The organism is Nonomuraea solani (assembly GCF_900108335.1).
Classification (GTDB): domain Bacteria; phylum Actinomycetota; class Actinomycetes; order Streptosporangiales; family Streptosporangiaceae; genus Nonomuraea; species Nonomuraea solani.
In genome coordinates, this window is the sequence record NZ_FNVT01000003.1 from 465,065 (window position 1) to 580,407 (window position 115,343).

A 115,343-nucleotide genomic window follows, 5' to 3' on the forward strand; every position below is an offset into this window, starting at 1 on the left:
GCTGCTGCCCGAGTACGCCGAGTTGTTCCGCGGGCTCGGCGACGAGGAGCTGCTCGCCCTGGCCGACTCGTTCCTCCTGGACCGATGCGTACACCGCCACCCCCTCCTCGACCTGCTGGCCGACAACCTCACCCGGTGAGGGCTTGCGTGCGGAACCTCCGGCTGTCCTAATTTAGGCAAGCCTTTCCTCATCGAGGAGGAGTGCCGGTGTCCGCCAGTTTCCTCATCGGCTTACGCGAGGGGCTTGAGGCGACGCTCGTCGTCTCGGTCCTCATCGCCTTCCTGGTCAAGAGCGACCGCAGGGACAAACTCCCCCATGTCTGGGCCGGGGTCGGCGCGGCCATCACGCTGTCGGTGGCGTTCGGGGCGCTGCTGACCTTCACCGCGGCGCGCCTCGACTTCACCTCGCAGGAGCTGTTCGAGGCGATCACGTCGCTGCTCGCCGTCGCGTTCGTCACCTGGATGATCTTCTGGATGCGCCGGACGGCCCGGGCCCTCTCCGGCGAGCTGCGGGACAGGCTCTCCGAGGCGCTCACGATGGGCTCGTTCGCCGTCGTCGTGATGGCGTTCCTGGCCGTGGCGCGCGAGGGGCTGGAGACGGTGCTGCTGTTCTTCGCCGCCGCGCGGGGCGCCGCCACGACCGCGGAGCCGCTGATCGGCATCTGCCTGGGGCTGCTCACGTCCGTGGTGATCGGCTGGGCCCTCTACCGCGGGGCTGTGCGGATCAACCTGTCCAGATTTTTCACCTGGACGGGGCTGCTGCTGATCCTGGTCGCCGCCGGGATCTTCAAGTACGCCGTGCACGACCTCCAGGAGGCCGGCGTGCTGCCGGGCCTGAACACGCACGCCTTCGACCTCAGCGCCGTGCTGCCGGCCGACTCCTGGTACGGCGCGCTGCTCACCGGGATGCTCAACATCACCCCGCAGCCCTCGGTCCTGGAGGTCGTGGCCTGGGCCGCCTACCTCGTACCGACGCTCGTCCTCTTCCTGCGCCCGCAACGGGTGACGACGCCCGCCTGAACAGGAGCATCATGCGTACCGCAATCCGCCTGTCCTCCGGTGTGCTCGCCCTGGCGGCGCTGACCGCCTGCGGCTCCGGGACCGCTCCCGCGCCCTCCGGGTCCGCCGCGCCCGGCAAGGTCGCCGTGGCCGCGTCCGACACCGAGTGCAAGGTCGCCGCGGCCGAGGTCGCCGCGGGCACCACCACGTTCGCGATCACGAACGGCGGCACCAAGGTCACCGAGTTCTACGTGTACGCCCCGGGCGACCGGGTCATGGCCGAGGTGGAGAACATCGTCCCCGGGCTGACCAGGGAGCTCATCGCCGAGTTGCCGGCGGGCGCGTACGAGACCGCGTGCAAACCCGGCATGGTGGGCAAGGGCCTCCGCAACGCGCTCAAGGTGACGGGCGAGCACAAGCCGCTCAACGCCGACGCCAAGCTGGCCGAGGCCACGAAGAGCTACCAGCGTTACGTGAAGTCCCAGAGCGACACGCTGCTGGTCAAGACGCAGGAGTTCGTGGACGCGGTCAAGGCGGGCGACATCGAGAAGGGCAAGGCGCTCTTCCCGGTGTCGCGGACGTACTGGGAGCGCATCGAGCCGGTCGCGGAGATCTTCGGCGACCTCGACCCGGCGATCGACGGCCGCGAGGCGGACCTGGCCGAGGGCGACGAGTGGACCGGTTTCCACAAGATCGAGAAGGATCTGTGGATCCACAAGGACATCAGCAAGAGCGGCCCCATGGCCGACAAGCTGATCACGGACGTCAAGACCATCGTGGCCAAGGCCAACGCCACCGAGCTGACCCCGCTCAACCTGGCCAACGGCGCCAAGGAGCTGCTCGACGAGGTCGCCACCGGGAAGATCACCGGCGAGGAGGACGTCTGGTCGCACACCGACCTGTGGGACTTCGACGCCAACCTCGACGGTTCCAAGGCGGCCGTGCAGGCGCTGCGGCCGGTGCTCGAAGAGCGGGCTCCCGATCTGGTCAAGACGCTGGACGAGAAGTTCGCCGCGGCCGAGGCGGCCCTCGCGGTGCACCAGAAGGGCGACGGCTGGCGGCTGCACAACGAGCTCTCCAAGGCCGAGCTGAAGACGCTGTCGGACGCCATCAACGCGCTGGGCGAGCCGATCAGCCGGATCGCTCCGATTGTCGCGAAATAGGGGGACGTCATGACGCCAAAGCCACCCGTCAGCAGGCGGAAGCTGCTCGGGTTCGGCGCGGCGGGAGCAGCCGCGCTGGGCGCGGGGGCGGTGGCCGCGCGGTCGCTGCTGGACGAGCCGCCCGTGGCGCACGCCTCGTCGGCCTCCGACCCGTTCCCCTTCTACGGGCAGTATCAGGCGGGCATCGTCACGCCCGCGCAGGACCGGCTGCACTTCGTCTCCTTCGACGTCACCACGGACGAGCGAGCCGAGCTGGTGGAGCTGCTGCAGGACTGGACGGCCGCGGCGGCGCGGCTGACGCAGGGCAGGGAGGCGGGCTCGTACGGCGCGGTGGGCGGCGCTCCCGAGGCGGCGCCCGACGACACGGGCGAGGCGCTGGGGCTGCCCGCCTCCGGGCTGACGCTGACGGTCGGGTTCGGGGGCTCGCTGTTCGACGGGCGGTTCGGGCTGGCGGGGCGGCGCCCGGCCGCTCTCGCCGATCTGCCGAAATTTCCGGGAGAGCTGCTGAATCCCGAAATTTCGGGAGGTGACGTCTGTGTCCAGGCGTGCGCCCACGACCCGCAGGTCGCCGTGCACGCCATCCGCAACCTCGCCAGGATCGGTTTCGGCAAGGTCTCCGTACGCTGGTCGCAACTCGGCTTCGGCCGCACCTCCTCGACCTCGCGGGCCCAGGCCACCCCGCGCAACCTCATGGGCTTCAAGGACGGCACCAACAACCTCAAACTGGAGGACTCCGCGCTGCTGCGCGACCACCTCTGGGCGGCGGCGCAGGACGGCAGCCCTTGGATGGCGGGCGGCAGCTACCTGGTCACCAGGAAGATCCGCATGACGGTCGAGACCTGGGACCGTACGTCGCTGGCCGAGCAGGAGCAGATCTTCGGCAGGAACAAGGGCGAGGGCGCGCCGCTGGGCAAGAAGGCGGAGTTCGACACGCCGGACTTCACCGCGAAGGGCCCGGACGGGGAGTTGCACATCAAGAGCGACGCCCACGTACGGCTGGCGCACCCGAGCGCCCACGGCGAGGCGCGGCTGCTGCGGCGCGGCTACAACTTCGTGGACGGCTCCGACGGGCTCGGCCGGCTGGACGCGGGGCTGTTCTTCATCGCCTACCAGCGCGACCCGCGCAAGCAGTTCGTGCCGGTACAGATGAGCCTGGCCAAGAGCGATCCGCTGAACGAGTACATCAAGCACGTCTCCAGCGGGCTGTTCGCGTGCCCGCCGGGGGTGCGGGACGCGAGTGACTATTGGGGGCGCACACTGTTCGAAGGGTGATTTGTCGGGTGGATCTGGTAGGACAGGAGCCGCCGAATCCCCCCGACTCTAGGACCATCCGTGACCGAGCGACCGAGCCACTGGGACGAGTACACCGAGAGCTACGCCGGGCTGCCCGTGGCCTTCTCGCCCCTCCCCGAAGAGAGTTCACCGCCGGACGTCGCCGCCTGGCGCATCCATGGCAGCGACTGGGAGCACAACGACTCCCCCAAACGGATCTCCGAAAGTTTCGACTGGTTCTTCGAGCACGTCGACACCGGGAAGGTCACGGCCATCGTGATCGGCGGGTGGGAGGACTCCGGCGACAAGGACAGCGGGGAGATCGTCGCCCGGCTGGCCGACAACGCCGACCGGCTGCCCGGGCTGCGGTCCCTGTTCTTGGGCGCGATGACCCCGGAGGAGAACGAGATCTCCTGGATCCAGCAGTCCGACGTCACGCCGCTGCTGAAGGCGTACCCGAGGCTGGAGCGCCTGGAGGTGCGCGGCGGCAACGGGCTGGGGTTCGAGCCGGTGCGGCACGAGTCGCTGCGGACGCTCAGGTTCGAGAGCGGCGGCCTGCCCGCGCGGGTCGTGCGCGGCGTCGGCGACAGCGATCTGCCCGCGCTGGAGCACCTGGAGATCTGGTTCGGCGACGAGAACTACGGCGGCGACTCCAGGGTGACCGACTGCGCGGCCGTCCTGACCGGCGAGCGGCTGCCCGCTCTGCGCTACCTGGGCCTGCAGAACTGCCCGTTCGCGGACGACCTCGCCGCCGCGCTGGCCGCCGCGCCGGTCGTGGCCCGGCTTGAGGAGCTCAACCTGTCGATGAGCGCGTTCGGCGACGCGGGCGCGGAGGCGCTGCTGTCCGGCCAGCCCCTCACCCACCTGCGCCGGCTCGACCTCGACCATCACTTCGTGGGCGAGGAGATGATGGCCCGCCTGGTGGCGGCGCTGCCCGGCGTCGAGGTCCTGCTCACCGACCGGCAGTCGTCGCACGGCGACTGGCTGTACGTCGCCGTGGGCGAGTGACATGGCGCTGGAGCACCTGGAGTTGTGGCTGGGCGTGGAGAGCTACGGCGGCGACCACACGGTCGCCGACCTCGACGGCATCCTGTCGGGTGCGCGGCTGCCCGCGCTGAGACGGCTCGGCCTGCGCAACAGCGAGCAGCAGGACGAGGTCGCCGCCGCCGTGGCCGCCGCGCCGGTCGTCGCCCGCCTGGAGGCGCTCAGCCTGGGCATGGGCACGCTCTCCGACCGGGGCGCGGAGGCCCTGCTCAGCGGCCAGCCGCTGACCCACCTGAGCGCGCTCGACCTCGGCCATCACTTCCTCAGTGACGCGATGGCGGCCCGTCTCCGGAGTGCGCTGCCCGGGGTGGCCGTCGATGTGAGCGACCAGCAGGCGGACGACGACTGGCTTTACACGGCGGTGAGCGAGTGACGGTGCGCTTCACCGCCGTCGGGACGCCGGAGGAGATGCGTTTCGCCGTTGTCGGGACGCCTGAGGATCGGCGGGTCACGCTGTTCCGCGACGCGGTGGTCGCGCGGGGGCTCGCGGAACCGCACGTCATCCCGTGGCGGGACGTGCTGGCCGGGCGGGAGTTCGGCGCGCCGGAGGGGTCGCTGCTGCGGATCGACTCCCCCGGCGAGGACGCCAGGGCCGACGCGCTGCTGCGCGGGCCTGGCGATCCGGCGCGGGCGGGCGGCGGCGCGGCCTGGTATCGGGCCTTCATGGCCGGGCTGGAGCGGGTCACCGCGCTTCCGGGCGTGCGGCCGCTGAGCGATATGGGCGAGATCGGGGTGATGTTCGACAAGCGGCGCTGTCACGCGGTGCTGGCGGCGGCCGGGGTGCCGGTGCCGGCCGCGTTCGAGGCCCGGTCGTACGACGAGTTGCGGGACGGCATGACGGCGCGCGGCTGGGCCAGGGTGTTCGTGAAGCCGGCCCACGGGTCGTCGGCGTCCGGGGTGATCGCCTTCCAGGCCCACGCCGGCCGCCTCAAGGCCGTCACGTCGGCCACGTGGGTCGACGGGGTGCTGTGCAACTCGCTGCGGGTCCGTACGGTGACGGACGAGGCGGAGGCGCGGCGGCTGGTCGACTTCCTGGCGGCCGACGGGCTGCACGTCGAGCAGTGGTTTCCCAAGGCGTCCACCGGCGGGCGGGCGTTCGACCTGCGGGTGGTGACCGTGGCCGGGCGGCCGACGCACGCGGTGGTGCGCACGAGCCGCGTCCCCATGACGAACCTGCACCTCGGCGGCACGCGGGGCGACCTGGAGACGGTACGCGGGCGGCCCGGGCTGTGGGAGCGGGTGCTGGAGGTGTGCGCGCGGGCGGCCGGCTGTTTTCCGCGCAGTCTGAGCACCGGGGTCGATGTGATGGTCGGGGCGGACTGGCGGTCGGTGGCCGTGGCGGAGGTCAACGCGTTCGGGGATCTGCTACCGGGATTAGGGGATTTTTCGGGACATGGGCGGGACACGTACGCCGAACAGGTCGAGGCGGTCGTCGGTGGGCGCTGACCGGCTGGACATGAACACGATCATCGGCACCCACGATCTTCTCCTCGTCACGCTCGACACGCTGCGCTACGACGTGGCGGCCGAGCTGGCGGCGGCCGGGCTGCTGCCGAACCTGCTCCCGGCGGGCGCGCGCTGGGAGCGCCGGCACAGTCCGGGCAGCTTCACCTACGCCTCGCACGCCGCCATGTTCGCCGGTTTCCTGCCCACGCCGGTGACCCCCGGGCCGCATCCCCGGCTGTTCGCGGCCACGTTCCCGGGTAGCGAGAGCACGGCGGACGGCACCTGGGTGTTCGACGCGCCCGACCTGCCGGCGGGGCTCGCGCGGGCCGGGTATCACACGGTTTGCGTCGGCGGGGTCGGGTTCTTCAACAAGCTGACCCCGCTCGGGTCCGCGCTGCCGGGCCTGTTCGCCGAGAGCCACTGGGAGCCGGAGTTCGGCGTGACGAACCCCGCCTCGCTGGAGCACCAGATCGACCGCGCCGCCGAGGTGCTGCGGGACGTACGCGAACCGGTCTTCCTGTTCGTCAACGTGTCGGCTCTGCACCAGCCGAACCACCACTATCTGCCGGGGGCGGCGGGCGACTCCGTGGAGAGCCACGCGGCCGCCCTGCGGTACGTCGACCGCCACATCGGCCGCCTGTACGCCCTCATGACCCGCCGCCGTCCCTGCCTGGCGATCGTCTGTTCCGACCACGGCACGGCGTACGGCGAGGACGGGCACATCGGCCACCGGATCGGCCACGAGGTCGTCTGGACGGTTCCCTACACCCATTTCGTCCTGGAGCACCATGCGGCCGTATGAGGGTTATGTCTACGCCTATCCGCACAAGACCGCGTACCGGCCGCTGGACCCGCGCCCGCACCTGAAGGAGGTCTGGGCCGGGGAGCGCCCGGGCGCACTGTACGCGCACATCCCGTTCTGCGAGATGCGCTGCGGCTTCTGCAACCTGTTCACCCGCACCGGCGCCCCGGAGGACCTGGTCACGGCCTACCTGGACGCCCTGGAACGCCAGGCCGAGCAGGTACGCGACGCGCTGGAGAAGCCGGCCTTCACCACGGCGGCGTTCGGCGGGGGCACGCCGACCTACCTCAGCGCCCGCGAGCTGACCCGGCTGTTCGACCTGACCGAGCGGACCATGGGCGTCGACCTGGCCCGGATCCCGCTCTCGGTGGAGACCTCCCCCGCCACCGCCACGCCCGACCGTCTGGCCGTACTCGCCGAGCGCGGAACGTTCCGGATCTCGATCGGCGTGCAGAGCTTCGTGGCCGCCGAGGCCCGCGCGGCCGTGCGCCCGCAGAAGCGCGCCGAGGTGGACGCCGCCCTGAACGCCATCAGGGCCTCCGGCGTGCCGGTGCTCAACATCGACCTGATCTACGGGATCGACGGGCAGACGCCGGAGTCGTGGCTGTACTCGCTGGACACGGCGCTCGGGTGGCGGCCCGAGGAGCTGTTCCTCTACCCGCTCTACGTCCGGCCGCTGACCGGGCTCGGCAAGCAGGGCCGGGCGTGGGACGACCAGCGGCTGGAGCTGTACCGGTCGGGGCGCGACCACCTGCTGGCGGCCGGGTACGAACAGGTGTCGATGCGGATGTTCCGGTTACCGGGGACGGGCGCGGCCACGGACTACTGCTGCCAGACCGACGGCATGGTGGGGCTGGGATGCGGAGCGCGGTCGTACACGAGCGAGCTGCACTACTCCTTCGAGTACGCCGTCGGCGCGCGGCACGTGCGCTCGATCATCGACGACTACGTGGCCGGCACCGACTTCGGCACGGCCAACGTGGGCTTCGCGCTCTCACCGGACGAGCGCAGGCGGCGGCACCTCGTCCAGTCGTTGCTCCAGGCGGAGGGCATGTCGCGGCGACTCTACACCGACCGGTTCGGCACCGACGTGCTGGCCGACTTCCCGCTGGACGACCTCGCTTCATGGCTGGTCATTTCGGATGAGACGGTGCGGCTGACCCCCGAGGGGCTGGCGTACTCCGACGCGATCGGTCCCGCCCTGTTCTCGCCCGGGGTGCGGGGGCTCATGGACGGGTACGCGGCGTGCTGACCATCCTCTATCGCGGGCCTTTGTCCAGTTGCGACTACGACTGCGCCTACTGCCCGTTCGCCAAGCGCCGCGACAGCCCGGAGCGGTTGCGCGCCGACCGGGCCGCGCTCGAACGGTTCACCGGGTGGGTGCGCGAGCGGGACTTCGAGGTGTCGGTGCTGTTCACGCCGTGGGGTGAGGGGCTGGTCAGGTCGTGGTACCGCCGCGCGCTCGTGGAGCTCTCGTGGCTGCCGAACGTGGCCAAGGTCGCGATCCAGACCAATCTGAGCTGCCGTACGGACTGGCTCGCCGAGGCGTCGGACCGGGCGGCGCTGTGGGTGACGTACCACCCGACACAGGTGCCGTACGAGCGGTTCCTGGCCAAGGTCGGGTCTCTCCCGGTACGGCACAGTGTGGGCATCGTGGGCGACCCCGCGCACCTGCCGCACGCCAGACGGCTCAGGGAGGATCTGCCGCCTGAGACGTACCTGTGGGTCAACGCCGAGGAGGGCCGCCTCTACACCGACGCCGAGGCGGCCGACTGGGCGGCCATCGATCCGCACTTCCACCACAGCCGCTTCCCGCACCCCAGCCTGGGCCTGCCCTGCCGCACCGGGGACACGGTGATCTCGGTGAACGGCGACGGCATGGTGCGCCGCTGCCACTTCGTGCCGGAGGTGCTGGGCAACCTGTACGACGGCTCCTACCGCCCGGCCCTGCGCCCCCGGGCCTGTCCGGCCACGGCCTGCGACTGCCACATCGGGTATGTCCACCTTGAGCCGCTCGGCCTCTACGACCTCTTCGCCGGTGGCGTGCTCGAACGCATTCCTTTCTAGCAACGAACCTTTTGGCTCCTCGCCGGCGTCGGTAACGGGCGAGAGGAGTCATCTTGGACCGCAATGACAGCTTCCGCGCGTTCGTCGCCGGGCATCAGCAGTCGCTGATGCGCACGGCGTACCTGCTCACGGGAGACGCGCACCAGGCCGAGGACCTGCTGCAGAGTGTGCTGCTGAAGGTCCTCGGACGCTGGTCCAGGCTGTCGCGCGTGGAGCACCCCGAGGCGTACGCACGCAAGGCCCTGCTGAACCAGCACATCTCCTGGCGACGGCGCCGGGTCAAGACCGAGCTCCCCAGCGCGGCGCCGCCCGAGCGGCCCTACTCGACCGAGGACTCCACCGTCGCACGGCTCGTCATGCGCCAGGCGCTCATGCGGCTCCCGCCGAGGCAGCGGGCGGTGATCGTGCTGCGCTACTACGAGGACCGCACCGAACGGGAGACGGCCGAGCTGCTCAACTGCTCGGTCGGAACGGTCAAGAGCCAGGCCCACTACGCGCTGGCCCGTTTACGCGAACTGGCGCCCGAACTGGCCCCGAAGCTCGCCGACTTGAGGGAGGCACACGGATGACCTGGCTGCGGGACGTGCTCGTGGACCTGGCCGACGACTCGCCGGAGGTGGACCTGGCCGAGCGCACGATCATGACGTACGACCGGCGGCGGCGTACCGCGATCTCACTGGTCGCGGCCGCGACGGTGGTGGTCACCGGGCTCGGCGCGACGATCGCCGTGCGGATGCTGCCCGGCCCCCAGGAGGTGCCCCCGGCGAGCGAGCTGCCCGCGAACGGGATGGGGTCGCTGAGTCACGCGTACAAGACCTTCTGCCGGCCGAAGAACAAGGCGCCGAAGGGCTGCCGGGACGGGTATTGGCGGGTGGTGACGCGCGGCGGCAAGTCGTACTACGTCACCGACGCGCTGCCCAGCCTCAGCCCCGGGCGCAACGGCCTGCGGGACAGTCCGCTGGCGATCAGCAGGGACGGCGGCAAGATCGCCTACTACAGCGCCAAGGAGAGCACCTTCCAGGTCCGCGACCTGGCCACGGGCGCGACGACGACGGCCGCGAGCAAGGTGCCGGAGAGCCGGTTGGGCAGCATCTCGCGGCTGATGTTGTCGGACGACGGCCGGTTCGTGGCCTTCAGCAAGGTCCCGGACTTCAAGGATCCCGCGCTGCTCTTCGACATGCGTGACGGGGTCGTGCGCGAGCTGCCGAACCGCTGGGTCCCCGTCGGCCTGTCGCCGGACGGGGCCACCATCACGCTCGCGCAGTATTCGCCCAACTCGCAACTGCGCACGATCTCGAACCTGTGGCCGGCCACCTCGGCGGGCGACTCCACGTCGGTCATCCTGCCGAAGGCCTACCACTTCAGCCCGCTCGCCCCCGACGGGAAGACCGTCGCGGTGATCGAGGACCGCGGCACCGCCGAGAAGCCGTGCCGGATCGGCAACCTCGCGCTCATGGACACGCTCACCGGCAAACCGCGCAAGAGAACCGTCATCAGCGGCCTGTCCCCGGACGTCTCCCAGGTCTCGCTGCGCACCTGGCTCAGTGCGGACGAGGTGATGGCACTGACGACGTCGGTCCGGTGCAGGCCGGCCTCCGAGGTGCCGATCGACGAGCCCGCAGTGGTCGACCCGCCGCCGATCACCATGACCTCGTACGCGCTGAACGTCAGGACCGGCAGGGCCAGGAAACTCACCACGTACAAGGCGCTGGACTTCTTCGGCATCGTCCTGCCAGGCCCCCCGGGAGCCCTCTGACCTCAGGTCTCTCGCTGCGGGTGGTAGTCCTCCTCCCCGACCCCGAACGTCCACGCCACCCCTTGCCTGGCCCGCTCGACCCACGGCGGCACCCGCAGGAAGTAGGTGCGGCTGGTGCCGTCGGGCTCGGGGGTGGAGTTGACCACCTCCACCATGGCCAGCGGCTCGTCACCGGGCAGCTCGATCCGCCACAGGACCCCGGTCTCGTCGGAGTGCACCGGCTGCGCGCCCGACTCGGCCAGGTAGCGTTCGAGCCCGAAGTGTTCGAGCATGACACGACGCAGCTCGGCGTTGCTCTCGGCCCGGATGCGCTCCGGCGTGACCTCACCCAGCTCGGCCCCGAACCCGGCGGGAACGGGCATGCCGTGCCAGGCGTGCAAAGCGAACCCGTCGGCGTAGAGCAGCGCGGGCCCGTCGGCGCGGTGTAGGCGGCCCAGGTCGTCGAGGTGCACCTCGACGGGCCGCTCCGTGACGATGGCCAGCCGCTCGTACGGCCACCACCAGCCCGCGCACTCGGCGACCCGCTTGAGCCCGTCGAGGCCGTCGAACGCCGACAACCAGGGTGCGTCGTGCTGCCCGAGCACCGCATCCAACGTCACCCGCCGCAACGCCTCCCCATCGGAGACCTGCGGCGAAAGCCCACCGAAAACCGCCATCCCCGCCCCTCCGGGGACCCCCTCCCGGGGTCCGTCGCCGGTGGGGTCTGTCGCGCCGAGGGTGGCGATGGCACGGCGGATGTCGCCGACCAGCCGATCGACCCGGGGCCACAACCGCCCACCGGTCTCCCCCCAGTGCACCGCCCAGCCGCTCGCCCCCAGCTCGGCGTACGCCTCCGCCCTGGCCCGCTCCCACGGCCTGGTCCGCACCGCATCGCGCACGGACGCCCCGGCGTCGGCCTCGGTCAGCCGCGCGGCGGCGAGCGCGCCGGCGGCGGGCGAGGCCAGCACGACCAGCCGCTCGGGCTCCGCCAGCCCGGCCTCCCGGTACGCCTGCCGCACCGCCGCCCCAAGATCCCCATCACCCCGGCCGGCGGCGAACGCGACCTGCTCCCACGTCAACGTCGGCATCAGTCGGCCACCACCCGATAGGACCCCGGCACGTATTCACGCTGCCGAACCACCCGATACCACCCCTTCGGCAGGGAGATCGCGTCATGCTCCTCATGCACGAGCCGCCCGCCTTCGGGCAGGTGCAGAAACCCGCCGGCCAGGGTGCCGGGACCGGGAATGGCATGGCAGTGCCCGGTGGCCTCACCATGCGCCAGCACGAGCCGCCCACGGGCGTCACGCGGCTCGGACCGCAGGCCCTTGGGCGCGACCTCCTCCGGCACGGGCAGAATCAGGATGTCGCCCTGTCGGTACATCGACCAACCTCCATCGTCGGGGGGATGATCGCAAGCTACCGACCCCGACCGACAATTCCCGCCGTCACCGGTGGCGGGCGCGGGAGGCGGCCGCGTGGGCGCGGTTGGCGCAGCGGGTCGAGCAGAACTGGCGCTTGCCCGGCCGGCTGCGGTCGATGAAGGCGTCCTGGCAGGGCCGCGCCGCGCACAGGCGCAACCGGGTCCAGTCCCCCGCGCCCGCCACGTCCAGGAGTTCGGCCACCGAGCGCACCGCCAGCCGCTCGGCCAGCCCGGCGTTCTCCGGGGTGACGAGCCGCAACCGGGGCACACCGGAGGAGTCCGCCACCGTGACGCGTACCGGCAGGCCGGCCACCCAGTGGGCCAGCGCACCCGTACGTTCGCCCGCCGGGCACGCCAGCACCGCCCGCAGCCGCTCCCGGACCTCCCGTACCGCCTCCAGATCGCCCACCGGACCCGGTACGCCCAGTTCGTCGCAGAACCGGCTCAGCGCCTCGGTGTCCGGCAACCGTTCGGGATCGTCCAGGTATTCGTCCCACGTGTTGGCCAGATCGATGGCCACCAGGCCCGTCTCCGCGTACTGGCGCATTCGCCCTCCTCCTGTTAACGTCACGACTATGAACACAATAACCCCTGACACAAGATTCACGGTCCTCGACGCCCCCTCCAATCTCGGCCTGCGGCCGCCCGCGCCCGACGTCGTCCCCGGCTGCTACAAGGCCCCCTGGGCGCTCAGGGACACCGGCCTGCTCGAACGTATCGGCGCCACCGACGCCGGCGCCGTCGTCCCGCCCCGCTACGTCGCCACCTGGAAGCCCGGCGACGGCGTGCGCAACGGCCCCGCGATCGCCGCCTACGCCCGTACGCTCTCCGAGCGCGTGGCCGCCATCAGGCGGGACGGCGGGTTCCCGATCCTGCTGGGCGGCGACTGCTCGATCCTGCTCGGCCCCGCGCTGGCGCTGCGCAAGGCGGGGCGATACGGGCTGGCGTACCTGGACGCGCACGCCGACTTCCGGCACCTCGGCAACTCCCCGCACGTCGGCTCGGCGGCCGGGGAGGACCTGGCGCTGGTCACCGGGCGGGGTGACGAGTACCTGGTGGACATCGACGGGCTGCGGCCGTACGTCAGGGACGAGGACGTGATCGTGCTCGGGGTCAGGGACGAGGAGGATCTACGGGACATCGCGGACAGCGGGCTGGCGTACGTCCCCGGCGCCGACCCCTCGCTCGACCTCGCCAGGGAGGTGCTGGTACGGGACGAGCTCGATGGATTCTGGATCCACGTGGACGCCGACGTCCTCGACCCCTCCGTCCTGCCCGCCGTCGACTCCCCCACCCCGGGCGGGCTCGACGCGGCCCGGCTCACCGAACTGCTGCGCGGCCTCCTGCGGCTGCCGGGGGCCGCCGGGCTGGAGGTGACGATCCTCGACCCGGACCTGGACGAGGACGGCAGCCAGGCCGCCCTGCTGGCCGACATCCTGGTCGCCGCCCTGACGACCTGACCCACGTTCACCGCCGTACTTCAGCGGAGTCCTTTCGATGCGAGGGGGCAAAGGATGAGGTCCGCAGGCAGGGGCAGGGCGTCACAGATAGGCCGCCCGGAAAGGGCTCGGCTAGCGGATTGTGTAGGGGCTCGTACTGGAGTGGCCGGTCGCGTTCGTGGCCGTGATGGAGGTCCAGGAGCCCGACGGCACGTACGGAGCCCAGGCCGATTCGAGCCGCCCGCGCGAATACCCTTCCTGCGCCACCACCACCTCCCCCACCCCTTCAGGCGCGAACCGCAGCGTGCCGCCCCGCAGGTTGTGGCCCTCGACGAGGACCCCGGCCCGCCCGTTCAGCTCCTTCCGGTACGCGCCCACGATGATCGGCTGCTCCCACCCGGCCGCGATGTCGTCGGCCAGCGAGGGCGTGTCGTAACGGGCCTGGCAGGTGAAGAACGGATCCCACCCATAGGAGATGACCTTCGCGGCAAAGGGACCGGCGGCCATGACCTGCTGGTCGAGCCGGCTCTTCGTGGTCCGCCCGCGCAGCGGCAGCGGCTCCACCCGCCCGCACTCCCCGGGAGCGGGGGTGGGCTCGAAGCCCTCGACGTTCACCCACAGCTCCACCCCGTCCGGCACCCGCCGGGCCGCCGCCTCGACATAGTCCCGCGTGGACCCGTAGTAGCCCTGCGCGTTGCTCACGTCCCCCACGACCGGCACCAGCCGGGGCGCCACCTTGGCGTCGGCCTCGTGCACCCCGTACACCGGCACCTTCCCCGTCCCCCGGCCGTCCTGGACGGCGACGGCCATGGGCAGACCGGCCCGCGTCCCCGCGATGTCGGCCAGCCCCTCCTCCACCTGCGACGGCGGGAACCCGCGCCCGCGCCGGGCGTCGATGTACGGGCTGACCACGATCTTCTTGCCCGGCAGCACGGAGGCGACCACGGCGTGCTGGGCCGCGTACAGCCGCACGATCGGATCCTGCTCGGACCGCGCCCGCACGGCCAGCTCGAACGACTGGTAGACCCCGCCGAACGAGGCCAGCCCCTTGAACCGCTCCCGATAGTCGGCCAGCACCCGCGCCGTGAAGGCGTTCAGCGCGGCGGTGTGCGCGTGGTCGGGCTCCCACGGCTTGCCCGCGAGCTGCGGCGCCGCGGGCAGCCCGGGAAAGACCGTCATCCCGTACGCCGCCGCCTCGGTCATCAGGTTGCCCAGTCCGTCGCCGTCGGTGGCGACGATCACGAGGTCGTGCACGGGAGCGTCGCAGGTCTCGGCCAGCGACACCCGGTAGAAGATCCGCCCCTCGCCGACGATCCGCCGGTCGAGCCCGGGGCAGCGCAGCATGGACGGCCCGAACTCCTCACTGCTCACGTATGTGTAGACCTGCCGGATCTCCGTACGAGGCACCTCGGCGCAGTTCCGCCCGTCGACGAGGCAGGCGTCGAAGCCGGGATCCAGCCCGGCGGCGAACCGCGGCCCGAAGGTGATCAGCGTGTCGCCGCCGATGGCGTGCACCGCCTCGGCCATGCGCCGCGTGACGCACCGGTCGGCGCGCGGGATGACCCAGTAGCCGGTCACCGCGTAGGGCGCCACGACCCGGGTGTCCCGTGCGGAGCATTCCTCCACCTCGGCGCCGTCCGGAATGACCATGCCCACCACGAAGGCGACCGCCACGACCAGCCACAGGATCCGGTGCACTCACTCCCCTTCCACGCCGATCCCCACCCTACGCACCGAACACGGGCCGCGACCCCGGTGTGAGCGGCCGTGATGAGGTCACGCAGAATGGCGGCAGGGGGTGGGAGATCGTGCGTATCGACCTCATCGGCAAGACGGCGCTGGTGACGGGCTCGACCCAGGGCATCGGGGCGGCCATCGCCACCGGGCTCGCGCGGGCCGGCGCCCGGGTGGGCGTCAACGGCCGATCCGAGGACAAGGTCGCGGCGGCCATCGAGCAGATGGGCGGAGACCTCGACCTGGTCGCGGCCCCCGGCGACGTCTCGACCGAGGACGGCTGCGACCAGGTGAGACGCGAGCTCCCGCACGTCGACATCCTCGTCAACAACCTGGGGATCTTCGGAGCGACCCCGGCACTGGAGATCACCGACGCCGAGTGGCGGCGCTACTTCGAGGTCAACGTGCTGGCCGCGGTCCGGCTGACCCGCGCCTACCTGCCCGCCATGAGGGAGCGCGGCTGGGGCCGGATCCAGTACATCGCCAGCGACTCCGCCATCGTCGTCCCCGCCGAGATGATCCACTACGGCATGACGAAGACCGCGCTGCTGGCCGTCTCCAGGGGCTTCGCCAAGGAGGCCGCGGGCAGCGGCGTCACGGTCAACTCGGTGATCGCGGGGCCGACGCACACCGGCGGCGTGGAGGAGTTCGTCTACCAGCTCGTGGACAAGGACCTGCCGTGGGAGGAGGCGCAGCGCGCGTTCATGCGGCTGCACCGCCCGCAGTCGCTGCTCCAGCGCCTGATCGAGCCTGAGGAGATCGCGAACATGGTGGTCTACCTCAGCTCACCCCTCGCCTCGGCCACGACGGGCGGCGCGGTACGGGTGGACGGCGGCTACGTGGACTCGATCCTCCCCTAAAAGAGACTCACCCCCTCCCACCAATGGGGGATCTCACGAAGGGCGCCCGCCGACAGCCTTGAGGGCATGATCTTAAGGACAGCGCTCATGAGCGCCCTCACCTTCGGCACCCTGGCCGCCCCCGAGCCGCCCGCCATCACCTGGAGCGAGTGCCCGGTCTACTCCGACGCCGTCCTGCGCTCGCTCGGCGTCGACGACCAGGACCTGCCCCAGGCCAGACGCCTGTTCGACCGCCTGGAGTGCGGCACCGTCGCCGTCCCCCAGGACTACGCCGACCCGGACGGCAAGCAGATCACCGTGGCCCTGACCAGGCTGAAGGCCAAGGGACGCCGTCTGGGCAGCGTGGCCGTCAACCCGGGCGGCCCGGGCGGCAGCGGCCGGCTGATGCCGGTCGAGCTGGCCATGAGCGGCCTCGACCTGAACGACCACTACGACCTCATCGGCTTCGACCCGCGCGGAGTCGGCGCCAGCACGAAGGCCGCCTGCCAGGTGGACCGGCAAGAGTCGCCGCCGCCCGGCCCGATCACCAGGGCGCGGGCCAGGAAGATCTACGACCAGACCGTCAAGAACAACCGGACGTGCGACTCGGCCTTCATCGGCCGGCTCACCACCGCGAACGTCGCCCGCGACCTCGACCGCGTCCGCGCCGCACTGGGCGAGCGCAAGATCGGCTTCCTCGGCGTTTCGTGGGGCACCTGGCTGGGCGCGGTCTACCGCAGCATGTTCCCCGGCAGTGTGCACCGCATGTGGCTGGACAGCGTGGCCCTGCCGGTGCCCAGGATGGACGTCTTCGCCGGCGTACGCGCGAAGGCCACCGACCGCGGCTTCCAGCGGATGGCCGCCTGGATCGCCGAACGGCACGGCACGTACGGGTTCGGCACATCGAAGGCCGGCGTGGTGTCGGCGCTGACCCGGCTGCGCGAGAAGTACGACGCCCACCCCATCACCTTCACCGACGTCGACGTCACCATCGACGGCCGGATGATCGCCGAGGCCGCGGCCCAGCCGAGCATGGCCTGGCCGGACGTGGCCCAGGTCCTGAAGGAGCTGGTGGACGCCACGGGCCCGGAGGCGCCGCCCGCGCTCAAGCGCGTCATGGGCGGCGAGCGCCCGCCGATCCCGCCGGACGCCCCGGAGCGCCAGAACATCACGGCGCACGTCGCGCTGTTCTGCAACGAGGACCTCGGGCCGCGCACGTTCGAGTCGGCCTGGAACGCCTACACCAGGCGTCTCAAGAGCTACCCGGTGACCGGCCGCGCCAGCCAGTTCTTCCCGCCGTGCGCCGGCTGGCCGCACCCCGTACAGGCTCCCCGGCTGCGGCACGGCGGCGGCTCGCTGGTGCTGTCGGGGCACCTGCGCGAGAACCTGTCCCCGTACGAATGGACCCTGGAAACCCGCGAGGCGACCGGCGGCCACGTGGTCACGATCGACGACGACGTCCACGGCTCCGCGCCCAGGACCCCGGGCTGCCAGGCCAAGATCGTCACCTACTTCGAATCGGGCCGCCTCCCGGAAACGTGCCCGGCGGCGCCGGCACCTGCGAATGAACAAACGAGGCGATAGGGATAACCGTTCGCCACATTCCCGGTCTCGAAATGTGATGGAATCACGCGTCACATCCGTCACATCCGCAACAAGCGATCTTTGCAGACCCTTGCAGATCATGTTAGAAGAGAGGGAAGCAGAGAGGACCGGGCACAGTGACGCTGAAATTCGATGGCGTCTCCGTACGGCAGCGCGGGGAGACCTGGCTCGACGACATTCGCCTGGAATTATCTAATGGAATGACCACGCTCGTCGGCCCCCTGATGGCGGGGAAGACGACATTGATGCGCGTGGCCGCCGGTTTACTGACGCCCGATTCGGGCCGCGTGGTGATCGACGGAAAAGACGTCACCGGAATTTCGGTGCGTAAACGATCTGTCGCCTTCGTCTACCAGCAATTCATCAATTATCCGTCGCTCACCATCTACGAGAACATCGCCTCCCCGCTCAGGCTCGACCCGAGGTTCCGGGGCGGGGCCATCGACCGGCGGGTACGCGAGGTGGCCGAGCTCATGGGCATCGCCGAGCTGCTGCCCCGCAGGCCCGCCGAGCTGTCGGGCGGCCAGCAGCAGCGTACGGCCATCGCCCGCGCCCTGGCCCGCCCGGTGGACGTGCTGCTGCTCGACGAGCCGCTGGCGAACCTGGACTTCAAGCTGCGCGAGCAGTTGCGCGCCGACCTGAAGACCATGTTCACCGGCTCGGAGGGCGTGGTCCTCTACTCCACCGCCGACCCGAACGAGGCCCTGACCTTCGCCGCGCCGGCGGTGATCCTGGGCGAGGGCAGGGTGCAGCACACCGGGGACGTCGCGGAGATGTACGCCCATCCGCCCACGCTGGCGGTGGCGGCCACGCTCAGCGACCCCCCGCTCAACCTGCTGCCCGGCGTGGTGCGCGAGGGCCGGATCGAGTGCCTCGGCACCTCGTTCCCCGCGCCCCGCGCGCACGCCGAGGGCCGCAACGTCGTGCTCGGCGTCCGCCCTCACCAGGTGACGATCGGCCGGAACGGGGCGGGCGCGCTGGAGCTACCCGCCGAGATCAGGCTCGCGGAGGTGACGGGCAGCGCGACCTTCCTGCACCTCCTCCTCCAGGGCAACCGCCACCTGGTCGCCCACCTGCCGGGCACCCAGCTCTTCACGCCGGGCGAGTCCACGGTCGCGTACGTGGACCCGGCCCATCTGTTCGTCTTCGACGACGACGGGGGCCGGCTGCTCGGCACCAGCGCGGCGGAGGTGGATCTGCATGGCTGACATCCGGCTGGAGGGCGTGGGCCACAGCTACGACGGCGGCAAGACATGGGCGCTCAAGCCGACGACGTGGACGTGGCGCGGCTCCAGGGCGTACGCGCTGCTGGGCCCGAGCGGCTGCGGCAAGACGACCCTGCTGAACATCATCTCCGGCCTGATCACCCCGACCGTCGGCCGGATCTTCTTCGACGACCGCGAGGTCACCGGCGTGCCCACGGCGGGCCGCAACATCGCGCAGGTCTTCCAGTTCCCGGTCCTGTACGAGGAGATGTCGGTCTACGACAACCTGGCCTTCCCGCTCCGCAACAGAAAGGTCCCGAAGCAGGAGATCGACCAGCGGGTCCGCCAGGTGTCGCGGCTGCTCGGTCTCGACCACGTGCTGCGCCGCAGGTCACGCCGCCTGGACGCGGGCCGGCAGCAGATCGTCAGCCTGGGCCGCGGCCTCGTACGCTCCCAGGTGGCCGCCGTCCTGCTGGACGAGCCGCTCACCGTGGTGGACCCGGCGATGAAGTGGACGCTGCGCAGCAAGCTCAAGGAGATCCACCGCGACACCGGCCACACGCTGGTCTACGTCACCCACGACCAGACGGAGGCGCTGACGTTCGCCGACGAGGTGGTGGTGCTCAAGGACGGGGCGATCGTGCAGGCCGGCGAGCCGGCGGAGCTGTTCCTGTCGCCTGCGCACGAGTTCGTCGGGCACTTCATCGGCTCGCCCGGCATGAACATGCTGCCCGCCGAGATCGCCGGCGACGTCGTCCGGGTCGGCCAGGCCGACGTGGGCCGCACGGCAGGGGAGGTGCTGCCGCCGGGACCGGTCCGGATCGGGGTCCGGCCCGAGTTCGTGCGGATCACCGCCCCCGGAAATTCGCCCGGGCTGGCCGCCCAGGTGACCGGGATCGACCGGATGGGCGCGTACGACCTGGTCCACACCCTGGTCGGCGAGCATCCGGTGATCGTCAAGACCGACGCCGGCTCGGCCTACGAGCCGGACGCGGTCGAGTTCCTGCACTTCCCGGCCGACCGCACGTTCCTGTTCAGGGACGAGGTCAGGTGCGGCTCCCTCGCACCCCTGAACGGAAGGGGCCAGGCGTGACCGACCAGACCACCGTGGCGGGCAGCCAGGTGAGCGGCGAGGTCGTCACTCCCCCGCCGGCCGAGGCGCCCGAGGAGACGCGGGCCGAGCCGAAGCGGAAGAACAACCGGGCCTGGTGGCTGGTGCTGCCGGTGGTCGTGTCGGTGGCCTTCACCGCCGTGATCCCGCTCATGACCGTCGTCAACTACTCCGTCCAGGACGTCTTCAGCCCGACGGACCGCGTCTTCGTCGGCCTGGAGTGGTTCCAGTCGATCACCCGCGACCCGGAGGTGCGCTCGGCGCTGCTGCGCACGCTGCTGTTCTCGGCGCAGGTGCTGCTGCTGGAGATCCCGCTGGGCGTGCTGCTGGCGGTGTCGATGCCGCGCAGGGGCCTGTGGGTGTCGGTGTCGCTCGTGCTGGTCGCGCTGCCGCTGCTCATTCCCTGGAACGTGGTGGGCACGATCTGGCAGATCTTCGCCCGCGGCGACATCGGGCTGGGCGGCTGGACGATCAACAACGTGCTGGGCGTCAACTTCAACTACACGCTGGACTCTACCGACGCCTGGCTGACGGTGCTGGCCATGGACGTGTGGCACTGGACGCCGCTGGTGGCGCTGCTGGCGTACGCGGGGCTGCGCTCGATCCCCGAGCCGTACTTCCAGGCGGCGCAGATCGACGGCGCCTCGGGGTGGGCCACGTTCCGGCACATCCAGTTGCCACGATTGCGCGGGGTGCTGACGATCGCGATCCTGCTCCGGTTCATGGACAGCTTCATGATCTACACCGAGCCGTTCGTGGTCACCGGCGGCGGGCCGGGCAACGCCACCTCGTTCCTCAGCATCCTGCTGTCGAAGATCGCGGTCGGCCAGTTCGACCTGGGGCCCGCGGGGGCGTTCTCGCTGCTCTACTTCCTGATCGTGCAGATCCTCTGTTACGTCTTCTTCACCGTGCTGACCAGGTCGGGGAGGTGATCCGATGGCGCGGGTGACCGGGCGGCGGCTGCCGTGGGCGCGTACGGTCTTCTGGCTCTACGTGGTCACGCTGATGCTGCCGCTGCTGTGGATGTTCGGCATGTCGATCCGTCCGAACGAGGACATCCTGGGCAGCTTCTCGCTGTTCCCGCAGCGCGTGACGTTCGACAACTACGCCACCTTCTTCACCGACTCGTCCTGGTATTCGAGCTACCTCAACTCCATCATCTACACCTCGATGAACGCCGTGATGTCGCTCATCGTGGCGCTGCCGGCCGCGTACGCGTTCTCGCGCTTCCGGTTCGCCGGGGACAAGCACCTGTTCTTCTGGCTGCTGACCAATCGCATGGCGCCGCCCGCGGTGTTCCTGCTGCCGTTCTTCCAGATTTACCAGAGCGTCGGCCTCTTCGACACGCATCTCGGCGTGGCCATCGCGCACATGCTCTTCAACGTGCCGCTGGCCGTCTGGATCCTCGAAGGATTCATGTCCGGAATTCCCCGGGAAATAGACGAGACCGCGGCGATCGACGGTTATTCTCTGCCGCGTTTCTTCGTCAAGATCTTCCTGCCGATGATTCGCTCCGCGATCGGCGTGACCCTGTTCTTCTGTTTCATGTTCAGCTGGGTCGAACTGCTAATCGCCAGAAGTATCACCTCGGTGGACGCGAAACCCATTGCCGCGACAATGACGAGAACGGTGAGCGCGGCGGGCGTCGATTGGGGATTGCTGGCGGCGGCGGGGGTTCTCACCATTGTCCCCGGCGCCATCGTCATCTGGTTCGTCCGGAATTACATTGCTAAGGGCTTCACGATGGGAAGGGTCTGACCATGCTCGAGTGGATGGTGTGGACCACCCCCACGGCCCTGGTCTTCGCCGGGCTCGCCCTGCTGCTGGTCGTCATGACGGTCTGGGCTCGCATCTCCCCTCCCGTGGCCAGGCGAGGCTTCCTGCGCATCGAGACCGACCGGGGGGACCGGCTCTACATCGGCCTGATCAGCGCCGCCGTCGTGCTGGCCGGCTGGATCGCCATCACCGACCTGTCCATGTGGCTCGCGCTCGGGTGCGCGCTGCTGGTGACGGTCGTGATCGGGATATGGGGCTAACAGATAAGGAGCGAAGCGATGAGGCATCGGGCAGGCAGGTCCGCGGCCGTGGGTCTGTTCGCGGTCGTCCTGATAGCAGCCGGCTGCACGCAGAGCGCGGAGAAGCCCGCGAGTGACTTCAAGGAGGCCGATGGCAAGGCCGCGGCCCAGAAATGGGTGTCGGAGCAGTTCACGCCGAGCACCCTGTCCAAGGACCAGCAGATCGCGGAGATGGACTGGTTCATCAAGGCCGCGGCGCCGTACCGGGGCATGCAGATCAACGTGGTCTCCGAGACGATCACCACGCACGAGTACGAGTCCCAGCAGCTCGCGAAGGCGTTCACCGAGATCACCGGGATCAGGATCAAGCACGACCTGATCCAGGAGGGTGACGTCGTCGAGAAGCTCCAGACCCAGATCCAGGGCAACCAGAACATCTACGACGCCTACGTCAACGACTCCGACCTGATCGGGACCCACTCGCGCGGCGACTACGTGGTCCCGCTGTCGGACTACATGGCGGGTGAGGGCAAGAACGTCACCTCGCCCACCCTCGACCTGAACGACTTCATCGGCATCAGCTTCACGACCGGGCCCGACAAGAAGATCTACCAGCTCCCCGACCAGCAGTTCGCGAACCTCTACTGGTTCCGCTACGACTGGTTCACCGACCCGAAGATCAAGAAGGAGTTCAAGGACGCCTACGGTTACGACCTCGGCGTCCCGGTCAACTGGGCCGCCTACGAGGACATCGCCGACTTCTTCACCAACAAGGTCAACGGCAACGGCACCATCGACGGCAAGAAGGTCTACGGCCACATGGACTACGGCCGCAAGGACCCGTCGCTCGGCTGGCGCTTCACCGACGCCTGGCTGTCCATGGCCGGCAACGGCGACCCCGGCATCCCCAACGGCCTGCCGGTGGACGACTGGGGCATCCGGGTGGAGAACTGCCGCCCGGTCGGCTCGTCGGTCACCCGCGGCGGCGACACCAACGGCCCGGCCGCGGTCTACGCCCTGACCAAGTACGTGGACTGGCTGAAGAAATATGCCCCCAGGGAGGCGGCGGGCATGAACTTCAGCGAGGCCGGCCCGGTCCCTGCGCAGGGCAACATCGCCCAGCAGATCTTCTGGTACACCTCGTTCACGGCCGACATGACCAAGGAGGGCCTGCCGGTCGTCAACAGCGACGGCACGCCGAAGTGGCGCATCGCGCCGAGCCCGCACGGCGCGTACTGGAAGGACGGCAACAAGCTGGGCTACCAGGACGCCGGTTCGTGGACGCTGCTGAAGAGCACCCCGCAGGACCGCAGGGCGGCCGCCTGGCTGTACGCGCAGTTCGTGACGTCGAAGACGGTGTCGCTGAAGAAGTCGATCGTCGGGCTGACGTTCATCCGCGAATCCGACATCAAGAGCCAGTACTTCGCCGACAACGCCAAGAAGTACGGCGGCCTGATCGAGTTCTACGGCTCACCGGCCCGCGTGCAGTGGACGCCGACCGGCACGAACGTGCCCGACTACCCGAAGCTGGCCCAGCTCTGGTGGCAGAACGTGGCCACGGCCGTGACCGGCGAGACCACGCCGCAGCAGTCGATGGACAACCTGGCCAAGCAGCAGGACGACATCCTGTCCCGGCTGGAGCGGCTCTCGCGTGAGCGCCAGGGCTTCGCCGGGCAGTGCGCGCCCAAGCTGAACCAGGAGCGTGACGCCCAGTACTGGTACGACCAGCCCGGCGCCCCGGCACCGAAGCTGGCCGACGAACGCGGCAAGCCGCAGACCCTCGACTACGACAAGCTGATCGCCACCTGGAAGCAAGGGAACTAACGCAGGCGTTCCCCGAGCCAGTCGAAGGCGCGCTCCTGCATGGGCACGTCGAAGCTGTGCGGTACGTCGGCGAAGACGGCCTCGTAGGCGTCGGGCGCGGCGGCGTACCGCTCGGTGATCATCGTGTGCGCGCGCCGCATGCCGGTCGCGGGGAACAGCCGGTCGCGCAGGGCGTACTGGACCATGAGCGGCCCGGGAGCGCGGGCGGCGACCAGGTCGGGCCAGTCGCCCAGCCGCGGCAGGCCCGGCGGCCACAACATCCAGGTGTGGCCGGGGACATGCTCGGCGATCATGTCCCGATAGGAGGAGACCATCGCGGCGACGACCACCGCCCGCATGGCCGGGTCGAACGCGCCGAGCAGCGCGGCCCGCAGGCCGCCGCCCGACAGCCCGGCGCAGCCGACCGCGCCGACGTCCGGGCGTGAGCGCAGGTAGGCCGCCGCCGCCAGGTCCTCACCCGCCACCACGCCGGCGAACGAGATGCCGAGCACCTGGCAGTGCTTGGCCACGATGTGCTCGTGGTCGCGGGCGGCCCGGTCGTAGCGGTCGGCCTCGCTCAGCGCCGGGTCGTCGGGGAGCTCCAGCGGGAAGCGGCGGCTGCCCCACACGAACGCGTCGTGCGCCAGCACCGCGAAGCCGCGCCTGGCCAGCGCGTTGGCGAAGGCCCGGCCGCCGTAGATGTCGTCCCGCAGCCGCCGCACCTCGGGCGTCGGCCCTTCGGGCGCGTCGGCGATCTTCTCCTTGCCGGCCCACTTCATCCCGGCGTGGCAGTGCAGCGCCACGACCCCGGGCAGCGGCCCGTCGGCGTCCGCGGGCCGCAGCAGGTAGGCCCGCGTGCGCGGCCCGAACCCGACCGACCAGGACAGCTCCTCACCGTGGAGGCCGTCGTGCGTCCAGGTCCGCTCGACCCGCACGTCATCGGCGGTCAGGTCGAGCACGCCGATGGCGTCGCGCGCCGCCGCGCGCAGCTCGGGGCCCCCGAGAACGGGGTAGAGCCCGCGCTGCGCGGCGGCGACTCGCGCCAGCTCAGCGAACACGCGTGCCGTCGTCCTCAAGGAACACCGGAGCGCCGGTCCTGGCCGAGACGTTGGCCGCGTGGCCGGTCAGCACGCTGCGGATGCCGTCGCGGTAGCCGGCCTGCCGGGCCAGCGGGTCGTCGCCGGGGCCGCGGAAGACGTCGTTGAGCAGCAGCCGGTCGCCGCCGCCGTGCCCGCCGGCGCCCGACTCGATGGGCACCTCCTCCGCCTCGTTCCAGTGCCGCTGCAGCGTGAGCCGCTCCCAGGCGCCGGTCGCGTGCTGCTTGGAGGCCGCGCTGGGGTCGATGGCGGCGTGCGGGGGCGTCCACTCCCGCTCGACGACGGCCAGTTCGAGCCGGCCCTCGGTGCCGTTGAAGGCCACCCGGTAGCCCTCCCACGGGGAGTGGGCGTGCAGCGAGTACGTCAGGATGCTCCGGTTGTCATAGCGCACCAGGACGGACATGTTGTCGTCGATGTTGACGCCCTCGCCGAAGACGTCCTGGTCGCGGATGTAGCCGTCCTCGTGCTCGGCGTCCAGGTAGAGCCGCTTGAGCCGGGGGTCGGTGGAGATGTCGAGGATGAACGGGTCGGTGCCCAGCCCGGGGGCGCCCTGCCCGCGCTCGGGACGCTCGCCGAGTCCGCGCTTCCTGGCGTTCTCGGCGCCGTAGAAGCGCAGGTCGGTCTGGGCGTAGACGCTCACGGGAGCGGCCGCGAGCCACCAGTTGACCAGGTCGAAGTGGTGGGTCGACTTGTGCACCAGCAGCCCGCCGGACTTGGCCCGGTCGCGGTGCCAGCGGCGGAAGTAGTCGGCGCCGTGGATGGTGTCGAGCGTCCACTCGAAGTGCACGGACGTCACCTCGCCGATGGAGCCCTCCTGCAACACGCGGCGGACGGCCGAGTTGCGCGGCGAATAGCGGTAGTTGAAGGTCACGATCAGCTTGCCGGTGCTGCGCTCCGCGGCCTCGGCGATGGCCGCGCAGCCGTCGGCGTCGATCGTGAGAGGCTTCTCCACGATGACGTCACGGCCGGCGTCGAGCGCCGCGCACACGTATTTCGCGTGCGTGGCGTCGACGGTGGTGACGATGAGCGCGTCGGCGAGCTCGAGCACCTTGTCGAACTCCGTTGGGGCGAAGCACGGCACCTCGTGACCGATCCGCTCGACGTAGTAGTCCATGCGGGTCCGGTTGGTGTCGCACAGGGCGACGATGGTGCCTGCGTCGCGCCACTCCCCGAGCAGCGCGTCGACGTACATTTGCGCGCGGTGCCCGAGCCCGACGAACGCGTACCTCATGTGTCTCCTTAGCCGGCGATCGAGGCGTTCGCCTCGGTGATGAACTTCTGGGCGGCGTCGTCGGGGGTCATCCTGCCGAACAGGACCTCCTCCGAGTACCGCGTGAGGATGTCCTCCATGGCGCTGGCGCCCTTCGGCGGCGCGGCCGGCGGGTCGGCCAGCTCGCCCTTGACCTTGTCGAGGAAGGCCAGGGTCTTCTGGTCACTGGGCGGCAGCTTGTCCTTGACCGCCGCCAGCACCTTGGAGCTGGCGGGCAGGCCGCGGTCGCTGAGGATGATCTGGCCCGCCTCGGGGTCGTTGATCATGAAGTCGATGAACTTGGCGGCCTCGGCCGAGCGCTCGGACTTCGCCGAGGCGGTGTAGAACATCGCGGGCTGCAGGAACATGCCGCCGGTGGTGGCGCCCTCGATCTTGGGCATCCGCAGCAGGTCGACCTCCTTGCCCGACGCCTTGTTGATCGCGCCGAGCTGGTTGCTCCACCACATGCCCATCGCGCCGTTGCCGGTGGCGAACAGCGACTGGTCCACGCTCTGGGCGCCGACCTCGGCGCTCTTGGCGGCGTCGGGCGAGCCCTTGCTCTTGATCAGCTCCTGCATGATCGCCCACCACGCCTTGAGGGTGTCGGGCGAGACGCCGAGCTTGTTGCCGTTGTAGAAGACCTCGCCCCGCTGCGCGGCGAAGATCTGCAGGAAGGCCGGGTTGAACGCCTGCTGCGTACCGTAGACCTTGCCGCCGCTCTCGGCGGTGACCTTGGCGGCCAGCGCGGCCCACTCTTCCCAGGTCCACTTGGTGTCGTCGGGCATCTTCTGCTTGGCGGCCTCGATCGCCTGGGGGTCCACGACCAGGGACCAGGCGTTGACACCCGAGGGGATGGCGTACTGCTTGCCGTCGATGGCGCCGGTGGCCAGCACCTTGGCATCGATGTCGGCGGTGTTGACCTTGCCGGACAGGTCGGCCAGGGTGCCGCGGTCGGCGTATTCGCGCAGGCCGCGGATCTCGATGGTGATGACGTCGGGCGAGTCGCTGGCCGCGACCTTCGTGGACAGCGACTCGTAGTAGCTGCCGAAGTCGGAGAACTCACCCTCGACGTCGATCGTCGGGTTCTTCGCCTCGAACTTCTTGATCGCCTCTTCGGTCATCTTCTGCCGCGCGTCGCTACCCCAATAGGAGAAGCGCAGCTTGACCTTGCCGTCGGCGCTCTCGCCGCCGCTGCCGCTGCCGCAGGCCGCGGTGACCGCCAGCACAGCCGTGGCCAGCAGGGCCGCCGACCACATCTTCTTGCCAGAGCTCACGGCTCTACCTCCTAGAGGGGTGTTCTTCTTGGGGGGTGGAACGGGCTACTTCAGTCCCGTGGTCGCGACGCCACGGATCAGATATTTCTGGCCGGCCAGGAAGAAGCCGAAGATCGGGCCGAGCGCGATGATCGACATGGCGAACATCGGGCCCCACGACGACTCTCCGCTGGAGTCCAGGAACGTGCGCAGCGCCACCGGGACGGTGAAGTTGTCCGGGTTGTTGAGGTACAGCAACTGGCTGAGGAAGTCGTTCCACGTCCAGATGAACGTGAAAATCGCGGTGGTGGCCAGCGCGGGCACACAGAGCGGCATGACCACCCTGATGAAGATGCGCCAATAGCCCGCTCCGTCGATCTCCGCCGCCTCGTCCAGTTCTCTCGGCAGAGTACGGATGAACTGGACCATGAGGAAGATGAAGAACGCGTCCGTCGCCAGAACCTTCGGCATGACCAGCGGCCAGATCGTGTTGATCAGGTCGAGCTGGGAGAACATGATGTACTGCGGCACGATCACCACGTGGTGCGGCAGCATGATCGTGCCGAGCATGATCGCGAACCACAGCTTCTTCAACGGGAAGTTCAGCCGGGCGAACGCGTACGCGGCCAGCGAGCAGGCCACCAGGTTCGCCACCACCGACAGGGCCGTGACGACCGCCGAGTTCCACAGGTAGTAGCCGAACGGATGCTTCAGCGCCGTCCAGCCCTCGGTGTAGTTCTCCAGGGTGACCTCACTGGGCCACAGTCCCGGCTGCCGGAAGATCAGCTCTTCCGGCTTGAGCGAACTGGAGATCATCCACAGGAGTGGATAGAGCATGACCAGGCCGAAGCCGATCAGCAGGATGTGCTTGACCACCGGCCCGCCCCTGAGGGGACGGAACAACGCCGGGACCGGCCTACTTGGTGTCGCCATAGAAGACCCAATACTTAGACGCGAGGAAGTTCACTCCGGTCAGAGCGGCGATGATGACCAGCAGGACCCACGCCATCGCCGCAGCGTAGCCCATGTCGAAGTTCTTGAAACCCTGCAAATAGAGGTAGAGCGTGTAGAAGAGGGTGGAGTCGGCCGGGCCGCCCTTGCCGTTGCTGACGATGAACGCCTGCGTGAACGACTGGAACGACTTGATGAGCTCCAGCACCAGGTTGAAGAAGATGATCGGCGTCAGCAGCGGCAGCGTGATCGAGCGGAACTGGCGGATGGGGCCGGCGCCGTCCACCGAGGCCGCCTCGTAGTAGCTGCCGGGGATCTGCCGCAGGCCCGCCAGGAAGATGATCATCGGCGCGCCGAAGGTCCACACGTGCAGGATGATCAGCGTGCCGAGCGCGGTGTCCGGGTCGCCGACCCAGCCGGGCCCCTCGATCCCGATCAACGCGAGCATCGCGTTGACCAGGCCGTCGGCGCCGAAGACCTTGCGCCAGAGGATCGCGATGGCGACGCTGCCGCCCAGCAGCGAGGGCAGGTAGAAGATCGAGCGGTAGATCGGCAGGCCGCGCAGGCCCCGGTCGAGCACCAGCGCCAGCGCGAGGGCGAAGGCGAGCTGCAGCGGGACCGACACCACCACGTAGATGGTGGTGACCTTCAGCGAGTTCATGAACCGCTGGTCTTCGGTGAACATCTTGATGTAGTTGTCGAACCCGACCCACTTGGCCTCCTCCAGGAGGCTGTAGTCGGTGAAGGACAGGTAGAGCGAAGCGAAGATCGGGCCGATCGTGATGACGAGCAGGCCGACGAACCAGGGCGCCAGGAAGAGATAGGCGGCCCGCGCCTCACGGCGGGAGCGCTTGGTGGAGCGGTGACCGCCGCCTTCGGGCCTGGTCGCCGTTGCCCGGGGCGTCACCGCCACCGAAACGTCTGTCATCACACGGACCTTCCGGCGAAACGTGAATGGATAGCGCTTTCCTATAGCTGTCAGGAAAGTTCCGTCAACCCTTTGCAGGCGTTACATAGCCGTTACCGATATATCGCAACGATGTTTCCGCAGGTTAGAGCCTCGACTTCCGAAGAAGTCAGATGATTTTCGGCTGCATTTGTTACAACCGTTTGCAGAACCCGCCCTATCGTGGAGCAGCGGTGGAGTCCCTGATCACGAGCCTGGTCTCCAGCGAGGTGGTGGCGGTCACCTCCTGGATGAGCAGATCGACCGCCAGCCGCCCGGCGGCCGCCGTCGGCATGGCCACCGTGGTGAGTTTGGGACGGCTCAGCCGCCCGGGAACGATATCGTCGATCCCGACCACGCTGACGTCCGCGGGCACGCTCAGCCCCAGGTCGCCGAGCCCTTCGATGAGCCCGATGGCCACCAGGTCGTTGTAGGCCAGCACGCCGGTCACCTTGGCGTCCCGCACCCGGCCGGCCGCGGCGTAGCCACCGCGTTCGGTGGGCGCGTTCGGCCCGACGACGACGAGGTCGACGCCCGGCACCTGTTCGGCGGCCGTACGGATCTCCGCGCTCGTCCACGAACCGGCGGGTCCCGACACCAGCGCGACGCGCCGATGCCCCAGCCCCGCGAGGTGCTGGACCGCCAGCTTGGCGCCGTGCCCGACGTCCATCAGCACGGTCGCCGCGCCGCGCAGCCGCCGGTTGATCACCACGAACGGCACCCGCTCGGCCAGCCGCTCCAGCGCCTTGTTGGACGAGCGCGGGCTGCACAGCACCACGCCGTCCACCTGCTTGGAGAACGCCTGCACCAACTCCTCCTCGGCGGCCGGCTCCTCGTCGGTGTCGGCCACGAACAGGTGGTAGTCGCGCTGCCGGGCGGCCGCGTGCGCGGCCTTGATCAGTGGCGGGAAGAACGGATTGGCGATGTCGGCCACGATCAGGCCGAGGTTGTGGGTACGCCCGGTCGTGAGCGCCCTGGCCGCGCGGTTGGGCCGGTATCCGAGCTCCTCGGCCACCGCCATGACCCTGGTGCGCGTGGCCGCGTTCACCATGTGCGGCGCGGAGAACGTCCGCGAAACGGTCGATACATGCACTCCGGAGGCCCGGGCCACATCACGAATCGTCACTGTCACAGCCGCCCACCCTAACGCAACCGCTTGCAGAACCCATGAGTACGATGAAAGCGCTTGCCGCACGCCCCGGCCCCGGAAGGCTTCGGGAACCCGCAGCTAGAGAGGCGGTAACCAAATCGCCTCTTGACGCCTCACCCTTCCGGACAAGAAGGTTTAGTGCAACTGTTTGCAGTCTTGAAGGAGCCCCTCACGGTGAGCAGAGTCCTCGTCACCGGAAGCGCAGGACGCCTCGGCCGCAGCGTGGTCAGCACGCTCGCGGCGGCCGGGCACGAGGTCATAGGCGTCGATCGCGCCCCCGGAACCCCGGAAGAGGCAGCGGTCACCTTACCCGCCGACCTCACCGACACGGGAGAGGCGTTCGAGGTGATCGCCAGATTCCGCCCGGAATCGGTGATCCACCTCGCCGCGATCGCGACGCCGTTCAGCTTCCCGGAATCGGTGATCTACAAGGTCAACACGCAGCTCGCGTTCAACGTGTGCGAGGCGTCGGTGGCCCTGGGCGTGGCGGGTGTGGTGGTGGCGAGCAGCCCCACGGTCATGGGGTACGGCGCGCCCGGCGGCTGGGCGCCGGCGTACCTGCCGATCGACGAAGAGCACCCGGTCCGCCCCTGGAACGCCTACAACCTGTCCAAGGTGGTGGCGGAACAGACCATGAAGGCGTTCGCCGTCGCGGGCGGCACGAAGCTGGCCGCGGTGCGGCCGTGTTTCGTGATCCCACCCGAGGAGTGGGCGGGCGCGCCCACGCAGTCCGGGCACACGGTGCGCGAGCGGCTGGACCGGCCGGAGCTGGGCGGGGTGTCGCTGTTCAACTACATCGACTCCCGCGACGCCGCCGAGATGATCGCCGTGCTCTCCGAGGCGCTGCCCGAGCTGCCGAACGGTGAGGTCTTCTTCGCCGGCGCGGCCGACGCGCTGGCCAGAAAACCGCTGGCCGACCTGCTACCCCAGGTCGTTCCCGGCACCGAGGCGCTCGCGTCCGGGCTCACCGGCACCACCCCCGCCTTCTCGACCGCCAAGGCAGAACGCCTGCTCGGCTGGCAGCCCAAGCGCACCTGGCGCAACGAACTCAAGGAATCCTGATGAATCTCAGCGGTGTGCTGTTCTTCCCCGTGACCCCCTTCGACGCCGACGGCACCCTCGCCGAGCAGGTGCTGGCCGAGCACGTCGGGCAGGGCATGGAGCATGGTCCCGGCGGGGTGTTCGTGGCCTGCGGCACCGGCGAGTTCTCGGCCCTTTCCGAGTCCGAGCACGCGCGGGCCGTGCGGGTGACGACCGAGGTCGTGGCCGGCCGGGTGCCGGTGCTGGCGGGGGCGGGCGGGCCGCTCGGCGCGGCGCTCAACCAGGCGCGGGCCGCGCGGGACGCGGGCGCCGACGGACTGTTGCTGATGCCGCCGTACCTGGCTCAGGGGCCAAGGCAGGGTTTCGAGGCTTATGTACGGGCGGTGGCCGAGGTGCTGCCGGTGATCGTCTATCAGCGTGGCTCGGTGGTGCTGGAGCCTGAGGCCGTGGTCGCGCTGGCGGGCATCCCCGGGGTGATCGGGCTCAAGGACGGCCTGGGCGACATCGACCGTATGCAGCGCACCGTGCTGGAGGTGCGGGAGGCGTACCCGGACTTCCTGTTCTTCAACGGGCTGCCGACGGCCGAGCTGACCATGCCCGCCTACCGGGGCATCGGCGTCGAGCTGTATTCGAGCGCGGTGTTCGCGTTCGCGCCGGAGATCGCACTGGCTTATCTGCGTGGCGACGAGCGGCTGCTCACCGAGTTCTACGCCCCCCTCGTACGGCTCCGCGGCAAGGTCCCCGGCTACCCCGTCGCCCTGGTCAAGGCCGGTGTACGGCTGCGCGGCCTCGACGTGGGCACCGTGCGCCCGCCGCTGGTGGAGGTGTCCGACGAGCACCTGGAAGAGCTGGAGGCGCTGATCAAGACCGGGCTGGAGCTGGCCGCGTCATGACGATCGCGGATCTGCGTACCGAGCTGCGCACCGCACCACTACCCCGCCCCTGGGGCGCGGACGTACCCGCCAACCACGTCATCGTCACCCACGTCACGCTGAAGGACGGGCGGACGGGGACCGGGTTCTCGTGGACGCCGCAGATCGGCGCGCACGCCGTCAAGGCGCTGCTCGACCACGACCTGCGCGAGGCCCTCATCGGGCTGCCCGCGCACCCCGAGGTGGTGTGGGACCGGCTGTGGCGGCACCTGCGCGAGGCCGGCCCCGGCGGGATCACCACGATCGCGCTGGCCGGGATCGACCTGGCGCTGTGGGACCTGCGCTGCGGCGGCGAAGGGCTGGCCGACGTGCTGGGGCGGCGGCGCGACGAGGTCCCGGTCTACGGCAGCGGCGTCAACCTGCACTACTCCCTGGACGAGCTGACCGAGCAGGCCAGGCGCTGGGTGGCCGCGGGCCACCGCGGCGTCAAGATCAAGGTCGGCCGTCCCGACCTGGCCGAGGACGTGGCGCGGGTGGCCGCGGTGCGCGAGGTCATCGGGCCCGACCGGCTGCTGATGATCGACGCCAACCAGCGCTGGGACCTGCACCGGGCCCGGCGGGCGCTGGCCGCGCTGCGGGAGTTCGGGCTGCACTGGATCGAGGAGCCGCTGCCGGCCGACGACGTGGCCGCGCACGTGGAGCTGCGCCGCTCCATCGACGTGCCGATCGCGGTCGGCGAGAACGTCTACACCACCTACGGCTTCCGCGACCTGCTGACGGCGGGCGCGTGCGACGTGGTGCAGCCGAACGTGGTGCGGGTCGGCGGGATCACGCCGTTCCTGCGGATCGTGGAGCTGGCCAGGACCTTTGACGTGCCGGTCTATCCGCACCTGCTGAGCGAGGTGTCCGGGCAGCTCGCGCTGAGCCTGCCGCTGCCGGTCATGGTGGAGGACGTGGAGGACGCGTCGTTCGGGCGGCTGGGGCTGCTGGCGGAGCCGTACCCGGTGGAGATCGCCGGTGGCGTGCTGCGCTCGGGCGGGCACGCCGGGCTCGGGCTGAGGTGGTCGTGATGGCGGCACCGGTGAAGGTCGTCCTGGCCGGGGCGCAGGGGCACGGCCGGCATCACCTGGCCCATTTGCGCATGCTGAGCGATCTCGGCGAGATCGAACTGGCCGGGATCTGCGACCTGCGGCCGGTCGAGGTGGACTTCGGCACACCGCTGCAGTCGTCCGACCTGGCCGAGCTGATCGAGAAGACCGGCGCGGAGATCACGATCATCTGCACGCCGATCCAGACGCACGCCGACCTCGCGGTGACCGCGTTGCGCGCCGGCTCGCACGTGCTGCTGGAGAAGCCGCCCGCGGCCAACCCCGAGGCGCACGCCAAGATCGCCGCGGCGGTGGCCGAGACCGGGCTGGCCTGCCAGGTCGGGTTCCAGTCGCTGGGCTCCGAGGCCGTTCCCGCGCTGCGCGAGCTGATCGCGAGCGGGGCGCTCGGGCGGGTGCGCGGCATCGGCGGCGCGGGCGCCTGGGAGCGGCCCACGTCCTACTTCACCCGTTCCCCCTGGTCGGGGCGGCGCCGGCTGAACGGCGTGGACGTGGTGGACGGGGCGCTGACCAACCCGTTCGCGCACGCCGTCGCGACCGCGCTCGCGCTGGCCGACAGCCCGATCGCGGAGATCGAGACCGAGCTGTACCACGCCTTCCCGATCGAGTCGGACGACACGTCCTGCGTGCGCGTGCGGCTGGCCGACGGGCTGGTGATCACGATCGCGGTGACGTTGTGCGCGCCTGAGCGGCACGAGCCGTACCTGGTCGTGCACGGTGACCGGGGCCGGGCCACGCTCACGTACACCCAGGACCGGCTCAAGGTCGAGCTCGCGGACGGCTCGGTCACGACGACCGTGCACTCGCGTACCGGCCTGCTGGAGAATCTCATCGACCACATCCGCACGGGTGCGGAGCTGCTGGTCCCGCTGGCCCGCACCGAGGCGTTCACGCGGGTGCTGGACGCGGTGCGGCTGGCTCCCGAGCCGGTGCCGATCCCCGAGCGGCACCAGGTCGTGACGCGGGACGGCGAGGGCGCGGTCGTCGGCAGGGTGCTGCCCGGCGTGGCCGAGCTGACCGACCGCAGCGCGGAGGAACTGGCGCTCTACTCCGAGCTCGGCGCCCCGTGGGCGCGGGTGGGGCTGCTGGTGTCCGGGACGGAGGTGGCGGCGTACGAGCTGAGCCCCGACCTGCCCGTCACCGACTCGCCCCGCCCCTACCTGCACGAGGTACGCACCCTCGGCGGTGTCACGGTCACCGAGGTCCGCCCCGAGGACCACGTGCACCACCTGGGGGTCGGGGTGGCGATCTCCGACCTGGGCGGCGCGAACTTCTGGGGCGGCCGGACCTTCGTCAAGGACCAGGGGCCGACCTGGCTGGAGGATCACGGCACGCAGCGGCACGTGTCGTTCACCCGGCTGGACGACGACGGGTTCGTCGAGGAGCTGGAGTGGGTCGGGCCCGGGGGTCTCGTGATGGCCCGCGAGGAGCGCACGGTCACGGCGCGGCCGGTCGGGGACGCGTGGGCGCTGGACTTCGCGTTCACGCTCACCAACCTGACCGGGGCGCCGCTGACGATCCAGAGCTCGGCCACCAAGGGCCGGCCTGGGGCCGGGTACGGCGGCTTCTTCTGGCGCGCGCCCGGCACCTCGACGGACCGGGTCACGCTGCCCGGGGACGAGCCGGTCGTGCACGGGAGTGATGGGCCGTGGGTGGCGATGTCCGGCACCACGCCCGAGGGGCGGGACTGGACGCTCGTCTTCGTGCAGGCGGACGGCGATCCGTGGTTCGTGCGGGTGGAGGGCTATCCGGGGGTCGGGCAGGCACTGGCCTGGGACACCCCGCTGGTCGTCGAGACGGCACTGACCAGGCGGGTCGTCACCGTCGTGGCCGACGGCCGCCTGACCGAAGACCAGATCACCACCCTGGCGACCACCGTCAGCCCCTGACCCTCCCGGTCGCGGCGGCCCCCCTCCGGCCGCCGCGACCATCCCTTAAGGCCGCCCTGTTTCCAAAGGGACCTGTGCCGAAGTGCGGCGCGGTCAGTCGCCCGCGGGCTTGGAGGTGGAACGCAACAGCCGCAGAGCACCCCGTGACAAGGCGGTCAGGATGTCGGCCGCCTCCTCCAAGTCGGGGTAACGCCCCTCCAAATGCCCCATCGCCAGCGCGTTGGTGGCCGCGTTGATCCCCTCGGCGATCATCTCCAGCCGCCGCCGATCCCGCTCGTTGTCCGCCGTATAGCCAAGAGCGGCCAGGTCAGCGGCATGATGATCGCGGTAGGCGGCCGCCGTCTCCACCGCGAAGTCCCGCAGCGACGACGACGGATCGTACCGGGCCCTGAGCTGGATCCGCAGCAGCTCGGGATGCCGGCAGATCGCCTCCAGCGGGATGCGGAACGTCTCGCGGTGCCGTTCGAGGTCGTCGGGCGCCTCCCGGGCCTTGCGCCGCGCCTGCCGCATCGACCCGAGCAGCCGCGCGCCACCCTCCTCCGCGAGCACCCGCAGCAGCTCCTGCCGGTCCTTGAAGTGCACGTAGAAGCTGGACTGCGCGATGCCGGCGGCCTTCGCCACCCGGACCGTGGTCAGGCCGGCCTCACCCTCCTCGTCGAGGATCGCCAGCGCGGCGCGGATGAGCTTGCGCCTGGTCAGGTCTTTGGCCTCGCTCCTGGTGAGCGGCGTGCCCGTCATTGATGCCCCCTCCCCCTCCGTAACGATTCTCCCGTGGCTCTTGTGCGGTTTTTCACCGATAGTACTATCGGTGAAATTGACTCTCGGGGGAAATACCGGGAGGAGGCGTGGATGAGACGCTGGAGTACACCGGCCACGCTGTTGCTGGCCACGATGCTGCTGCTGTCGTGCAGCGGCCAGCGGCCGGTCGAACAACCGCAGCGGCCCAGCGCGGCCGGGACAGGCCCGGCTCAGGGCGGGCGCCTGGTCTACGCGCTCAGCGCGGACGCCAACGGGTTCAACCCGGTCACCGACCAGTTCGCGGCCCAGAGCTACAGCATGGCAGGCTCGATCATCGAGGCGCTGGTGAGCGTGGACGCCAACGGCGACTGGAAGCCGTACCTGGCCGAGTCGCTCACCCCCAACAAGACGTACGACGAGTGGACGATCAAGGTCAGGTCCGGCATCTCGTTCTCCGACGGCATGGCGCTGACCGGTGACATCGTCAAGGCCAACCTGGAGGCGCAGAAGGTCTCGCCGCTGACCGCGGCCGTGTTCGTGCCGATCAAGTCGTTCGAGCTGGCCGGCCCGATGACGGTCAAGGTGAGGCTGAACCAGCCGTGGGTGGCCTTCCCGTACTACCTGACCACCCAGACCGGCATGATCATCCCGCCCGCCTCCCTGAACGACCCCAAGGCGGCCAGCCTCAAACCGGTGGGCACCGGGGCGTTCATCTTCAAGGAGTACGTCCCGGACAACCGCATGGTCGTCACCCGAAACCCGCGCTACTGGCGGCAGGGCCTGCCGTACCTGGACGAGATCGAGTTCCGGATCCTGCCCGACAGCCAGACCCGCGCGCAGACGCTCGAAGCCGGCGGGATCGACGCCATGGGCACCGCCCGCGACGAGGACATCACCAAGTTCGGCGGCCAGAAGGACGCCTACACCGTGCACCGGGCGCAGGGCATGGCCGTGCCCGAGTACATGTTCATGCTCAACACCGCCGTGCCCCCGCTCGACGACGTACGGGTCCGCCAGGCCCTCGCCTACGCCACCGACCGCAAGACCGTCATCTCGACCCTGCGCGGCGGGCTGACCAAGCCGGCCGACGGGCCCTGGGCCGGCGACTCCAAGTGGTACGCCGGCGGCGGCTACCCCGACTACGACCCGGCCAAGGCGGCCGCCCTGATCAAGGAGGTGGAGACGGAGAAGGGCCCGATCCGCTTCGAGCTGCTGTCCACCCCCGACCCGAACACCATGCAGGGCGTCGAGCTGGCCCAGGACATGTGGCGCAAGGCCGGCGTCGAGGCGTCGATCAAGCAGGCCGACCAGGCCGACCTGATCAACCGGGCCGTCACGGGCAACTTCGCGGTCACCGTGTGGACCCAGTTCTCCGCGCCCGACCCCGACGGCGAGTACATCTGGATGCACCAGGCGTACGCCAAGCCCATCGGCGCCGTCTCGCTCAACTTCACCCGGCTCAAGGACGCCAAGCTGAGCAGCGCGTTCGACATCGGGCGGACCAACCCGGACGAGGCCGCGCGCAAGCAGGCGTACGGAACCGTGCAGGAGCGGCTGCGGCAGCTCGTGCCGTTCGTGTTCATCGACCACCTCAACATCGGCGCCATCGTGGCCAAGACGAAGGTGCGCGGCATCGGCGAGCACGTGCTGCCCGACGGTGAGAAGGGGCTGCCGCTGACCGGTTCGCCCATTCCGTACCACCCGTTCACGCAGCTCTGGGTCAGCCAGCGGTGATCATCCTGCACCGGCTGGTCCGGCTCGTCGTGGTGCTGCTCGTGGTGACGTTCCTGTCGTACGTGCTGCTCAACCTGCTGCCCGGCGATCCGATCACGCAGATCCTGGGCCTGTCGGCGACGGAGGAGGCCCGCGCGCAGCTCCGCCAGGAGCTCGGGCTGGACCAGCCGCTGCTGGTGCGCTATCTCGACTGGGTCGGCGGCCTGGCCGGCGGCGACTTCGGCGACTCCTACATCACCAGGGTGCCGGTGGCCGACGAGCTGGCCGAGCGGCTGCCGGTCACCCTGGAGCTGCTGGCCGCGGCGCAGATCATCGCGCTCGGGCTGGCCGTCCCGGTGGGCGTAGCCGCTGCCCGCCGGGCCGGCCAGGCCCTGGACCAGGCGCTCACCGCGCTCAGCTTCGCGCTGCTGTCCACGCCCGTCTTCGTGCTCGGCGTGCTGCTGATCCTCGTCTTCGCGGTCACCTGGCAGGTGCTGCCCGCGACCGGGTGGACTCCCATTTCGCTGGATCTGGGGTGGAATCTCACCTCGGTGATCCTGCCCGCGGTCACGCTCGGGTGCGGGCAACTGGCGGTGTACGCGCGGTTGCTGCGTACCGACCTGATCGCCACCCTCCAGGAGGACTACATCACGCTGGCCCGCGCGCGCGGCCTGTCACCGCGCCGCATCCTGTGGCGGCACGCGCTGCGCCCGTCCGCGATCACCCTGATCACCGCCATCGGCCTCAACCTGGGCGCGCTCATCGGCGGCACGGTGATCATCGAGACCCTCTTCGGCCTGCCCGGCGTCGGGCGGCTCATCGTCGACTCCATCTTCTCCCGCGACTACCTGACGGTTCAGGGGGGCGTCGTGCTGATCTCCGTGGGTTACGTGGTGGTCAACTTCGCGGTGGACCTGGTGTACGCCGCCGTCGACCCCAGGATCCGTCGTGCGTAGGCGCCTCGGATGGGGCTTCTGGCTCGCGACCGGCTGGATCGGGCTGGTGCTGCTCGCCGCGCTCCTCGCCGACGTGCTGCCCTTTCCCCGCTACGACGAGACGCTCTCCGGCCCGCCACAGTCCGGGCCCAGCGCCGCGCATCCGTTCGGGACCGACGGGCTCGGCCGCGACATGCTCAGCAGAGTCGTGTACGGCGCCCGCGTCTCCCTCGGCGTGGGCATCGGCGCCGTCCTGCTGGGCCTGGGCATCGGCGCCCCGCTCGGCATCCTGGCCGGGTACCGTCGGCGGGCCACGGACGCGGTCATCATGGCGGTCAACGACGTGGCGCAGGCGTTCCCTGCGCTGGTCTTCGCGCTGGCCGTGGTGGCCTTCGCCGGCGCCAACCTGCGTAACGTGCTCATCGTCCTCGGCGTGCTCGGGGTGCCCTCGTGGGTCCGGCTCATCCGGGGCGCCACCCTCACCTTCGCCGAGCGCGAGTTCGTGCTGGCCGCCCGCGTCCTCGGCACCCGTGACCGGCGGATTCTGTGGCGGGAGATCGTGCCCAATGTGGCGGTTCCCGCGGCGTCGTACGCGTTCGTCGGGATGGCCGTGGTCGTGGTCGCCGAGGGCAGCCTGGCCTTTCTCGGCCTGTCCGTCCAGGCGCCCACGCCGACCTGGGGCGGCCTGATCAACGAGGGCCGCACGCTCATGGAGACCGCGCCGCACGTGGTGCTGGCCCCCTCGGTGGTCATGTTCCTGACCGTGCTCTCGTTCAACCTGGTGGGCGACCGGCTGCGGTCCCTGACGGACGTGCGGGAGAGCGGCCTGGAGCCGGTACGCCAGGCCGCCCCCACCGAGCTGCCCGCCACCACGCACCCGATCCGCGACTGCCTGCTGCAGGTGGAGGACCTGCGCACCCACTTCGACACCCCGCGCGGCGTCGTCAAGGCCGTGGACGGGGTCTCCTTCACCCTCGAACGCGGCAGGACCCTGGCCATCGTCGGGGAGTCGGGGTCGGGCAAGTCCATGCTGATCCGCTCCATCCTGGGACTCCTGCCCGGCAGCTCGGTCAGGGGCGGGAACGTGTACCTGTCGGGCGACGACCTCACCGGCTACAGCCCCGAGGAGATGCGCTCGGTGCTCGGGCCCCGGCTCGGGACCGTGTTCCAGGACCCGATGACCGCGCTCAACCCGGTCAGGACGATCGGGACGCAGGTGACGGAGCCGCTGCGAGTGCACCTGGGCATGGGGCGGCGGGAGGCGCGCGGCGCGGCCGTCCGGCTCCTGGCCTCGGTCGGGATCCCCGATCCCGTACGCATGCTGCGCCGCTACCCGCACCAGCTCTCGGGCGGGATGCGGCAGCGGGTGACGATCGCGATGGCGCTGTCGTGCGGGCCCGACGTGCTGTTCGCGGACGAGCCCACGACCGCGCTCGACGTGACCATCCAGGACCAGGTGCTGCGGCTGCTGCACCAGCTCCGGGAGGAGCGGGACATGGCGGTGGTGCTGGTCAGCCACGACCTGTCCGTGGTGGCCCGGTGGGCGGACGAGGTGATCGTCATGTACGCGGGCAAGGTGGTGGAACGGGGGCCGGCGGCGGAGGTGTTCGAGCGGCCGCGGATGCCGTACACGGAGGCGCTGCTGCAGGCCGCGCCGAAGCTGACCGACCCGGTGCACCACCGGCTGCGCGTCATCCCCGGCCGGCCGCCGGACCTGGTGGATCTGCCGCCGGGGTGCGCGTTCCGGGCGCGGTGCGGGTACGCGCAGGAGCGGTGCGAACGCGAGGCGCCCCCGCTGTTCGAGGACGGCCACCGCTACGCCTGCTGGCACCCCCGCCCGGCCACGCCCCTCGCTTTCCCGGCGGCCACGTCTTTACCGGCGGCGGCCGAAGCCGAGCCCTCCCACCCCCTCACCGACCGCTCCCATCTCTTTACTGCCGACGACGGGACGGAGGCCGCTCACGACCACCGCCCCTTCCCGCAAAGACATCCGAAATCGTGACAGGAAGGGCTGATCACCGTGGCCGGTAGCGGAAGTGCCCACCTGCGTGCCCGTGACGAGGTGCTGCTGCGGGTGGAGGATCTGGTCGTGGAGTTCCCCGCAGGCCGCGGCCGTACCGTGAGGGCGGTGTCCGGGGTGAGCTTCGACCTGGCGCGCGGCGAGACGCTCGGCATCGTCGGCGAGTCCGGCTGCGGCAAGTCGAGCGCCGCCAGGGCGCTCGTGCAGCTCCCGCCGCCCCGCGCGGGCTCGGTCCGGCTCGACGGCGTGGAGCTGACCGCCCTGAGCGGCGAGGCGCTGCGCCAGACCCGCCGCCGCCTCCAGATGATCTTCCAGGACCCGATCTCCTCGCTCAACCCCCGCCGCCGCGTCCGCGAGATCGTCGGCGAGGGCCCCCGCGTGTGGAACCTGCCCGGCGACCGGGTCGACGAGGTCCTGGAGGCGGTCGGGCTCGACCCTGCAACGGCGGCGGTACGGCGTCCGCACGAGTTCTCCGGCGGGCAGTGTCAGCGCATCTCCATCGCCAGGGCCCTGATCCTGGATCCGGAGGTGGTGATCTGCGACGAGCCGGTGTCGGCGCTGGACGTCTCCGTACAGGCTCAGATCCTGGGCCTGCTGGAGGACCTCAAGGATCGGTATCGGCTCACGCTCGTCTTCATCGCCCACGACCTGGCCGTGGTGAAGAACGTCAGTGACCGGATCCTGGTCATGTACCTGGGCAAGGTGTGCGAACTGGCGCCGAGCGCGGAGTTGATCAGCCGTCCGGCGCATCCGTACACGCGGGCGCTGATCGCCTCGATTCCCGGCGGCGGCCTGGACCTGCCCCCGGCCGACACCCTGATCAGCGGCGAGCCGCCGTCCCCGGTGAGCCCGCCGACGGGGTGCCGGTTCCGTACGCGCTGCCCGCGTGCCGCCGCGCGCTGCGCCGAGGAGGAGCCCCAGATCAGGCAGGTCGGCGAGGACCATTGGCTGGCCTGCCACTACCCAGCAGCTTCCACTATTTAAGGAGAAATATGGCCATCGATTTCACCCTCGCGCCCGAGCACGAAGAGATCCGCAAGCGGGTCCGGGCCTTCATCCAGGGCACGGTCATGCCGGCCATGGAGCAGGTGAAGGAGGACGATCGGGACGAATACCTCCGCACGATCTTCCGCCTGCGCACGCAGGCCAAGGCGGAGGGCCTCTGGCTGCCCCACATGCCGAAGGAATGGGGCGGCATGGGCCTGGGCCACGTGGAGCTGGCGATGGTGCAGTCGGAGGCGGCCAAGACCCGGGTCGGCCCGTGGGTGCTCAACTGCAGTGCGCCCGACGAGGGCAACATGCACACCCTGCTGCATTGGGCGACAGATGAGCAGAAGGAGAAGTATCTGCGGCCGCTGCTGGACGGCGTGAGCATGTCCTGCTTCGCCATGACCGAGCCCGAGGTGGCCGGTTCCGACCCCACCCTGATCCGTACCGAGGCCGTACGCGACGGGGACGAGTGGGTGATCAACGGCCACAAATGGTTCATCTCCAACGCCCGCCGCGCCAACTTCGCCATCCTCATCGCCAGGACCGAGCCGGACGTGCCGGCGGGTTCGCGCGGCGCCAACACCGCGTTCCTCGTGGACCTGCCCAACCCGGGCTGGATCGACGTACGCGAGGTCGAGACGATGCACGGCTCCACGGGCCACAGCGAGATCGTCATCAAGGACCTGCGCCTGACCGACGACCAGATCCTCGGAGGCCGCGGCAACGGCCACCGCCTGGGGCAGTATCGCCTCGGCCCGGCCCGCCTGGCCCACTGCATGCGCTGGATCTCCCAGGCGGAGACGGCCCTGGACATGATGGTCGACCGCGCCCTCAACCGCTACAGCCACGGCTCGCTGCTGGCCGAGAAGCAGGGCATCCAGTGGATGATCGCCGACTCGGCAATGGAGCTCTATCAGTGCAAGCTGATGGTGCTGCACGCCGCCTCGAAGATCGACAAGGGCGAGGACTTCCGTACGGAGGTCTCCATGGCCAAGCACTTCGTGGCCGGCAGCCTCAACCGCATCGTGGACCGCGCGATCCAAGTCCACGGGGCACTGGGCTATTCCACGGACACCCCGCTGGCCAACATGTTCCAGCACGCCCGCTGGGCCCGCTTCGCCGACGGCGCCGACGAGATCCACCAGATGCGCATTGCCGAACGCACCATCGCCGCCTACCAGTCCACCGGCTCCACCAGCACCGCCACCGGCGGCCTCCCCCTGTAACCCCACCCACCCAGAAGGAACCCACCCGCAGACCGTTCCCCCGCCGCCCAAGGGAACCCACCACGGAACCTTCATCACCGCGCGCCCAGAGGGAACCTCCTCACCGCGCGCCCAGAAGGACCCTCCGCCACAAGAACCTCACCACCATCCGGGAGAACTCGGCGCGGCGGAAGGACTTCGCACGGGGAGGACATTCCAATCCACGGCCTACACAAAACGGCCACTCCGGCCCTGGGCACGCCTCAGACGCTCCGGCCCTGGGCACGCCTCAAACGGCTCCGACCCTCAGCGCGCGTCAGACGGCCACTCCACCCAGCCCTCTCCCCGCCCCGCGTCAAACGGTCATTCGCGGGGCGGGCAACGGCACGATCTCACGCTCGTAGTAGGTCCGGAAGTCCTCCCCAACAGAGAACAACTTGTCGAGCTCACCCCGGCAGGCCGCGATCACATCCCGATCATCGATCCGCCGCGCGCCACTGTGCGTGCCCGCCGCGTCGTACGTCACCTCGTACATGACCGACGTCCCGAGCACGACCAGCTCAGGCAGCCGCCGCCCGACCTCGAGCTCGGCCACCTCCCCGGCGTCCAGCACCCGCACCTGCTCAGCGTCGGCCACCCGCAGCGCCAGCACATGCATCTCCCACTGCAGGTAGGGCGTGATGGGCTCCTCAACGACCCGAATCCGGCGACGCACGAAACTCCCCCGCTCGTACGCCCCGCCCCGCTCATCGTCGATCAGCTTGAGAGACCGCTCCCAGTCCCCCGCCATCATCGCGACCCAGCTGGCCTGCCCGGCCTCCCGGAAGCTCTGAATCCGCTCAAGCTTCCAGAACACCTCATCGATGTTCCGAAAGTTCGGCCAGAAGTCGTCCAGATACTCATCCGCACTCAGCAAGACACCCGTTATCTCATGGATGCGCTCAAGCACGAGGGTTATCCCTTTTAGCCACAAGCAGCTCGTTTCCCCGCCCCAACGGAAATGACCGCTCAAATTCACAGGTCCCTTACCTGCCTATCACCGCACCCACCCATTGTCGAGTTCCCGCAGGTCAAACGGGTGGTTCGCCCACCACACCCATCAGCCGCCCCAGACCCGACCGCCAACCCCGCCCTGAACCGACAACCCCCCGCCCGACCCAAACTCAGCAGTTCCACCTAACCCAAGCCCACACCCCCACACCCGCTCTGGGCCCGGCAGCCCCACGCCCGAACCAGACCCGCGAGCTACGTCCGCCCCACCACCGCTCGACCGACACCCGATCAACCCCCGGCCGCCCAAACCCGGCCGACCCACGACCGCCCCCGGCTCGGCTGAAATCTCTTACCTGGTCACGTCCATGAGACCTCCTGGAGTTCGCCGAGGTCTCGCAGTGTGATCCGGTCCTCCTCGGCGAGCGCCGCGATCATCGCCAGCGCCTCGTCCACCCGCACATGCCGCCCCAAGGATCGCTGCCTCACCACGTCGGGCGTCTCCGCCCAGAGCCGGATGCCCCGCTCCCAGGCGAACTGCAGCACGCTCCCCGACCGCCCCTCGTAGCAGATGAAGTTGCCGTCCCGGGGAGTCATCCAGAGCATCAGATCCCGGCACTCCTGCCCCGACATCACCACCGGCTCCTCCCGCGAAACGGACGCGTTGTCGCAGTAGGTGACCCGCAGCCCATCCACAGGCTCACCCTCCACGCCGGACCCCGGATACTCCGCCAGCCACCCGAAACGCCGCCGCCGCCAGTCCATCCTCACGCGAATGCGCTGTCCCACGTCTCCGCTCCACTCCACTCCAAGTCCCCGCCCCCGGAGCACCCGCACGATCTCTCCCCCAATGACCTCATCACGGTCCTCGACCCCGCCGGCCCGAACCTCACCCACATCGCCGGACCCGCCAGCCCCAGCGCCATCCGCTTCGCCGGAACCACCGAGCCCCACACCAGCCACGCCGCCGAACCCACCGACCCCAGCACCGTCCGCGCCGCCGGACCCGTCGGTCTGAGGCCGATTCGTGTCGCCGGGCACGCTGGGTGACGGGGCGTCGGCTGTGTGAGCTCCGAACGCCAGGTAGACGTCCCCACCCCCAGCCGCCCGTTCGGCGTCCTGCTGATGGTAGAAGACATAGCCCCGAGCACCGGAAACGTCCCCGGCCTCCCGCCTGATCTCCCCCACCCCGCACCCGGTGCAGCAGGTGTAATGCTCTCGCGCGACGATCCCCGCCATGGCCAGATCCAGCATCGCCATGCTCAGCCGATCGCCGTCCGTGACCGCCGGCCACGTCGCCTGCGCGGCGAGATGGCCGGCGAACTCCCGCGCCACGAGATCCCGGACACCCCGCTCCAGCAGGGCCTGATCGTCGATCTCGTCCAGCCGGCTCTCGACGACGCCGTGGAGCACCTGCTCGAAGCCGGAACGCCCGATGGCCACGTGCAGGCGTACGTCCTCGGCGATCTCAGCGCGGTCGGTGGGATCAACCAGGTCCCAGTCGCCCTCGTTCATGGCCGCCCACTATGCCATCAAAATAGGACATTCCGCCGCCACTCCAGCAACCCCAGACCCCAATCGGCCCAGATCGCCGCGTACGCCCCTGCCGTACCGCATGCCCCCGAAGGTCCGGCCGGTGGGTGAGGTAGCGCTGGAGCACCGGGTGCCACCGGTTGGCGGGCAGGTCGCGCAGTGCGGCCACCGCGAGGCAGTATTTGCTCACGTTGACCGGCCGCACCCCCATGCGGCGCAGCACCTTGTCGGCCTCCGCCCGCCCGTCCGCCGACTTCGACTCCAGCAGCACCAGGTCACCGCGAGCCGGCGAGCTGCGCCGGCCGTCGCGGCACAGCAGGCCGGTGTCGCAGGTCAGCCGGGCCGCGCCGGACCGGTCGATGAGCGTCACCCGCTTGTAGTCCGTGGACAGCACCGGCCCCAGCGTCTCTGGCGCGATCAGGCGCAGCTCGCCGAGCAGGGTGTCGCGGACGAAGTCGAGCGCCTCTCCGGTGAGCGTCTCGCCGGGCGCGTCGTCGTACGGGATGCGGTGCTTGTCGGTGAGCCCGCGCGCGCCGCTGAGCTTGAGTTCGAGCCATCGGCCGCCCCCGTCCAGATAGGTACGCGTCCGCACCTTGAACCTGCGCCGCCGATCCTGGCGATGCTGGTAAAAGGTGAGCAGCTCAGGCGTGTCGAAGTAGGTCGAGGAGTAACGGAACTGCCGCAGCCCCCCGATCTCCAGGGCGCTGAACCGATCACCCAGCTCCCCCGCGAGCCGGGCCATGGTCGCGGCCGGCACCAGGTATTTGCAGTCGACCCGGCTCATCAGCTCCGGCACCTCCGCCAGCCCGATCGGCGGCACAGCCGCCGCCACCCCGGCGAGCAGCACATCCGCGTCGAGCCTCGCCATCACCGCACCCCCACGCGCGGGTTCGGGACCACGTAGCGCACGTCGACCACCGTCACGTCGCGTACGTAGTCGACCTGGGTGACCACGCAGTGCAGCACCCGCGCCCGCAACCGGCTCTCCAGGTCCACCCGCAGCAGGTCGGGGTCGGCGTGCACGACGTCGAGCGTCACGAGCTGGTGCCGGGTGCGGCCGAGGAGGCCGGGGTGGTCGGCGAGGTACATCACCCCCAGCAGCACCCCATTGAGCAGCAGCGCCGTCAGCGGCCACGCCCCCGCGATGCCGTTGACGAGCCCCAGCACGATCGCCACGAAGTAGTAGGCGATCTCCTGCTGGGTGATCTCGCTGGACCGGAGCCGGATGATCGACAGCACGCCGAACAATCCGAACCCGACGGCGATGTCGACCCGCTGCACCAGCAGCAGCGACACCACCGCGAAGATCCCCACGTTGAGCGCGACATAGGCGAACAGCAGGTCGCGCCGATGGTGACGCCGATAGTAGAGACCGTAGGCGAGCACGATGATCGCCACGAGATCCATCACCAGTCCGGTTATCAAGACCGTTCCTTCCGTAGTGTCCTTGGTGAACAGCCTCTAGGAGCGGTGTGAAGCGACCGTGAGCTGATGATTAGGCGACTCTCATGCGGTATCCGGTGCCCCTGACGGTCTCGATCCGGTCGGCGCCGATCTTGCGCCGCAGGTAGCGCACATAGACGTCCACCACGTTGGACCCGGGGTCGAAGTCGAACCCCCACACGTGGCTGAGCAGTTGTTCGCGGGTGAGCACCTGGTCGGGATGGCGGCAGAAGATCTCCGCCAGCGCGAACTCCCTGGTGGACAGGTCGACCGCCCGATCGCCGACGTAGGCCCGCCGGGTGCGCAGGTCGAGCGACAGGTCGGAGACGCGCAGCACGGTAACCTCGGGCGTGCGGTCGGCCCGCAGCCGCAGTCGCACCCGGGCCAGGAGCTCCTCGAAGGCGAAGGGCTTGGCGATGTAGTCGTCGGCCCCGCCCTCCAGCCCCGCCACGGTGTCGCTCACGCTGTCGCGGGCGGTCAGGATGATCACCGGGATGGTCACCATGGACCCCCGCAACCGCCGCAGCACCGTGAAGCCGTCGCTGAGCGGCAGCCCGATGTCCAGGATGAGCAGGTCGAACCCGCCCGCGCTGGCCAGGTCGTAGGCCCCGACCCCGTCTCCCACCACGGCCGTCACGAAGCCGTTGGCCCGCAGCCCCTTCTCCACGAAGGAGGCGATCCTGGCCTCGTCTTCAGCGATCAGAATCCGGTTCAACGTATCCTCCACAGCTCCCAGAGCGGCAGGGACATGACGAAGCAGGCCCCACCCCCCGGAGCCTCCGTCACCTGCACAGTGCCTCCATGGGCTTGGGCGATGGACCGGACGATGGCCAGTCCGAGCCCGGCTCCGTCGTAAGCGCCGGTGCGGCCGGCGCCCCTGACGAACCGCCCGAAGATCCGTTCGCGCTCCGCGGGCGCGACCCCGGGCCCGCTGTCGCGCACCCACAGCTCGACCCGCCCGTCGCGGACCGCGGAACCGACGGCGATCAGGTCGTCGTCGGTGGTGTGCCGCACGGCGTTGGCCACGAGCTGCATGAGCGCCTGCGTGAGCCGGTGCCGGTCGGCCGGCAACCGGGCCTCGGCCACCTCGTCGACCCGCCATCGGCGCTCGCCGAGCGGGCGGGCCTTGGCGACCACGCTGACCGTGAGGTCGGCCAGCTCGACGTTGTCGAGCGCCAGGAAGCCCGGCTGCTCGGACTTGGCCAGGGTGAGCAGGTCGTCGACGATGCGGTTCATCCGGTCGAGCTCGTCGGTGACCAGGGCCAGGGTGTCGGCGCGCTCGGCCGGGTCGTCGCCCATGAGCTCCAGGTGGCCGCGGATGACGGTGATCGGCGTGCGCAGCTCGTGCCCGGCGTCGTCCATGAAGTGCCGTTGCACGACGAACGCCTGCTCAAGCCGGTCGAGCATGTGGTTGAACGTGGCCGCGAGCGCCGCCACGTCGTCGTCGCCCGGCGCGTCGAGGCGGCGGGTGAGGTCGCTGGAGTCGCTGATCTGCTCGGCGGTCTGGCGGACCAGCCGGACCGGCGCCAGCACCTGCCCGGCCACGAACCAGCCGGCCGTGCCCGCCAGCCCCATCGCCGCCAGCGCGGACAGCCCGAGCACCCGCACCGCGTCGACGATCTCGTCGCGGTGCAGGTCGTAGAAGTGCGCCACGACGAAGTGCCCGGCGCGCGCGTCGCCGGACACGGTCACCGGGATCACCGTGTAGTGGACCGTTCCTCTGGCGGTCTCGAACTCGTCGCTCACCACGCGGGTGGCCGAGGCCATCTTCGCGATGAGCGCGGGGTCGGTGTCGATGGGCACGGGCGGCGGAACGCCGGGCATCTTGTCCACCTCGCCGCCGACGATGGTGAGGAAGGTCTCCCACCGGTCGGGCAGGTTGAGCTCCAGATAGCCGGTCATCAGCTCCTGGACGTCGGTGACCGCGCGCCCGGTCTGGGGATCGAGCGCGGTCGAGGCGTAGCGCCGCAGCTTCTGCACCTCGTTGGTGCGCTCGGACGTCATGCGGTCGTCGAGCCTGGTGAGCAGGATGGTCCAGGTCGCGAAGATCGAGACGGACAGGGCGAGACCGACGACGGCGAGCATCCAGCCCACGATCCGGGCGCGGGCGCTCATCCGCATGCGACCTCCCCATCAGTCATCGTCATCCCCGCCGCCACCATCATCGTCGTCATCGTCATCGTCGCCGCCGCCACCAGGTCGCGGGGAGGGCGGCTTGACCGGCTCGGCCTTGGTCTTGCGCGGCGTGGGCCGCACGGTCTTGGAGGGCTCGGCCCTGGTCGTTTCGGTCGCGCCGGGCTCATTGCCCGTGGGCGAGCTCGAACCGGCCTCCGGCCGCCCGGTGCGCGCGGGCTCGGACATCGGCCGCCCGCTCGGGCCGGGGGACGAGGTCACCACGATCGGCCCGCCCAGGTCGGGTTCGTGCTCGGCCGCCCGCACCAGGCCCACCGACAAGAACCCCGCCACCGCCGCCCCTAGGACGAGGAGGATCACCGTTCCCCGATGTTTCATGAGGTAGACCCTGGCGCCTTTCGAGGAGACCACGCTGAAGCACAGATGAGAAACCTCTCATCTGAGCGGGTCCCACCGCAGTAGAATCATGTTCGGATACCGACTGGTCGGTTCAGGAGGATCGCTTATGCGGGTACAGGACAAGGTCGTCGTGGTCACGGGCGCGGCCAGTGGCATCGGGCGCGGGCTGGCGCTCAGGTTCGCCGCGGAGGGCGCGGCCGGGGTGGTGGTGGCCGACCTCGACGAGGTGGGCGCCACCGCGGTGGCCAAGGAGATCGGCGCCCGCGCGGTCGCCGTACAGGTGGACGTTTCGTCGGAGGCGCAGGTGGCGGCGCTCGCCGACACGCCGTTCGGGCCCGTGGACCTGTTCTGCTCCAACGCCGGCATCATCGGCGGTCACGGCCTCGACGCTCCCGACCAGGAGTGGAGCAGCCTGTACGCGGTCAACGTGCTCTCCCACGTGTACGCCGCCCGCGCCGTCATCCCCTCCATGATCGCCAGAGGCGGCGGCCACCTCCTCAACACCTGCTCCGCCGCCGGCCTCATCAGTTGCCCGGGCGACGCCCCGTACGCGGTCACGAAGGCCGCGGCGATCGCGTTCGCCGAGTGGCTGGCCATCCACTACGCCTCCAAGGGCATCAAGGTCAGCGTCCTGTGCCCGCAGGGAGTGCGTACGGCCATGCTCGAACGCGGCATCGAGGAGGACCACCTGACCGCCAAGGCCGTCAACGCCTCGGGCGCCATCCTCGACCCGGCCGACGTGGCCACGACCGTCATCGAGGGCCTGGCCGCGGAGCGGTTCCACATCTTCCCGCACCCCGAGGTGGCGGAGTACGCCCGCCGCAAGGCCGAGGACACCGACCGCTGGCTGGCCGGAATGTCGCAGTTCGTCGACTCCCTGGAGGCGTGAGACCCATGAAAGACGCAGCCCGCCGCGCCTGGCGCCGCCTGGAGCCCCTGCACGGCATGATCTATTTCGTCCCGGAAGGCAGCAGGCGCTACACCGAGCTGGGCCTGAACGGCAGGTCCGGATATTTCGCCTCCCGAAGCGCTCCCATGGGCCGCGCCTCCGCCGACCTGGTCATCGCCACGTTCTACAACTTCTGCCCCGACCTCGTACGCCGCTCCATGAAAGACGTCTGGGACACGGTCACCCCGGAACAGGTCCTCCAGGCCCGCCACGAGGCGGCCGCCGAAGCCCTGCGCCGGGCGGGCGTCCACGAGCTGCCCGACCTCGAACCCACCCTCGACCTGGCCCGCCGCGCCGCCGAGGCCGCCTGCGAGCACCCTCAGGGCCGCCCGCTGTTCGCCGCCCATGCCGCGCTCCCCTGGCCCGACGACCCGGTCATGGCGCTGTGGCACGCGCAGACCCTGCTGCGCGAGTTCAGGGGCGACGGCCACGTGGCCACCCTGCTCACGGAGGGCATAGGCGCGCTGGAGGCGCTGGTCCTGCACGCGGCCACCGGTGACGTGCCCACGCCCTTTCTCAAGATCAGCCGGGCCTGGCCCGAGGAGCAGTGGGCCGCCGCCGAGGAGGGCCTGCGCGCCCGCGGCCTCCTGGACGGCGACACCCTCAGCCCGGACGGCAAGGCCCTGCGCCGGCACGTGGAGGACCGGACGGACGAGCTGGCGCTGCCGGCGTACCGGGCGCTGGGCCAGGACGGCTGCGAACGCCTGGCCGAACTGGCCCGCCCGTTCGGCCGCCGGGTGGTCGACGCGGGCCTGCTGAGCCTCGGCTGAGCACTCCCAAAACGTGAAAGCCACTTAGAGTCGCGGGTGTGAGCGGAGACTTGGTTCCGCGGCCGCCCGAATCGAGGATGTCCGACGCCGACCGCGAGCGGATCACCGCCCGCCTGCGGTCGGCGCACGGCGACGGGCGGCTGACCTTCGAGGAGTTCGAGCAGCGCCTGAGCGGCGTACTCGGCGCGCGGACGTTCGGCGAGGCCGACCCCTACGTCGCCGACCTGCCGGGCGGCCCGGTGGCGGCGCCCGTGCACGACCGGCTCGACCTGCGCGCCTCGGCGTCGACCCTGAAGCGCCGCGGCCCCTGGGTCGTGCCGCGCCTGCTGCGGGTGACGAACCGGCCGGGCCCGGTGAAACTGGACTTCACCGACGCCGTCATCCCCCACCGGGTAGTCGAGATCGAGCTGGACGTCACGGCGGGCTCCACCACGCTGATCCTGCCGCCGACCGCCTCGGTCACCATCGACGACGTGGAGCTGATCGCCAGCCCCGCGCGGGTGAAGGACCTGCCCGCCACGCCGGGCCCAGGCGTGCATTTCGTGGTCCGCGGCAGGCAGCGGTTCGGCCGCCTGCTCGTACGCACCCAACGCCGTCTATGGCGTTTACGCAGGTGACAGAGGGTTTTGGTGTTGACGATCACGGTTATGCCCATAGGCGATGAACCTGTGGGAGTACGTCGAGGATCGATGGGACCTCATCCTCTTCGAGACGGTCCAGCACGCCAGCATGGTCGCCCAGTGCGTCCTGGTGGCGGCCGTGCTCGGCGTGCTCATCGGCGTGGCGACCTACCGTCACCCGAGGCCCGCCGCGCTCGCGACGGCCGGCGCCGGGGTGCTGTTCACGATTCCGTCGCTGGCCATGCTCGGCCTGCTGATCCCCCCGCTCGGGCTGGGAGTGGCGCCGAGCGTGACCGCCATCGTCCTGTACTCGCTGCTCCCGATCATCCGCAACACCGTCGTCGGGCTGCGCGGCGTGGACGCGACGCTGGTGGACGCGGCGCGCGGCATCGGGATGAGCCGCCACAGGTCGCTGACCAGGGTGGAGCTGCCGCTGGCGTGGCCGGTCATCCTCACGGGCATCAGGGTCGCCACCCAGCTCGCCATGGGGGTCGGAGCGGTGGCCGCGTACGTCTCGGGTCCTGGCCTGGGTGAGCAGATCTTCTCGGGGCTGGCCAGGCTCGGCGGCGCGAACGCGGTCAACGCCACCCTGACCGGGACGATCGGGGTGGCGCTCCTCGCGCTCCTCTTCGACGGCGTCTTCGTCCTGATCGGCCGGTTCACCACCCCGGGGGCACGACCGGCGGCTGCCGGTGGCTGAAACGAACACCGGCGGCGTCCCGATCGAGCTGCGGAAGGTGACCAAGCGCTTCGCGGGCAGCGACGAGCCGGCCGTACAAGAGCTGGACCTGAACATCCCCGCGGGCGAGATCGTGGTCCTGCTCGGCCCCTCGGGCTGCGGCAAGACCACCACGATGCGCATGATCAACCGCCTCGACGAGCCCACCTCGGGCGACATCCTCATCGGCGGCCGCAGCTCGCGCGACATCGACCCCGACCGGCTCAGACGCCACATCGGGTACGTCATCCAGCAGGCCGGGCTCTTCCCCCACCTGACGGTGGCCGCGAACATCGCCCAGGTCCCCAAGATGCTCGGCTGGGAGCGCGACCGGATCGCCGAGCGCGTGGACGAGCTGCTCACGCTGGTGGGGCTGGAGCCGGAGACGTACCGCGAGACCTATCCGCGCCGGCTCTCCGGCGGGCAGCAGCAGCGCGTCGGCGTGGCCAGGGCGCTGGCCGCCGACCCGCCCGTGCTGCTCATGGACGAGCCGTTCGGCGCCCTCGACCCCATCACCCGCGAACGCCTCCAGGACGAGCTGCTCCGCCTCCAGGACGACCTGGCCAAGACCATCGTCTTCGTCACCCACGACGTGGACGAAGCGCTCAAGATCGGCGACCACATCGCGATCATGCAGCGCCCGGGGCACATCGTTCAGTACGCCAGACCGGCCGAGATCCTCACGAACCCGGCCAGCGAGTACGTCGAGCAGTTCCTCGGCGGCGGCTCCTCGATGCGCCTGCTGCGCCTGACCAAGGTGGGCGACATCGAGCTGGACCAGGCCCCGTACGCGTCCGAGGACACCGACGCCCAGGAGCTGCTCACGCGGCTGGAGCCGGACGAGCACGGGTACGCCGTGATCACCGACGGCATGCGGCGGCCGCTGCGCTGGATCACCCCGGCCGCCCTCGAAGAGCTGCGCGGCCCGATCGGCACGACCGGCGAACCGATCACCGGCTCCATCGGGCACCGGATGACGCTGCAGGACGCCCTGGAGACGCTGCTCAACGCCGACACCGACTACCTGCCCGTGATAGGCAGGCGGCAGGCGTACGTGGGAGCGCTGTCGCTGAGCACGGTGCAGAACGCGATCCAGGCCATCAAGTCCCGCGAACGCGAGCGCCGCCTGCGGCGGGGCGAGAGCCCATGACGGTCGAGAGCGCCGCCGCCAAGGAGGCCACCACCCCGGAGCCGGACATCGGCCGGTCGTGGCACGTCGTCCTACCGCCTTTGTGCTATCTCGCGGTGGCCGTCGCGATGGTCGTCTACACGCAGGTCGTCCCGCTCGACGGCATCGAGAGCGGCTCGCTCAACCTGACGTTCATCCTCAGGCGCACCTGGGAGCACATCCAGCTCGTCTTCTACTCCACGGTGCTGGTGCTGGCGGTGGCGCTGCCGCTCGGTGTCCTGCTCACCCGGCGCGCGCTGCTCAAGGCGACGCCGTTCGTGATGGTCCTGGCGAACCTGGGCCAGGCCACGCCGTCGGTCGGGATGGTGGTGCTGCTCGCGGTGCTGTTCCAGATCGGGTTCTGGACGGCGGTGGCGGCGTTGTTCGCCTACAGCCTGCTGCCCACGCTGCGCAACACGATGGTCGGGCTCGAACAGGTGGACCCGCGGCTGATCGACGCCGGGCGCGGCATCGGCATGTCGGCGGCCGGGGTGCTGTTCAAGGTCGAGCTGCCGATGGCCGCGCCGGTCATCCTGTCGGGCGTCAGGACGACGCTCGTGCTGAACGTGGGCACGGCGGGCATCGCGGCGTTCATCGGGGCGGGCGGGCTCGGCGACCTGATCACCACCGGGGTGAGCACGCAGCGCAACCTGGTCCTGATCACCGGGTGCGTGCTGATCGCGGTGCTGGCGCTGCTCATCGACTGGCTGGGCGGGCTCGCGCAGCGCTATCTGGCGCCCAAGGGGCTGTCGTGAGGGCCAGGCTGCTTCTCGCGCTGCTGCTGGTGGTGGCCGGTTGCGGGTTGCGGCCCGCGTCGTCGTTCGTGCCGCCCGTGAAGCCGGGCAGCATCCGGCACCTGCCCTCGCTCGAAGGCACGACGATCCGGGTGACCTCCAAGGAGTTCACCGAACAGCTCGTGCTCGGCAAGATCGCGGTCCTGGCCCTCGCCGCGGCGGGCGCCGACGTGAAGGACCAGACGAACGTCCAGGGCAGCGTGAACGCCCGCGCCTCCCTGCTCCGCGACGAGGCCGACCTGATGTGGGAGTACACCGGCACCGGCTGGATCACCTACCTCGGCCGGCCCGACCCGATCCCGGACGCCGAACGGCAGTACGAGGCCGTACGCGACCTCGACCTGCGGCGCAACGGCATCGTCTGGCTGCCGCCCGCGCCGCTGAACAACACGTACGCGATCGGCGTCACCCGCGCCACGGCCGAGAAATGGGGCCTGTCGAAGATCTCGGACATGACCAGGATCCCCCTCGCACAACGTACGTTCTGCGTCGACCACGAGGCCTTCGGCCGCGACGACGGCTTCCTCGGCATGCTCAGGGGCTACGGCCTGGAATACGGCAAGGACATCCCCCGCGGCAACGTACGGCGGCTGTCGGTCGGCGTCCTGTACAGCGCGATCGCCGGCGGCGAGTGCAACCTGGCCCTGCTGAGCACCACGGACGGCCGGATCGAGGCGCTCGACCTGGTGCTGCTCCAGGACGACAGGCACTTCTTCCCGCTGTACAACGCGGCGGTGACCATGCGGCGGCAACTGGCCGACGCCCATCCGGAGATCGCCGGGATCTTCGCCCCCATCAGCGCCAAGCTGACCAACGACGTGATCCGCGGGCTCAACGCCCAGGTGGACGTGGACGGCCGTGAGCCGGCGCTGGTCGTCCGCGACTGGCTCAGATCACAGGGCTTCGTCAAGTGAGCGTGACGTTAGCCGTACCCGGGACAGGGCAGACCGCTGGGCATGTCGACCACATACCCGGGACACACCGGTGAGATGAGCCCCGAGCCGCGCGACGAGATGCGCGACTACGAGGGCAGGGACCTGCTGAAGGGCAAGAGGACCCTGGTCACCGGCGGTGACTCGGGCATCGGCCGGGCGGTCGCCGTGGCCTTCGCCAAGGAGGGGGCGGACGTCGCGATCGCGTACCTGAGCGAGCACGAGGACGCCGCCCACACCAGCAAGCTCGTCGAGGCGGCCGGGCGGCGCTGCGTGCTGCTGCCCGGCGACCTCGCCGACCGCGCCCACTGCGCCTCGGTCGTCGAGCAGGCCGTCTCCGAGCTGGGCGGCCTGGACGTGCTGGTGAACAACGTGGCCTACCAGCAGCCGGTGAACGGCCTGGAGGAGCTGGCCGACGAGCAGTGGGAGCACACGTTCGCGGTCAACATCCACAGCTACTTCCACGTCACCAAGGCCGCGCTCGCGCACCTGCGCGAGGGCAGCGCGATCATCAACACCTCCTCCATCAACGGGCTGCGCGGCAACAAGACGCTCATCGACTACGCCGCCACGAAGGGCGCCATCAACGCCTTCACCTACTCCATGGCCCAGAACCTGGTCGAGCGCGGAATCAGGGTGAACGCCGTGGCACCGGGGCCGGTGTGGACGCCGCTGATCCCGGCCACGATGCCGCCGGAGAAGGTGGAGAAGTTCGGCGAGCACGTGCCCATGGGGCGGCCCGCCGATCCGGACGAGATCGCCCCTTCGTACGTGTTCTTCGCCGCGAACCGGCTGTCGTCGTACTACACGGGCGAGGTGCTGGCCCCGATCGGCGGGGAGACGCTCCCGGGTTAGTCCACGTAGAGGTTGCCGCCGAGCCGCCTGAACTCGGCGGCCTTCTCCGCGAAACCGGCCTCCCGGATGTCGTGGCTGATCCGCATCGAGCAGAACTTGGGCCCGCACATCGAGCAGAAGTGCGCGGTCTTGGCGGGCTCGGCGGGCAGGGTCTCGTCGTGGAACGAGCGGGCCGTGTCAGGGTCGAGCGACAGGTCGAACTGGTCCTCCCAGCGGAACTCGAACCGCGCGTCCGACAGCGCGTCGTCGCGCGCCTGCGCCCCCGGGTGACCCTTGGCCAGGTCGGCGGCGTGGGCGGCGATCTTGTACGTGATCACGCCGGTCTTGACGTCGTCCCTGTTCGGCAGGCCGAGGTGCTCCTTGGGGGTGACGTAGCAGAGCATGGCGGTGCCGAACCAGCCGATCATGGCGGCGCCGATGCCCGAGGTGATGTGGTCGTAGCCGGGCGCGATGTCCGTCACCAGCGGGCCGAGCGTGTAGAACGGCGCGTCGTCGCAGACCTCGCGCTGCAGGTCCACGTTCTCCTTGATCTTGTGCATGGGCACGTGCCCGGGGCCCTCGATCATGACCTGGACGTCGTGCCGGCGGGCGATCCCGGTCAGCTCCCCGAGTGTGCGCAACTCGGCGAACTGGGCCTCGTCGTTGGCGTCCGCGATCGACCCGGGACGCAGCCCGTCGCCGAGCGAGAACGACACGTCGTAGCGGGCCAGGATCTGGCACATCTCGTCGAAGTTCTCGTACAGGAAGCTCTCGCGGTGGTGCGCCAGGCACCAGGCGGCCATGATCGAGCCCCCGCGCGAGACGATCCCGGTCTTGCGGCGGGCGGTGAGCGGCACCCACGCCAGCCGCACGCCCGCGTGCACGGTCACGTAGTCGACACCCTGCTCGCACTGCTCGATCAGGGTGTCACGGAAGACCTCCCAGGACAGGTTTTCCGGGCGGCCCTTCACCTTCTCCAGGGCCTGGTAGATGGGCACGGTACCGACCGGTACGGGCGAGTTGCGGAGGATCCACTCGCGGGTCTCGTTGATGTCGGAGCCGGTGGACAGGTCCATGATCGTGTCGGCGCCCCACCGGGTGGCCCAGGTCATCTTCTCGACCTCCTCCTCGATGGAGGACGTGACGGCCGAGTTGCCGATGTTGGCGTTGATCTTCACCAGGAAGTTGCGGCCGATGATCATCGGCTCGGACTCGGGATGGTTGACGTTGGCCGGGATGATGGCCCGGCCGGCGGCCACCTCGTCCCGTACGAACTCGGGCGTGACCCCCTCACGCACCGCCACGAACTCCATCTCCCTGGTGATCAGCCCGCGCCGGGCGCAGCCGGCCTGGGTGACCGGCTCGCCGGCGGCCGCGCGCTCGCGCACCCACGGCTCGCGCGGGCGCGGCAGGCCACGCCCGAGGTCGGGCTCGAAGGAGGGGTCGGTGTACGGGCCCGAGGTGTCGTACAGCGTCACCGCCGAGCCGTCGGACAGGCGCACCTCGCGCATCGGGACGCGCAGGTCACCGGTGTAGATCTTGGAAAAGCGCGCGGCAGTCATCGCGCAAGCTCCCTTCGCCGGCATTACCCGGAGCAGGTTCTGGCGGTCGGCGGCTGTCAGCCGTCCTCTCAGCCCGGTCCACACCGGGCTCCCGCGTTGGTCGGCGGTGATCGTACCCACGCCCGCGCGCGCCCGAAACATCACGGTGAGGTTTGACGATCGCCCTCAGCGGTACGGACTCCTTCAGGGGGACTATGAAAGAGATCGCCGCTGTCGTCGGACTCGTGGTGATGGCCATGTCCGGCGCGACCGCCGCCGCTGGGGACGGTATCGACCAGCACGAAGTGAGCCAGGAGCAGTACCAGATCCTGATCGCCCAGTGCCGCTACGCGGACACCGGAAAGGCCAAATGCCGCGCCGCGGTCGAGGAGATGTATCGCGTCGGCAAGACCGACAGCAAGCTCGACTGCCGGTCATACTCCGGCGTGACCGTGTGCGGCACGCTGAAGCTCAGCAAGGCCGAACGCTCGTGCACGCGTGACTCCACGAAGCAGGGCCTGCCGTTCCGGCGTGCCGAGGTGGAGTGCTACGCGCTGTGATCATCGTCGGAGTGGACGGCTCCAGGATCGGCCTGGAGGCCGCCGCCTGGGCCGCCGCCGAGGCGGCGCTGTGCGACGCGCCGCTGACCGTGGCGCACGCCGTGCCGAAATGGATCTGCGAACCGGGTCTCGACCGGTACGCGGAGGTCGCCCAATGGATGCGCGACGGCGCGAACACCGTACTCGGTGAGGCCGAGGAGGCGGCCCGCCGCGCGTGGCCCGGGGTCCGCGCCGAGCGGGTGCTGCTGCCCGGCGAGCCCCGCCAGGCGCTGATCAAGGCGTCGGAGGGGGCCGAGCTGCTGGTCGTCGGCAGCCGGGGGATCGGTGGGGTGCGCGGGCTGCTGATCGGGTCGGTGGCGCACGGGGTGGCGGCGCACGCGCGGACGAATGTCGTGCTCGTCCACGAACGGCCCACGTCCGCGCGCGGCGAGGTGGTGGCCGGGACCGACGGCTCCTCCGGGAGCGCTCAGGCACTGGAGTTCGCCTTCGCCGAGGCGGAGTTGCGCGGTGCGCGGCTGCGTGTCGTACAGGCGTGGGCCTGGCCGCGGCCTGGCGGCTTCGAACCGGCCGACCCGCAGGGCCAGCAGGACGCGCTGCGGGCGCTGGAGGAGTCGCTGACCGGATACCGGTCGCGGCATCCCGGGGTCGAGGCCGTGGCCGAGGTCGTGCACGGGCATCCGGTCGAGGTGCTGAAGGAGGCCGCCGGCCGGGCGGACCTGCTGGTGACCGGGTCGCGCGGGCACGGGCAGCTAGCCGGGATGCTCATCGGCTCTGTCAGCCAGGCCCTGCTCCACCACGCCCCCTGCCCGCTGGCCGTGGTCCGCCGCTGAAAGTTACATCAGCCTGACCCCTATCACCGCAGGTCAGCCGACATGCCGTGATCGCCTCCCTTCCCGCCCGCGCCCGCACCTCCTTACGATCTGCGCAGGCTACGACGGGAGAGCAGACGAATGCGCAAGTCCGGCTCCAAGCCGGCGGCGGTGGTGCTGGCACTGGTCGTGGCGGTGTTATTCGCCTCCACGCTGTTCGCCACCACCACCTCGGCCACTGCCGCCGCCACCAGGATCATGCCCCTGGGCGACTCGATCACCGGATCCCCCGGCTGCTGGCGGGCCCTGCTGTGGAACCGCCTCCAGAGCACCGGCCACACGAACATCGACTTCGTCGGCACCCTGCCGACGCAGGGCTGCGGGGTCGCGCACGACGGCGACAACGAGGGCCACGGCGGCTACCTGGCCACCAACATCGCCAGCCAGAACCTGCTGACCGGCTGGCTCTCCGCCACCAAGCCCGACATCGTGCTGATGCACCTCGGCACCAACGACGTGTGGAGCAACATCGCACCGGCGACGATCCTCAGCGCGTTCACCACGCTGGTGAACCAGATGCGGGCCAGCAACCCCGGCATGAAGATCCTCGTCGCCAAGATCATCCCGATGGCCCCGTCCAACTGCGGTGACTGTGGCCAGCGCGCCGTCAACTTCAACAACGCCATACCCGCCTGGGCCGCCGCCACCACGACCGCGCAGTCGCCGATCACCGTGGTGGACCAGTGGGCGGGCTTCAACACTGGCAGCGACACCTACGACGGGGTGCACCCGAACGCCGCCGGTGACCAGAAGATGTCCGACAAGTGGTATCCGCCGCTGGTCAGCGCCCTGGGCGGCACCTCCACGCCCACCGCCACCACCACCATCACCCCGCCGCCTCCCGGGGGCTGCACGGCCACGTACAAGAACGGCGGTCAGTGGCAGGGCGGGTTCCAGGGTGAGGTCACCGTCAAGAACACCGGCTCGTCGCCGATGACCGCGTGGACGGTCGGGTGGACGTTCGCCAACGGGCAGCAGATCACTCAGATCTGGGGCGGCACGCTGAGCGCGAGCGGCTCGTCGGTGACGGTGCGGAACGCCGGCTGGAACGGCTCGCTGGCGCCCGGGGCGTCGACCACGTTCGGCTTCCTGGCCTCCTGGAACGGCACCAACACCGCTCCCACCCCTAGTTGCTCGCGGTGATGGCGGCCATTCTGGGGGCCGCCAGCCGTACGTAGTCGTCGGTGGCCAGTGCCACGGAGCGGTCGAGCCTGGCCGCGTTGAAGTACAGCTCGGGCTGGTCCAGCAGCGATGGATCGGCGACCAGCTCGAGCCTGGGGTCGTAGCTGAACGGCAGCACGGTCCCGCTCACGCTGCCGGCCAGCTCCTCGGCCTTGTCCTTGGCGGCGAAGGCGACGTATGTGCCTTCCAGCAGCTCCTTGACCGCCTGCAGGTCGAGCCGCGCGTCGCCGGGCACGACGGCCAGGACGTGGCGGGTCTGCTTCTTGCCTATCTTGACCATCACCACCAGACACTTGGCCGCCTGCCCGGGAGCGTGCCCGCGCAACGCACTGACCTCGTCGGTACGCCCTTCCGGCGCGTGCTCGATCAGCCGATAACGCGCTCCCGCGGCATCCATGTCGGCGATCAGACGCTCGTAGGCGGCGTGGTGCTCACCAGTCACTGCTCAACAACTCCTTCGCCGCCGCGATTCGTTCCTCGTCGCGCTGGTAGAACACCCACTGCTTGATCTTCCTGCCGCGGATCAGCCCCGCCTTGGCGAGCACTTTGAGGTGCTCGCCGCAGGTGGGCTGGCTCACGCCGAGCTTCTCGGCGATGAACAGCGAACAGACCCCGTCCTGTACGAGGTCACCGTCACGTTGCGGCGGGAAGTGCCGCTCGGGATCGCGCAGCCAGTCCAGGATCAGCAGCCGCTTGTCATTGCCCAATGCCTTGACCAGATCAACGTCCAGCACCAGCCCATTATGGCAATTAGCTAATTCCCTGTCTATTCCTTCGAATCAGGGACCACAGCCGGCCCCCCGATCACGACCGCTGCTGAACTACCGGCACACCCTCACTGGCCTGCACCAGGACGAACCCCTGCCCACTGAACGACAACTGCATGGCCTCCCCGCTCCCCCGCCCGATCAAGGCTCCTGCCTTCATCGTCCGATTGACCCCGACGTTCAGCCCCGTACTCCAGCACACGGCCGACTGCCCATCCGCGAACGTCGGCATGCGAGCCGCATCCAGCAGCACCGGCGTGCCGTGCGTGGTCACCGCCACCCACCCGGTCCCGGTGATCGTCGTGTTGAACAGCCCCCCGGCCGCCATCCCGGCGCCCTGCACCCGCTGAATGTCCCAGCCGAGCTGCGGCTGAAACGCCAGCAGGTTACGCCCGTTGACGGTGATCCCCTCGTTCTCCAGGTAGAACAGGTGGATGTCGTCGGCGTTGTCGGCCAGGTAGAGCAGCCCCTGGCCGCGTACGCGCATCAGGGACGCGCCCTCCCCCGTCATGGCCTTCTTGAACATCTTCCCGAGGCCACCCGAGCCCTCGTAGTTGAAGTCCATCTGCCCCTGGAAGGCGACCATCGACCCCTGCTTGGCCAGCACCTCATCGGGCAACTGGACGCGCAGCATCTTGCCGTTCTCGAGGGCGAAGGCCGGGGGCAGATGCTGGGGGTCAAGGTTGCCGAAAATCGAGCTACGCACGTTTCTCCCTAGGTTCGACCGTGGCACTACAGCCGTGTGCGGGCCTCCTGGATCGAGCGCATGACGCCCCCGGCGCCATCCTCCTCGGCGATCGCGGCCGCCTCATCAAGCACCGCCACCGCCTCATCCCGCCGCCCTTCGGCAAGGGCGATATAGGCCAGCCCTACCAGGTTAGCGGCCACGCCGGCCATGAAGCCGATCTCCCTGCGCAGCCGCACGGACTCCTCCAGCAGTTCCCGCGCTTCAGCCAGCCGCCCAGCGACATGCTCACCAATCCCCAGATGCCGCAGCACGTACGAAAGCGTCAGCCCATCCCCGGCCCGCTCCGCCAGACCCCGCGCCCGCTCGAACACCGGCCGCGCCGAATCCTGATCCCCCGCACTACCTGATGCCAAACCCCAACCCAGAACAGCCCTTCAGCTTCCCCCCATACATCCCCCAACCCCCGATAAAGCCCCACAGCCCGCTCAAACAGCCCAAGCTCCAACTCCAGCTCCAACTCCGGCTCATCAACCCGGTGCTGCCCCTCAAGAAACCGAGCATGAACGAGCCGCCCACGCGCCAGCACCAACTCGGCCTCAACCCGATCGAGCCCCAGCTCAGCCTCCGCCAGCCCACCGGGATCCCCACCGAACACCGCCCGCTCATAGGCATGCCGAGCCCGCTCAACCGCCCCCATCACCAGTCCCGCCGGATCAAACCCCGCTGCGTCAGTCCCGAGCCCCAGCAGCCAAATCCCGCACAACCTGGATCAACTCCGCCGGATCGAACGGCTTGGTCAGGTAGGCATCCACCCCGATCCCCCGCCCCCGCCGCTTGTCATCATCCTGCGCCCTGGCGGTGATCAGCACGACCTTGATATGGCTGGTCGCCTCCTCGGTACGCAACCTCTGCGCCGTAGCCCACCCATCCAGACACGGCATCATCACATCCAACGTGATCACGTCCGGCATGACGTCGAGCACCTGCTCAAGACAGTCCTGTCCATCGGTGGCGGTCGCGACCTCGAACCCCTCCAGGTTCAGGTTGACCGCAATCAGCTGCCGGATGACCTCGTCATCGTCCACGACCAGTACTTTGCCAAGAACCTCGCCCACGGGCGCAAAGCTAACCTGTAGCTAGCCGGTCACGTGCGGTTTTCGCCGGATGCGTTCGCGGAGCGTTATCTGGTGCCGAGTGCTCTCCGGATACTGGTAGCCTTAACACCTGTCGAGCCCCCTTAGCTCAGGGGATAGAGCACCGGCCTCCGGAGCCGGGTGCGTAGGTTCGAATCCTACAGGGGGCACTCGATCTTGAGCAGCGGTTCCGACCGCTGACCAGGGCTAACATCATACGAACGGGCGGGCCTCCAGTCTCACGGAGTCCCGCCCGTTCTCGTCGTAGCTCACTGGTTGTGGACCAGTTGTGGACCATGATCGAGCTTCCATCTGAGCCTCGAACGGCGAGACAGCTCCGTGTCCCCTCGCGTGCAGACCGCCTGCTGGCCGCGCTGCGGCTCTGCGGCCGGTCGCGGCCAGCGCAGCCTGCGCGCCGGAATGCCGAATTCCATCCCTGTTCGCCAAGTTCGTTCAGTACGATCTGACCATACGGGAACGAACTGTCACGATGGGGGAGCGCATGGACGGGCTGCCGATCCGAAGAGTGATCGAGCATGTTATCTCAGGGTCTCTTCGCATCCCCGCATTCCAGCGCGGCTTTGTGTGGGATGCGGAGCGCGTGGCATTCCTCATGGACAGCATCTACAAGGGATACCCATTTGGTGCCGCGATTCTATGGCGCACCAAAGAGCAGCTCAAGACGGAGAGGGCGCTAGGCCCTTTCACGTTGCCCGATCGTCAGCCTGAATACCCCATCGATTATGTTCTAGACGGACAGCAGCGCCTGACCTCAGTTTTCGGTGTCTTTCAGACGGAGATTCCGGCTGATGGTGACACTAGCTGGACAAATATCTATTTCGACATGGAAGCATCTGAGAACTTCCAGGACTCTCGGTTTGTAGCACTAGATCCACAAGAAGCCGACCTTGAGCGTTACTTCCCAATCGGAACCTTCTTCGACGTTCTAGGTTATCGCAATGCAACGAAGGGTCTAGATGCTCAGAAGGCAAGCCTAATAGACTCTGTTCAAGCCACGTTCAAAGAGGCGCAGATCCCAATCCAATATATTGAGACGGATAATCGAGCAAAGGTAGCAATCGTTTTTGAGAGGGTCAACCGGATGGGCGTCGAGCTAGACGTCTTCCAACTCCTTTCCGCATGGACATGGAGCGAGGATTTTGACCTCCAAAATAAGTTCACCGAACTGGCGGACGACCTTAAGCCCTTCGGGTTTGAATCGGTTGGAGACGACACTAACCTCCTACTGCGTTGCTGTGCGGCAGTCGTGAAGCATGATGTCTCTCCAGGTGCGCTGGTTAGCATGGACGGCTCCGAAGTTCGAGATCGGTTCTCGGAGGTTGAGAACGGAATCAAGGGCGCCATAGATTTTCTTCGCAACAACTTCAACGTAGAATCGCTCGATAATCTACCTTATTCGACTCTCATTGTTCCACTGTCGGTGTTTTTCGCTGTCGGTCAGGGTAAGAGCGTAAAGCTATCAACTTCGCAGCGAGAAACCCTAATCCGCTGGGTCTGGCGGGCATGCTTCTCGCGCCGGTTCAGTGCTGGAGTAATCAGGAATCTCAATCGTGACATCGAGGAAGCACAGAAGCTTCGCACTCTCGGCAAATCAGCTCTGGCGCAGATCAATGTGTCCATTGACGCTCCCTTCTTTAGTGAGCAGTTTAGTGTGCGTACGACGAACACTAAAACCTTTGTCATGCTCTTGGCGCACTCTCGGCCTTTGAGTTATGTATCTGGGCAACCTATATCCCTGGCAAGCGTCCTGCAGAATTACAATCGCAATGAGTTTCACCATCTCTATCCGCAGGCATTCCTGAAAAAACTAGAGTATGCTGCGCCAGAGATAAATAGGTTGGCAAACTTTGTGTTCATGTCATCTCAGGACAACAAAACGCTTGGCGGCGTGGCACCTAGTATCTATCGTGGGCGGATGGACTCGGTAGCCGTACCAAAGATCCTGGAGCGTTCACTTTGCCCTGCCAGTCTCTTCGATGATGATTTCGAAGCTTTTATAGAAGATCGGTCACAGATGTTGGTCGATGCCGCAAAGCGTCTTATTGGATCCTGAAGATCTTAGATCTGCCGCACGATCGCTGGGGCCGTGACGATCGCCGACTTCGGTCCTCGCTATAAGGACCATAAGGGCTGGGGCGATCGGCTGCCGCGGTCCTCCTGCGTCGGGCCTCGCCACCGGGCAGTTGGGCTGACCACAACGTGGTGCACCACCAGCACTCAGCGGCTAACGCCTGCCACCGCTGGCCCCGGAACCCTCTGTGTCAGGGAGGTCAGTCCGCCTGAAAAGGGGAACGTCGGCGGTTCGACCCCGCCCCTGGCCACAGCAACTGACCAGCCAAGACGCCCCGAACGGATTGTCGTTCGGGGCTTTTTGATCTTCCCTGACAGCAGCAGTGACAGCAACAGCCGGCGGTGAACCACCAGACCTGCACGGACCGGATCTGCGGGCGCCTGGCCAGGTCGTAGCCGGAATGCCTCATGACGGTGCTGCTCCCTTCGCCCGGTAGTCATGAGCAACCGCCGTCGTCCGCGCGTGAGGGAGATGGCTTCTTCCTTGAATTTCGGTGTGGGCCGACTATGACGCCTCGTCACGTACTTACCTCTTCCAGAATTCTGTCAGCTTATGTAGCCAACTATCCGGAACCTGTGGGGACACCTCAAAGTTCGTGCGTTGACTCGGATGAGGTGGTCTTCGACAGCAGTCTGTCGGCGTGTTCGGTATCTCTTAGAATAGACACAAAGTGCGTGACAACCTGGCCTCGGTCAAAGACCGTCCCGAGCAAGCACAGCAACCGCTCATACATCCAGGCGTCGCGCTTCCATAGTACCAAAGTCACGACGGCCATGACCGCAAGCAAAAGGCCACCCGCGATAAAAATAGCCATCGGCAACGAACCGCTGAGCATGAGCGTGACAACCAGGCCACCGGTGCCGAACTTCGCCGCGATTGCCTTCCCTGATGAGAGCTCCGTCCGAGCCGACTCTCCTTCAGCTGGCAGGCTCTCTCGTTGGGTCGCCATTCCAGTCCCTACCAACCCTGCGCCCAGATGGCGGCGTCTTCCGTAGGTTCGCCAACGCCGACCTGGGGTTCCGCAAGACCCAGCTCGTCTACTCGTGATCGCCCAAGGCCTCCTCTGTTCATAGAAACTGACCTCCAGTTAGATAGTTCTACGATTGTCGTCCAGTCTCGGTGCGCTCACCCGCCGATCGAATGCTTGTGCGAACAATTGGTAGGCGACACACCCGGCATTTACGTACTCTCCTTGGTCATCGCATACGTTGTTGCCGGTCAAGCTGTTACGGTCAGGTTCAGTGCACTGCCGCTCACACGAAGTGGCCAGGCCAGACTGGCGGACACATCACCGGACACATCTGCGAACGAGTCGTTCTCTGTTCCTTTCGCCCTGTGTATTGGTGGATAATGTGGAAGCCGCAAGCCTGGGGTGCTTATGATCCAACATCCTCCAACCAACAGGAAGTTTGTTGCTGCTCGCATCGCACGAGGCTGGCACACTCAGGAAGACTTCGCCGAGGCCTATGAGGCTAAGGCCCACGGCATGTGCGAGCAGGCCCGAATCTCGGTCCGACAGGTCCGCAGGTGGGAATCGGGTGTCACCACATGGCCCAATCGTGACGCTCGTCGAGTCCTCCAGGCTCTATTTAAGTTGTCACTGGAAGATCTTGGATTTGTTCGGCCAATGCGCTCTAGTAACCAGGGAGAGGATCCCCCTACTCTCCTGGAGGACGCCGTTCGTCGGCGCGCCTTCCTAAGCGGCGTTCTGGCGGGTTCAGTCCCGCTATTCGACCTGGAAGCGCTCGAGCATCTGACTGCCGTTGCCCAGAACGCCCGCCACTACTGCGATCACGAACTCGTCAATCATTTACGTGGCGCACTGGACCAAGCTGCTCATGCGGACGGCCGATTAGGCCCTCACCAGGCTCTTCCCGCGACACTCGGAATTTTGGCCGTAATCAACCACGCTGCCCGCGCTGCTCGAACCGAAATCCGCCGCGACCTGCTCATCCTCGGTTCCCGCGGCGCAGAATTTGCGGCTTGGCTTCATAAGGACGGTGGCGCCCCCGCCCGTGACACCGCCTATTGGCATCAACAGTCAAAGGAGTGGGCTACTTTTACCGGTGATGGTGCAATGTACGCCTACGTCCTGCTGCGGCAGGCCCAAGCTACCGATCGCACCGACCCCGTTCGGATGCTCGACCTGGCTCGCGCTGCCACCAGGGGACCGTGGGTTTTACCACCTCGCTCGCGCGCCGAAGCTTTCCAGCAAGAAGCTCGGGCACTTGCGATGACCGGCGCCCCGGTCGGCGAGGTCTACCATATTCTTGACTGTGCACGCGCCGCCCTCGACCACGCCACCCCGGTAACCGGGCCTGTCACTTGTAGCGGACCACTCGGCGACAGCTATACCCCCGAACGCTTGATGGTCCAGACCGCAATCTGTTACCGCGAAGTCGGACAATTTGAACGAGCAGTAAGCTTGTTCCAGGAGCACCTTGCCTCCGGCAATTTTGCCGATAGGGACCGCGCATTCTTCACCGCTCACCTCGCTGGTGCTCTCGCTGCCGCTGGCGAACCGGACGAAGCGGCTACTGCCGCTCTTCAAGTCCTCGATCTTGCGGCTGTTGCCAACTTTGGGCAGGCCCTCGCTGAATTACGCCGTGCCACTGTACATCTGCAACCACACATCAACCGACCCACAGTCCAGGAGCTTTGCCAGCGCCTTGCCATCCTCGGTGATTGATTCCATCTGGGCTGGGAGGCAGACAGGGAACGGGTGTAGATCATCGGTCTACACCCTTACTAATGAGAAACTCGATTACTGGACCGAAGAAACGACATCACCGCAGTTCGGCGCGTTGAAATTGTCCGGTGAAATAGTTTCCCTCCAGTAGCCGTTGAAATCGCTCATCGGGTAGCCACACAAAAGTACGCAATTGTTGACGGCCTAGCTCTAATCGATGACGAACCTACCGACTAGCTCGATGACCTCACGCTGCCATATTTTCGTTTGCGGGTCCCGGTACTCCGGATCCTCGTGGACAGCGAAACCGTGCTGGGCGCCATCGATCTCCACGAGTGCTGTGCTGCCGCCAAACAACGGACGGAATCGGCGGGAGAGCTCAACAGATACAAAGGTGTCTGCGGTCCCATGCACTATCAGAGTAGGAACCTGAACCGCAGCCAGAACCGCCGGGAGGTCCCACAGCAGCACCTCGTTCAACAGAGCCCGCCCAAGTTCGAACGAGGACCGCTCGGTAAATCCCTGATCGTCCAATTTCTGCGCCATCTCGGATGACAGATAATCGTTGACCCATCCCACGCGAGAAGTGGTGTACCTCTCGCGATAGTCCAGTCGCGGATTCAATAGCACCAATTTTGATACGTCGTGGGGGCGATGTCCGGCGAACAGTGCGCAGGCGCCCCCAGAAAACGATGCCGAGATTACGTGTACCGGACCATCCCAGCCGGTCTGGCTACGAAGGTGATCGCATGCTGCCTGAACGTCATTGACTACGGATGCAATTGTCAGTTCCGATTCTCGGCCCCCACTCGCGCCGTGCGCCCGGAGGTCAAAGCGGAGATTGGGCACTCCAGCCGCAGCAAGACCGGCCGCCATGCGCGTGAAAAAGCCGCCCTCGTCACGAGTAACCCCTGAGCCATGAACCAAGACGCCAACCCCATTCAGCGTGGTTCCTTCTGCGGCGATCGTGCCAAACAAAGCCGTGCCATCAAGTGACCTGAACGCTGTCTCGTTATCCGCCATGTGTCAACTCTAGTACAGCAGACGCCATTCGTAGCCGAGTTGGGTGTATGTGAGGGACTGTACGGTTTTCGGCTCTGGCCCACTTTCGGTGGTGACGGTACGTGGCTAGCCGAGCAGGATGCGGTGGCGAAGGAGAACGAACCCGGCGCGGCCGTACATCTGCCGTTTGAGGAGCTTGGTCTTGGTGTTGACGCCTTCGGTACCGCCGTTGTGGAACGGCAGGCTGAGCGCGGCGTCCACGGCGGCGCGGTCGTTGGCCAGGCCGCGGGTAAAGGCATGCACGTGCGGCAGGTCGACTTGTCGTGCGAGCTCTATCCAGACGGCCAGCAGCCGGTCGTTACCGTCCTTCGGGTCGAGGAGGGCGGCGAAGTCCCGGATGAGGCCGCTCAGCATGGTCATCTCACCGCAGGCGCCGATGGCGGCATCGAGCCGTTCCCGCTGGGCGTCGGTCAGTGTGCCTGGTTCACTGAGGAGCAGGCCTGCCAGTCGCTTCGGCGAGATCGCGAGCTGGTCGCACTCGACTCTGCCTTGGTTGATGTACCGGTACAGCAGGTTCTGGCTGCCGGTATAGCCGAGCTCCTTGATCTCGGCGAGCAACTGCTGAACCGAGACGGCGGGCTCTTCGGCGCGGCGGCGGCGCAGGTGATCACGGAACGGGTCGACGAGCGTAGGCCGGTACTTCGGGACCCGGACGAGCCGCTCGGGCTCAGCGATGCGGGCATACCGCTTGACGGTGTTCAACGCCAGACCGAGACGGCGGGCACATTCCAGCAGCCCAACGCCCTGGTCGAGCAGAGCATGGACCTGCCGCCACCGATCGCGAGTGGTGGCGGCCCGCACCCCCTCTCTTGGCGGCGGGCCGCTCTTGCCCCAGCAGACCGAGTGCGCGGCGACCTCCTTCACCACGGCTTCAGCCAGGTTGTGCCAGATATGCCAGCGATCACCGACCTGCACCGCTTCAGGCAGAGCGCGACGGATCGCCTCGGCGTAAGCGCCGCTGCTGTCCCGGCACACCACCCGCACGCCGGGATGGGCGCGCAGCCACGCCTCCAAGGTGTCGGCCTGACGGTCGGCGAGCACATCGAGCCGCTCCCGCGTCACCGCGTTGATGATCACCGTGGCGTAGCGGTGCCGCTTACGGAGCGCGAAGTCATCCACCCCGATCACCTCCGGCGTTGGACGGACTGGCAGTGGCAGGCGTAGCAAAGACCGGATCGCGCTCTGCCGCGAGATCCCGACTCCCAGCACGTCCAGCAACCGAGACCCCGCCCGCCCGGCCAACTCCCGCACCACCGCCCCCACCTGCGCGCTCAAGGCGATCGTGCGGCGCTGATACGGCTCGGCCAAACCGGGCAACGGCTCCCGGAACGTCTGCCGCTCACACCCGACCGTCGCGCACCTCAACCGCCGAAACCGCAGTCGCACGAGCACTCGCTGCCCGCCCAACGGCAGGTCCGCCAGCTGCCGATCCACATAGCCATGCACCCGTCCGGCTGCCCCGCAGCCGGGACACGCCACCGGCGCCCCCTCGGACGTGACATGCACAACGATCGCCCCGGCCCCGGGCCGGACGCTGCCGACGACCAAGCCGGCCAATTGCGGGAACACCAGCTCCGCAAGATCCTTTACGTCACACCGGCGTCACGCTGACACAGCACGGCGAGATAGCCATGTACCGACACGAGCTATCACGTTCCGTCACCACCGAAAGTGGGCCAGAGCCGAAAACTGGACACACCCGGCGCTTTACCCATGATGGAGTTCATGCGCGGGGATGCGGATACCTGTGGTGACGACCTGGATCGCGGCGTCGGTCAGCACGGCGTCGAAGGCCGCGGTGAACTTGGCGTCGCGGTCGCGGATGAGGAACTTAGCGCAGGCGCCCACCTCGTTCAGGTCCATGAGGTTGCGGCCGAGTTGGGTGACCCATTGGGCGGTGGGGTGGGCGCTGGTGCCAAGGATGCGGATGCGGCGGGTGGCATGCTCGATGACGGCGAAGACGTAGAGTCGCGCCCCGGTCAAGGTGCGGACCTCGAAGAAGTCACATGCCAAGAGTGCGTCGGCTTGGTCGCGCAGAAGTCGGCCCAGCCGGTGTGGGTGCGTTGCGGGGACGGAGCGATACCGTGCTCTTTCAAGATCTCCCAAACGGTGGAGGCGGCGATCCTGATACCGAGTGCGGCCAGTTCGCCGTGGATCCGCCGATAGCCCCAGGAAGGGTTCTCCCGTGCGAGCCTGAAAGCAGTGGTCGGTCCTCCGGAGTGAATCTGGGTTTGGGCACCTGCCGCTGTAGAACCGTCAGCTGATGCCGGAGCGCCAGGATCTCGACCTCCTTGTCACGATCGGCCATCGGTAGGAGCCGCATGAACGAGAAGGTGTTCGTGACGGCGAGGTAGGCCAGGCGCAGCAGCACGATAGATCATCATGCCGATTCCGGTGTGGCCCCGCGACCTCCAGGCGCGAACTGCATGATCACCCGACAGCGCCGCGACCTGCACGGATGAATTCTCGGCACCCGCAAGGCCAGAGCGGTGGAGCTGCCGCCAGCACCAGCCCGGCAACCTTCACCCCGAAAGCCTAACGAGTCGCTCGTCCGGCCACGCCGCATCCGCCCTCTCACGCCTCGCGGTCCTCGCGGTCCTCAGCCGAGGTTTTCAAGCGCGGCGGCGGCGCGGCCGCGCTCGTCCTCGTCGCCGGTCTCGGCGGCGATCGCCAGCGCCAGCCGGTGCCGCTGCGCCGCCTCGCCGTCACGGCCCATGGTGCGCAACGCCTCACCGATCGCGTTGAGGACACTCGCCTCACCGTACCTGTGCTTGGTCGCCTGGAAGATCGCGAGCGCCTGCTCCAGGTGCCACAGGGACTCGTCGAATTTCGCCTGACGGCACAGGGCGGTGCCGAGGTTGCTCAGCGCGGTCGCCTCCCCGTCACGGTGCTCGATCTCGCGGAACAGGCTCAGCGCCTCGCGCAGTTTCGCGACGGCGAGCGCGTCCTCGCCCAGCGAGCTGTAGATCTGGCCGAGGTTGGACAGGGCGATGGCCTGCCCGGCACGCTCACCGAGCGCGGCGAAGATGTCGTGCGCGGCCAGGAAGTGCCGCGCCGCCTCGGTGTGCTCGCCGATCGACTCCTCGAGGTTGCCCAGGTTGGTCAGCGCCGCCGCCTGGCCGAAGGGGTCGTCGATCTCGCGGTAGAGCGCGATGGCCTCGCTGTGCCGGGCGGCCGAGGAGGCGAACTCGCCGAGACGTTCCTCGATGATGCCCAGATTGGACAGCGAGCGGGCCTGGCCGTGGCGGTTGCCGATGCGGCGGCACAGCTCCAGCGCCTCGCTCAGTTCCTCGACGGCCGGAGCGTACCGGCCGAGCAGCCGCAGGATGACCCCGGCGTTGGTCCGCAGATGCGCCTCGCCCTCCGAGTCTCCCATCCCCCGCGCGGCGTCGACGGCGCACTCGTAGATCGACAGGGCCTCGGTGCCGTGCCCCGCCTCCAGGTAGCGGTGCAACGCGGCGGCGAGGGTGACCGCCCGCTCCGGCCGTCCCTGCCTGACCGCGAACTGGCAGATCGTGCCGAACGACGCCAGCTCGCCGTCCAGCCACGACAGTGCCGCGCCCGGCGTGAGGGTGACGCCGCCGGGCTTGAGGGCGAGCCCGGCGTGCCGCCAGCTCCCGCTCCACCCGGGGTAGAGGGTGCCGCTCGCCTCGACAGCGGTCCCGCAGTAGTGCTCCAGCAGCCTGTCCACGGCCGCCTGCCGCTCGGCCTCGCCGTCCATGGCAAGGCTCATCTCGGCGGCGTACGCACGCAGAAGGTCGTGAAACCCGTAGCGCCCCAAGGCATCGCATCGCAGCAGGTGCGCCGAGGCGAGCCGGTGCAGGAGCCGGGCCGCGCCGATCTCGTCGACGTCCGACAGCGCCGCCACGCAGGCCGGCGTGGAGTGCGGCGCCGGGTTCAGGCTCAGCAACCGGAACAGGCGCTGCGCCTCGGCGTCGAGCAGCCGGTACGAACAGCCGAAAACGTGCCGGATCGCCGCCCCGCCGCCCCAGTCGAGCAGCTCCAGCGGTCCGGCCCGGCGCAGCCGCGTCACCACGCCGGCCAGCGGCAGGTGCGCCTGCGCCCCGGCGTACTCGGCGGCCAGGCGCAGCGCCAGCGGCAGACGGGCGCAGATGGTGGCAAGCGAGTCGACGCTGCCGGGATCGGTGCCCGCCCGCTCGTCCAGCAGCCGGCGCAGCAGGTGGACGGCGTCGGTGCGGGGCAGCAGGTCCAGTTCGACGCGGTGCGCGCCGTGCAGGGCGACCAGGGTGGCCAGCCTGTCGCGGCTGGTGATCACCATGAGGGTGTCGTGCGTGCCGGGCAGCAGCGGCCGTACCTGCTCGGCCGAGGCCGCGTTGTCGAGCAGCACAAGCAGTCTGCGGCCGTCGGTCTCGGTGCGCCAGCGCGCGGCCCGCGACTGGGTGTCGGCAGGAATGTCCTGATCGGACACGCCGACGGCGGTCAGCAGGCGGCCCAGCGCCTCGTGCGGGGGCAGCGCGTGTTCGGCGTCGTCGCCGCGCAGGTCGAGGTGGATGCGCCCGTCGGGGAACAGCTCGCGGTTGCGGTGACCCCAGTGGACGGCGAGCGCCGTCTTGCCCACGCCCGCGGTGCCGCAGATGACCGCGATCCCCGGTGGGCGGCGGGCGTTCGCGGCGTCGAGCAGGGCCAGCTCGCCGGCGCGGCCGGTGAAGTCCGGCACCGGCGCCGGGAGCTGCCGCGGAATCCTTGGCACACCACGGCTTTCCTGCTCTTCAAGCAGGTGCCGGTGCGCCCGTTCGAGCTCCTCGCTCGGCTCCACGCCCAGCTCCTCGGCCAGTACGAGGCGGGTGGCCTCGTACCGCTCGAAGGCGATCGTCCGCTGGCCCGTCGCCTGGTACGCGCGGATCAGCCGGGCCTGCACCGCCTCGTCGAGCGGGTTCGCCGCGCCCTGCGCCGCCAGCGCGGCGATGATCTCGGCGGCGTGGCCCGCCCGCAGCATCAGGTCCCAGTAGGACAACTGCGCGCGGCGGCGCTCGGCCTTGAGGCCCCACACCTTAGGGTGGTCTTCGAGCGCCGGCACGTCGCACAGGGGGTCGTCGTCCTCCCACAGCCGCAGCGCCTCGCGGAACAGCGCGGCCGCCCGCGCCGGGTCGCCGTCGCTTCCGGCCCGCTGCGCGGCTGCCATCGTACGCCGGAAGCGCAGCAGGTCGAGGGCGGCCTCCGGCAGGCGAAGCAGGTAGCCGTCGCCGACGGTGGAGAGCACACCGCCCTGGTCGCGCGGGCTGTGCCGCGGGTCGAGCAGGCGGCGCAGGTGTTTGGTGTGGGTGTGCAGCACGTTGACCGCGCTTGACGGCGGCCGTTCGCCCCACAGCGACTCGATCAGTTCCCGGCGGGTGGTCAGCCGCCCGGCGTTGAGCGCCAGGACCCCCAACATCAGGCGGCGGGCGGGCGGCCCGGCATCGACCTCGAGGTCATCGTGCCACACCCGCAGGCGGCCGAGCACCTGGATGACCAGCACCGCCACAGTGTAGCTGCGGTGTTCAGTAAACATCCAGAGCCTGTCCAGAGGCTGGTGTTTTTCTTCGCCCGACGTACTTCCACGAAGGGAGTAACGCGTGGCCAGATGGACAGCGGGGATCGCGAGCGTCGCTTTAGGGCTGTCAGCCCTGCTCGTGCCCACCGCCCCGGTGACGGCGGCACCGGACAGGCCCGCACCGGAACCCGCCGTCGCACAGGAGTGCGGCACCGACCTCAAACAGCACGCGGAGACGCTCGCCGCGACCGGGAAGTCCGGGACCGCCACCTGTATCCGTAAGCAGGCGAGGAAAGCCGACCGGGTCACGACCGGCGCCGGGGTCGCCGCCGACATCTGCGGCGGGAGCCCCACGCTGACCCGGACGGCCGCATGCGTGATCGAGGACGGCATCCTGCTCATCTTCACGGTGCCCAACGGGGCCGTCATCGGCTCGATACAGTTCACCGTCTCCAGCTTGACGACCCTCGACCACGGTTCGCTGCGCTGGAGCCAGTCGTGGCACTACCAGGCCAACTCCGTCGCCGGCCCGGCGATCCCGGCGGTGCTCGACTCCCTCGTCTACGCCGAGCCGGAATGCCTCGCCAGTTGCACGGTGTCCAGCAGCGGGCTGGTCGGCGGGTCCGCGCTTCCGGGCCGCGTCCACTCGACCACCACGTACTTCAACAGCCCGCTCAGCGGCTACAAGTGGGGTGCACACGGTGGGATGAGGTACTGGTTCGCCAACTCGGCATGGGTCAACCCGACGACAAACGCCTCGATCACGGCGCCGGCCGTGCATCGCTGCGACGACGCGCTGCCCGGTTACCCCTCGGGCTGCGTCTACGACTCGGTCCGCCCGGTGCACGACGTCCTGTCGTCACGCTATCCGTCGTATGCCCGCCACCTCCAGCTCGCCATCAACCATTTCAAAATGACGGACATCCTGACCAGGACCCAGAACGAGACCATCATCGACCGCAACTACAACACGGCCTGCCCACCGGGGCACCCCAAACCCACGGCTCCGGGAGTCTGGTCCTGTGACGAGTACCCCTACAAGTCCACCTACAACGGCGCGTACTCCCAGCCCTACGGCCGAAACATTGTGATCATCAACTGGAACACCGGGTCCGGGTTCAACTGCAACGCGTCCTGGCTGGATATCCGCAGCCCCACCGACTCCGGCGGCTACAGCGTCTGCATGATTCCCTTGGCGGAGAACACTCTCGGCGGATCCGACCTGGGCGCCTTCCACTACAACATCTCGATGCTCTCAACGTCGGCCGAGTTCGGTGCGTAGCGTGCGGGCGCGGCCACACTTTCCACGCTGGGCCTTTCAAGGGCGGGTAATGACGTTTACTCGATCATCATGTGGAGCCGTTCCGTGTAGAGGTTGATCTGTCGCAAGACACTCTTCCGCCGACGGTTCAACACCTATTTCTGGCCAACTGTGATACTCGAATTCGATCTATCCGGATCTCTTTCGTCGAAAAAACCTCAATGTCTGCCAAAGTTCGAAGCGTGTCGTGATGCCAGTACTACTAGATCTACGAAAGTAGTACCCCTATCATGGAAATATTGACAACAAAAGTGTTGCGTCAGGATAAAGTAAAAGACTGGGGGACGTTTGGAAGCCCGGATACTCGGGCCGCTGAGTATCAGCGACGGCCATCGAACGATTCCCGTGAACTCCGGCCGTCAGCGCGCGCTACTGGCCGCACTCTTGGCAAAACCGAACCAGCCTCTTTCGGTGGAACACCTGATCGAGGTCCTCTGGGGCAGATACCCTCCGGACAACGCCAGAGTGGCTCTGCGCACCTATGTGATGCGGCTGCGTCAAGCACTGGGCGACGAACTGGGCGGCAGGATCGTAACCCGGCCGCAGGGCTACCAGATCAGAGCCGAGGTGCATGAGGTAGACCTGCTGATGTTTCAACGGCACGCGATGAGCGCGAGGTCCGCCGTACGGGAGGGCGACTGGGGGGCGGCCGCAGGCGAGCTGCAGCGAGCGCTTGGGCTTTGGTCTGGCGAGCCATTCACCGAGGTGCCGTCCGCAAGCCTTCGGGAGCGCGAGCTGCCCCACCTCGAGCAGCTTTATCAGCGGACTCTGGAGCTGCATTACGAGGCCCAGCTCGCGCTCGGGCATCACGATGACATCGTGTTGGAGCTCGAGCGTGCTGTCGAGTCACATCCGTTCCGTGAGCGGTTCTGGGCTCAGTTGATGACGGCCCTCTACCGCAGTAGGCGTAAGGGTGACGCTCTCGCCGCCTTCCAGAGGATTCGCCGCGAGCTCATCAAGGAGCTGGGAAGCGAGCCGGGGCTCGAACTGCAGCAACTGCATCTGGCGATACTCAAGAACGACGAAACCCTGGTCGCGCCGCAAGTCAGTGAAGAACCAGAAGTCCGACAGCAGGCGATCGAGTCGCCCGCGATGGTACCCCGACAGCTGCCCGCAGCTCCATGTCACTTCACAGGACGAGTCGACGGGCTAAGAGTACTTAACCGAGCACTGAGTCAGACTCAGCGAGAGGACAGGACGGCTGCCTCCATCGTGGTGATCGGCGGCATCGGGGGCATCGGCAAGACTGCTTTGGCCGTGCACTGGGCACATCAAGTGGCAGATCTGTTCCCTGACGGCCAGCTCTTCCTCAACCTCCGAGGCTTCGAGACCTCGGACAATCCGATCGAGCCGGAGACCGCGCTCCGGTCCCTGCTCAACGCGCTCGGCGTTCCGGAAAGTCGATTCCCGGCACAGCTCGAGGCGCAGGCGGCCCTGTTCCGAAGTGTGCTCGCGGACAAACGGGTGCTGTTGATTCTCGACAACGTCAGGGACACCGAGCAGGTAATTCCCCTGATCCCCGCTTCGTCTGGCTGCCTGACCGTCATTTCCAGCCGCAACCAACTGACCGGTCTCCTGGTCAGTACCGGCGCTCAGTCGATCAGGTTGGGACCGTTGCGGATGGACGAGACGGCCAAGTTGATCGAGGATTTCGTCGGGGACGAGCGGGTCAAGGCTGAGCCCGAGGCGATATCCACGATGGTCGCGATGTCAGAGTGCATTCCGCTTGCGGCCAGCATCCTGGCCTCGATGACCCTCAGCCAGCCATCGTTGCGACTCGCGGACTTCGTAGAGATGTTCGAGGAGACGCTGAGCGCGCTGGACCGGTTGGAAACCGGCGACACCGCGACCAGCATGCGGTCCTTGCTCCACGGCTCCTACCGGCACCTGACTGACGATGGACGTAGGCTGTTGCGCTTCTTCGGCCTCCATCATGGAAATCAGGTGACCACTGCGGCGGCGGCCACTCTCGCCGGGATGTCCCTGGCGAACACGCACAAAGCTCTCACCCACCTCGCGAGAAACCACCTGGTGGAGAATGTGAGACCGGGGCAGTACTCGATGCACGACCTGGTACGCAGTTTCGCCGCGGAGGTCGTGAACCAGGAGGAGCTAGAGGCCGACCGACGGTTGGCCTCCAACCGTGTGCTGGATTACTACCTCCACAACATCCACAGAGCTGTGGGACTGCTCATGCCCACCCGCCGCCTCACCCCGCTGCCCACCCTGCAGCGCGGAGTGCTCACGGCCCATTTCCAAACGGTGGCCGAGGCTGGAGCTTGGTTCGAGGACAACCGGAGCTCGATCATCGCAGCACTTCTCAAGGCACAGGACGACGGCTTCCCCAACCACATGTGGCGGATCGTCGAGGGGCTCGCTCCCTTCCTGGAATGGCTCGGCCACTGGCACGACTGGTATCGGGTGGCCAAGAACACGGTCGATGTGACCTGTGCCCTTGGCGATCCGTACGCTGAGGGCATCGCGCGGCTGGAGTTCGGGAGTGCCGGCGACTTGCTGGATCCCACAGGCGAAGACGCCGAGCCAGAACTGGTCCGCGCGCTCGCCCTGTTCGAAGAGATCGGCGACATCAGCGGACAGGCCAGGACCCATCACCGTCTCAGCGTGTACAGCGGTAGACGTCACCGTAAGCACGAGTGCCGGCACCACGCCGAGCGGGCATTCGATCTGCACACCAAGGACGACAACCCGGGCGGGCAGGCCGAGGCGCGCAATGCGTTGGGTTGGTACTTCGCATCGTTCGGCGATTACGACACGGCTGTGTCGGCCTGCCGCGAGGCACTGACCCTCAATCGCGAATCCGGAAACCTGGCCGGCGAGGCCGACGTATGGGACAGCCTCGCCTACGCGTACCAGAGCAGCGGCGACCTTGATGCGGCTGAGGAATGCTATCGGCAGGTGATTCCCATGGACGAGCAACTTCCCCGGCTTAGGCACCGCTATAACAAGGCCGAGACCTTGAGCAGGTACGGCGACCTTAGACAAGAGCTTGGGGATACAGTCGGGGCGCTGCAACTCTGGCGCAAGGCCCAGGAACTCCTAGAAGAGCTCAACCACCCATTGCGCGATGCGGTTCATCAGAAGATCCATTCCATGCTCGGCCAGTGAACGTCACCTGTCCTTGCCGATGGCATACCAAGCGGGGACGAGGGCCAGCACGGAGATCGCGCCCATGATGATCCAGGCAGGCTTGCCGAGGGTGCTCCAAAGGACGACGCCGATAGCGGGGCCGACAGCGGTTCCGATACCGAACATCGCGTGGGTGGCACCCTGATAGCGCCCGCTGCTCTCAGGGGGGGCGGCGAGGGCGGGGTAGGCGAACATTGACGGCCCCTGGATGATCTCGGCGAGTGTCCAGAGCAGGGTGCCGATGACGAACACCGCCAGTCCGCCAGGCAGCGCGTATACGGCCATACCGGCGCCCAGCAAGAAGAAGCCGACTGTCACCACCCGTCGCATCCGCCACGTCTGGACGAGCTTGGTCATCAGCAGCTCGAAGCAGATCACAATCGCACCGTTGATCGCGAGCATGACTCCGTACCAGAAGGTGCTGAAGCCCGCCTCGCGGATGGCAAGAGGAAGAGTGCTCATGTACTGGATGTACACCGCCGAGTTGAGCATCACAGCGAACATGAAGGCCACGAAGCGGCGGTCACGCAGGACCACCAAGTACCCACCTGTGCGGCTGGCAGGGGTGGCAACTGATGCGACGGTTCCGCGCGGCAAGGCCACCAGGACGATCACGGCGTAACAGAGGGCGGCGGCCGCTTCGCCGTAGAACAGCAGCTCGTAGGAGACTGTTGCCAGTGCCGTTCCGAGCAGCGGAGCGGCGGTGGTGCCCAGGTTGAGCGCCAGCCGGTACATCGCGGTGATCATCACCTGCCGGTCGCCTGAGATCAGCGCGGCGATGTATGAGGAGGCTGCCGGCCGGTAGACCTGGCTGATCATCCCGACCAGAGCCACCGCCGCTAATATCCCCGCGTACCAGCGGATGTGCAGCACAGCGACGAGAAGTACGGCAGTTCCCAACATTCCCAAAACGATGGTCATCCGGGCGCCGATGCGGTCGGCCAGCGTGCCGCCGATCAGCACGCCCAGAACGGAGCCGGCACCGTAGACGCCTAGTGCTATCCCTGCTTGGACCCCTGTGAAACCACGGGTGGTCATGAAAAGGATGAGGAAGACCTGGACGAACGAACCCAGCTTGTTGACCAGAACACCGAAGAGAAGCGCCTTCACGGCGAACGGCGACTCGGTGAAGGTCGCGAGTACACCGACTTTCCCGGCGTGGGTCGCAGGGGGGTGGGTGGTCACCGGACCTCTGTCCTTTCTCTGATCTGCAGTGCTTTGGCCGCCTGGTCGAGGGCGGCCACGCACTCTTGCGCGGTCGGGGCGACCGCGGTGGCGTACGCGATCCGGCCCAGCAGCAGGCCGCGCGGTGGTGGGGAGACGGTGTCGCCGGGCATGACGACGGCGACTGCTCGGTCGATTTCGGCCGGCAGTGCCGCAGCGTCGAACTTCACGCTGTCGATAACGGTGTCGTCATGCTCGGGATAGAAGAACCGGATCGCCGCCACCAGGTCGCGTTGCGCCTCGAGCACTGGCTCCGTGCCGCTGGCCAGCGCGGCGATAGCCAGGCCAGGGTCGATCCCTGAGGCGGCCAGCCCAAGATAAGGGATCATGTCACCCCCGAGCCGGGCGTTCACCTCGATGACCTTCAGGATCGGGTCGAGTTTCAGCTCGGCGTGAGTCCAGCCGTGGGTGAAGCCGAGCGCAGTGTGGGTGTCCTGGAGCAAGCTGAGGAAAGTGGGGTCGCGCAGCAGCGGGTCATGGTTCGTGACCACATGGCCGGTTTCCTCGAAGTAGGGCGGGTAGCCGGTTTGTTTGCGACCGACGAACAGCGGTGTCACGCGCCCACCGACGACTACGGAGTCCACACTCACTTCGGGCCCGGCGAGATACTCCTCAACCAGGACTGACTGGTCGAACTCCGGCATATGGGCCACGGTTGCCTGGTCCGCGAAGGCGAAGGATTCGGCCATCTTCTCGGCAGAGCGCACCAGCGACACGCCATAACTGGCCGCTGCGGCCCGGGGCTTGACCACCACTGGATAGCCGATGTTCTCGGCTGCGGCCAAGGCCTCTTCGACGGTCCCGGCCAGAGCGAACTCCGGCTGTGCAAGCCCGGCCAGGGCCAGGGCGGAGCGGCCCTGGTATTTGTCGCGGCAGCGCCACACTGCCTCGGCAGGAGTATGTGGGAGGCCGAGGCTCTCGGCGACGCATGCTGCCTGGTGGACCCGGGATTCGTCCCAGCAGATCACGCCACTGACCGGCTCACGCGCATTCAGCTCGGCGGCCGCCACGGTGAGTGTGTCGGTGTCGGTCGCCGCGACGACGGTGCTGCCGACCAGGTAAGGATCTTCCCAAGTGGTCGGGGTCAGAGTGAACAGATGGATCCGGTAGCGGGTGCTGATGCTCGCCAGTAGGTACTCACGGTACTTCTGAAGGCCCGTCACGATAAGGATGAGCAGGGGCCGTTGTCCTTGGGCGTGAATGGTGACTCTCCAGGGGGCGATCGGCTGTTAAGTCAGTAATCATCCCGTGTCATCCGTATCGCGCAGGTATCGCCAGTGGTCGTCGGTAGCGGCTGGTCCTGCGGTCCAGGTGAAGCGGAGCCGCTGCCGTCCTGTGCTGATCTGGTGCGCCATCTGCGCGATACTGCTGCGCTACTCCACGGGGGGATGTTGTTCACCCAGCAAAGATTCAGGGCGGGTGGACAGTGATCCTCACGGGTGCCGAGATTGAGCGGGAATGGGCGAATGGTCGTATCACCATCGAGCCCTTCACTCCCGAGCAGGTGAATCCGAACAGCTACAACTTCCGACTCGGTCGGACGCTATGCGTCTATCGGGACATGCCATTGGATGCTCGGCACGGCAACGAGTGCGACGAGATCGAGATCCCCGACGAAGGATATGTCCTTGAGTCTGGTCGGCTGTATCTTGCGCATACGATCGAGGTCCTGGGCAGCGAGTATTATGCGCCGACCTTCGCCGCACGCTCATCGGTGGCAAGGCTAGGGCTGTTCATCAACCTGTCGGCGAGTCTGGGCGACATCGGGTACAAGGGCCAATGGACGCTCCAGCTTTACTCCATGAACAAGATCCGGGTCTATCCGGGCATCAATATCGGTCAGATGATGTGGTGGCGACCGCAGGGAGATATCGAACTCTACGACGGTAAGTACCAGGGCGCGACCGGACCCCGACGCAGCGACATCCATAAGGATTTCCACAAGCAGTTCGCCCGGCAGCGCTTCGTCGGTTTGAGGGCGAGCGTCGACCCCGCTACGACAGGACCGAAGTTCGCCGCTCTGGCGGCGCACAGTCGCCGCTTCCGAGTCCCTGACGCGTTCTGCATCTCAGCCGAGGAGTTCGACGGAGCGTTCAATGACGGCCAGCGCCGCGGGTTGGCCGCAGCCTTCGATGACCTTCGAGCCACAGTGGGAGCATTCCTCACGGACTCCCTGATGGACATCCACAAGATCGTGTCCGGGGTGCACCTGACCGAACAGGCCCGGCAATTGCTGGCAATCCGGATCGCCGACATGTTCGGCGATGACGAGAGCGTCGAGTTCGCCGTCCGCTCCTCCGGCCTCGACGAGGACACCGCCGGCTCGAGCCTGGCCGGGATCCATACCACGGTCCTGAGTGTACAGGGCGTTGATGCGGTGGCCCAGGCGGTCGAGCAGTGCTGGCGCTCCTACTACGAGGCCTCCGCTGTGGCGGCCCGGATCCGCGCGGGCGACTTCTCCCATAAACCCAGGCTGGCCGTCATCGTCCAGAGGATGATCCGGCCGGAGCTGGCCGGGGTCGCCTTCTCCGACCCCGAGGACGGGGTCGTGATCGAATATGTCGAAGGCTTGGCCGACTCTCTGGTCGCCGGGGTTGCCGTGCCGGTCCTTGCCAAATCGGCTGAGCTCACCGGTGATGTCCCTGCGCTGGCCGAGGTCGTGCGGTTGGTACAGGCGCTCCGCGCGGCCGAGGGCTATGACGTGGATGTCGAGTGGGCCGCCGACGTTGACGGGGTGCACCTCATCCAGGTCCGGCCGCAGACCGCTACGTCCCAGCAGAACCCTTGCCATGACGAGCCGGTTGCTGATGCCTACAGACTGTACTTCGACGAGATACCCGCCTCCGCCGATCTCGGTGAGGTCTCCGCAATCTATGGCGGCTATGCGGCCAAGCGTGGGCCGGCGCACAGGCTGGCCGTCGAATGCGGTGTCGGTGTCGGCCACGGCTGGGTCGTCCACTTCAACGGGCGTGGCCTGAGCGCTGCGGAGACCGGTGGTCGACTGCGTGAGGTCATCGACGAGGGTGGCGCCGACGAGTGCGTATTGGACTTCGGTGACACCCTCCGGCAGATCGTGGTGCACAAGGCGGAGCTTCTCGACCGGCTCGCCGAGACCACCGGAGCAGGACCGGACTCCACCCGGCTGCACACAGTGATCGTTCGGGACTACCTTCGGGGCGATCTGGGAATCATCTCCCGGCGGGTCGGCGACGACTTCATCGTCGAGTACACCCCTGAGGGCCTCATGGCACTCAACCGCGGCACCTCGGGCGCCGCGGCGGTGATGATACGTGACGGACAGATCGACCCGGCCGACAACCCGATCAACGCCCATTTAGGCGAGCTTGCCCAGTTCACCGGGGCCATGAGTGACCGGTACGGACCGATGACTCTTGAGTGGGTGCGGCAGTCGGGGAAACTGTTCTTCGTCGACTACTCGCTGTTGGGCGGGGACGCCCTGAACTCCGCCGACGCGCGTGTGATCTCGGCGGGAACCGCCGCTGGGCCGCTGCTCGACCTGGACGAAGACGAAGTGCTCAGCCGGCTGTCGATCGGGCCGGCAGTCAGTGTTGACAGGTCGCAGGACCTGTCCGGCCACGAAGGGCTCGCGGAGATCATCGCGCGAGTCCGGGCCTGCTCGGAGCCACCGATCGTCCGGGCCTCTCGCCCGTACGCCGTGCTCTCGGTCCTTATCGGTGAGGTCGCAGGGTTCGTCTTCGATCAGGGCTCCACCCTTGGCCACCTGGCCATCCTGCTGCGGGAGGCCCGCCTGCCAGCGGTGGCGGCCCAGGGCCTGCCCAGCGAAGGACATGCAGTGATCAGCGGCGGGACCGTCACTGTGACGGGCGGAAAGTGAGACTGAACGTGACAGAGAGCAACTACTGGCTGGTTCTGGGCGGGTTGCACGTCCTTAACGGAACAGCTCCGCTGCGCGCGGACGAGCCGCTCATCCTGATTCCGCTGGAGCTGCAGGCCCCGGGCAACACCCTCGTGCTGCGCTGGTCCGACCTCGGCCCGGTCGAGCTGATCGCTGGTGACTGCCGGGTCAGATCTGAGGGGGTCGCCCTGTTCCCCGGCATGCGGCCGAGCCAGGAGGTCCGGAGCCTGCTGGGAGACGGCCCGATCGTCCCACTGTTCTACCTGAGCGACACCAGCGACGGGCTGCACGTGTACTCCCAGATCCGATTCCTTGAGGAAGACGCGTGCTTCATCCGGATCACCTCGAGTCCGCTGGCCGAACCTGCCGATTCGCTGCGCTGGCTGCCCGAGGCAGCCCGGCTCCACAGCGAGCAGGCGCTGTTCCTCAACAACCACCAGCGGTACTACCGCAAGTGCTTCGTCGGCCAAGAGCTCGAGTACAAGTACACACTCACTCCCCCAGTGGACATATGGACCGCCAACCTGGACCTCTATCGGAGCCTGCTAGCGGGCGACCTACCCGGCTACGTCATGGAGTACCGCGATGAGTTCCAAGCGTGGGACTACCTGAACCACCTGTACGAGATCACCGCGCCCGCGGCAGAGCTGGGATACGTCTCCTTCATCCCCACTACCGACGGCAAGCATCTGGTCAAGCGCAAGTGGTACGCCGAGGACTCCTTCGAGCGCAGGGAGAGCCACACCTACGGTGTCGAGGTCGAGCAGTTCGGCGACTACATCACCAACGTGCTAGGCGTTGAGGCGGTCCGGCTGCCCTCCTTCCGTCGGGTCCGTTACGACGTCAACTTCGAGTCCGTGACCACCGGACACGTATACGGGATCTTCTTCGACCACTGCAGCCTGTTGGACGCCCCCGACGTCGTCTTGCACCAGTGCGAACTGGAGTACCTGCGCAGCCGTACTGCAATCGCTGCAGACGAGGCCGCTGTCCTGGATGAGATGGCGGAGATCGCACAGTGGCTGGAAGGGTTCCTTCGAGCCCGCGGCCTGAACGACCAGCGTGGCTTCTACTCGAAGAGGACCTTCCTGAAGGACTCTGTGTCCGCCCGCCCCGAGCTGGCCCTGGCGGTGCGCTGAGGTGGACACGATCCTGCTCGACCTGGAAGGAACGCTTTACGCCGAGGGTGAGCCCATCCCGGGCGCGACGGCAGCGGTCGCCGCGCTGCGTGAGCAAGGCCACGTGCTGCGGTTCCTGACCAACACCGACTCCAAACCTCTGGTCCGAGTCGCCGCAGACCTGGAGGGCTTCGGGCTGAGGATCCAGCAGGAGGAGCTGTTCACACCGGTGGTCGCAGCTCAACGGCTGCTCGAGGCGGCTGGAGGGAACGCTTATCTGGTCGTTGCCGAGGCTCTGCGCACTGAGTTCAAAGCCGTAGCCTGCGCTCCCCGCACGCATGTGCTGGTGGGGGACTGCCGCGACACCCTGGACTATAGCCTTCTCGACGGAGCGTTCCGCGCGCTCCGCGCGGGAGCGCAGTTGGTGGCGCTGCAGCGCGGCCGCTATTTCAAGCGCGCAGACGGCGATCACCTTGACACCGGGGCGGTCGTCGCCGCGCTGGAGTACGCCGCGGGCTGTCAGGCCGTCGTCGTAGGCAAGCCGTCGGCCGAGTTCTTCACCCTGGCCGCTGATTCGGCCGGGACCCCGGTCACCGGTTGCGTCGTCGTCGGGGATGATGCCACCACCGACATCGTCGGAGGCCGCGCCGTCGGAGCTGTCACCGTCCAGGTACGGACTGGTAAGTTCGCCGATCAACAAGCCGAAGGGCTGACCGGCGGTGCTTCGCACACCATCGACTCGATCGTGGACCTGCCCGATCTGTTGGCCGGGCCGCGATGACGGTCTACTGGGTGGTCTGGGATGCCGCAGCGGCCTGGATCGTCGACCGGCTGGAGGCCGAGGGGTCGCTGCCGGCGGTACGGAGGCTGCGGGCAACGGGGAGCTTCGCCGCTGCGAGGCCACCGCGCCCCAACTGTCAGACCCCGCCCTCCCTCGCGACTCTCTTCACGGGGACAGGGACGGAGCGACACGGCGTGACCGGCTTTCCCGTTCCGGACCGGGACGGGCCGGTCACCGGGATGAGCTCGGGTTTTGGGCCCAAATTCCCGCTGATGCCGCCGGTCTGGGCGGAGCTCGGTCTGCGGGCGGCCTTCGTGCACGTCCCATGGGTGTTCGACGCTGATGGCGCCGTGGCGCCTTGGGTCGACGCCGCTGTCGAGGCTTTCAGCGGGCGAATCGCCCGCCCTGGCCATCTGCCGGTCCCCGCCGGAGCAAAGGTGCAATGGCAGGGGCACAGGCTTGAAGCTGTGCCGGGCGGGCTGCTGTTCGACGGCCGACTGGTGCGCTCGGCCGAGGGGTGGGTCGAGCGCCGGTTCTCTGACGGTCTCGGCACCTGGATTCGTTGTCTGGAGCAGCCGGGCGGCGATCGGTTGTTCGCCCATACCGGCCTCTACCACGCCCGTTTTGCGGGAGCGGACCTGGCTCTGGTCGAGGCGATGCGCACCGCTCCGGTCTTCGCCGGGGAGAGTCTCGGTCCCTCCTACCGGACTGGGGTGTTCGGTCCCCGTCTGGTCGAAGGCGGCGATGGTGCGGCGGAGGAGGTCTTTCTCTCTGCGGTCCAGTGCGCGGCGCGGGCGTTCATCGGGGCGGCAGAGCGGACGCTGGCCGGCCATGAAGCCGATCTCGTCGTTCTTTATCTTCCGATCACCGACGATGTCGGGCACGAGTTCATCGGCTGGTGCGACGAACGCAGCGGGATGTTCCGCCCCGAAAGCGCCCCTGCCCTGTGGGAGCTCGTGCGCCAGGCCTACGGCTGGGCTGATCAGTTCCTCGGGCGGGTGCTGGACCGAGCCGACCAGAACGACACCGTGATCCTAAGCGCCGACCACGGCATCGTGGGATGCGCGAAACTGGTCCACCTCAACGAGCCCCTGATCGAGGCGGGCCTGGCCGTGTGGGACGCGGCGGGTGCCCTGGACCCGGCCCGGTCCAGTGTGGTCTACCACCCTGCCAACAATGGCTCGCTCTGCGTCAACACCCTGGACCGCCCTTACGGGGTGGTCCCACCGCAAGAGGCCGGACCTGCCATGGCCAGGGCGATGGCTGTGCTCCAGGAGGTGATCGATCCCGACTCCGGTCGTCCGGTCGTCGCCCGGTTCCTAGACCAGCATGGCGTGCCGCTGTCAGACGGAGCCGTTCCTTCGGTCATCTTCGTCGAGTTGCACGACGACTACCAGCCGACCGCCGCGCCAGCCGGGGCCGGTCCTGTGGTGCGGCCGGCGGCCAAACCGGGTGCCCACGTGGTCAACACCGGAGATGACCGGCTACTGGCCACCTTCGCGGTTGCGGGCCCCGGCATCGAGGCCCGCTGTCACCTGGGCGAAGTCGATAACACGTTCGCGGCCCAGTTGGTGCGACGGCGATTTCTCAGCTCCCTCCAGAAAGTCGATTCATGAATCTCTCCACGACGCGGCTGGCCGAGCAGAGGCACGCCAACGTCACGACCTTCCTGCGAAGCAGGCAGCTGGATCCGGCGGCGCTCGGCGCACTCATGACTGAGCGAGTCGGCCCCGGACAGCTCCTGATCACCAGCTCGCCGGTGCACGGTCTCGCCAACGCGACCAGCGACCTGGACTTCATTCGAATCCAGGACGAACCCCTGGAAGGTGCCCGGATCTCCACCAAGATCTTCGAGTGGGGTGAACATCTGGAGGTCGTCTCATTCTCCGCCGCGGAGCTGGCTGCCAACCTCAAGGAGCTCACAGACCTGGCCATTCGTCCCCCGGAAGAGATCGTCAAGGTCTTCCGGAGCTGGGACAAGCATCGGGAACCTCGGCGCAAACAGACCGAGCGCATCATCAACGGCGTGACTCTCGATGGGCAGATGCCTTATGTCGCCGCGCTGCCGGCACTGGCGGCCGTGTGGAGCAGGGCGGCACTGCAGAGCTCGATCGAGCAGGCGGTTCATCTCGCCCTGGCCGAAGCCGCCGGCGAGCTGCGGGGCCGGGCCGGCTATGCGATCAACACGCTCCTGTTCCTGATGGACGCGATCCTCTCCCACCACGGTGACGTCTACACCACCCGGAAGTGGTACCTGCTCAGGTGGACTCGGCTCGTCGCAGAACAGGGCTGGGCGGATGCCTCGTTCGCCGCGCTCGGTGCGAAGGTGGAGCGGCTGCGTGTGACAGTAGCCTCCGCCCTGACCCGGCCGGATGCCCGGATCGCCGCCGACTACCTCGCCTTGGTGAGGGAGGCGGCAGCCCTCACCGCGCAGACCCATTCGGTCAGTGTCGCCTTCGACCCGGCCGATCGCGCGGACCGGTATGCCTTCCTGCCCGGCGCGGAGCTGCTGCTGACGTCGGACGGTGCAATGCCTGCTTCTGGCCAGGCTCCCGCTGGACCGTACGCCCTCACCGGGTTGGGGGCCATCCCCGGCCGCGAAGCCGGAGTGCTGCTGCGCGCCCTGCGGGGTGGCGCCTTGGCCCAGCGGATCGACTACACCGGAGGAACGAGCGCATGAACGCAGCGGACATCCCGGTTTTCCCCCAGGTCAGGGCTGGGCATGCACGGCCCGTCACGGCGGCGGTAGGGGCCTGGATCCAGGCCGCCTGGCTGATGCTGGCCGAGGGCCGCTCCTATATCGAGGACATTGAGGGCGGGACTGATCAGCCGCAGATGCAGAGTGCCGTCAAGCTGCGACTGCTGGAGCAACTCGTCGACGTAGACAACCGGCTCGCAGGACGAGTCCCGGTGGCCGACGCGCACTGCCTCGCGCTCGGATTGGAGTACGGGCTGCAGGAGGTCGCGCAGGCCTCTGGGACCGACCTCATCGAGATCTTCGCCCTGGCGGAGGAGTTCGGGGGCCCCAGCTCCCATGACGAGATCTTCGTGTTCTGGGAGCGGCTGCTTGAAGCCTTCCCTGGCGAGCTGCCCGACCGTCTGATCGCGCAGGGACAGCGCGACATGCTGGTGACCCTGCGCTCTTGGGCTGTGCTCTCCCGTGCGGTCGGTCTTGACATCGGCTTCCTCGCTCCGTTCATGAAGGAGGCGTGATGCCTCAGATCTCCGCTACGGCCTTTGTCCCCGCGTCGGCGGCCGAACTCCGCCAGATCGTACGGGAGGGTATCGGCCTGCCGACGCTCGCGCCTCATGTGCTCGAGGTCGAGCCGCAATCGGACGGGACAGCCCGTTGGAGCGTCCTGCTCAACGGAAGCCGGGTGGGCTGGACTCAGCGGGAGGCCACTACCTCAGGCCAACGGCTGGTCTTCACACAGACCCAAGGCGACTTCGACTCCTTGGCCGTGACTTGGACGTTCGCCCCGGACTGCGCCGGCACCTGGGTCGGACTGAACATCGCTTTTCATCTCGGGATCGACGGGCTGGCCCCGCTGCTGGACCCCATCTGGGCGCAGTCGCTACGCGCTCACGCAGACCTCCTGCTGTCCGCCCTCGCCTCTGCCAAGGAACCCAATGACCATGATTGACCTCGAATTCCTGAACACCGTGATCCGGCTCGAGATCTCACCCGACGCTGAACCCGCCTTCCAGCCGATCCGCCGCTTCTTCCGGCATCTGCTGGTGCCGGTCTCGGACCGGTCGGCCACGTTCACGATCAAGGTGGATGCGTACGATCCCGAAGCTGACGTTGACCGGCGGATCTGGGACACCGAGCAGTCTGTGATCCGGCGCAGCAACGCGGCAGAGTTCAACTTCGACGCCCATGTGGTAGAGGAGGGCGACCGCCGCCTCTACGTCAACCGCGCCACTTTGGTGGACGTCCCGAAGGACGCCCGGTCGGACGGGCTGTTCCGGCTGCGGATCACTGCGGGCTCCGCCATCCAGGTCATCGACTTCCTGCGTGATCTGATCATCCGGACCGAAGAGGACCTCGGCACCGTGGTTCTGCATGCCTCCGGGCTGGTCCGAGGCGATGAAGCCGTGATCATTGCCGGGGCGAAGGGCGCGGGTAAGACGACGACCATGCTGTCGGCGCTGCGCCGTCCCGGTTGGTCCTACTTCACCGGCGACAAGTTGTTCTGCCGCCGCGTTGGCGAGAAGATCGAGGTCTACCCGTGGCGCGACTACCCGTACGTCGGTGTGGGCACCATCCGAGCCGATGCCCGGCTGGAGCGGCTGGTCCGCGAACAGGTGGACCCCGGAATCGATGAGCGGGCCGCGACCGACAAAGTGCTCATCGATCCGGACCTTTTCGAGGGCTGGCTGGGGGTTGAGTTCTCGGCACAGCCGCGGCGGCTCGCAGCGATCCTGTTGCCCGAGGTGCGGCCCGGCGAGCCGCTCACTACCTGGCCGCTACGGTCAGAGGCCGAGCGCTGGGCTCACCTTAACAAGATCGTTGACCGTCAGGTGGACACCACGTTCTTCACCTGGCAGTCCCACCTGGTACCGGACTATTGCGCGTTCTACCGATCGCTCGCCGACCTCCGTGAGGTTCTTCCGTCGGTGGCGATGATCCGACTGCGTGGCACCCTCGATGTGGACCCTGACCGGGTACTGCGCGGCGGAGGCCTTCGGATCGCCGTGATCGGCCTGGCGGGCAGCGGGAAGTCGACGACCGCGTCCTTGCTGGAGGAAGCAGCGACCGCCGCAGGCCTCAGCCACGCCAGGGTCAAACTGGCGAAGCCCTTGTACGACCTGCAGGACTCGGTGTATACGGCTGCGGGCCGGGAAGTGGGCGCCGGAGCGCAAGACCAGATCCTGATGGAGAACCTGGCCGACAACCTACGCCGGATCAACCCGCGCGCTTTTATCGATGACTTCACGGTCAGGCTGAGTACCGCCGACGCGGACGTGATCGTCAATGACGACTTGCGCGACCCGCAGGTGGACGCCGTCGCCCTACGTGCCCTGGGCTTCCGGGTGTTGCGGGTTCGCTGCGATGAGGACCTGCGGCAGAAGCGATTAGCCGAACGGGGCGACCCGACACGCGCCGATCGCTCGACCAGCCGGCTGGACGAGATCGAGGCGGACCTGGAGCTGCACAACAGCGGTGATCTGGACGGGCATCGTGCCGCCGTGCGCGAAGTCCTGGAGGGCTGGCTGTGATCCTCACCGGCGCGCAGATCCTGGCCGAGGTCGAGGTCGGCCGTATCCACATCGATGACTTCGACGCCGAAAGGCTTGAGCCCAACAGTTACGGCTTCCGGCTGGCGGAGGACATCCTGACCTACGAGCAGGAGGTCATCGACTGCTACGAACCACGGGAGACGGTGCACACCATCATGGGCTCGGACGGGATGGTTCTCGAACCCGGCCGACTCTACCTCGGTAGCACGATGGAGGCGATGGGCGGCCCCCACCACGCGGCCACGCTCTACGCCTGCCGGTCGGCCTCGACTCTTGGCATCTGGATCCAGTACTCGGCCCCGCTGGGACACAGCGGCGCCGTCTTCCCCTGGACGCTTGAGATCAAGGTCGCCCATCCCGTCCGGGTCTACCCCGGAATGATCATCGGAAAGCTTGCCTTCTGGGCGATGCAGGGTTCCGCGATCAACTACGACGGCAAGTACACCGGATCTTCCTCGGCTGTGGCGTCCCGGTTCAGCCTCGATTTCCGGAGACCATAGTGAGCATCACCGACGGTGACCTGTTCGGCATCCTGGCGGCGTTGGCAATCCTGCTGGGCTCAGCCAACCTGTTCGCGCGGATGTTCAAACGGTTCCGCCACCCTCCAGTGATCGGGGAGATCCTCGGCGGCCTCCTGCTTGGGCCGACGCTCTTCGGCATGTTCGCTCCTGAAGCACAGGCATGGCTGTTTCCCCGGACCGGAGCGGTCGCCAGCGGGCTCGGCCTGGTCGGTCAGATCGGAATGCTGCTGCTGATGTTCCTTGCCGGTGCGGAGATGAGGACAGTGTTCTCTCGCCACGACGGCCGAATGGTCGGCATGATCGCAGTAGCGGGGATAGTGGTACCTCTGGCCGGGGGCGTGCTGTTCACGTGGTCCCTGGACGGCTCCGGACTCATCGGCCCGGCAAACGACAGCACTGCGTTGGGGCTGGTGCTGATCAGCTCGCTCGCGGTCACCAGCATTCCCGTGATCGCCCGGATCATGCTCGATCTGGGCATCATGCAAACGGTATTCGCGCGAGTTGTTCTGTCGGTTGCGGTGCTGGAGGACATCGTGCTGAATGTCCTACTCGCCGTCGCGCTCGGCATGGTGAGTCATGCGAAGCAGGACGCATTCGGTCTGTCCACGGTCTTGCAGCTTTCCTCCACCACCGAGTCGATCGCTTACCACACGCTTGCCTCGATTGGATTCCTGCTGCTGGTGTACGGGGTCAGCAAGGTACGTCGGCCAACTCGCCGGCTCGTGTCCGACCGCGCCGCTGATCAGGTGGCGATCCGGATCGTGCTCACGCTGGGCGTGGCCGCTTCATGTGTCCTGCTCGGGCTGGCGCCGATCTTCGGTGCATTCGCTGTCGGACTGCTGACGGACCTGCCTCGCACCGGATCGGAATCCATGACGGTGATCCGCTCCTTCGCCTCCGGGTTCTTCATTCCCATTTACTTCGCGATAGTGGGCCTCAAGCTTGATCTGGTGCACGGGTTCGCCTTGTGGTTCACCATCGGGTTCATCCTGCTCGCCTGCGCACTGAAGATCGTCGGGGTCTTTGTCGGGGCGCGGCTGGCCGGGAGCCCCGCACAGAACGCGATCAACTTGGCGGTCGCGATGAACGCGCGCGGCGGCCCAGGGATCGTCATGGCGACACTCGCCTTTGACGCGGGGATCGTCAGCCAGCAGTTGTTCACCACCTTGATACTCACCGCGATCGCCACCTCACTTCTCGCCGGCTCCTGGCTTGAGCGTGCGCTGGCTCGGGGGCAGCTCATGCCCAAGGCCACAGAGTCCGACCCTGCCCTGGTGTCATCCGCATCGTGACCTGGGAGGTAGAGAGCTTGAAGTACATCTTCGTTACGGGCGGGGTCGTCTCCTCCCTGGGCAAGGGGCTCACCGGCGCGAGCCTTGGGACGCTGTTGGCCGCCAGAAGGGTGCGGGTCACCATGCAGAAGCTCGACCCTTACCTCAACGTCGACCCAGGCACCATGAACCCGCTACAGCACGGCGAGGTCTTCGTCACCGAGGACGGTGCCGAGGCCGACCTGGACATTGGCCACTATGAACGGTTCCTCGATGTCGACCTCAGCTCAGTCGCCTCCATCACAACGGGAAAGATCTATTCGGAGGTACTCGCACGAGAGAGACGCGGTGGCTATCTGGGGGAGACCGTCCAGGTCATCCCGCATATCACCGAGGAGATCAAGGCGAACATCCGGCGGGCGGCGCACGACGTCGATGTCGTCATCACCGAGGTCGGCGGTACCGTCGGTGACATCGAGTCGCTCCCTTTTCTGGAGGCGATCCGGCAGTTGCGGCACGAGGAAGGTCCGGGGAACGTCTTCCACCTCCATGTCTCGCTTGTCCCCTACCTGGGCGCGTCCCAGGAACTGAAGACCAAGCCGACCCAGCACTCGGTAGCGGCCCTGCGCAACCTGGGCATCCGGCCGGACGCGTTGGTACTGAGGGCCGATCGCGCCATCCCCGACAAGCTCAAGCAGAAGATCGCTGCAGCCTGTGACGTGGAAACAGAGGCGGTGGTCGCTGCCATCGACGCCCCCTCCATCTACGACATCCCCTGTGCGCTGCACGCCGAGGGACTGGACCGTGTTGTCATTGGCAAGCTGGGCCTGGTCGCGGGCGAGATCGACTGGACCCGATGGGATGATCTGGTCGGGCGGGTCCATCACCCGCTCCACGAGGTCACCGTCGCCGTGGTCGGCAAGTACGTCGAGCTGCCGGACGCCTATCTTTCGGTCGCTGAGGCGCTGCGGGCCGGTGGCTTCGCGCACCAGGCCCGGGTGCACCTCCACTGGGTGGACGCGGAGGCCTGCCTGCCCAACCCCAAGACCGTGCTGCACGATGCGGATGCGATCGTCATACCCGGCGGGTTCGGTGACCGGGGCGTCGCCGGGAAGATCGCGGCCGTGACATATGCCCGCGAGCAGCAGGTTCCGATGCTGGGTCTCTGCCTCGGCCTGCAATGCGTCGTGATCGAGGCGGCCAGATCGCTGGCAGGAATGCCTGACGCGGACTCCACCGAGTTCCGTCCTGACACCCCGCACCCAGTGATCTCTACGATGGCCGACCAGGTCGCTGCAGTCTCTGGCGAAGCCGACCTGGGCGGTTCCATGCGGCTCGGGGGTTACCTGGCGGTGCTGGCAGAGGGCACGTTGGTCCACGAACTGTATGGGACCACCGTCGTCCGCGAACGCCATCGGCACAGGTACGAGGTGACCAATCGATATCGCGAGGAACTGGCCCAGCGCGCCGGCCTGGTGTTTTCCGGCACCTCCCCCGACGGGGAATTGGTCGAGTTCGTCGAGTATTCCCGCGCGATTCACCCGTTCCTCGTCGCCACCCAGGCACACCCGGAGTTTCGTTCCCGGCCCACCCGGCCACATCCGCTGTTCTCCGGACTCATCGGAGCGGCCCTGAACAGGAGGAACCCGTGACCCAGCAGCCTGTCGTCGCGATTGTCGACGCGTACTCGACCGCCCGTTTCCTAGCCCCCCTCTTCCATGAGCGGGAATTCCGGACCCTGCATGTTCAGAGCACACCAGAACCGCCCCCGATCTTCGCCTCCCGCTACCGGCCAGATGACTTCTACGAGCACATCGTGCACCGCGGAGACCTGGAGGAGACACTCCAACGGGTCGCCGCACAAGGCCCGTACGTTGTCATCGCCGGGGCGGAGAGCGGCGTCGAGCTCGCGGACCAGCTCAGTGACCGGCTGGGTCTTCGCACCAACGGAGCCGCTCTCAGCTCCGCCCGCCGCGATAAGTACCAGATGGTCGAAACGGTGAAGGCGGTGGGCGTCGCGGCCGCCGAGCAGGTGCGGGCGACCGACGAGCAGACGTTGCTCGACTGGTACGAGAAGGTCGGCGGCAGAGTAGTGATCAAGCCGCTGCGGAGCGCGCTCAACGACGGGGTCTCCTTCTGCGACTCCGCCGACGAAGTGATCGCGGCCTTCCGGTCACTCGCCGGTTCATACAGCGCCTTCACCCAGGTGAACGACGGGGTCGTTGCCCAGGAGTACCTGCGCGGCACCGAGTACTACGTCAACTCGGTCAGCATGGACGGAACCCACTACATCTGCGATATCTGGGAGACCCAGCACCTAGACATCAACGGAGTCAAGGATCTGCTCGGCGGGTCTGTGCTGATGCCCCGAAGGGGGCCGGAGCAGGACTTGCTGGCCGCATACGCCGGCGAGGTCCTGAACGCTCTGGGGGTGCGCAACGGCGGCGCACACACAGAGTTGAAGCTCACCCCAGACGGGCCGCGGCTGATCGAGACCGGCATCCGGATTTGCGGCTCTGACCTGCCCGTGCTCACGGGCAAGGCGATCGGTGAGTCGCAGCTGGAGTGGACCGTTGACGCATACGTCGACCAGGACCGCTTCAGAGAGAGGGCGGTTCGCGATTACGAGATCTCGCGCCACGCCACCTGCGTCAACATGATCTCACCTAGGTCGGGTGCCCTGGCCGCATATCCGCGGATGGCCGAGCTGGAAGCCCTGGAGAGCTTCGACGAGGCCCTGATCCGGACCCGGGTAGGGGACACGCTGCATCGCTCGATCAACGACATGACCTACCCCATGCTGGTCCATCTGGTCCACGAGGTGCCGGGGGTCGTCGAGCGGGACTATCACACGGCCCGCTACCTCGACGGGCAAGGCTTCTATGAAGTCGCCAACTGAGCGGGTCACTCGCATCGCCCACATCAGCGACCTGCATATACACGCGGCCGGGCGCCATGGTGCCCGGGCGTCCCGCGTAGTGGAGTATCTGCGGCGGCGGGCGGAGCACCTGGCGGGGGTGGTCATCACTGGTGACCTGACCCAGGACGGGCTCGACCGCGAATACGAGGCGCTCGCGGAGGTACTGGATCCGCTGTCGGGGGTGCTGCCGGTCTTCGTCTGCCCTGGCAACCACGATGACCGAGGCCTGATCCGCCGGATGCTGCTGAACCAGCCAGGGGACGGTCCGGTCAACCAGGTAGCCAGGGTCGGGGAGCTCACGGTGCTTCTCTGCGACGCTGTTGTGCCGGGCAGTTCGAGAGGCGAGCTCGGAGCGGCAACGCTCGAATGGCTCGCAGAGGCGTTGCGCGGGTACAGGGGGCCGACCGTGGTCGCCTTCCACCAGCCTCCGCTCGCACTCGGTATCTCCAACCTGGACGGCTCCCGACTCGCCGATTCTCAGGCACTCGCCGACGCGCTGGCCGACCACCCCCAAGTGGTCGGGATCTTGTGTGGCCATGTCCATACGGCCATACGTACCGAGTTCGCCGGGATTCCGTTGATCATGGCGCCCAGCACGGCCTATGCCTGGAAACTCCCGCTGGACCGAGCGGATCCTGATCATGGGGTCACTGAACCGTTGGTGGTCTTGCACGAATTCTGGGACGACCGCCTGTTCACCTATTTCCAACCATGCCCTGACTACAAGATGGAGCAATTCTGATGGGCGTCATCAAGCGCGACGGATACGACGAAGCGCTCTTCGAAGATCTGGCGGCGATCAACGACGGCGGCGTAGACGCCACCGAGAGCGCAGTGATCCGGCGGCTCGCCGGCAACTGGCACCGCCGCGCGAGCGTCAAGCGTGACGAACTCCGTTTGGAGGACCTGTACGAGTTGGATCGCCCTGACTATCCGGAGAGCATCCTTCCGTTCCGCGCCCATCCGACCTGGCTTGCTCTCGACCCAGCTCAGCGCAGCGACGTGCTCACCTGGGCGATCATCGCCTTCAACCGGAAGACGATCGTGACCGAAGAGGCGATCGCCAACCCGGCCTTCGGGTTGGTCATCAGCGGGGAGTTCCCTGCCCTGTCCGGTGACGAGCTGGAGACGTGCCTTACCCAGGCGATGGTCGACGAGCAGTACCACACGCTCATGCACATGAACGCGAGTGCCGTCACGCGAAAGCTACGTGGAAGACCATACCCGGATAACGCGCTGCCGCTGCCGCTGCACTCGCGGCGCCACCAGGAGTTATGGGAAGGGTCTGTCGAGCGCTGGCAGCGTAGCCTGACGACCCTTGCCTTCGCGACCATCGCCGAGATCGGCATCGGCCCGTACCTCGACACGATCGCTGACGACCCCGACATCCAGCCCGTGCACAGCGCCACCGCACGGCTACACGCCCGTGATGAATACTGCCACTCGGCTATCGCGGCCGAGTTGGCCAAGAAGGTCTATCCGAGCCTCGACCCAGCGCAGCAGCGATTCTTCACCCGCTCGGCCTTCGAGGCCCTGACCGCTTACACGACCGCTGACTACGGTACGTGGGAGCGCATCATGGACCTGGCGGGCGTGGCGGGGGGGCGCAGCATGCTGGAAGACTGCAAGAGCCCCGGCCGCAGTCGCCTGTTCAGCGACTTCGGTGGGATTCACTCGCTGTTCTCGGAGATGGGCGTCCTCGAGGAGATCGACTTCGATTGGTCGGTCGTCCAGATCCATCGGTAAACCCGCAGGGCTCTCGCGAGCCAGGCATCTCCGCAAGTCAGGAGGCTGACCGGCGGGCGAAGATCGACGCGGAGCTCCGGCGGGCACGGATGCAGGAGGAGACCCGGCGGGCGTTGGCCGACCTGCTGGCCACGGTCATCACCACGTATGCGGCGCTGATCGCGGGGAACGGGGAGGCTGCGGCGGCCGGTCTGGAACAGATCACCGCACAGGCGGGTGCGCCCCCCGTGCGGCCAAGACCCTGGCAGTGCCTTCCCGGTCCGGTCTGGTTCGGTTCGGGCACGGCGGGGACGGGTGACCGGTCCGCGCCGCGCCCCTGGCCGCCTTGTGCACCGCGCTGGAGTGCAGCCCCAACGACCGAGGTTGACACCTCCCGTTGAGCAGCCCGTCCGGCCCCCGCAGCCGACAGCCGAGCCGAAGGCCGTCTCCAGCGGGGGCCGGTCCATGCCACCGCTGTGACCTGAGCGGGAGGGCGGCGACGGGCCAACGGCAACGCGACTGCGTGGACTGCGGCGGCCCCCGCCGACCTTGCTGGCTAACTCAACTTCAGGAGGTTAAAGCAAGTTCTGCCAGTTCAAGGCGCGCGAGATGGCTGGTGCGACCTCGATCGAGGGGCTGGTTGTCCCACCAGGCGTCGAGGCGGATCAGGTTGAGGGCGACGGCGGAGAAGACGTGTTCGAGGTGGACTTTGGCGATGCCTCGATAGCGGGCGCGGCGAAGACCGGTGACCGCGATGGCCTGGCGGACCGTGCCCTCGACCCCGGCGCGGATCTTGAACTTGTCCTGCCACTGTCGGCTGGTCTGTTCAGCGCGGGCAGCTTGCAGGGCCTGCTCGATCGTGTGCCGCTCGAATATTGGGTTACGTGGCCTGAGCTGCGGTTATGCGGCGTGGCGGTATTCGTTAATCATGCCTGTGACGACGGGTTTTCGGCGAACGGATCGCAGGTCGCTGAGGTCGGTCACATCCCGGGCGGGCTGCGCTGCGATGTCTGGGGGACGCTGGTGCCGGGACTGGTGCGGCCGGTCGTTGTAGTGGATCAGATATTCGCGGAGCACGAATGCCAGGTGGGGTTCGTCGAGGATCAGTATCCGGTCCAACAGCTCACGGCGCAGAGTACCGATGACGCGCTCGCAGATGGCGTTCATCCTCGGCGTCCGCGGCAGCGTGGTGATGTCCCGCAACCCTTCGGCTGTGAAGACCTCCCGGAAGGCGGAGGTGAAGAGCGGGTCCCGATCGTGGATCAGGAACCGCAGCCCGGCGATGCGGTCACCTGAGGCCATGACCAGATTGCGGGCCTGTTGCACCGTCCATGCTCCGGTCGGGTGCGGGGTCACTCCGGCCAGGTGCAGTCGCCGGGTGCCGTGCTCGATGAAGATCAGCACATACAGTCGTTTGAGCATTATCGTTTCGACCACCAGGAAGTCGCACGCGATGATCGCGTGGGCTTGTGCGGTCAGGAATTGCCGCCAGGTCGGCCCGGTCCGACGGGGTGCCGGATCGATACCGGCGGCGTGCAGGGTCTCCCACACGGCGGTGTGCTCCACGAGTACTCACAAGCGGCTTGAGCTGCATGGATGGAATTTTCGGCAGGCGCAGGTCTGGGTCTTGTCGAGATGCTCGTATACCGCCGATGGGCGGGGCACGCCGAACAGGTCGGCGATCTGCTGGGCAGTCGTCGATTCGCGGGAGTCGTAGAGCTGTTGGGTGGGCGACCGTCCGCTCACCACTGTTCCAAGCAATTCACGTGAGCGCTACACCGGTGGTCGTGATGGTGTGGGTGCGGCCTGCAGGTAGGCCAGGACCGCCATGACGCGCCGGTTGTGGTCGTCGGACGGAGGAAGGCCGAGCTTGGCGAAGATGTTGTTCGTGTGCTTGCCGATCGCCTTGTCGGTGATCTGGAAGCGGGCGGCGATGGCCAGGTTGGACAGTCCCTCCGCCATGAGCGCGAGCACCTCACGCTCCCGGGGGGTCAGTGCGGCCAGCGGCTCGTCGCGGCTGCGGCGGGTCAGCAGTTGGGAGACCACCTCCGGGTCCATCGCGGTGCCGCCTGCGGCGACCTGGCGTACCGCGTCGATGAATCTGTCGACATCGCCCACCCGGTCCTTCAGCAGGTAGCCCACCCCGCCGGAGCGGTCGGACAACAACTCCCTGGCGTAGAGCTGCTCCACGTACTGCGAGAGGATCAGCACGGGCAGCCCCGGGATCCGGCTGCGCGCCTCCAGCGCGGCGCGTAGTCCCTCGTCGGTGAAGCCGGGCGGCAGCCGCACGTCGATCACGGACACGTCCGGGCGGTGCCGGATCAGCGCCTCCAGCAGCATGGGACCGTTGTCCACGGCCTCCACGACGGTGAAGCCGTTCGCCGACAGCAGGCGGACCAGCCCGTCCCTCAGGAGTGCCAGGTCTTCGGCTATGACAACGTGCACGGGACCTCCATGGTCAGTACGGTAGGGCCGCCTTGAGGGCTGGTCACCGTGAGCGAGCCGTCAAAGGCGGACAGGCGGTCCTCGATGCCGCGTACTCCGGTGCCACCGTCGCGGCGCACCATGCCGCACCCGTTGTCGCCCACGGTCATGCGAAGCACGCCGGCGGTGTGCCGCAGCCGCACCCATGCGCGGGAGGCGCCGCTGTGCTTGGCCACGTTGACCAGCGCCTCGGCAACGGCGAAGTAGACGGCGGACTCCACGGGCGGTTGCGGGCGGCCGGGCAGGTCGATGTCGACCTCGACCGGCATCGGGCACAGCAGCGCGGACGCCTCGATGGCGCCGGCCAGACCCCGGTCGGACAGCACCGGGGGATGAATGCCGCGCACCAGGTCACGCAGGTCTGTCAGCGCCTGGCCGGCGACCTCCCGCGCCTCTTCGATCATGCGGACCATCTCGCCCGGATCACGGGAGCCGCGGGCCAGCCCCAGGTGCAGGCGGACGGCGATCAGCTTGGCCTGCGCGCCGTCGTGCAGGTCGCGTTCGATGCGCCGCAGCTCGGCTGCGCGCGCGTCGACCACCGCGGCCCGTGACGCGGTCAGCGCCTGGATCCGCGCGTCCGTCGCGGTGCCGCCGTCCAGCAGCCGTCGCGCCAGTCGTGCCTGCCCGATGTGGAACAGGGGGACGGCCATGAGGGCGACGACCGCGATGGCCACGATGGACAAGCTGAGGGCGAACGTGTTCAGCGTGCTCGTCTCCGCCGGCCGCAGCCGGAACCAGACATAGTCCAGGGCGGCCAGCATCGCCCCCATCGCCACCACCGGGGCGGGGCCCGTGGCGACGTGCACGGCCAGCCAGCCCAGTTCACGCCGCGTGCCGCGCCGGCGCGGTTCCGGCACCGCAGTGGCCCGCCACGGCCGGTCGGTTTCGCGCTGGTGGCCGCCTGCGGCGCCGTCCCTGCCGAGCACCCGGCCCGCCCAGCGGCGTTGGAAGGCGGCCAGGCGGTGGACGAGAACGAGCCCGAGGCCGAGCGGCGTCCGCCCGAGACCGGCCACCGGCACGAGGGCACCGCTCACCAGCACCAGAGCGAGCACCACCAGCGCCGCAAGGCCGGTGACCGCGTTCAGCGCCAGCGCCGCCAGGCTGCTCACTCCGTTGCGCGCGTACCCCTCCAAAGCATTGACGGCCTGCCGCGCCGGCCCGCCGGACCCGGGTCGTATCCCCATCACAGGTGCAGTCTGCCCTGCCGACGAGGAGAAGGCGGTGGGGCTGGCCCTACCCCTTGAGGTGGCGATTTCCCACCCTGGCCGGTGGGCCGACGCCCATGGAGGCCGGAACCCTGGACCGCGAGGCTGGTCGCGCGATCGGATCGAGCTGATCGGCCCGACCTGGCGGACAAGGATGAGACGTGATCGAAGTGAGAGGGCTGAGCATGCGATACGGCCGCACGCTCGCCGTGGACGACCTGACCTTCACGGTCAAACCGGGCCTGGTGACCGGATTCCTGGGGCCGAACGGAGCCGGTAAGTCCACGACCATGCGAGTCGTACTCGGGCTGGAGATCCCCACCGCGGGTGAGGCACTGGTGGACGGGCGCCCGTACGCGTCGCTGCGCCGGCCCATGCGCACGATGGGAGCGCTGCTGGACGCCGGAGCGGTGCACGTCGGGCGTACGGCCCGCGACCATCTCGGCTGCCTGGCACGCAGCAACGGCATCGGCTTGAAGCGGGTGGCCGCCGTGCTCGACCAGGTCGGCTTGGCCGACGTGGCGGGCCGGCGGATCGGCGGGTTCTCCCTGGGCATGAAGCAGCGCCTCGGCATCGCGGGGGCGCTGCTCGGCGACCCGGCGGTGCTCATGTTCGACGAGCCACTCAACGGCCTGGACCCGGAGGGCATCCGCTGGATCCGCGACCTGCTACGCTCGCTGGCGGCCGACGGCCGCACCGTCCTGCTGTCCAGCCATCTGATGAACGAGCTGGCGCTGACCGCCGACCATGTCGTGGTCATCGGGCGCGGCCGGCTGATCGCCGACACGACGACGGACGCACTCGCCGCACGGTTCCAGCGCGACGTGCTGGTCCGCACGGCGCACCCGGACCGGCTGGCGCAGACCCTGCGCGCGCACGGTGCGAGCGTGACCGCCGACGCCCTGGCGCCCGGCGACCTGACGGTGCGGGGCATGGACGCGACCGAGATCGGCGAGCTGGCCCTGCGGGCGGGCATCGCGCTGCGGGAGCTGACGCCGCGCAGCGCCTCGCTGGAGGAGGCGTTCATGGAGCTGACCGAGGACAGCGTCCAGTACGGCGCCCGCCCCGCCACCACCGAAACCGTCTCGGAGGTGACCCGATGAGGGACGTGATCGCCTCAGAGTGGTACAAGCTCCGCTCGCTCCGCTCCAACGTCTACCTGCTGGCCGTCTCGATCCTCGCCGTGCTGGTCTGCGCCGGGGTGGCGTACCTGGTGGGGCGGGGGTTCGACCGCCAGACGTTCGAGGAGCGGCTGAGCTTCGCCGGCAACGGCGCCGGGCTGGGCACCGGGCTGCCGGTCGCCTACTTTGTGCTGGGCACGCTGGGCGCGCTCTCGATCACCTCCGAGTACGCCACAGGGATGATCCGCACCAGCCTGGCGGCGGTGCCGCGGCGACAGGCGTTCCTGTTCGCCAAGATCCCCGGTCTGGCCGCGGTCACCCTGGTCGTCGGCCAGGTGCTGGCGTTCGCCATGCATCTGGCAGCCCAGGCCGTCCTCGGCGACCGCGCCGGTCAGATGCTGCTTGACGGGGGCACCCTGGGCACCCCGCTTTCGGAGCCGGGCGTGCTCGCCACGGTGGTCGTCGCCGGGTTGTCCATGACGGCCGCGGCGCTGATCGGGCTCGGTGTGGGCGCGGCGATCCGGTCCACCCCTGGCAGCCTGGTCGCGCTCGTCATGTTCTTCCTGGTGATCCCGATCGTCGCCCAGGCGCTGCCGTCGCCGCTGCGTTCGCAGGTGGGCTCGTACATGATGGAGAATCTGCCGTCGCAGATCGCCGGGGTGGGCGGCGGCCTGCTGCCTTCGGGGACGGCGGCCGCGCTGCTCGTCGTCTACGTCGCCGCCGCGCTGACGGCGGGCGCGACGGTGACCGCGCTGAAGGGACGCCACAAGGTGCTGGCCATTGGAGCGACCGCCACGCTCCTGACCGCTCTGGTAGCGGTGCCCGCCACCGCAGACTCGACGCCCTCCGGCCCGTCCTCGCTGGCCTGGCGGCCGTGTACCGGCAAGGACGCCCCTAGGGACATGCGCTGCGCCTCCGTCCAGGTGCCCCTCGTCTGGACGGAGCCCGCGGGACGGAAGATCACCGTGCCCGTCGCGCTGCTTCCCGCCTCCGGTGTGGCACGCCGGATCGGCACGGTGTTCTCCATCCCCGGCGGCCCTGGTGTGTCGGGCATCGACGAGCTGAAGCAGTTCCACGGGAGGTTCGCCAAGCTGCGTGACCGCTTCGACGTGGTCAGCTTCGACCCGCGCAACACCGTCGAGCCCGGCGGTGTACTGCCGTACGAGTGCCTGGCCACCGGCCCCTATCTCACCCTGCCGGACACCCGTGCCGAGTACGCCGCACTCGCCCGCACGAACCGCGAACACGCGCAGCGGTGCCGGTCGGCAGACCCGGAGTTCTTCGACCACATGGACTCGGCCTCCGTCGCCCGCGACATCGAGGCCGTCCGCACCGCCCTGGGCGAGCAGCGGCTGAGTTTCCTCGCCACCTCCTACGGCGGACATCCCGCGATGGCCTACGCCCGCCTGTTCCCCTCCCGCATCCGCGCCATGGTCATGGACGGCACCGCCGCCCACATCCAGGGGGCAGCGGCCAGGGATGCCGACATGTATCCGAGGGCGGAGAAGCAACTGGAGCGGTTCGCCGCCTGGTGTCGTTCGGCCACGGCCTGCGCCCTGCACGGCCAGGACACCGGCGAGGTATGGCGCCGGCTGGTGGTCGCCGCCGACCGCTCCCCCGTGCCGGTGCACAACGACCCGACCGGGGCCGCCTACACCGGGTTCGACCTGAAGGTGGCCGCCGCCCCCAGCTTCACCTCGCCCGGCCCGGAACCGGACGTCCCGCGCTGGGTCGAGCTGGCCGAGGCGATCAAGAAGGCCGCCGAGGGCGACGCCTCCGGGTTCGCCGAATACGTCCGGCGGGCCACGGGCAGACCCAAGCTCCCCTCGCTCGCCGGGCAGAACATGACCCACTGCCTCGACGGCCGAGTGTATGAGAGCTACGCGGCCTACCGCAGGGCACTGCGCAGGGCGCGAGAGCTGTCGCCGAACTTCGCGGGGCAACGGGCGTGGTGGCCGCTGGGCTGCGCCGGCTGGCCCGCTCCCGTCACCAACCCACCGGCACCGCTGCCCACCAGCGGCCTGGCGCCCTTCCTCGGAGTCGGCAGCTGGACCGACCACGACGAGGTCACCAGTATCATCCGCCACGTGCCGGGCTCCTCGAGCGTCCGGTACGACGGACACGGCCACGCCCTCTACGTCTACGGCAAGGGCGGCTGCGTCACCGCCCACGTCAACCGCTACTTCACCAGCTTGAGGCTCCCACCCCCAGGCGCCACCTGCCAGGCCACCGGATGACGACCGGCCGTGCGGCCTGGTCTCGCCAGTGCCGCACCCCTGGGGGATCGGCCGGTTCATCCCGCACATGCTCGAACTGCCCAAGGCCGCGGCCGACGATTCCGGGCACCTTCCGCTGCCGCACCGCCTGCAGGACGCCTACCGGCGGCGCATCGCCAAACTGCCCGCGCCGGCCCGTACGGCGCTGCTGGTCGCGGCGGCGGAGGAGAGTGGCGCGCTGGCGGCCACGCTGCGCGCCATGGCCGGTCTCGGGCTGACGGCCGGCGCGCTGGCGGCGGCCGAGGGCGAGGGGCTGATCACCGTGGAGGCGCAGAAGATCAGATCGACGACGCGGCGGCGCGGGCGTTCGAGGCCAGCGAGCGGGCCTGCCGGACGGTGAACTGGGAATTCGCACGGATGGGTGTTCCCGATCCGGTGCTGATGGCGAATATGCGATGGCTGGCCCGCTCAGGAGTTCCCGGACTGAACACGAGACCAAATCGCGGCCTGTCCTCCAGGTCACCGACCACTGGTCAGTCCACCCCTCGTCCAGGTCCAGACCAGACATGCCTGCCTCCACCCCGACCGGGGTCAGCAGGCCGTCCCACCCTGCCGAGTGCGACCACAGCGGACCAGCCCGACCTACCCCGCTATCACCCTCAACGTCCACGGACACTACTGTCCGTCGATCGTGAGAATCGGTCCCAGAATGCCTGAGACCTACCGCCCGGTGCCAACTACCGCGAGAAATCGGTTCCAACAAGCGTGAGCCGACCCACCCAGACCCCAAGGTCACGGCACCTCATCGGTTCCAGCTATCTCGATCAGGCTCATTCAGCTGAAGGCCGTGGGCAGGTGTGGATCGTCTTCATGTCAGCACTCCCGCATCGCGGCGCGGGTCTGCGCGGTGGACATGGGCGGCACCGGCAGGGGCCGGGCGGCGGCGAGGCGCAGGCCGTCCAGGGCGAGGGCGAGGTGCCGCCGCCAGGCTCCCGGCGCCACTTTGGACGTGGCTCTGACGGTCGCCGCCACACCCCAGAGCACGAATGCCATGTCGGCGAGTGTGACGTCGCCGCGCAAGTCCCCGGATCGCTGGGCGCGTTCGAGGATCTCCCCCATCAGGCCGAATCCGCGATCCCCGTCCACCGCCACCGTCCGCGCGGCGAGGTCGTTGTAGCCGAGGTCAGCCGCCTGCAGTTCGCACACGCCGGTCAGGAACGCGACGAACCCCTCCCAGGCGTCGTCCATCGCCAGCGCCTGCTCGGCCAGCTCGGTCACGGTCGCCGCACGATCCGCGAACACTGCCTCCACCAGGGCGTCGCGTGTGGGGAAGCGGTTGTAGAGCGTGCCGATGCTGACACCGGCCGAGCGTGCGATCTCCTCAAGCGGTACGTCGAGCCCCCGGTCCGCGAACAGCTCCCGGGCCGCTCGCAGGAGGCGCTCGCGGTTGTGTACGGCGTCCTTGCGCATGCCCGGAATCCTAGCTAAGTTGAGGCTCATCTCAAGTTGAGGAGGACCTCAAGTTATGGCCCGCACTATCGTGATCACTGGCGGCACGAACGGCATCGGCAAAGCCCTCGCCCGCCACTACACCGAGCTCGGCGATCAAGTCGTGGCCGTGGGCAGCAGCGAGGAGGGCGGGCGACGCCTGCGCGAGGAGGTGCCGAACGCCCAATTCGTCAGAGCTGACCTCAGCTCCCTGCGCCAGACCCGCGACCTGATAGAACGACTCAGCACCGAGCACCCCGTGATCGACGCGTTGGTGCTCGCCGCGTTCCGGTTCAACGCGGTACGAGTGGAGACCGATGAGGGTTTCGAGCACACCTTCGCCCTCTACGTGATCAACCGCTGGCTCATGGCCGAAGGACTGCGCGACCCGTTGGAAAAGGCACCGATACCGGTGATCATCAACCTGTGCGGCGCCGGACAAGGCGGCAAGATCCAATGGAACGACCTCCAGCTGAAGGACAAGTACCGGGGGCTGACCGCAACCATGCAGGGAGCCGCGGCCAGCGAACTACTGGGGATGGCCTACTCCTCTGAGCGGACGAAATACGTGCTGTACAACCCGGTGTTCGTGGCGACCGGCTTGCATGAGCCCTTCAAGCAGCCGCTGCGCGGCCTCGTACAGGTGGCATCGGCGGTGTTCGCCCAACCGGTGGCCAAAGCCGTGCCGCCGCTAGCCGCACTCATCGACCATCCGCCGGCCAAGCCACTCACGACCTGGAAGAAGGGCAAGCCGATCGATCTTGCCGTGGACCGGAACGAGGCGCGGCGTTTCGAGGAGACCATCCGCACTGTGACCCAGTCCGCCCTCCCGTAAGCCCCGGGGGCGAGATGCCGTCACGGGATGCCGACTGCCCTTTCCCGGCTCACACGGCACCCACTCTTGGTTACGAGAACCACTTTCGAGACCAACTTATGAGACTGGCCGACCTGCGGAAATGTCGCTGCCGCAGGTACGTCTGGGGCTCGTCTCGAAAGCATGGATCCAAGAAGAGCGGGACCCGTCACTATAGGTGACGGGGTCGTGGACTGGCGCTCAAAGCAACAATCGAGCATCGCTCACGGGATCCTGGAACAGTGACCCGTTACGCCGGGGTCGGTGTGTTGCCGTGGATCACCCGGACGCGTGCTTCGGCCAGGAAGTCCAGGCCGATGTAGCGGCGTGCCTCGCCCCATTCTTCCGGGTGACGTGACGTGCTTGATGGCGATGTCCCGCCCGGTGACGCGGGGGTGCTCACGGCGTGGGTCTCACTCAGCGGCATCATCCTCGACATCCTGGGTCCGCACCGGTCACCGCACGCAGCTGGATTTCGCTCCTTAAACGGCAGGGCCCATCACCAAGTGCCTGACGCCGTCGGGGATCTTCGCCGAACAAGGGATCAGCCGGTTTCGCGCCATGCACGTGGTCGAGGGATGCCATGGTCAGGCGGTGAGGCCGAGCCAGGTGGCGAGCTGGGTGAGGTCGCGGTTGGAGCGGTCGGACCATGGCCACCGAACGCCAGCGATGCGGCCTCTGCCTGTGGGCAAGCTTGCTCTTCCGGGAGTCCCGGGCGATCCGTTCGGAGTTGCGGATGATCGTCTGGAAGAGCGGCGCGCGGCTGGACGGCGCCGTAGGCGGCCATGGCCAGGATCGAAGACCATTGCACCACCCGCTGTTTGCCGGTCGAGGCCGCGTCTCGGAAAGGATCGCCGGCCCTCGATGCCGCCCCGAGGCCCAGCGGGACGACATCGGCGCCGAGCTGCGGCGGGCTTCGCGTCACGGTACAACTACCCGCCGCACCTCCATCCGGCGCCAGCCGTACAAAACGCTAGGCTGAGGTCTCGAACCAGAGCGCGTGTGCTGGGAGGGGCTGGATTGCTAACCATCGGGCAACTGGCCGCACGGGTGGGCATGACCATCCGTGCCATCCGGCATTACCACCAGCGTGGCCTGCTTCCCGAGCCCGAACGCGATGCCTCGGGTTATCGCCGCTACGGCCCGCGAGCCGTGGTCGATTTGATCCGGATCAAGACGCTGGTGGCCGCAGGCGTGCCGCTCGCGCGGGTCGAACAATTGCTCGCCGCCGGCCAGGGATGTCTTCGAATCACTGGCGGCTATATGGCCCGTCTGGGCGACGACGTTCGGCGGCGCGGGTCAGTTACCGCGACGACCTCACCGCAGCGGCAGCGAGGTAGTCGTGCAGCACGGCGTGCCGGAACTGATACACCGGCCCCGCGGTGCGCAACAAGCCAAGACGGTGGGCATCGTCCAGGAACGCCATCAGGTTACGAGGAAGGTGCCCCGCCCAGGCCAGTCGCCAATTGGTGATCTTGCAGATCATCCAGGCATGGTGCTTGCCCTGCCTGAGTCCGAGCACTAGCCCCACAACGAGCCCGGGCGCAAGCCCGTCTGTGATGCCCCCCTTGATCCCTCCCACAGAGGCCTCCAGGAGCCCAAATGCCAGCCCGCCCAAGAGCATTGCGGCTGTTGTTCGCAGCAAGGTGAGAGTGCGGTCGGACTTCCATATCGCCAGCGGGGTGGTGGCCTTCGCATAAGACGCTGGTTGTTCCAGCCACTCGATCGCCGCCTTGGCGAGCAGGCCGGTCCCCACGCCTACCCACAGCACGGCCGCGAACGAGGCCGTTGCCGCGAATACGATTCCGTCCTGGGCCGTGAGCAGGCGCCCGTCGGAAAGTTCGTACGCGATCTTGAACGCAAGTGCGATCGTGAAGGGGAACAGGACGATGAATGCGATCGTCACGCGCAGGCGTCGGGCGAGGGCGGTCATCCGCCCGGAAAGCCGGAGGTCGGCGTACCCGGGTGTCTGGTCGAACCATTGTTGAACGTGGGGGGTGGCCAAGGTCACGAGCCCGCCCACGAGCCCAGCTACCAAGGTGCTCCCAGCGTCACCTGAGTAGGGTGCGCTGAACGACAACGTGAGCCAGGTGGCGACCGCGGCGGCGATTTTGATCCCGGTCGCCGAGACGAACGTGATCGCTAGCGCGCCGACGAGCCCCACCGTGAGCCCGATGGGCAATCCTCCCATGAGCCCAACCGGGAGGCCGGATTTCAGCCCGATCGCAAGCCCGATCGGAAGGCTGACCGGGAGGAGAAAAGTGATCCCTGCCGTGATCGTGGCGGTGAACTTGCGGCGACGCCCGGGAGCTAACCTGGCCGAGAGCCAGCAGGCGAGCGCCAGTCCGGCCACCAGCCCCACCGCCAGGCCGACCGGCAGTCCGAACGCCAGCCCTACCAGGAGGCCGGTCGCGACGCCGGCGACGAGCTTGATGCGACCAGCCACACGGCGTCGCTCGTCGTCAGGCGTGGTATCAAAGGACAACCGCCACCAAGCCAGGTCGTAGGTACTGCGGCCATGCAGCACGCCAGCGAGATATGACAGGTGATCGCGGGTGCGATCAGGGTCCCACTGGCGGCGGGGTCGAAACTGGTCGGAGCCGGCATCGTCTGGCGGGCGCGTCTTGATGAGCGCCGGGATGAGCCGGTCGAGCAGATAGGTGCGCAACGCCGTGGCGTCCTGCCCTAGAGGACCGGCCAGCGGTCGGGGGTCTGCGCCGGGAGCCATGAACACTGTACGGATCAACCACAACCACATCGGGATACCGGACAGCTCGGCCAGGGCGGGCACGGAGCCCGAGCGCAGCGCGGCAAGCACTTAGTCCAGGCGGGCGGTGGATGATCGGGGAGGCAGGCCGCCAGGTAATCGGCGGCGGCAGCTCGCGACAGCGGCCTGGCGACGATGACCGCGGCACCAGTGAGTGGGCGCCCCGCATCGCGGACTGCGGCTGTGAACTCGATACGGCGGCTGGTGAGGATCATCCCGTCGCCCTCACTGAGCGAGCTGTTGAGTGCCTCGATGATCCGGACTCGCATCGGCGCCGACACCTCATCAAGGCCATCCAAGACAGGCAGGATGTACCCGCCGTGGACAAGCGCGGCGGCGCTCGTACCGAGTTCCGGCGCGCGAAGCGCCGGATAGTCCAGATCCAGCCGGGCAGCAAGCCAGCTCTGGAGCCGGGGATAGGCTTCAACGTCCCAGCCGGAGACCGGGAACAGCACTGGCACCGGCACGAGCTGCCCCTGCCCGGCAGGTGTTTTGTCCGTCGGACGGGTGGCGAGAAGATGCAGCAATAGCTGGACGGCGAGGGTCGTTTTCCCCATTCCCGCGCCGCCCGTTATAACGATCCGTCGGCGGGCGAGAGATCGGAAGGCAGCGCCCAAGCGGTCGATGTCATCACTGCTCACATCGAGATCGGACTCCTGTTCGCCGCTGATCAGACGAGGGCTCCTCGTTACTGTCGGGTCACTGGTCAGCTTCCAGCGCACGGAGATGGGCACCGGGTCATCGAGAAGGCGGTTGCGGGCCTCCTCGCGCCATTGACGCTCCACCAGCCCGGCCAGCACATCGGCGGCCTTGCCGACCTCGGCGGGTAAGGAAGCGGGCGCGCCACCCCAGCGCAGCGCCCAGGTCAGGACCGCAGCCACCGCGGTGGCCCCGGCCAGCGCCACCGCGGCGAAGTCCGCGAGGTTGACTGCCTCTTTCGGCGAATAGGACCGCCACACCAACAGCACGAGCATGCCAACGACGAAGAAGGCAATCACGGCGAGTGTGGTGCGCCAGCCGAATCTACGCGTGCGCTTGCTCACGCCTACATCGTCACTGCGGGACGGCTCATTTGCAGCATGTGCACAGACCCTGATCTTGACTCTGTCGGGAATCTTGAAAACATCCGGCATGTCCCGGAGGGCGACTGATCAGCAACTGTGCGGCTTGGGGGGCGGCGAAGTCGGTCATTCCCCCGAGGTGGTCAGGTGTCTCTACCGGTTAGTCCCCGGTCCGCGCTGGAGGTCCCGGAGCTCACCGCCCAGGTAGCACGAGCGAGTAATCCCCGTGGCCAACCGGCCATGTGGATCCGCGACCGGCTGGATGGGTTATGGAGCGGTGAGGACTTCGCGCAGTGGTATCCCCGCGACGGCCGGCCGGGACTCTCACCCGCCCAACTGGCCACGGTGAGCGTGCTGCAATTCGTGCTGGACCTTTCCGATCGCGATGCCGCCGAGGCCGTGCGCTGTCGCATCGACTTCACGTACGCGCTCGGCCTCGAACTGGACGATCCCGGCTTCCACCACGGCGTGCTCGGTGACTTCCGTGACCGCCTGCTGCAGGACGGGCGGGCGGACCAGCTTCTCGATCTTCTGAAGGAGGCCGGACTGGTCCGCGAGCGCACCACCCAGCGCACCGATTCCACTCATGTCCTGGCCACCGTGCGCGAGCTGACCCGCCTGGAAGTTGGTCACCGAGGCATGCGCGCAGCCCTGGAGGAACCGGCCCGCACTGCCGCTCACGCGCTGAACGGCTTGGTCGATGAGGACTGGGGACGCCTGTGGGATGCGGAAACTCGACCTGGTGCTGCCACCTGCGGTTATACGGTGATCAAGGCTGATTGTCTAGGCATGATGTGGTCAAGTGCTTTACATGATTGTCCGGCATCTGGTCGGAGGGCTGGTGCTGCTCGCGCGTAGCGGCGGTGCCAAGGAAATCGAGATCCTGGTGCTGAGGCATGAGGTCGCCGTGTTTCGGTGGCAGATCGCCCGTCCGCTGCTGCAGCCTGCGGATCGGGTGTGGCTGGCCGCACTGTCGCGTCTGCTTCCTCGCGTGCGCTGGAGTGCGTTCTTCGTCACTCCGGCGACGTTGCTGGCTTGGCACCGTGATCTGATGCGGCGACAATGGAGCCATCCCCGCCGGACATCAGGTCGTCCGCCGATGCCCGATACGGTGCGTGAGCTGGTGATCCGACTGGCGCGGGAGAATCCGAACTGGGGCTACCAGCGCATCCATGGCGAGCTTAAGCAACCGGGTCACCGCATCTCGCCGACCACGGTCCGGATGACTCTTGCTCGTGCCGGGCTTGGTCCCGCGCCGCGCCGTTCGGGGCCGACCTGGAGGCAGTTCCTCACCGTCCAGGCCCAGGGCATTATCGCCACCGGCTTCTTCCACGTGGAGACCTTGTTCGGTGTCCGGCTGTACGCGTTGTTCTTCATCGAGCACTTCAACCGGCGCGCCCATCTGGCCGGTGTGACCGTCCATCCGACCGAACAATGGGTGGCTCAGCAGGCCAGAAACCCCATCATGGACCTCGGCGATCGCTTGGCCAGAGTGAAATTAATCGTTCATGATCGCGACACCAAGTTCACGGCGGCCTGCGACGAGGTGTTCATCGGTGAAGGATGCCGGATCGTCAAGACGCCGGTTCGCGCGCCGCGGGCGAACGCGATCTGCGAGCGGTGGGTCGGCAGCGTTCGCCGGGAATGCCGGGGCCGGCTGCTGATTCAGGGGAAGCGACACTGCAGAGCAGCCCTTCGCGCCTACGTCGATCATTACAACCGCAAACGGCCCCACCGGTTCCTGGACCATTTCCCTCCCGATCCGCCGTCGGAACCCGCGGATCTGGCCAAGCACCGGATCGAACGTCATAAGATCCTCGGCAGCATCATCAACGAGTATCACCGCGCAGCATAGAAGAGCCAGTGTCCCACTCAGGGGCTTTTATTGGCCAATCGAGCGGTCTGCCGCTTTTTCCATATATGCGGGTGGGCCAATGTCGTTGTATACGGGGCGGAATAACGGGGGTCGCCGCCATGGCAATCTGTTCTCCACAGTGCGCGCTACCCACGGGATCCCATTCGAGTGACTGCCAAAAGGTCTGTACCAGTGAGGATTAGGCCTGTGCAGAAACGGGTGAGCTTCAGACGGAGGTTGAGGATGGGTGCGCTCGTGGCAGGGCTATCGGTGGCCTGCGGGATTATCGTCGCGTTGGTGTGCTGGATCGTCCTGAATGCCCTCGGTGCTGATGGCGTGGTGGCGTTCACCACCAGCGCTGGGGCTGTCGTCGTCGTCAGCGGGGCGGTGGTGGGGCTCGTTCAGTTCGTCAGGAACTTCGACAAGAAGTCTTAAGCCTGCCCTCCTTTGCCGTTGAGTAGCCGTGAAGGGCCGGGCCGGCTCAGGGACCGCCGACTGCTCCTCCTGAGCCCTCACGATCCGATGCCAGTTCACCCACCTGCCCAGGGTGCTGGCGTTGATGTCAAACTCGTGCGCCACCAGCGCGACTGTCCGATCGCCCCGGCGCCAAGCGGATGGTTTTCCGCGACAACTGCCTACGACGCCTCGTTGCGTACCTACCGCTTCCAAACTTCTGTCAGCTTATGTAGCCGACTGTCCGGAACCTGCTGAGCGCCTCGCTCTTGCTATATCGGATGAACCAAAATACCCATAAGTGCCGTAGGTGTGCGTCGCATCGGTAACAGGAGAACCTGCTGGTGCTATGAGGGATAGACGGAACTGACGTTCCTTCCGGCGTGGGGGATGGCCTCGAGCATCTTGGATGTTGAGCCGAGCGGGCTGTACAGGGGTGATCAGTGAGCTTTTTGGACCGGTTCCGGCGGGAACCCACTCCACCGACAAGGACCGCTCCGCAACCTGGATCCACCCAACATCCGTCCTCTGCGCGCCCCGGTCGCTACACGATGCACGCTTCTGCCCCGCCAACGCCGCCGGCTCGTTCGCACGCTCCCGTAGATCCATGGCTGCGTCCGGGAATGGGAGTAACCATCGCGGGCTACAACATCGTCGGCGGGCTCCTCTACATCGGCACGCAGTTGGCCGCGCCATCGGGCTACACGGTGGACCCGGCGCTGATCAATCCTGCCTTGCCCGTTGACCTGCGTCAGCCGGACTGGGGCGGGCAGGGTTTGGACTATTGGCCGTCGTACAGCGACATTCCGCCGCGGTCGAGGGCCGCCTATCTGGCCTGGCTCGCGGATGGGCGGCGCTTTCCGCAGGCGCCGATCGGGTATGTGTTCCTCTACTTCTACGGGCTGGAACGGCGGGTGCTCTACGACCTGCAGCGGGACCGTTCCAGCGCAGCGTTCGAGCTGCCGATCATCCATCAGGAAGTTCGGCGTCTCCTGTCCATCTACGGTGGACACAGAGCCTTCAAGCGGTACGTGGGACAGTTCGAGCAGGTAGTGGACATGTTCACGGCTGAGCCCTCCGCGAAAGCGCCGGAGCCCACCCGCGACTACCCGCCCCCGTTACGGCTGCGCACCGGTCTGGGAACGTTCGCTGCTCAAGGCGTACCTGTACCTGCTGACTGGGCGTTGACCTGGATCCGTTCGCATCCGGAGTACTACCCGCGTACCCCTGCCACCCGTTGCACCGCCGAGTTCGACGCGCTCTTCTTGCAGCGCTACGCCGCCCGCTACGGGAAGGGGCTGCTCGTGCGGCCCGGCCGCAAGGAGGTCACGCTGGACTACCGGCCCGCCAGTGCCGGGTTTCGTGGAGTCGCCGAACTGACCCTGCCCGGCATCCCCGACATAATCGGATACGCCGCGCCGACCCGCAAACTGGTCGCGCTGGCCGACGAGTGCACCGCGGAGCTCGAGGCATACAGTCGCTACCTCGGCCGGGTGCCCGACGGGCAGCGTTCGGTCCAGGCGCAGGCGCTGCTCCCGGCCGAACTGGTGAACCTGTCTGGCGGCGGCGCCGGGCAGGCGATCGCGTGGGCGCGCCACCGGCTGGACACGCAGGAGTCCGCCGTCGTACCGGTAGGAGAGTTCTCCGCCTTCATCTCCTCACCTCAGGCGGCGAAACCGACCAAGAAGGACATAGTCGCCCTGGCGCAGGTGCTGGGCCGGGCGGGGGTCGGCATCGAACCCGACCCGCGCCTGGGCGGCGCGGTGCTCACCTCGGGCTCCATGGTGTTGTTCGCGGCGCCGGACGGCCCGACGGCGGCGGCCTCGGACGCCTACCAGGCGGCGACGCTGCTGCTGCACCTGGCGGCGGCGGTCAGCGCCGCCGACGGCGACTTCGACGAGACGGAGCAGCGCCACCTGAGCGACCATCTGGAGCGGGCGCTGCACCTGACCGCCGACGAACGGCTGCGCCTGCACGCGCACCTGCGCTGGCTGACCGTCACCCCGGTCAAGCTCACCGGCTTGACCCGGCGCATCGCGGGCATCGACGCGGCCCAGCGCCAGTACGTGGCGGAATTCCTCACCGCCATCGCCGCGGCCGACGGCCGGATCTCCCCGGACGAGGTCAAGACCCTCACCAAGATCTACCGCCTGCTGGAGCTCGATCCCGCCCTCCTGCCGGCCACCACCAAGCCCGCGCCGACGACGGAACCGGTCGTCGTCCGCCCAGCACAACCAGAACGCGGCTACGCCATCCCGCAGCAGACCGAGCAGACCGCCGGCCCGCTCGTCCGGCTGGACGAGGCAGCGATCGCGGCCAAGCTGGCCGAGACCGCCCGCGTCGGCGCGCTGCTGGGCTCGATCTTCACCGAGGACGAGCCCCCGCCAGCCGCTGCGCCGCTGCCCGCCGCCGCACCCGTGGCCGGGCTCGACGGGCAGCACTCCGGGCTGGTAGGTGAGCTCGCGTCCGGCGAGCAG

The 115,343-nt window shown here is 68.1% G+C and carries 105 protein-coding genes, 1 tRNA gene, 1 pseudogene and 1 riboswitch (2 of these 108 running past the window's edge); of the genes and pseudogenes, 69 read left to right on the plus strand and 38 right to left on the minus strand.

Going from position 1 to position 115,343, the window contains the following annotated elements; genetic code table 11:
* The 12 genes from C4V41_RS13250 to C4V41_RS13305 all read left to right on the plus strand — a co-directional run.
* A protein-coding gene (locus C4V41_RS13250) for a glycoside hydrolase family 5 protein (RefSeq protein ID WP_103956118.1) crosses the window boundary here: on the plus strand, window positions 1-139 show its end. 1,229 nt of this gene lie to the left of the window's left edge; 139 of the gene's 1,368 nt are visible here — the last part of the coding sequence; its start codon lies beyond the left edge, outside the window; its stop codon occupies window positions 137-139.
* 68 nt (window positions 140-207) lie between these two features.
* On the plus strand, window positions 208-1,020 hold the full coding sequence (gene efeU / locus C4V41_RS13255) for an iron uptake transporter permease EfeU (RefSeq protein ID WP_103956119.1): 813 nt from the start codon (window positions 208-210) through the stop codon (window positions 1,018-1,020).
* 11 nt (window positions 1,021-1,031) lie between these two features.
* Window positions 1,032-2,162 (plus strand): iron uptake system protein EfeO, encoded by a 1,131-nt coding sequence (gene efeO / locus C4V41_RS13260; protein WP_103956120.1) that lies wholly within the window; start codon window positions 1,032-1,034, stop codon window positions 2,160-2,162.
* Window positions 2,163-2,171: 9 nt separating this feature from the next.
* The gene (efeB, locus tag C4V41_RS13265) at window positions 2,172-3,434 is read left to right on the plus strand and encodes an iron uptake transporter deferrochelatase/peroxidase subunit (protein WP_103956121.1); all 1,263 of its coding nucleotides are present in this window, start codon (window positions 2,172-2,174) and stop codon (window positions 3,432-3,434) included.
* Window positions 3,435-3,494: 60 nt separating this feature from the next.
* On the plus strand, window positions 3,495-4,442 hold the full coding sequence (locus C4V41_RS13270; RefSeq protein WP_103956122.1) for an STM4015 family protein: 948 nt from the start codon (window positions 3,495-3,497) through the stop codon (window positions 4,440-4,442).
* A gap of 1 nt (window position 4,443) precedes the next feature.
* Entirely contained in the window at window positions 4,444-4,851 is a 408-nt protein-coding gene (locus C4V41_RS13275) for a hypothetical protein (RefSeq protein WP_200823943.1), read from the plus strand.
* Complete coding sequence (locus tag C4V41_RS13280; RefSeq protein WP_327537039.1) at window positions 4,848-5,924, plus strand: STM4014 family protein; 1,077 nt, start codon at window positions 4,848-4,850, stop codon at window positions 5,922-5,924. The genes C4V41_RS13275 and C4V41_RS13280 overlap by 4 nt, the downstream gene beginning before the upstream one ends.
* Before the next feature lie 10 nt (window positions 5,925-5,934).
* Window positions 5,935-6,726 carry an STM4013/SEN3800 family hydrolase gene (locus C4V41_RS13285; protein WP_103956545.1) on the plus strand — a complete coding sequence of 264 codons (792 nt, stop codon included), beginning with the start codon at window positions 5,935-5,937 and terminating at the stop codon, window positions 6,724-6,726.
* Window positions 6,713-7,978: an STM4012 family radical SAM protein gene (locus tag C4V41_RS13290; RefSeq protein WP_103956123.1), complete on the plus strand. Its 1,266-nt coding sequence runs from the start codon at window positions 6,713-6,715 to the stop codon at window positions 7,976-7,978. Before C4V41_RS13285 ends, C4V41_RS13290 begins: the two co-directional genes overlap by 14 nt.
* On the plus strand, window positions 7,972-8,793 hold the full coding sequence (locus tag C4V41_RS13295) for an STM4011 family radical SAM protein (RefSeq protein ID WP_103956124.1): 822 nt from the start codon (window positions 7,972-7,974) through the stop codon (window positions 8,791-8,793). Before C4V41_RS13290 ends, C4V41_RS13295 begins: the two co-directional genes overlap by 7 nt.
* Before the next feature lie 53 nt (window positions 8,794-8,846).
* Window positions 8,847-9,362: a SigE family RNA polymerase sigma factor gene (locus C4V41_RS13300; RefSeq protein WP_103956125.1), complete on the plus strand. Its 516-nt coding sequence runs from the start codon at window positions 8,847-8,849 to the stop codon at window positions 9,360-9,362.
* Complete coding sequence (locus C4V41_RS13305) at window positions 9,359-10,549, plus strand: hypothetical protein (RefSeq protein WP_103956126.1); 1,191 nt, start codon at window positions 9,359-9,361, stop codon at window positions 10,547-10,549. Before C4V41_RS13300 ends, C4V41_RS13305 begins: the two co-directional genes overlap by 4 nt.
* A gap of 2 nt (window positions 10,550-10,551) precedes the next feature.
* Here the strand turns inward: C4V41_RS13305 and C4V41_RS13310 are convergent, their stop codons facing one another.
* The 3 genes from C4V41_RS13310 to C4V41_RS13320 all read right to left on the minus strand — a co-directional run bounded on the left by C4V41_RS13310 (window position 10,552) and on the right by C4V41_RS13320 (window position 12,498).
* Complete coding sequence (locus tag C4V41_RS13310; protein ID WP_103956127.1) at window positions 10,552-11,616, minus strand: DUF6745 domain-containing protein; 1,065 nt, start codon at window positions 11,614-11,616, stop codon at window positions 10,552-10,554.
* A complete protein-coding gene (locus C4V41_RS13315; protein ID WP_103956128.1) occupies window positions 11,616-11,912 on the minus strand; it encodes a hypothetical protein in 297 nt (98 codons plus the stop codon). Before C4V41_RS13315 ends, C4V41_RS13310 begins: the two co-directional genes overlap by 1 nt.
* A gap of 64 nt (window positions 11,913-11,976) precedes the next feature.
* Complete coding sequence (locus C4V41_RS13320) at window positions 11,977-12,498, minus strand: CGNR zinc finger domain-containing protein (protein ID WP_103956129.1); 522 nt, start codon at window positions 12,496-12,498, stop codon at window positions 11,977-11,979.
* 28 nt (window positions 12,499-12,526) lie between these two features.
* Between C4V41_RS13320 and C4V41_RS13325 the strand changes: the two genes are divergently transcribed.
* Window positions 12,527-13,411: an arginase family protein gene (locus tag C4V41_RS13325; protein ID WP_103956130.1), complete on the plus strand. Its 885-nt coding sequence runs from the start codon at window positions 12,527-12,529 to the stop codon at window positions 13,409-13,411.
* Window positions 13,412-13,522: 111 nt separating this feature from the next.
* On the opposite strand, the gene C4V41_RS13330 is transcribed toward C4V41_RS13325, so the two are convergent.
* A complete protein-coding gene (locus tag C4V41_RS13330; protein ID WP_103956131.1) occupies window positions 13,523-15,088 on the minus strand; it encodes a DUF4434 domain-containing protein in 1,566 nt (521 codons plus the stop codon).
* A 110-nt stretch (window positions 15,089-15,198) separates the two neighbouring features.
* Between C4V41_RS13330 and C4V41_RS13335 the strand changes: the two genes are divergently transcribed.
* The 8 genes from C4V41_RS13335 to C4V41_RS13370 all read left to right on the plus strand — a co-directional run bounded on the left by C4V41_RS13335 (window position 15,199) and on the right by C4V41_RS13370 (window position 23,723).
* A complete protein-coding gene (locus C4V41_RS13335) occupies window positions 15,199-15,984 on the plus strand; it encodes an SDR family NAD(P)-dependent oxidoreductase (protein ID WP_103956546.1) in 786 nt (261 codons plus the stop codon).
* Between the two features lie 87 nt (window positions 15,985-16,071).
* On the plus strand, window positions 16,072-17,547 hold the full coding sequence (locus tag C4V41_RS13340) for an alpha/beta fold hydrolase (protein WP_235030100.1): 1,476 nt from the start codon (window positions 16,072-16,074) through the stop codon (window positions 17,545-17,547).
* A 137-nt stretch (window positions 17,548-17,684) separates the two neighbouring features.
* Complete coding sequence (locus C4V41_RS13345; protein WP_146103641.1) at window positions 17,685-18,776, plus strand: ABC transporter ATP-binding protein; 1,092 nt, start codon at window positions 17,685-17,687, stop codon at window positions 18,774-18,776.
* Window positions 18,769-19,866, plus strand: coding sequence for an ABC transporter ATP-binding protein (locus C4V41_RS13350; RefSeq protein WP_103956134.1), 1,098 nt, complete (start codon window positions 18,769-18,771; stop codon window positions 19,864-19,866). Before C4V41_RS13345 ends, C4V41_RS13350 begins: the two co-directional genes overlap by 8 nt.
* Window positions 19,863-20,816, plus strand: coding sequence for a carbohydrate ABC transporter permease (locus C4V41_RS13355; RefSeq protein WP_200823944.1), 954 nt, complete (start codon window positions 19,863-19,865; stop codon window positions 20,814-20,816). Before C4V41_RS13350 ends, C4V41_RS13355 begins: the two co-directional genes overlap by 4 nt.
* 4 nt (window positions 20,817-20,820) lie before the next feature.
* Window positions 20,821-21,642, plus strand: coding sequence for a carbohydrate ABC transporter permease (locus C4V41_RS13360; RefSeq protein WP_103956135.1), 822 nt, complete (start codon window positions 20,821-20,823; stop codon window positions 21,640-21,642).
* 2 nt (window positions 21,643-21,644) lie between these two features.
* Entirely contained in the window at window positions 21,645-21,920 is a 276-nt protein-coding gene (locus C4V41_RS13365; RefSeq protein WP_103956136.1) for a DUF2160 domain-containing protein, read from the plus strand.
* Between the two features lie 18 nt (window positions 21,921-21,938).
* Complete coding sequence (locus C4V41_RS13370) at window positions 21,939-23,723, plus strand: ABC transporter substrate-binding protein (RefSeq protein WP_103956137.1); 1,785 nt, start codon at window positions 21,939-21,941, stop codon at window positions 23,721-23,723.
* Here the strand turns inward: C4V41_RS13370 and C4V41_RS13375 are convergent.
* From C4V41_RS13375 to C4V41_RS13400, 6 genes are all read right to left on the minus strand, one after another.
* Window positions 23,720-24,760, minus strand: coding sequence for a dienelactone hydrolase family protein (locus C4V41_RS13375; RefSeq protein ID WP_103956138.1), 1,041 nt, complete (start codon window positions 24,758-24,760; stop codon window positions 23,720-23,722). The genes C4V41_RS13370 and C4V41_RS13375 overlap by 4 nt on opposite strands.
* The gene (locus tag C4V41_RS13380) at window positions 24,750-26,030 is read right to left on the minus strand and encodes a Gfo/Idh/MocA family protein (protein ID WP_103956139.1); all 1,281 of its coding nucleotides are present in this window, start codon (window positions 26,028-26,030) and stop codon (window positions 24,750-24,752) included. Before C4V41_RS13380 ends, C4V41_RS13375 begins: the two co-directional genes overlap by 11 nt.
* 8 nt (window positions 26,031-26,038) lie before the next feature.
* Window positions 26,039-27,322 (minus strand): ABC transporter substrate-binding protein, encoded by a 1,284-nt coding sequence (locus C4V41_RS13385; RefSeq protein ID WP_146103642.1) that lies wholly within the window; start codon window positions 27,320-27,322, stop codon window positions 26,039-26,041.
* A 45-nt stretch (window positions 27,323-27,367) separates the two neighbouring features.
* On the minus strand, window positions 27,368-28,234 hold the full coding sequence (locus C4V41_RS13390; protein ID WP_103956141.1) for a carbohydrate ABC transporter permease: 867 nt from the start codon (window positions 28,232-28,234) through the stop codon (window positions 27,368-27,370).
* Window positions 28,218-29,180, minus strand: a complete 963-nt coding sequence (locus C4V41_RS13395) for a carbohydrate ABC transporter permease (RefSeq protein WP_103956142.1) — start codon at window positions 29,178-29,180, stop codon at window positions 28,218-28,220. The genes C4V41_RS13390 and C4V41_RS13395 overlap by 17 nt, the downstream gene beginning before the upstream one ends.
* Window positions 29,181-29,376: 196 nt before the next feature.
* Window positions 29,377-30,330: a LacI family DNA-binding transcriptional regulator gene (locus C4V41_RS13400; RefSeq protein WP_200823945.1), complete on the minus strand. Its 954-nt coding sequence runs from the start codon at window positions 30,328-30,330 to the stop codon at window positions 29,377-29,379.
* A 192-nt stretch (window positions 30,331-30,522) separates the two neighbouring features.
* On the opposite strand from C4V41_RS13400, the gene C4V41_RS13405 reads away from it, so the two are divergent.
* The 4 genes from C4V41_RS13405 to C4V41_RS65810 are packed head-to-tail and all read left to right on the plus strand — an operon-like array spanning window position 30,523 to window position 35,256.
* Complete coding sequence (locus C4V41_RS13405; protein WP_103956548.1) at window positions 30,523-31,410, plus strand: NAD-dependent epimerase/dehydratase family protein; 888 nt, start codon at window positions 30,523-30,525, stop codon at window positions 31,408-31,410.
* Window positions 31,410-32,282: a 5-dehydro-4-deoxyglucarate dehydratase gene (locus tag C4V41_RS13410; protein WP_103956144.1), complete on the plus strand. Its 873-nt coding sequence runs from the start codon at window positions 31,410-31,412 to the stop codon at window positions 32,280-32,282. Before C4V41_RS13405 ends, C4V41_RS13410 begins: the two co-directional genes overlap by 1 nt.
* Window positions 32,279-33,331 (plus strand): mandelate racemase/muconate lactonizing enzyme family protein, encoded by a 1,053-nt coding sequence (locus C4V41_RS13415; protein ID WP_103956145.1) that lies wholly within the window; start codon window positions 32,279-32,281, stop codon window positions 33,329-33,331. Before C4V41_RS13410 ends, C4V41_RS13415 begins: the two co-directional genes overlap by 4 nt.
* Window positions 33,331-35,256, plus strand: a complete 1,926-nt coding sequence (locus tag C4V41_RS65810) for a DUF6807 family protein (protein WP_103956549.1) — start codon at window positions 33,331-33,333, stop codon at window positions 35,254-35,256. Before C4V41_RS13415 ends, C4V41_RS65810 begins: the two co-directional genes overlap by 1 nt.
* 93 nt (window positions 35,257-35,349) lie before the next feature.
* On the opposite strand, the gene C4V41_RS13425 is transcribed toward C4V41_RS65810, so the two are convergent.
* Complete coding sequence (locus tag C4V41_RS13425) at window positions 35,350-35,994, minus strand: TetR family transcriptional regulator (protein WP_103956146.1); 645 nt, start codon at window positions 35,992-35,994, stop codon at window positions 35,350-35,352.
* A gap of 111 nt (window positions 35,995-36,105) precedes the next feature.
* Here C4V41_RS13425 and C4V41_RS13430 point away from each other — a divergent pair, with 111 nt between their 5' ends.
* From C4V41_RS13430 to C4V41_RS13450, 5 genes are read left to right on the plus strand one after another with little or no spacing between them, the layout of a single operon-like run.
* A complete protein-coding gene (locus C4V41_RS13430) occupies window positions 36,106-37,728 on the plus strand; it encodes an ABC transporter substrate-binding protein (RefSeq protein ID WP_103956147.1) in 1,623 nt (540 codons plus the stop codon).
* A complete protein-coding gene (locus tag C4V41_RS13435) occupies window positions 37,725-38,663 on the plus strand; it encodes an ABC transporter permease (RefSeq protein ID WP_103956148.1) in 939 nt (312 codons plus the stop codon). The genes C4V41_RS13430 and C4V41_RS13435 overlap by 4 nt, the downstream gene beginning before the upstream one ends.
* The gene (locus C4V41_RS64170) at window positions 38,656-40,644 is read left to right on the plus strand and encodes a dipeptide/oligopeptide/nickel ABC transporter permease/ATP-binding protein (protein WP_103956149.1); all 1,989 of its coding nucleotides are present in this window, start codon (window positions 38,656-38,658) and stop codon (window positions 40,642-40,644) included. Before C4V41_RS13435 ends, C4V41_RS64170 begins: the two co-directional genes overlap by 8 nt.
* 18 nt (window positions 40,645-40,662) lie before the next feature.
* On the plus strand, window positions 40,663-41,646 hold the full coding sequence (locus C4V41_RS13445; RefSeq protein WP_103956150.1) for an ABC transporter ATP-binding protein: 984 nt from the start codon (window positions 40,663-40,665) through the stop codon (window positions 41,644-41,646).
* 8 nt (window positions 41,647-41,654) lie between these two features.
* Complete coding sequence (locus C4V41_RS13450) at window positions 41,655-42,878, plus strand: acyl-CoA dehydrogenase family protein (RefSeq protein ID WP_103956151.1); 1,224 nt, start codon at window positions 41,655-41,657, stop codon at window positions 42,876-42,878.
* Window positions 42,879-43,212: 334 nt separating this feature from the next.
* Here C4V41_RS13450 and C4V41_RS13455 read toward each other — a convergent pair whose 3' ends face one another.
* The 7 genes from C4V41_RS13455 to C4V41_RS13485 form a co-directional block, all read right to left on the minus strand.
* Window positions 43,213-43,806: a DUF6879 family protein gene (locus C4V41_RS13455; RefSeq protein ID WP_103956152.1), complete on the minus strand. Its 594-nt coding sequence runs from the start codon at window positions 43,804-43,806 to the stop codon at window positions 43,213-43,215.
* 401 nt (window positions 43,807-44,207) lie between these two features.
* The gene (locus C4V41_RS13460) at window positions 44,208-45,362 is read right to left on the minus strand and encodes a DUF6891 domain-containing protein (protein WP_103956153.1); all 1,155 of its coding nucleotides are present in this window, start codon (window positions 45,360-45,362) and stop codon (window positions 44,208-44,210) included.
* Complete coding sequence (locus C4V41_RS13465; protein WP_103956154.1) at window positions 45,334-46,248, minus strand: polyphosphate polymerase domain-containing protein; 915 nt, start codon at window positions 46,246-46,248, stop codon at window positions 45,334-45,336. The genes C4V41_RS13460 and C4V41_RS13465 overlap by 29 nt, the downstream gene beginning before the upstream one ends.
* On the minus strand, window positions 46,248-46,787 hold the full coding sequence (locus C4V41_RS13470) for a DUF4956 domain-containing protein (RefSeq protein WP_103956155.1): 540 nt from the start codon (window positions 46,785-46,787) through the stop codon (window positions 46,248-46,250). The genes C4V41_RS13465 and C4V41_RS13470 overlap by 1 nt, the downstream gene beginning before the upstream one ends.
* Window positions 46,788-46,875: 88 nt before the next feature.
* Window positions 46,876-47,538, minus strand: a complete 663-nt coding sequence (locus C4V41_RS13475) for a response regulator transcription factor (RefSeq protein WP_103956156.1) — start codon at window positions 47,536-47,538, stop codon at window positions 46,876-46,878.
* Entirely contained in the window at window positions 47,535-48,944 is a 1,410-nt protein-coding gene (locus C4V41_RS13480; RefSeq protein WP_200823946.1) for a sensor histidine kinase, read from the minus strand. Before C4V41_RS13480 ends, C4V41_RS13475 begins: the two co-directional genes overlap by 4 nt.
* A 12-nt stretch (window positions 48,945-48,956) precedes the next feature.
* Window positions 48,957-49,334: a hypothetical protein gene (locus C4V41_RS13485; RefSeq protein WP_146103643.1), complete on the minus strand. Its 378-nt coding sequence runs from the start codon at window positions 49,332-49,334 to the stop codon at window positions 48,957-48,959.
* Between the two features lie 127 nt (window positions 49,335-49,461).
* Here C4V41_RS13485 and C4V41_RS13490 point away from each other — a divergent pair, with 127 nt between their 5' ends.
* The 8 genes from C4V41_RS13490 to C4V41_RS13525 are packed head-to-tail and all read left to right on the plus strand — an operon-like array spanning window position 49,462 to window position 56,161.
* Window positions 49,462-50,244: an SDR family oxidoreductase gene (locus C4V41_RS13490; RefSeq protein WP_103956158.1), complete on the plus strand. Its 783-nt coding sequence runs from the start codon at window positions 49,462-49,464 to the stop codon at window positions 50,242-50,244.
* A gap of 5 nt (window positions 50,245-50,249) precedes the next feature.
* A complete protein-coding gene (locus C4V41_RS13495; RefSeq protein ID WP_103956159.1) occupies window positions 50,250-51,074 on the plus strand; it encodes an SCO6745 family protein in 825 nt (274 codons plus the stop codon).
* Between the two features lie 38 nt (window positions 51,075-51,112).
* Window positions 51,113-51,691, plus strand: a complete 579-nt coding sequence (locus tag C4V41_RS13500) for a DUF1707 SHOCT-like domain-containing protein (protein WP_146103644.1) — start codon at window positions 51,113-51,115, stop codon at window positions 51,689-51,691.
* A gap of 43 nt (window positions 51,692-51,734) precedes the next feature.
* Window positions 51,735-52,394, plus strand: a complete 660-nt coding sequence (locus C4V41_RS13505; protein ID WP_103956161.1) for an ABC transporter permease — start codon at window positions 51,735-51,737, stop codon at window positions 52,392-52,394.
* A complete protein-coding gene (locus C4V41_RS13510; RefSeq protein WP_200823947.1) occupies window positions 52,387-53,562 on the plus strand; it encodes an ATP-binding cassette domain-containing protein in 1,176 nt (391 codons plus the stop codon). Before C4V41_RS13505 ends, C4V41_RS13510 begins: the two co-directional genes overlap by 8 nt.
* Window positions 53,559-54,335, plus strand: a complete 777-nt coding sequence (locus C4V41_RS13515; protein WP_103956163.1) for an ABC transporter permease — start codon at window positions 53,559-53,561, stop codon at window positions 54,333-54,335. Before C4V41_RS13510 ends, C4V41_RS13515 begins: the two co-directional genes overlap by 4 nt.
* On the plus strand, window positions 54,332-55,288 hold the full coding sequence (locus C4V41_RS13520) for a glycine betaine ABC transporter substrate-binding protein (protein ID WP_103956164.1): 957 nt from the start codon (window positions 54,332-54,334) through the stop codon (window positions 55,286-55,288). Before C4V41_RS13515 ends, C4V41_RS13520 begins: the two co-directional genes overlap by 4 nt.
* Window positions 55,289-55,330: 42 nt before the next feature.
* Window positions 55,331-56,161 (plus strand): SDR family oxidoreductase, encoded by an 831-nt coding sequence (locus tag C4V41_RS13525; RefSeq protein WP_103956165.1) that lies wholly within the window; start codon window positions 55,331-55,333, stop codon window positions 56,159-56,161.
* On the opposite strand, the gene thiC is transcribed toward C4V41_RS13525, so the two are convergent.
* Entirely contained in the window at window positions 56,158-57,702 is a 1,545-nt protein-coding gene (gene thiC / locus C4V41_RS13530; protein WP_103956166.1) for a phosphomethylpyrimidine synthase ThiC, read from the minus strand. The genes C4V41_RS13525 and thiC overlap by 4 nt on opposite strands.
* Window positions 57,695-57,807, minus strand: a riboswitch (TPP riboswitch). It overlaps the preceding gene by 8 nt.
* Window positions 57,808-57,896: 89 nt before the next feature.
* On the opposite strand from thiC, the gene C4V41_RS13535 reads away from it, so the two are divergent.
* From C4V41_RS13535 to C4V41_RS13545, 3 genes are all read left to right on the plus strand, one after another.
* Window positions 57,897-58,241, plus strand: a complete 345-nt coding sequence (locus tag C4V41_RS13535; RefSeq protein WP_103956167.1) for a hypothetical protein — start codon at window positions 57,897-57,899, stop codon at window positions 58,239-58,241.
* The gene (locus C4V41_RS13540) at window positions 58,238-59,071 is read left to right on the plus strand and encodes a universal stress protein (protein ID WP_235030101.1); all 834 of its coding nucleotides are present in this window, start codon (window positions 58,238-58,240) and stop codon (window positions 59,069-59,071) included. Before C4V41_RS13535 ends, C4V41_RS13540 begins: the two co-directional genes overlap by 4 nt.
* Before the next feature lie 120 nt (window positions 59,072-59,191).
* Entirely contained in the window at window positions 59,192-60,253 is a 1,062-nt protein-coding gene (locus tag C4V41_RS13545; protein ID WP_103956168.1) for a cellulose binding domain-containing protein, read from the plus strand.
* Here the strand turns inward: C4V41_RS13545 and C4V41_RS13550 are convergent.
* The 5 genes from C4V41_RS13550 to C4V41_RS13570 all read right to left on the minus strand — a co-directional run bounded on the left by C4V41_RS13550 (window position 60,237) and on the right by C4V41_RS13570 (window position 62,862).
* Window positions 60,237-60,734, minus strand: a complete 498-nt coding sequence (locus C4V41_RS13550; RefSeq protein ID WP_235030102.1) for a YbaK/prolyl-tRNA synthetase associated domain-containing protein — start codon at window positions 60,732-60,734, stop codon at window positions 60,237-60,239. The two genes, C4V41_RS13545 and C4V41_RS13550, sit on opposite strands and share 17 nt — an antisense overlap.
* Entirely contained in the window at window positions 60,724-61,026 is a 303-nt protein-coding gene (locus C4V41_RS13555; protein ID WP_103956169.1) for an ArsR/SmtB family transcription factor, read from the minus strand. Before C4V41_RS13555 ends, C4V41_RS13550 begins: the two co-directional genes overlap by 11 nt.
* 70 nt (window positions 61,027-61,096) lie before the next feature.
* Window positions 61,097-61,765: an AIM24 family protein gene (locus C4V41_RS13560; RefSeq protein ID WP_200823948.1), complete on the minus strand. Its 669-nt coding sequence runs from the start codon at window positions 61,763-61,765 to the stop codon at window positions 61,097-61,099.
* Between the two features lie 26 nt (window positions 61,766-61,791).
* Window positions 61,792-62,118, minus strand: a complete 327-nt coding sequence (locus C4V41_RS62890; RefSeq protein ID WP_200823949.1) for a tetratricopeptide repeat protein — start codon at window positions 62,116-62,118, stop codon at window positions 61,792-61,794.
* A 357-nt stretch (window positions 62,119-62,475) separates the two neighbouring features.
* Window positions 62,476-62,862 carry a response regulator transcription factor gene (locus C4V41_RS13570; RefSeq protein ID WP_103956170.1) on the minus strand — a complete coding sequence of 129 codons (387 nt, stop codon included), beginning with the start codon at window positions 62,860-62,862 and terminating at the stop codon, window positions 62,476-62,478.
* A 116-nt stretch (window positions 62,863-62,978) separates the two neighbouring features.
* Between C4V41_RS13570 and C4V41_RS13575 the strand changes: the two genes are divergently transcribed.
* Both C4V41_RS13575 and C4V41_RS13580 read left to right on the plus strand, forming a co-directional pair.
* Window positions 62,979-63,050 (plus strand) — tRNA-Arg (locus C4V41_RS13575).
* Window positions 63,051-63,382: 332 nt separating this feature from the next.
* Window positions 63,383-64,954 (plus strand): GmrSD restriction endonuclease domain-containing protein, encoded by a 1,572-nt coding sequence (locus C4V41_RS13580; protein ID WP_103956554.1) that lies wholly within the window; start codon window positions 63,383-63,385, stop codon window positions 64,952-64,954.
* 604 nt (window positions 64,955-65,558) lie between these two features.
* On the opposite strand, the gene C4V41_RS13585 is transcribed toward C4V41_RS13580, so the two are convergent.
* Window positions 65,559-65,921, minus strand: a complete 363-nt coding sequence (locus C4V41_RS13585) for a hypothetical protein (protein ID WP_103956171.1) — start codon at window positions 65,919-65,921, stop codon at window positions 65,559-65,561.
* A 645-nt stretch (window positions 65,922-66,566) separates the two neighbouring features.
* On the opposite strand from C4V41_RS13585, the gene C4V41_RS13590 reads away from it, so the two are divergent.
* Window positions 66,567-67,661: an XRE family transcriptional regulator gene (locus C4V41_RS13590; protein WP_200823950.1), complete on the plus strand. Its 1,095-nt coding sequence runs from the start codon at window positions 66,567-66,569 to the stop codon at window positions 67,659-67,661.
* A 210-nt stretch (window positions 67,662-67,871) separates the two neighbouring features.
* On the opposite strand, the gene C4V41_RS13595 is transcribed toward C4V41_RS13590, so the two are convergent.
* The 4 genes from C4V41_RS13595 to C4V41_RS13610 form a co-directional block, all read right to left on the minus strand.
* Window positions 67,872-68,684 carry an alpha/beta hydrolase gene (locus C4V41_RS13595; protein ID WP_103956173.1) on the minus strand — a complete coding sequence of 271 codons (813 nt, stop codon included), beginning with the start codon at window positions 68,682-68,684 and terminating at the stop codon, window positions 67,872-67,874.
* Between the two features lie 105 nt (window positions 68,685-68,789).
* Window positions 68,790-70,292 (minus strand): ISL3 family transposase, encoded by a 1,503-nt coding sequence (locus C4V41_RS13600; RefSeq protein ID WP_235030103.1) that lies wholly within the window; start codon window positions 70,290-70,292, stop codon window positions 68,790-68,792.
* Between the two features lie 138 nt (window positions 70,293-70,430).
* Window positions 70,431-70,706 carry a hypothetical protein gene (locus tag C4V41_RS62895; RefSeq protein WP_200823951.1) on the minus strand — a complete coding sequence of 92 codons (276 nt, stop codon included), beginning with the start codon at window positions 70,704-70,706 and terminating at the stop codon, window positions 70,431-70,433.
* A 616-nt stretch (window positions 70,707-71,322) separates the two neighbouring features.
* On the minus strand, window positions 71,323-74,199 hold the full coding sequence (locus C4V41_RS13610; RefSeq protein ID WP_160150265.1) for an AfsR/SARP family transcriptional regulator: 2,877 nt from the start codon (window positions 74,197-74,199) through the stop codon (window positions 71,323-71,325).
* A gap of 97 nt (window positions 74,200-74,296) precedes the next feature.
* Between C4V41_RS13610 and C4V41_RS13615 the strand changes: the two genes are divergently transcribed.
* Window positions 74,297-75,496 (plus strand): hypothetical protein, encoded by a 1,200-nt coding sequence (locus C4V41_RS13615; protein ID WP_160150266.1) that lies wholly within the window; start codon window positions 74,297-74,299, stop codon window positions 75,494-75,496.
* Window positions 75,497-75,880: 384 nt separating this feature from the next.
* Window positions 75,881-78,661 carry an AfsR/SARP family transcriptional regulator gene (locus tag C4V41_RS13620; RefSeq protein ID WP_160150267.1) on the plus strand — a complete coding sequence of 927 codons (2,781 nt, stop codon included), beginning with the start codon at window positions 75,881-75,883 and terminating at the stop codon, window positions 78,659-78,661.
* A gap of 3 nt (window positions 78,662-78,664) precedes the next feature.
* On the opposite strand, the gene C4V41_RS13625 is transcribed toward C4V41_RS13620, so the two are convergent.
* Together C4V41_RS13625 and C4V41_RS13630 are read right to left on the minus strand one after the other, a co-directional pair.
* Window positions 78,665-79,867, minus strand: coding sequence for an MFS transporter (locus C4V41_RS13625; RefSeq protein WP_103956178.1), 1,203 nt, complete (start codon window positions 79,865-79,867; stop codon window positions 78,665-78,667).
* Window positions 79,864-81,069 (minus strand): ATP-grasp domain-containing protein, encoded by a 1,206-nt coding sequence (locus C4V41_RS13630; protein WP_200823952.1) that lies wholly within the window; start codon window positions 81,067-81,069, stop codon window positions 79,864-79,866. Before C4V41_RS13630 ends, C4V41_RS13625 begins: the two co-directional genes overlap by 4 nt.
* A gap of 263 nt (window positions 81,070-81,332) precedes the next feature.
* On the opposite strand from C4V41_RS13630, the gene C4V41_RS13635 reads away from it, so the two are divergent.
* From C4V41_RS13635 to C4V41_RS13695, 14 genes are read left to right on the plus strand one after another with little or no spacing between them, the layout of a single operon-like run.
* The gene (locus tag C4V41_RS13635) at window positions 81,333-83,762 is read left to right on the plus strand and encodes a PEP/pyruvate-binding domain-containing protein (protein ID WP_103956180.1); all 2,430 of its coding nucleotides are present in this window, start codon (window positions 81,333-81,335) and stop codon (window positions 83,760-83,762) included.
* Window positions 83,759-84,922 carry a hypothetical protein gene (locus C4V41_RS13640; protein WP_103956181.1) on the plus strand — a complete coding sequence of 388 codons (1,164 nt, stop codon included), beginning with the start codon at window positions 83,759-83,761 and terminating at the stop codon, window positions 84,920-84,922. Before C4V41_RS13635 ends, C4V41_RS13640 begins: the two co-directional genes overlap by 4 nt.
* 1 nt (window position 84,923) lies before the next feature.
* On the plus strand, window positions 84,924-85,682 hold the full coding sequence (locus C4V41_RS13645; protein WP_103956182.1) for a TIGR01458 family HAD-type hydrolase: 759 nt from the start codon (window positions 84,924-84,926) through the stop codon (window positions 85,680-85,682).
* Window positions 85,679-87,298, plus strand: coding sequence for an alkaline phosphatase family protein (locus tag C4V41_RS62900; protein ID WP_200823954.1), 1,620 nt, complete (start codon window positions 85,679-85,681; stop codon window positions 87,296-87,298). The genes C4V41_RS13645 and C4V41_RS62900 overlap by 4 nt, the downstream gene beginning before the upstream one ends.
* The gene (locus tag C4V41_RS62905; protein WP_200823955.1) at window positions 87,295-88,362 is read left to right on the plus strand and encodes a DUF6001 family protein; all 1,068 of its coding nucleotides are present in this window, start codon (window positions 87,295-87,297) and stop codon (window positions 88,360-88,362) included. The genes C4V41_RS62900 and C4V41_RS62905 overlap by 4 nt, the downstream gene beginning before the upstream one ends.
* Window positions 88,359-88,895, plus strand: a complete 537-nt coding sequence (locus C4V41_RS13655; protein ID WP_103956183.1) for a DUF6031 family protein — start codon at window positions 88,359-88,361, stop codon at window positions 88,893-88,895. Before C4V41_RS62905 ends, C4V41_RS13655 begins: the two co-directional genes overlap by 4 nt.
* Entirely contained in the window at window positions 88,895-89,326 is a 432-nt protein-coding gene (locus C4V41_RS13660) for a type II toxin-antitoxin system RatA family toxin (protein WP_103956184.1), read from the plus strand. The genes C4V41_RS13655 and C4V41_RS13660 overlap by 1 nt, the downstream gene beginning before the upstream one ends.
* On the plus strand, window positions 89,313-90,905 hold the full coding sequence (locus C4V41_RS13665) for an AAA family ATPase (protein ID WP_200823956.1): 1,593 nt from the start codon (window positions 89,313-89,315) through the stop codon (window positions 90,903-90,905). The genes C4V41_RS13660 and C4V41_RS13665 overlap by 14 nt, the downstream gene beginning before the upstream one ends.
* On the plus strand, window positions 90,902-91,426 hold the full coding sequence (locus C4V41_RS13670; protein ID WP_103956185.1) for a dCTP deaminase: 525 nt from the start codon (window positions 90,902-90,904) through the stop codon (window positions 91,424-91,426). Before C4V41_RS13665 ends, C4V41_RS13670 begins: the two co-directional genes overlap by 4 nt.
* Entirely contained in the window at window positions 91,426-92,739 is a 1,314-nt protein-coding gene (locus C4V41_RS13675; protein WP_103956186.1) for a cation:proton antiporter, read from the plus strand. Before C4V41_RS13670 ends, C4V41_RS13675 begins: the two co-directional genes overlap by 1 nt.
* A 17-nt stretch (window positions 92,740-92,756) precedes the next feature.
* Window positions 92,757-94,370, plus strand: coding sequence for a CTP synthase (locus tag C4V41_RS13680; protein ID WP_200823957.1), 1,614 nt, complete (start codon window positions 92,757-92,759; stop codon window positions 94,368-94,370).
* Entirely contained in the window at window positions 94,367-95,617 is a 1,251-nt protein-coding gene (locus tag C4V41_RS13685; RefSeq protein ID WP_103956188.1) for an ATP-grasp domain-containing protein, read from the plus strand. The genes C4V41_RS13680 and C4V41_RS13685 overlap by 4 nt, the downstream gene beginning before the upstream one ends.
* On the plus strand, window positions 95,601-96,380 hold the full coding sequence (locus C4V41_RS13690; protein WP_103956189.1) for a phosphodiesterase: 780 nt from the start codon (window positions 95,601-95,603) through the stop codon (window positions 96,378-96,380). The genes C4V41_RS13685 and C4V41_RS13690 overlap by 17 nt, the downstream gene beginning before the upstream one ends.
* Entirely contained in the window at window positions 96,380-97,384 is a 1,005-nt protein-coding gene (locus C4V41_RS13695; RefSeq protein ID WP_103956190.1) for an AurF N-oxygenase family protein, read from the plus strand. The genes C4V41_RS13690 and C4V41_RS13695 overlap by 1 nt, the downstream gene beginning before the upstream one ends.
* A gap of 546 nt (window positions 97,385-97,930) precedes the next feature.
* Here C4V41_RS13695 and C4V41_RS66095 read toward each other — a convergent pair.
* From C4V41_RS66095 to C4V41_RS13715, 4 genes are all read right to left on the minus strand, one after another.
* The gene (locus tag C4V41_RS66095) at window positions 97,931-98,239 is read right to left on the minus strand and encodes a transposase (RefSeq protein ID WP_146103665.1); all 309 of its coding nucleotides are present in this window, start codon (window positions 98,237-98,239) and stop codon (window positions 97,931-97,933) included.
* A gap of 24 nt (window positions 98,240-98,263) precedes the next feature.
* Window positions 98,264-98,929 (minus strand): integrase core domain-containing protein, encoded by a 666-nt coding sequence (locus tag C4V41_RS13705; protein ID WP_103956191.1) that lies wholly within the window; start codon window positions 98,927-98,929, stop codon window positions 98,264-98,266.
* 207 nt (window positions 98,930-99,136) lie between these two features.
* Window positions 99,137-99,808 (minus strand): response regulator, encoded by a 672-nt coding sequence (locus tag C4V41_RS13710; protein ID WP_103956192.1) that lies wholly within the window; start codon window positions 99,806-99,808, stop codon window positions 99,137-99,139.
* Window positions 99,793-101,031 carry a sensor histidine kinase gene (locus C4V41_RS13715; protein WP_103956193.1) on the minus strand — a complete coding sequence of 413 codons (1,239 nt, stop codon included), beginning with the start codon at window positions 101,029-101,031 and terminating at the stop codon, window positions 99,793-99,795. The genes C4V41_RS13710 and C4V41_RS13715 overlap by 16 nt, the downstream gene beginning before the upstream one ends.
* A 182-nt stretch (window positions 101,032-101,213) precedes the next feature.
* On the opposite strand from C4V41_RS13715, the gene C4V41_RS13720 reads away from it, so the two are divergent.
* The 3 genes from C4V41_RS13720 to C4V41_RS13730 are packed head-to-tail and all read left to right on the plus strand — an operon-like array spanning window position 101,214 to window position 104,789.
* Entirely contained in the window at window positions 101,214-102,155 is a 942-nt protein-coding gene (locus C4V41_RS13720; RefSeq protein WP_103956194.1) for an ABC transporter ATP-binding protein, read from the plus strand.
* Window positions 102,152-104,410 (plus strand): alpha/beta fold hydrolase, encoded by a 2,259-nt coding sequence (locus C4V41_RS13725; protein ID WP_103956195.1) that lies wholly within the window; start codon window positions 102,152-102,154, stop codon window positions 104,408-104,410. The genes C4V41_RS13720 and C4V41_RS13725 overlap by 4 nt, the downstream gene beginning before the upstream one ends.
* A 28-nt stretch (window positions 104,411-104,438) precedes the next feature.
* Window positions 104,439-104,789, plus strand: a complete 351-nt coding sequence (locus C4V41_RS13730) for a hypothetical protein (RefSeq protein ID WP_103956196.1) — start codon at window positions 104,439-104,441, stop codon at window positions 104,787-104,789.
* 473 nt (window positions 104,790-105,262) lie between these two features.
* On the opposite strand, the gene C4V41_RS13735 is transcribed toward C4V41_RS13730, so the two are convergent.
* Window positions 105,263-105,859, minus strand: coding sequence for a TetR/AcrR family transcriptional regulator (locus tag C4V41_RS13735; RefSeq protein WP_103956197.1), 597 nt, complete (start codon window positions 105,857-105,859; stop codon window positions 105,263-105,265).
* Window positions 105,860-105,914: 55 nt separating this feature from the next.
* On the opposite strand from C4V41_RS13735, the gene C4V41_RS13740 reads away from it, so the two are divergent.
* Window positions 105,915-106,712: an SDR family NAD(P)-dependent oxidoreductase gene (locus C4V41_RS13740; protein WP_103956198.1), complete on the plus strand. Its 798-nt coding sequence runs from the start codon at window positions 105,915-105,917 to the stop codon at window positions 106,710-106,712.
* A gap of 882 nt (window positions 106,713-107,594) precedes the next feature.
* A pseudogene (locus C4V41_RS65310) lies at window positions 107,595-107,948 on the plus strand (MerR family transcriptional regulator); the annotation flags it as partial.
* 85 nt (window positions 107,949-108,033) lie between these two features.
* Here C4V41_RS65310 and C4V41_RS64180 read toward each other — a convergent pair.
* Both C4V41_RS64180 and C4V41_RS13750 read right to left on the minus strand, forming a co-directional pair.
* The gene (locus tag C4V41_RS64180) at window positions 108,034-109,548 is read right to left on the minus strand and encodes a hypothetical protein (protein WP_160150268.1); all 1,515 of its coding nucleotides are present in this window, start codon (window positions 109,546-109,548) and stop codon (window positions 108,034-108,036) included.
* Window positions 109,473-110,540, minus strand: a complete 1,068-nt coding sequence (locus C4V41_RS13750; protein ID WP_103956199.1) for an NACHT domain-containing protein — start codon at window positions 110,538-110,540, stop codon at window positions 109,473-109,475. Before C4V41_RS13750 ends, C4V41_RS64180 begins: the two co-directional genes overlap by 76 nt.
* 258 nt (window positions 110,541-110,798) lie before the next feature.
* Here C4V41_RS13750 and C4V41_RS13755 point away from each other — a divergent pair, with 258 nt between their 5' ends.
* The 4 genes from C4V41_RS13755 to C4V41_RS13770 form a co-directional block, all read left to right on the plus strand.
* Window positions 110,799-111,416 carry a transposase gene (locus tag C4V41_RS13755; RefSeq protein WP_200823959.1) on the plus strand — a complete coding sequence of 206 codons (618 nt, stop codon included), beginning with the start codon at window positions 110,799-110,801 and terminating at the stop codon, window positions 111,414-111,416.
* Window positions 111,370-112,413, plus strand: coding sequence for an integrase core domain-containing protein (locus C4V41_RS13760; protein WP_103956200.1), 1,044 nt, complete (start codon window positions 111,370-111,372; stop codon window positions 112,411-112,413). The genes C4V41_RS13755 and C4V41_RS13760 overlap by 47 nt, the downstream gene beginning before the upstream one ends.
* A 243-nt stretch (window positions 112,414-112,656) precedes the next feature.
* Complete coding sequence (locus C4V41_RS13765) at window positions 112,657-112,848, plus strand: hypothetical protein (RefSeq protein WP_146103647.1); 192 nt, start codon at window positions 112,657-112,659, stop codon at window positions 112,846-112,848.
* A gap of 641 nt (window positions 112,849-113,489) precedes the next feature.
* Window positions 113,490-115,343: the 5' portion of a tellurite resistance TerB family protein gene (locus tag C4V41_RS13770; protein ID WP_160150269.1), read on the plus strand. It continues 168 nt past the right edge of the window; the window shows 1,854 of its 2,022 coding nt (coding positions 1-1,854); the start codon lies at window positions 113,490-113,492; the stop codon falls past the right edge of the window.

What these genes read in the sequence shown, in the direction of transcription:
- C4V41_RS13430 (WP_103956147.1), top strand. Translation starts at nt 36,106, where the DNA reads ATGAGACGCTGGAGTACACCGGCCACGCTGTTGCTGGCCACGATGCTG.
- C4V41_RS13535 (WP_103956167.1), top strand. Translation starts at nt 57,897, where the DNA reads ATGAAAGAGATCGCCGCTGTCGTCGGACTCGTGGTGATGGCCATGTCC.
- C4V41_RS13380 (WP_103956139.1), bottom strand. Translation starts at nt 26,030, where the DNA reads ATGAGGTACGCGTTCGTCGGGCTCGGGCACCGCGCGCAAATGTACGTC.
- C4V41_RS13350 (WP_103956134.1), top strand. Translation starts at nt 18,769, where the DNA reads ATGGCTGACATCCGGCTGGAGGGCGTGGGCCACAGCTACGACGGCGGC.
- C4V41_RS13485 (WP_146103643.1), bottom strand. Translation starts at nt 49,334, where the DNA reads ATGAAACATCGGGGAACGGTGATCCTCCTCGTCCTAGGGGCGGCGGTG.
- C4V41_RS13655 (WP_103956183.1), top strand. Translation starts at nt 88,359, where the DNA reads ATGAACGCAGCGGACATCCCGGTTTTCCCCCAGGTCAGGGCTGGGCAT.
- C4V41_RS13505 (WP_103956161.1), top strand. Translation starts at nt 51,735, where the DNA reads ATGAACCTGTGGGAGTACGTCGAGGATCGATGGGACCTCATCCTCTTC.
- C4V41_RS13515 (WP_103956163.1), top strand. Translation starts at nt 53,559, where the DNA reads ATGACGGTCGAGAGCGCCGCCGCCAAGGAGGCCACCACCCCGGAGCCG.
- C4V41_RS13725 (WP_103956195.1), top strand. Translation starts at nt 102,152, where the DNA reads ATGAGGGACGTGATCGCCTCAGAGTGGTACAAGCTCCGCTCGCTCCGC.
- C4V41_RS13395 (WP_103956142.1), bottom strand. Translation starts at nt 29,180, where the DNA reads ATGACAGACGTTTCGGTGGCGGTGACGCCCCGGGCAACGGCGACCAGG.
- C4V41_RS13460 (WP_103956153.1), bottom strand. Translation starts at nt 45,362, where the DNA reads ATGAACGAGGGCGACTGGGACCTGGTTGATCCCACCGACCGCGCTGAG.
- C4V41_RS13465 (WP_103956154.1), bottom strand. Translation starts at nt 46,248, where the DNA reads ATGGCGAGGCTCGACGCGGATGTGCTGCTCGCCGGGGTGGCGGCGGCT.
- C4V41_RS13490 (WP_103956158.1), top strand. Translation starts at nt 49,462, where the DNA reads ATGCGGGTACAGGACAAGGTCGTCGTGGTCACGGGCGCGGCCAGTGGC.
- C4V41_RS13545 (WP_103956168.1), top strand. Translation starts at nt 59,192, where the DNA reads ATGCGCAAGTCCGGCTCCAAGCCGGCGGCGGTGGTGCTGGCACTGGTC.
- C4V41_RS13715 (WP_103956193.1), bottom strand. Translation starts at nt 101,031, where the DNA reads ATGGGGATACGACCCGGGTCCGGCGGGCCGGCGCGGCAGGCCGTCAAT.
- C4V41_RS13765 (WP_146103647.1), top strand. Translation starts at nt 112,657, where the DNA reads ATGGGTGCGCTCGTGGCAGGGCTATCGGTGGCCTGCGGGATTATCGTC.
- efeO (WP_103956120.1), top strand. Translation starts at nt 1,032, where the DNA reads ATGCGTACCGCAATCCGCCTGTCCTCCGGTGTGCTCGCCCTGGCGGCG.
- C4V41_RS13315 (WP_103956128.1), bottom strand. Translation starts at nt 11,912, where the DNA reads ATGTACCGACAGGGCGACATCCTGATTCTGCCCGTGCCGGAGGAGGTC.
- C4V41_RS13325 (WP_103956130.1), top strand. Translation starts at nt 12,527, where the DNA reads ATGAACACAATAACCCCTGACACAAGATTCACGGTCCTCGACGCCCCC.
- C4V41_RS62905 (WP_200823955.1), top strand. Translation starts at nt 87,295, where the DNA reads ATGAATCTCTCCACGACGCGGCTGGCCGAGCAGAGGCACGCCAACGTC.
- C4V41_RS13290 (WP_103956123.1), top strand. Translation starts at nt 6,713, where the DNA reads ATGCGGCCGTATGAGGGTTATGTCTACGCCTATCCGCACAAGACCGCG.
- C4V41_RS13275 (WP_200823943.1), top strand. Translation starts at nt 4,444, where the DNA reads ATGGCGCTGGAGCACCTGGAGTTGTGGCTGGGCGTGGAGAGCTACGGC.
- C4V41_RS13480 (WP_200823946.1), bottom strand. Translation starts at nt 48,944, where the DNA reads ATGCGGATGAGCGCCCGCGCCCGGATCGTGGGCTGGATGCTCGCCGTC.
- C4V41_RS13470 (WP_103956155.1), bottom strand. Translation starts at nt 46,787, where the DNA reads ATGGATCTCGTGGCGATCATCGTGCTCGCCTACGGTCTCTACTATCGG.
- C4V41_RS13410 (WP_103956144.1), top strand. Translation starts at nt 31,410, where the DNA reads ATGAATCTCAGCGGTGTGCTGTTCTTCCCCGTGACCCCCTTCGACGCC.
- C4V41_RS13690 (WP_103956189.1), top strand. Translation starts at nt 95,601, where the DNA reads ATGAAGTCGCCAACTGAGCGGGTCACTCGCATCGCCCACATCAGCGAC.
- C4V41_RS13735 (WP_103956197.1), bottom strand. Translation starts at nt 105,859, where the DNA reads ATGCGCAAGGACGCCGTACACAACCGCGAGCGCCTCCTGCGAGCGGCC.
- C4V41_RS13585 (WP_103956171.1), bottom strand. Translation starts at nt 65,921, where the DNA reads ATGGCGACCCAACGAGAGAGCCTGCCAGCTGAAGGAGAGTCGGCTCGG.
- C4V41_RS13370 (WP_103956137.1), top strand. Translation starts at nt 21,939, where the DNA reads ATGAGGCATCGGGCAGGCAGGTCCGCGGCCGTGGGTCTGTTCGCGGTC.
- C4V41_RS13450 (WP_103956151.1), top strand. Translation starts at nt 41,655, where the DNA reads ATGGCCATCGATTTCACCCTCGCGCCCGAGCACGAAGAGATCCGCAAG.
- C4V41_RS13495 (WP_103956159.1), top strand. Translation starts at nt 50,250, where the DNA reads ATGAAAGACGCAGCCCGCCGCGCCTGGCGCCGCCTGGAGCCCCTGCAC.
- efeB (WP_103956121.1), top strand. Translation starts at nt 2,172, where the DNA reads ATGACGCCAAAGCCACCCGTCAGCAGGCGGAAGCTGCTCGGGTTCGGC.
- C4V41_RS13660 (WP_103956184.1), top strand. Translation starts at nt 88,895, where the DNA reads ATGCCTCAGATCTCCGCTACGGCCTTTGTCCCCGCGTCGGCGGCCGAA.
- C4V41_RS13320 (WP_103956129.1), bottom strand. Translation starts at nt 12,498, where the DNA reads ATGCGCCAGTACGCGGAGACGGGCCTGGTGGCCATCGATCTGGCCAAC.
- C4V41_RS13365 (WP_103956136.1), top strand. Translation starts at nt 21,645, where the DNA reads ATGCTCGAGTGGATGGTGTGGACCACCCCCACGGCCCTGGTCTTCGCC.
- C4V41_RS62900 (WP_200823954.1), top strand. Translation starts at nt 85,679, where the DNA reads ATGACGGTCTACTGGGTGGTCTGGGATGCCGCAGCGGCCTGGATCGTC.
- C4V41_RS13760 (WP_103956200.1), top strand. Translation starts at nt 111,370, where the DNA reads ATGATTGTCCGGCATCTGGTCGGAGGGCTGGTGCTGCTCGCGCGTAGC.
- C4V41_RS13340 (WP_235030100.1), top strand. Translation starts at nt 16,072, where the DNA reads ATGAGCGCCCTCACCTTCGGCACCCTGGCCGCCCCCGAGCCGCCCGCC.
- C4V41_RS13310 (WP_103956127.1), bottom strand. Translation starts at nt 11,616, where the DNA reads ATGCCGACGTTGACGTGGGAGCAGGTCGCGTTCGCCGCCGGCCGGGGT.
- C4V41_RS13580 (WP_103956554.1), top strand. Translation starts at nt 63,383, where the DNA reads ATGGACGGGCTGCCGATCCGAAGAGTGATCGAGCATGTTATCTCAGGG.
- C4V41_RS13285 (WP_103956545.1), top strand. Translation starts at nt 5,935, where the DNA reads ATGAACACGATCATCGGCACCCACGATCTTCTCCTCGTCACGCTCGAC.
- C4V41_RS13740 (WP_103956198.1), top strand. Translation starts at nt 105,915, where the DNA reads ATGGCCCGCACTATCGTGATCACTGGCGGCACGAACGGCATCGGCAAA.
- C4V41_RS65810 (WP_103956549.1), top strand. Translation starts at nt 33,331, where the DNA reads ATGGCGGCACCGGTGAAGGTCGTCCTGGCCGGGGCGCAGGGGCACGGC.
- C4V41_RS13525 (WP_103956165.1), top strand. Translation starts at nt 55,331, where the DNA reads ATGTCGACCACATACCCGGGACACACCGGTGAGATGAGCCCCGAGCCG.
- C4V41_RS13595 (WP_103956173.1), bottom strand. Translation starts at nt 68,684, where the DNA reads ATGGCGGATAACGAGACAGCGTTCAGGTCACTTGATGGCACGGCTTTG.
- C4V41_RS13755 (WP_200823959.1), top strand. Translation starts at nt 110,799, where the DNA reads ATGTGGATCCGCGACCGGCTGGATGGGTTATGGAGCGGTGAGGACTTC.
- C4V41_RS13390 (WP_103956141.1), bottom strand. Translation starts at nt 28,234, where the DNA reads ATGGCGACACCAAGTAGGCCGGTCCCGGCGTTGTTCCGTCCCCTCAGG.
- C4V41_RS13415 (WP_103956145.1), top strand. Translation starts at nt 32,279, where the DNA reads ATGACGATCGCGGATCTGCGTACCGAGCTGCGCACCGCACCACTACCC.
- thiC (WP_103956166.1), bottom strand. Translation starts at nt 57,702, where the DNA reads ATGACTGCCGCGCGCTTTTCCAAGATCTACACCGGTGACCTGCGCGTC.
- C4V41_RS13360 (WP_103956135.1), top strand. Translation starts at nt 20,821, where the DNA reads ATGGCGCGGGTGACCGGGCGGCGGCTGCCGTGGGCGCGTACGGTCTTC.
- C4V41_RS13665 (WP_200823956.1), top strand. Translation starts at nt 89,313, where the DNA reads ATGACCATGATTGACCTCGAATTCCTGAACACCGTGATCCGGCTCGAG.
- C4V41_RS13305 (WP_103956126.1), top strand. Translation starts at nt 9,359, where the DNA reads ATGACCTGGCTGCGGGACGTGCTCGTGGACCTGGCCGACGACTCGCCG.
- C4V41_RS13695 (WP_103956190.1), top strand. Translation starts at nt 96,380, where the DNA reads ATGGGCGTCATCAAGCGCGACGGATACGACGAAGCGCTCTTCGAAGAT.
- C4V41_RS13425 (WP_103956146.1), bottom strand. Translation starts at nt 35,994, where the DNA reads ATGACGGGCACGCCGCTCACCAGGAGCGAGGCCAAAGACCTGACCAGG.